This is a genomic window from Streptomyces sp. NPDC004435 (assembly GCF_042873895.1).
Classification (GTDB): domain Bacteria; phylum Actinomycetota; class Actinomycetes; order Streptomycetales; family Streptomycetaceae; genus Streptomyces.
The window spans coordinates 1-92767 of record NZ_JBIAMB010000011.1; the positions used below are offsets into that span (position 1 = coordinate 1).

90 protein-coding genes and 2 pseudogenes are annotated in these 92767 nt (G+C 73.6%); 52 read left to right on the plus strand and 40 right to left on the minus strand.

Annotated elements, in window-relative coordinates:
* The 3 genes and pseudogenes from ACFYT9_RS20720 to ACFYT9_RS20730 form a co-directional block, all read left to right on the plus strand.
* Positions 1-168, plus strand: a pseudogene (locus tag ACFYT9_RS20720) (ABC transporter ATP-binding protein); the annotation flags it as partial.
* Between the two features lie 60 nt (positions 169-228).
* Positions 229-1281 carry a nitrilase-related carbon-nitrogen hydrolase gene (locus tag ACFYT9_RS20725; protein WP_389165847.1) on the plus strand — a complete coding sequence of 351 codons (1053 nt, stop codon included), beginning with the start codon at positions 229-231 and terminating at the stop codon, positions 1279-1281.
* A 341-nt stretch (positions 1282-1622) separates the two neighbouring features.
* On the plus strand, positions 1623-2504 hold the full coding sequence (locus ACFYT9_RS20730; protein WP_389165849.1) for a hypothetical protein: 882 nt from the start codon (positions 1623-1625) through the stop codon (positions 2502-2504).
* A gap of 108 nt (positions 2505-2612) precedes the next feature.
* On the opposite strand, the gene ACFYT9_RS20735 is transcribed toward ACFYT9_RS20730, so the two are convergent.
* Positions 2613-3527 (minus strand): AAA family ATPase, encoded by a 915-nt coding sequence (locus tag ACFYT9_RS20735; RefSeq protein ID WP_389165851.1) that lies wholly within the window; start codon positions 3525-3527, stop codon positions 2613-2615.
* Between the two features lie 2 nt (positions 3528-3529).
* Positions 3530-4747 carry a T4 RnlA family RNA ligase gene (locus ACFYT9_RS20740; protein ID WP_389165854.1) on the minus strand — a complete coding sequence of 406 codons (1218 nt, stop codon included), beginning with the start codon at positions 4745-4747 and terminating at the stop codon, positions 3530-3532.
* A gap of 251 nt (positions 4748-4998) precedes the next feature.
* Here ACFYT9_RS20740 and ACFYT9_RS20745 point away from each other — a divergent pair, with 251 nt between their 5' ends.
* Positions 4999-5370, plus strand: a complete 372-nt coding sequence (locus ACFYT9_RS20745; protein ID WP_389165857.1) for a hypothetical protein — start codon at positions 4999-5001, stop codon at positions 5368-5370.
* A 269-nt stretch (positions 5371-5639) separates the two neighbouring features.
* Here ACFYT9_RS20745 and ACFYT9_RS20750 read toward each other — a convergent pair whose 3' ends face one another.
* Complete coding sequence (locus tag ACFYT9_RS20750; protein ID WP_389165859.1) at positions 5640-6896, minus strand: lipase family protein; 1257 nt, start codon at positions 6894-6896, stop codon at positions 5640-5642.
* Positions 6893-7885, minus strand: coding sequence for a tyrosine-type recombinase/integrase (locus ACFYT9_RS20755; RefSeq protein ID WP_389165861.1), 993 nt, complete (start codon positions 7883-7885; stop codon positions 6893-6895). The genes ACFYT9_RS20750 and ACFYT9_RS20755 overlap by 4 nt, the downstream gene beginning before the upstream one ends.
* 214 nt (positions 7886-8099) lie before the next feature.
* On the opposite strand from ACFYT9_RS20755, the gene ACFYT9_RS20760 reads away from it, so the two are divergent.
* The gene (locus ACFYT9_RS20760) at positions 8100-9824 is read left to right on the plus strand and encodes a PP2C family protein-serine/threonine phosphatase (protein ID WP_389165864.1); all 1725 of its coding nucleotides are present in this window, start codon (positions 8100-8102) and stop codon (positions 9822-9824) included.
* Between the two features lie 109 nt (positions 9825-9933).
* A complete protein-coding gene (locus ACFYT9_RS20765) occupies positions 9934-10767 on the plus strand; it encodes a class II glutamine amidotransferase (protein ID WP_376602961.1) in 834 nt (277 codons plus the stop codon).
* A 24-nt stretch (positions 10768-10791) separates the two neighbouring features.
* Here ACFYT9_RS20765 and ACFYT9_RS20770 read toward each other — a convergent pair whose 3' ends face one another.
* Positions 10792-11688, minus strand: coding sequence for an NAD(P)-dependent oxidoreductase (locus tag ACFYT9_RS20770; RefSeq protein WP_389165867.1), 897 nt, complete (start codon positions 11686-11688; stop codon positions 10792-10794).
* 107 nt (positions 11689-11795) lie between these two features.
* On the opposite strand from ACFYT9_RS20770, the gene ACFYT9_RS20775 reads away from it, so the two are divergent.
* Entirely contained in the window at positions 11796-12386 is a 591-nt protein-coding gene (locus tag ACFYT9_RS20775; RefSeq protein ID WP_389165869.1) for a TetR/AcrR family transcriptional regulator, read from the plus strand.
* 101 nt (positions 12387-12487) lie between these two features.
* Here the strand turns inward: ACFYT9_RS20775 and ACFYT9_RS20780 are convergent, their stop codons facing one another.
* The 3 genes from ACFYT9_RS20780 to ACFYT9_RS20790 form a co-directional block, all read right to left on the minus strand.
* A complete protein-coding gene (locus ACFYT9_RS20780; RefSeq protein WP_389165871.1) occupies positions 12488-12925 on the minus strand; it encodes a peptidase inhibitor family I36 protein in 438 nt (145 codons plus the stop codon).
* 124 nt (positions 12926-13049) lie between these two features.
* Positions 13050-14000: a hypothetical protein gene (locus ACFYT9_RS20785; RefSeq protein WP_389165875.1), complete on the minus strand. Its 951-nt coding sequence runs from the start codon at positions 13998-14000 to the stop codon at positions 13050-13052.
* Between the two features lie 824 nt (positions 14001-14824).
* Positions 14825-15715, minus strand: a complete 891-nt coding sequence (locus ACFYT9_RS20790; RefSeq protein WP_389165878.1) for an RICIN domain-containing protein — start codon at positions 15713-15715, stop codon at positions 14825-14827.
* Positions 15716-15931: 216 nt separating this feature from the next.
* Here ACFYT9_RS20790 and ACFYT9_RS20795 point away from each other — a divergent pair, with 216 nt between their 5' ends.
* Both ACFYT9_RS20795 and ACFYT9_RS20800 read left to right on the plus strand, forming a co-directional pair.
* Positions 15932-16858, plus strand: a complete 927-nt coding sequence (locus tag ACFYT9_RS20795; protein ID WP_389165881.1) for a hypothetical protein — start codon at positions 15932-15934, stop codon at positions 16856-16858.
* 70 nt (positions 16859-16928) lie between these two features.
* Positions 16929-17360: a DUF6188 family protein gene (locus ACFYT9_RS20800; RefSeq protein ID WP_389165884.1), complete on the plus strand. Its 432-nt coding sequence runs from the start codon at positions 16929-16931 to the stop codon at positions 17358-17360.
* On the opposite strand, the gene ACFYT9_RS20805 is transcribed toward ACFYT9_RS20800, so the two are convergent.
* Positions 17357-17824, minus strand: coding sequence for an arsenate reductase ArsC (locus ACFYT9_RS20805; protein ID WP_389165887.1), 468 nt, complete (start codon positions 17822-17824; stop codon positions 17357-17359). The two genes, ACFYT9_RS20800 and ACFYT9_RS20805, sit on opposite strands and share 4 nt — an antisense overlap.
* A 71-nt stretch (positions 17825-17895) precedes the next feature.
* Between ACFYT9_RS20805 and ACFYT9_RS20810 the strand changes: the two genes are divergently transcribed.
* From ACFYT9_RS20810 to ACFYT9_RS20820, 3 genes are read left to right on the plus strand one after another with little or no spacing between them, the layout of a single operon-like run.
* Positions 17896-18201, plus strand: coding sequence for an ArsR/SmtB family transcription factor (locus tag ACFYT9_RS20810; protein WP_389165890.1), 306 nt, complete (start codon positions 17896-17898; stop codon positions 18199-18201).
* A complete protein-coding gene (gene arsB / locus ACFYT9_RS20815) occupies positions 18198-19304 on the plus strand; it encodes an ACR3 family arsenite efflux transporter (RefSeq protein ID WP_389165893.1) in 1107 nt (368 codons plus the stop codon). Before ACFYT9_RS20810 ends, arsB begins: the two co-directional genes overlap by 4 nt.
* A complete protein-coding gene (locus ACFYT9_RS20820; RefSeq protein WP_389165895.1) occupies positions 19301-20365 on the plus strand; it encodes an ArsO family NAD(P)H-dependent flavin-containing monooxygenase in 1065 nt (354 codons plus the stop codon). Before arsB ends, ACFYT9_RS20820 begins: the two co-directional genes overlap by 4 nt.
* Positions 20366-20404: 39 nt before the next feature.
* On the opposite strand, the gene ACFYT9_RS20825 is transcribed toward ACFYT9_RS20820, so the two are convergent.
* Positions 20405-20767 (minus strand): ArsR/SmtB family transcription factor, encoded by a 363-nt coding sequence (locus tag ACFYT9_RS20825; protein WP_389165898.1) that lies wholly within the window; start codon positions 20765-20767, stop codon positions 20405-20407.
* 137 nt (positions 20768-20904) lie between these two features.
* Between ACFYT9_RS20825 and ACFYT9_RS20830 the strand changes: the two genes are divergently transcribed.
* Positions 20905-22281: an NAD(P)-binding domain-containing protein gene (locus ACFYT9_RS20830; protein ID WP_389165900.1), complete on the plus strand. Its 1377-nt coding sequence runs from the start codon at positions 20905-20907 to the stop codon at positions 22279-22281.
* On the opposite strand, the gene ACFYT9_RS20835 is transcribed toward ACFYT9_RS20830, so the two are convergent.
* From ACFYT9_RS20835 to ACFYT9_RS20845, 3 genes are read right to left on the minus strand one after another with little or no spacing between them, the layout of a single operon-like run.
* The gene (locus tag ACFYT9_RS20835) at positions 22262-23278 is read right to left on the minus strand and encodes a hemolysin family protein (protein ID WP_389165902.1); all 1017 of its coding nucleotides are present in this window, start codon (positions 23276-23278) and stop codon (positions 22262-22264) included. The genes ACFYT9_RS20830 and ACFYT9_RS20835 overlap by 20 nt on opposite strands.
* A complete protein-coding gene (locus ACFYT9_RS20840; protein WP_389165904.1) occupies positions 23275-24591 on the minus strand; it encodes a hemolysin family protein in 1317 nt (438 codons plus the stop codon). Before ACFYT9_RS20840 ends, ACFYT9_RS20835 begins: the two co-directional genes overlap by 4 nt.
* Positions 24588-24752: a hypothetical protein gene (locus ACFYT9_RS20845; RefSeq protein WP_389165907.1), complete on the minus strand. Its 165-nt coding sequence runs from the start codon at positions 24750-24752 to the stop codon at positions 24588-24590. Before ACFYT9_RS20845 ends, ACFYT9_RS20840 begins: the two co-directional genes overlap by 4 nt.
* Positions 24753-25026: 274 nt before the next feature.
* Here ACFYT9_RS20845 and ACFYT9_RS20850 point away from each other — a divergent pair, with 274 nt between their 5' ends.
* From ACFYT9_RS20850 to ACFYT9_RS20865, 4 genes are all read left to right on the plus strand, one after another.
* Entirely contained in the window at positions 25027-26082 is a 1056-nt protein-coding gene (locus ACFYT9_RS20850) for a TerC family protein (protein ID WP_389165910.1), read from the plus strand.
* Positions 26083-26108: 26 nt separating this feature from the next.
* Positions 26109-26309: a hypothetical protein gene (locus ACFYT9_RS20855; protein ID WP_389165913.1), complete on the plus strand. Its 201-nt coding sequence runs from the start codon at positions 26109-26111 to the stop codon at positions 26307-26309.
* 184 nt (positions 26310-26493) lie between these two features.
* Entirely contained in the window at positions 26494-27156 is a 663-nt protein-coding gene (locus ACFYT9_RS20860) for an ATP-binding cassette domain-containing protein (protein ID WP_389165916.1), read from the plus strand.
* A complete protein-coding gene (locus ACFYT9_RS20865) occupies positions 27149-28801 on the plus strand; it encodes a DUF6297 family protein (protein ID WP_389165919.1) in 1653 nt (550 codons plus the stop codon). The genes ACFYT9_RS20860 and ACFYT9_RS20865 overlap by 8 nt, the downstream gene beginning before the upstream one ends.
* A 192-nt stretch (positions 28802-28993) precedes the next feature.
* Here the strand turns inward: ACFYT9_RS20865 and ACFYT9_RS20870 are convergent, their stop codons facing one another.
* From ACFYT9_RS20870 to aceA, 3 genes are all read right to left on the minus strand, one after another.
* A complete protein-coding gene (locus tag ACFYT9_RS20870; RefSeq protein WP_389165921.1) occupies positions 28994-29881 on the minus strand; it encodes a 3-hydroxybutyryl-CoA dehydrogenase in 888 nt (295 codons plus the stop codon).
* Positions 29878-31473 (minus strand): malate synthase A, encoded by a 1596-nt coding sequence (aceB, locus tag ACFYT9_RS20875; RefSeq protein ID WP_389165923.1) that lies wholly within the window; start codon positions 31471-31473, stop codon positions 29878-29880. Before aceB ends, ACFYT9_RS20870 begins: the two co-directional genes overlap by 4 nt.
* Positions 31474-31559: 86 nt before the next feature.
* Positions 31560-32843 (minus strand): isocitrate lyase, encoded by a 1284-nt coding sequence (gene aceA, locus ACFYT9_RS20880; protein WP_389165925.1) that lies wholly within the window; start codon positions 32841-32843, stop codon positions 31560-31562.
* A 400-nt stretch (positions 32844-33243) separates the two neighbouring features.
* Between aceA and ACFYT9_RS20885 the strand changes: the two genes are divergently transcribed.
* Positions 33244-33855, plus strand: coding sequence for a DUF1707 domain-containing protein (locus ACFYT9_RS20885; protein WP_389165928.1), 612 nt, complete (start codon positions 33244-33246; stop codon positions 33853-33855).
* A gap of 261 nt (positions 33856-34116) precedes the next feature.
* On the plus strand, positions 34117-35025 hold the full coding sequence (locus ACFYT9_RS20890; protein WP_389165931.1) for a GNAT family N-acetyltransferase: 909 nt from the start codon (positions 34117-34119) through the stop codon (positions 35023-35025).
* Between the two features lie 98 nt (positions 35026-35123).
* Here the strand turns inward: ACFYT9_RS20890 and ACFYT9_RS20895 are convergent, their stop codons facing one another.
* Positions 35124-35813, minus strand: coding sequence for a FadR/GntR family transcriptional regulator (locus ACFYT9_RS20895; protein ID WP_389165934.1), 690 nt, complete (start codon positions 35811-35813; stop codon positions 35124-35126).
* 171 nt (positions 35814-35984) lie between these two features.
* Here ACFYT9_RS20895 and leuA point away from each other — a divergent pair, with 171 nt between their 5' ends.
* From leuA to ACFYT9_RS20910, 3 genes are all read left to right on the plus strand, one after another.
* Positions 35985-37781 (plus strand): 2-isopropylmalate synthase, encoded by a 1797-nt coding sequence (leuA, locus tag ACFYT9_RS20900; RefSeq protein WP_389165937.1) that lies wholly within the window; start codon positions 35985-35987, stop codon positions 37779-37781.
* Positions 37778-38578 (plus strand): ABC transporter ATP-binding protein, encoded by an 801-nt coding sequence (locus ACFYT9_RS20905; RefSeq protein WP_389165940.1) that lies wholly within the window; start codon positions 37778-37780, stop codon positions 38576-38578. The genes leuA and ACFYT9_RS20905 overlap by 4 nt, the downstream gene beginning before the upstream one ends.
* A 339-nt stretch (positions 38579-38917) precedes the next feature.
* Positions 38918-40657, plus strand: coding sequence for a lysyl oxidase family protein (locus tag ACFYT9_RS20910; RefSeq protein ID WP_389165942.1), 1740 nt, complete (start codon positions 38918-38920; stop codon positions 40655-40657).
* 59 nt (positions 40658-40716) lie between these two features.
* Here ACFYT9_RS20910 and ACFYT9_RS20915 read toward each other — a convergent pair whose 3' ends face one another.
* Positions 40717-41223, minus strand: a complete 507-nt coding sequence (locus ACFYT9_RS20915) for a GNAT family N-acetyltransferase (protein ID WP_387270333.1) — start codon at positions 41221-41223, stop codon at positions 40717-40719.
* Between the two features lie 119 nt (positions 41224-41342).
* On the opposite strand from ACFYT9_RS20915, the gene ACFYT9_RS20920 reads away from it, so the two are divergent.
* Entirely contained in the window at positions 41343-42542 is a 1200-nt protein-coding gene (locus ACFYT9_RS20920) for a Rieske 2Fe-2S domain-containing protein (protein ID WP_389165945.1), read from the plus strand.
* A gap of 49 nt (positions 42543-42591) precedes the next feature.
* Here ACFYT9_RS20920 and ACFYT9_RS20925 read toward each other — a convergent pair whose 3' ends face one another.
* The 3 genes from ACFYT9_RS20925 to ACFYT9_RS20935 are packed head-to-tail and all read right to left on the minus strand — an operon-like array spanning position 42592 to position 46328.
* Entirely contained in the window at positions 42592-43596 is a 1005-nt protein-coding gene (locus tag ACFYT9_RS20925) for a hypothetical protein (RefSeq protein WP_389165947.1), read from the minus strand.
* Positions 43597-43599: 3 nt separating this feature from the next.
* A complete protein-coding gene (locus tag ACFYT9_RS20930) occupies positions 43600-44967 on the minus strand; it encodes an MFS transporter (RefSeq protein WP_389165948.1) in 1368 nt (455 codons plus the stop codon).
* Complete coding sequence (locus tag ACFYT9_RS20935) at positions 44967-46328, minus strand: discoidin domain-containing protein (RefSeq protein ID WP_389165950.1); 1362 nt, start codon at positions 46326-46328, stop codon at positions 44967-44969. The genes ACFYT9_RS20930 and ACFYT9_RS20935 overlap by 1 nt, the downstream gene beginning before the upstream one ends.
* Before the next feature lie 280 nt (positions 46329-46608).
* On the opposite strand from ACFYT9_RS20935, the gene ACFYT9_RS20940 reads away from it, so the two are divergent.
* Entirely contained in the window at positions 46609-47217 is a 609-nt protein-coding gene (locus tag ACFYT9_RS20940) for a DinB family protein (protein WP_389165953.1), read from the plus strand.
* 9 nt (positions 47218-47226) lie between these two features.
* Here the strand turns inward: ACFYT9_RS20940 and ACFYT9_RS20945 are convergent, their stop codons facing one another.
* Positions 47227-48204 carry a DUF5937 family protein gene (locus tag ACFYT9_RS20945; protein ID WP_389166320.1) on the minus strand — a complete coding sequence of 326 codons (978 nt, stop codon included), beginning with the start codon at positions 48202-48204 and terminating at the stop codon, positions 47227-47229.
* Between the two features lie 82 nt (positions 48205-48286).
* Here ACFYT9_RS20945 and ACFYT9_RS20950 point away from each other — a divergent pair, with 82 nt between their 5' ends.
* Positions 48287-49195 carry an oxidoreductase gene (locus ACFYT9_RS20950; RefSeq protein WP_389165955.1) on the plus strand — a complete coding sequence of 303 codons (909 nt, stop codon included), beginning with the start codon at positions 48287-48289 and terminating at the stop codon, positions 49193-49195.
* Between the two features lie 75 nt (positions 49196-49270).
* Here ACFYT9_RS20950 and ACFYT9_RS20955 read toward each other — a convergent pair whose 3' ends face one another.
* The 5 genes from ACFYT9_RS20955 to ACFYT9_RS20975 form a co-directional block, all read right to left on the minus strand.
* Complete coding sequence (locus ACFYT9_RS20955) at positions 49271-50965, minus strand: alkaline phosphatase D family protein (protein WP_389165958.1); 1695 nt, start codon at positions 50963-50965, stop codon at positions 49271-49273.
* 109 nt (positions 50966-51074) lie between these two features.
* Positions 51075-51944, minus strand: coding sequence for a GyrI-like domain-containing protein (locus ACFYT9_RS20960; RefSeq protein WP_389165961.1), 870 nt, complete (start codon positions 51942-51944; stop codon positions 51075-51077).
* A gap of 112 nt (positions 51945-52056) precedes the next feature.
* Entirely contained in the window at positions 52057-54018 is a 1962-nt protein-coding gene (locus ACFYT9_RS20965) for an acyl-CoA dehydrogenase (protein WP_389165964.1), read from the minus strand.
* Positions 54019-54203: 185 nt separating this feature from the next.
* Positions 54204-55730 (minus strand): tetratricopeptide repeat protein, encoded by a 1527-nt coding sequence (locus tag ACFYT9_RS20970; protein WP_389165967.1) that lies wholly within the window; start codon positions 55728-55730, stop codon positions 54204-54206.
* On the minus strand, positions 55727-57775 hold the full coding sequence (locus tag ACFYT9_RS20975; RefSeq protein ID WP_389165969.1) for a protein kinase: 2049 nt from the start codon (positions 57773-57775) through the stop codon (positions 55727-55729). Before ACFYT9_RS20975 ends, ACFYT9_RS20970 begins: the two co-directional genes overlap by 4 nt.
* A gap of 155 nt (positions 57776-57930) precedes the next feature.
* Between ACFYT9_RS20975 and ACFYT9_RS20980 the strand changes: the two genes are divergently transcribed.
* Positions 57931-58512, plus strand: a complete 582-nt coding sequence (locus ACFYT9_RS20980; protein ID WP_387270321.1) for a sugar O-acetyltransferase — start codon at positions 57931-57933, stop codon at positions 58510-58512.
* A 13-nt stretch (positions 58513-58525) separates the two neighbouring features.
* Positions 58526-59071, plus strand: coding sequence for a TetR/AcrR family transcriptional regulator (locus ACFYT9_RS20985; RefSeq protein ID WP_387270320.1), 546 nt, complete (start codon positions 58526-58528; stop codon positions 59069-59071).
* 139 nt (positions 59072-59210) lie between these two features.
* On the opposite strand, the gene ACFYT9_RS20990 is transcribed toward ACFYT9_RS20985, so the two are convergent.
* The gene (locus tag ACFYT9_RS20990; RefSeq protein WP_389165973.1) at positions 59211-59735 is read right to left on the minus strand and encodes a VOC family protein; all 525 of its coding nucleotides are present in this window, start codon (positions 59733-59735) and stop codon (positions 59211-59213) included.
* A 70-nt stretch (positions 59736-59805) separates the two neighbouring features.
* Positions 59806-60771, minus strand: coding sequence for a TIGR03620 family F420-dependent LLM class oxidoreductase (locus ACFYT9_RS20995; protein ID WP_389165975.1), 966 nt, complete (start codon positions 60769-60771; stop codon positions 59806-59808).
* Between the two features lie 124 nt (positions 60772-60895).
* Here ACFYT9_RS20995 and ACFYT9_RS21000 point away from each other — a divergent pair, with 124 nt between their 5' ends.
* From ACFYT9_RS21000 to ACFYT9_RS21035, 8 genes and pseudogenes are all read left to right on the plus strand, one after another.
* On the plus strand, positions 60896-61489 hold the full coding sequence (locus ACFYT9_RS21000) for a TetR/AcrR family transcriptional regulator (protein WP_389165978.1): 594 nt from the start codon (positions 60896-60898) through the stop codon (positions 61487-61489).
* Positions 61490-61800: 311 nt separating this feature from the next.
* A complete protein-coding gene (gene fabG / locus ACFYT9_RS21005) occupies positions 61801-62619 on the plus strand; it encodes a 3-oxoacyl-ACP reductase FabG (protein WP_389165981.1) in 819 nt (272 codons plus the stop codon).
* A gap of 360 nt (positions 62620-62979) precedes the next feature.
* On the plus strand, positions 62980-64179 hold the full coding sequence (locus ACFYT9_RS21010) for a S8 family peptidase (protein WP_376596211.1): 1200 nt from the start codon (positions 62980-62982) through the stop codon (positions 64177-64179).
* 173 nt (positions 64180-64352) lie between these two features.
* Positions 64353-64811: a hypothetical protein gene (locus ACFYT9_RS21015; RefSeq protein ID WP_389165983.1), complete on the plus strand. Its 459-nt coding sequence runs from the start codon at positions 64353-64355 to the stop codon at positions 64809-64811.
* 22 nt (positions 64812-64833) lie between these two features.
* Positions 64834-64989: a hypothetical protein gene (locus ACFYT9_RS21020; RefSeq protein WP_389165986.1), complete on the plus strand. Its 156-nt coding sequence runs from the start codon at positions 64834-64836 to the stop codon at positions 64987-64989.
* Between the two features lie 143 nt (positions 64990-65132).
* Positions 65133-65252: pseudogene (locus ACFYT9_RS21025) on the plus strand (SAM-dependent methyltransferase); the annotation flags it as partial.
* Between the two features lie 113 nt (positions 65253-65365).
* Positions 65366-65740, plus strand: coding sequence for an FKBP-type peptidyl-prolyl cis-trans isomerase (locus ACFYT9_RS21030; RefSeq protein WP_387270312.1), 375 nt, complete (start codon positions 65366-65368; stop codon positions 65738-65740).
* Positions 65741-66124: 384 nt separating this feature from the next.
* Positions 66125-66643 carry a hypothetical protein gene (locus ACFYT9_RS21035; RefSeq protein ID WP_389165988.1) on the plus strand — a complete coding sequence of 173 codons (519 nt, stop codon included), beginning with the start codon at positions 66125-66127 and terminating at the stop codon, positions 66641-66643.
* A 76-nt stretch (positions 66644-66719) separates the two neighbouring features.
* On the opposite strand, the gene ACFYT9_RS21040 is transcribed toward ACFYT9_RS21035, so the two are convergent.
* The 7 genes from ACFYT9_RS21040 to ACFYT9_RS21070 all read right to left on the minus strand — a co-directional run bounded on the left by ACFYT9_RS21040 (position 66720) and on the right by ACFYT9_RS21070 (position 72915).
* Positions 66720-67802 carry an LLM class flavin-dependent oxidoreductase gene (locus ACFYT9_RS21040; RefSeq protein WP_389165990.1) on the minus strand — a complete coding sequence of 361 codons (1083 nt, stop codon included), beginning with the start codon at positions 67800-67802 and terminating at the stop codon, positions 66720-66722.
* A gap of 4 nt (positions 67803-67806) precedes the next feature.
* Entirely contained in the window at positions 67807-68670 is an 864-nt protein-coding gene (locus tag ACFYT9_RS21045) for an ABC transporter substrate-binding protein (RefSeq protein WP_389165993.1), read from the minus strand.
* Complete coding sequence (locus ACFYT9_RS21050; protein WP_389165995.1) at positions 68667-69536, minus strand: ABC transporter ATP-binding protein; 870 nt, start codon at positions 69534-69536, stop codon at positions 68667-68669. Before ACFYT9_RS21050 ends, ACFYT9_RS21045 begins: the two co-directional genes overlap by 4 nt.
* Positions 69533-70366, minus strand: coding sequence for an ABC transporter permease (locus ACFYT9_RS21055; RefSeq protein WP_387270307.1), 834 nt, complete (start codon positions 70364-70366; stop codon positions 69533-69535). The genes ACFYT9_RS21050 and ACFYT9_RS21055 overlap by 4 nt, the downstream gene beginning before the upstream one ends.
* Positions 70363-71382, minus strand: coding sequence for an NrtA/SsuA/CpmA family ABC transporter substrate-binding protein (locus ACFYT9_RS21060; RefSeq protein WP_376596195.1), 1020 nt, complete (start codon positions 71380-71382; stop codon positions 70363-70365). The genes ACFYT9_RS21055 and ACFYT9_RS21060 overlap by 4 nt, the downstream gene beginning before the upstream one ends.
* A 133-nt stretch (positions 71383-71515) precedes the next feature.
* Positions 71516-72532 (minus strand): ABC transporter substrate-binding protein, encoded by a 1017-nt coding sequence (locus ACFYT9_RS21065; protein ID WP_387270305.1) that lies wholly within the window; start codon positions 72530-72532, stop codon positions 71516-71518.
* 254 nt (positions 72533-72786) lie between these two features.
* Entirely contained in the window at positions 72787-72915 is a 129-nt protein-coding gene (locus ACFYT9_RS21070; RefSeq protein ID WP_376596192.1) for a putative leader peptide, read from the minus strand.
* Positions 72916-73143: 228 nt separating this feature from the next.
* Between ACFYT9_RS21070 and ACFYT9_RS21075 the strand changes: the two genes are divergently transcribed.
* From ACFYT9_RS21075 to ACFYT9_RS21115, 9 genes are all read left to right on the plus strand, one after another.
* Positions 73144-73962 (plus strand): IclR family transcriptional regulator, encoded by an 819-nt coding sequence (locus ACFYT9_RS21075; protein ID WP_389165998.1) that lies wholly within the window; start codon positions 73144-73146, stop codon positions 73960-73962.
* Between the two features lie 172 nt (positions 73963-74134).
* Positions 74135-75541, plus strand: a complete 1407-nt coding sequence (locus ACFYT9_RS21080) for a uracil-xanthine permease family protein (protein WP_389166001.1) — start codon at positions 74135-74137, stop codon at positions 75539-75541.
* A gap of 319 nt (positions 75542-75860) precedes the next feature.
* Positions 75861-77159, plus strand: a complete 1299-nt coding sequence (locus ACFYT9_RS21085; RefSeq protein WP_376596186.1) for an SLC13 family permease — start codon at positions 75861-75863, stop codon at positions 77157-77159.
* Positions 77160-77229: 70 nt separating this feature from the next.
* Positions 77230-77445, plus strand: coding sequence for a hypothetical protein (locus ACFYT9_RS21090; RefSeq protein ID WP_376596184.1), 216 nt, complete (start codon positions 77230-77232; stop codon positions 77443-77445).
* A gap of 223 nt (positions 77446-77668) precedes the next feature.
* Positions 77669-78637, plus strand: a complete 969-nt coding sequence (locus ACFYT9_RS21095) for a HAMP domain-containing sensor histidine kinase (RefSeq protein WP_389166005.1) — start codon at positions 77669-77671, stop codon at positions 78635-78637.
* Positions 78634-79287 (plus strand): response regulator, encoded by a 654-nt coding sequence (locus tag ACFYT9_RS21100; protein WP_389166007.1) that lies wholly within the window; start codon positions 78634-78636, stop codon positions 79285-79287. Before ACFYT9_RS21095 ends, ACFYT9_RS21100 begins: the two co-directional genes overlap by 4 nt.
* A 195-nt stretch (positions 79288-79482) precedes the next feature.
* Complete coding sequence (locus ACFYT9_RS21105; RefSeq protein WP_387270300.1) at positions 79483-79881, plus strand: hypothetical protein; 399 nt, start codon at positions 79483-79485, stop codon at positions 79879-79881.
* 109 nt (positions 79882-79990) lie between these two features.
* Positions 79991-81064: a MerR family transcriptional regulator gene (locus tag ACFYT9_RS21110; RefSeq protein ID WP_389166008.1), complete on the plus strand. Its 1074-nt coding sequence runs from the start codon at positions 79991-79993 to the stop codon at positions 81062-81064.
* A 142-nt stretch (positions 81065-81206) separates the two neighbouring features.
* Positions 81207-81683 carry a hypothetical protein gene (locus ACFYT9_RS21115; RefSeq protein ID WP_389166322.1) on the plus strand — a complete coding sequence of 159 codons (477 nt, stop codon included), beginning with the start codon at positions 81207-81209 and terminating at the stop codon, positions 81681-81683.
* A gap of 21 nt (positions 81684-81704) precedes the next feature.
* Here ACFYT9_RS21115 and ACFYT9_RS21120 read toward each other — a convergent pair whose 3' ends face one another.
* Positions 81705-82124, minus strand: a complete 420-nt coding sequence (locus ACFYT9_RS21120; protein WP_389166011.1) for a type II toxin-antitoxin system VapC family toxin — start codon at positions 82122-82124, stop codon at positions 81705-81707.
* A 209-nt stretch (positions 82125-82333) separates the two neighbouring features.
* Here ACFYT9_RS21120 and ACFYT9_RS21125 point away from each other — a divergent pair, with 209 nt between their 5' ends.
* The 6 genes from ACFYT9_RS21125 to ACFYT9_RS21150 all read left to right on the plus strand — a co-directional run bounded on the left by ACFYT9_RS21125 (position 82334) and on the right by ACFYT9_RS21150 (position 88355).
* Positions 82334-82903 carry a maleylpyruvate isomerase N-terminal domain-containing protein gene (locus tag ACFYT9_RS21125; protein ID WP_387270296.1) on the plus strand — a complete coding sequence of 190 codons (570 nt, stop codon included), beginning with the start codon at positions 82334-82336 and terminating at the stop codon, positions 82901-82903.
* Positions 82904-83517: 614 nt separating this feature from the next.
* Entirely contained in the window at positions 83518-84774 is a 1257-nt protein-coding gene (locus tag ACFYT9_RS21130) for an NAD(P)/FAD-dependent oxidoreductase (RefSeq protein ID WP_389166014.1), read from the plus strand.
* Positions 84771-85523, plus strand: coding sequence for a DUF1365 domain-containing protein (locus ACFYT9_RS21135; RefSeq protein WP_376596169.1), 753 nt, complete (start codon positions 84771-84773; stop codon positions 85521-85523). Before ACFYT9_RS21130 ends, ACFYT9_RS21135 begins: the two co-directional genes overlap by 4 nt.
* Positions 85520-86845, plus strand: a complete 1326-nt coding sequence (locus tag ACFYT9_RS21140) for a class I SAM-dependent methyltransferase (protein ID WP_389166016.1) — start codon at positions 85520-85522, stop codon at positions 86843-86845. The genes ACFYT9_RS21135 and ACFYT9_RS21140 overlap by 4 nt, the downstream gene beginning before the upstream one ends.
* A gap of 56 nt (positions 86846-86901) precedes the next feature.
* Complete coding sequence (locus ACFYT9_RS21145; protein WP_376596221.1) at positions 86902-87657, plus strand: DUF1295 domain-containing protein; 756 nt, start codon at positions 86902-86904, stop codon at positions 87655-87657.
* Positions 87654-88355, plus strand: coding sequence for an alpha/beta fold hydrolase (locus ACFYT9_RS21150; protein WP_389166019.1), 702 nt, complete (start codon positions 87654-87656; stop codon positions 88353-88355). The genes ACFYT9_RS21145 and ACFYT9_RS21150 overlap by 4 nt, the downstream gene beginning before the upstream one ends.
* Positions 88356-88416: 61 nt before the next feature.
* Here the strand turns inward: ACFYT9_RS21150 and ACFYT9_RS21155 are convergent, their stop codons facing one another.
* The gene (locus ACFYT9_RS21155; RefSeq protein WP_389166022.1) at positions 88417-89082 is read right to left on the minus strand and encodes an SDR family NAD(P)-dependent oxidoreductase; all 666 of its coding nucleotides are present in this window, start codon (positions 89080-89082) and stop codon (positions 88417-88419) included.
* Positions 89083-89282: 200 nt separating this feature from the next.
* Here ACFYT9_RS21155 and ACFYT9_RS21160 point away from each other — a divergent pair, with 200 nt between their 5' ends.
* Both ACFYT9_RS21160 and ACFYT9_RS21165 read left to right on the plus strand, forming a co-directional pair.
* Positions 89283-90542: an NAD(P)/FAD-dependent oxidoreductase gene (locus ACFYT9_RS21160; protein ID WP_389166025.1), complete on the plus strand. Its 1260-nt coding sequence runs from the start codon at positions 89283-89285 to the stop codon at positions 90540-90542.
* 131 nt (positions 90543-90673) lie between these two features.
* A complete protein-coding gene (locus ACFYT9_RS21165) occupies positions 90674-90886 on the plus strand; it encodes a DUF6480 family protein (RefSeq protein WP_389166027.1) in 213 nt (70 codons plus the stop codon).
* 34 nt (positions 90887-90920) lie between these two features.
* Here ACFYT9_RS21165 and ACFYT9_RS21170 read toward each other — a convergent pair whose 3' ends face one another.
* Positions 90921-91217: a UBP-type zinc finger domain-containing protein gene (locus ACFYT9_RS21170; protein WP_389166029.1), complete on the minus strand. Its 297-nt coding sequence runs from the start codon at positions 91215-91217 to the stop codon at positions 90921-90923.
* A 177-nt stretch (positions 91218-91394) separates the two neighbouring features.
* Positions 91395-92648 carry a hypothetical protein gene (locus tag ACFYT9_RS21175; RefSeq protein WP_389166032.1) on the minus strand — a complete coding sequence of 418 codons (1254 nt, stop codon included), beginning with the start codon at positions 92646-92648 and terminating at the stop codon, positions 91395-91397.
* Positions 92649-92767 lie beyond the last annotated feature (119 nt).

Here is a 92767-nt window from a genome sequence, read left to right on the forward strand (position 1 = left end):
ACCATCGCCGCCGAAGGCGCCCCCGCCGACGTCATGACCGCCGCACTCGTCGAAGACGTCTTCGGCCTCGCCTGCCGCATCATCGACGACCCCGAGACCGGCACCCCCCTCATGATCCCCGCCGCACCCAAAAGGTTCGCCCCGGACCACGCACCCGTCGCCGGCTGACGCGCTCGCAGGGTGGGGTCGTCGGCCCACGCGACCTTGCTTCGCCCCTAACGTCAGACCATGACCGAGACCTCCGCCACCGCGACCTCCGCCACCGAGACATCAACCGCGAACACCACCGCGACCACCGCGACCGCCGCCGCAACTCCCGCCGCGCCCCGCCGTACCGTGACCGCGGCCGTCGTCCAGGCAGCCGCCCCGCACTTCGACACCCCGGCCGCGGTGGCCAGGGCCGAGGAGCTCATCCGCGAGGCCGCCGCCCGGGGGGCCGAGGTCGTCGTCCTCCCCGAGGCGTTCATCGGCGGCTACCCCAAGGGGCTCGACTTCGGCATCACGGTCGGCAGCCGTACCCCCGAGGGCCGCGACCTCTTCCGCCGGTACCACGCCGCCGCCGTCGAACTCCCGGGCCCGGAGACCGAGGCGCTGGGCGCCGTCACCCGGGAACTCGCCTGCCACGCCGTCGTCGGCGCGGTCGAACGCCACGGCGGCACGCTCTACTGCGTCGCGCTCTTCTTCGGCCCCGACGGCTACCTGGGTCTGCACCGCAAGCTCATGCCCACGGCCGCCGAACGCTACCTGTGGGGCCAGGGCGACGGCTCGACCCTGCCCGTCCTCGACTCCGGGAAGGGCCGCCTCGGCGCCGCCATCTGCTGGGAGAACTACATGCCGCTGCTGCGCACCGCGATGTACGCCAAGGGCGTGGACCTGTGGTGTGCGCCGACGGTCGACGACCGCGACGCCTGGCAGGCCACGATGCGGCACATCGCCCTGGAAGGCCGCTGCTTCGTCCTGAGCGCCTGTCAGTACCTGCGCCGCGACGCCCTGCCCGACGACCTCCACCCCGTCCAGGGCGACGCGCCCGACACCGTCCTCATCGGCGGCGGCTCCGTCATCGTCTCCCCGCTCGGCGAGGTCCTCGCGGGCCCGCTGCGCGACGGCGAGGGCATCCTCACCGCCGAACTCGACCTCGACGACCTCGCCCGGGCCCGCTTCGACCTCGACACCACCGGCCACTACGCCCGCCCCGACGTCTTCACCCTCCACGTCGACGAGACGCCCCGCACCACTGTCACCAGCATCACCACCACCACCGGCACCGGCACCGGCACCTGACGGGGTCGTCCGGTCCCGAGCGGTGCCGCATGATCGTTTGTGCGATCATGCGAGGGCCCTGGGGAGGGGCGGGCAGCACGGGGTAAAGGGGTTCAGGCATGAACGGCGGCGGCCAGCGCGACGGTTCGTCGGAGCCGGACGAGGTGTGGGCGGAGTTCCTGCGGACGTCGGGCGACAGCGCGGCCGACGTACCCACGGAGCCCTCGGCACGGGCAAGGGAGGCCGCGGCCCGGGCGCGGGCGGAACCTTCGCAGCCGACACCGTGGCGCGCGCCCACGTCCCCGTACCCTCCCGACCCCTTCGCCGTACGGCCCAGGCCCCGGCGTGGGAAGGGCTGGTACGTGGCGGGCTTGGTGGCCGCGTTGGCGCTGCTGGTCGTGGCGGTGGACCCGGGCGGCTTCATCGGCTGGTCCGACGGCCCGGACCGTGCCGCCACCGCGACCCCGCTCGCGCAGGAGACGGCGCGGCCCGAGCAGGCACCGCCCGCCGACGAGGACGGGCGGGCCACCCTCGCCGAGCCGTTCCGGGGCTCGCCGGCGGCCCGTTGGGCGAACGGCATGGCCGGCATCACCGTCCCCGCCGCCGAGGCCACCGGCTGGATGACGAAGGCGGAGGTGGAGCGCGCGCTCACGGACACCCGTGACTTCCTCGCCGCCGCCGGCCTGGACCCCGCGGTGTTGCGCGGCGGGCGCCCGGAGAAGGCGATCGCCCTGATGAACCCGCACCAGAAGGACGTGACGACCTTCATCTCCACGGCGCTGAGCACCCCCGGCGAGAAACACGACCCGCTGATGCTCTTCAGCCGCTTCGACCCGGCCCAGGCCCGCCTGGTCGGCGACGAGGTCAGGACCCGCGGCCGTCTCACCTATCGCGTGGGGAAGCGGGGCGCGGTCGAGGTGACCGCCGACGTCACCTCCGTCTACCCCGTCGCGCCGGCCGGCGGCGGCGACGAGGTCGTGCGTGTGATCGTGCGGCGGGAGACCGTGGTGAGCTGGGACGACCCGTCGAAGGTCGTCACCGAGAAGGGCACCTTCACCCTCCTGTCGTACAAGCTCGACATGACGAACGGCGGCTGCGGCGCGCCCACCGGCTACTTCCGCCCCGTGTTCGGCGGGGGAGGCACGGACACGGGCACGGACGGCGGGCGCGTGGTCGATCCGTACGACCGGACCGCCCCCATTGGCGAGGGCCAGGCCGGCTGCGGGACCGCGACGCGGTCGTAGCCGGAGCCGTCACCCCAGCCCAGGACGACGAGGCGCGCCCACCCCACCCCACCCCACCCCGCCCCGGCCCGCGCTGGAGGTGTCCGCCCCGGCCAGGGCGGTGCGGGGTCAGAAGTTGCCGTAGTTGACCTGCCAGGTCGGCAGCCCCATGCGGCGCCACACGGCGACCACGCGGTCCCGGTCGTCGAGCGAGACGCGGACCGCGTAGCGGTGGCGCACGTGGGTGTCGAACAGTTCGGCCTTCACGAGGTCGTCGGAGCGGCCGTCGCCGGACGCCCGCATCCACAGCTCGTCGTACGGCACCTCGTACCGCTCCAGCCACGCCTCCGTCAGCGTGCGGTGGTCCTCGCTGCGGCCCGAGAGGAGCACGACGCGGTCCTCGTGCGCGTCACGGAAGGCGCGCAGGGCGTCGCGGACCGGGACGTTGAGCAGGTCGAGGTCGCAGCGGGTGAAGTCGTACGGCCCGCGGTCGCCGCGCAGCGCCAGGGTGCCGTCGATGTCGCACAGGACGGCCGACGGCAGTGCCGGGTCGGGGACGTACGGGGTGACGGCGGGCCGGTCGTTGAGCCAGTCGTCGGTGAGCCGCCAGCCGCCGCGGGTGGCCTTGGCGTGCTTCTCGGCGAGGATGCGGATGATCTCCTCGCCGACGGGCCGCTCGCGGGCCGCGTCGCGGCGGACGCACTCGTCGGTGGGGACGGTGGTGAAGTCGTGCACGACGAAGGTGGCCTCCCGGCCGGCCAGCGCCGCCTTCAGCCGCCGCGGGATGTGCGGCGTGAGGTGGGTGTTGTCGACGACGACGTCGAAGCCGTCGTCGACGGCGGCGCGCACCGCGACGTCCTGGATGTCGAGCACGGTCTGCTCGTGGGCGCGCGAGCGGCGGTCGCCGCTCGGCAGGTCGAGCATGGTGCGCAGGTCGTCGAGGTTGACGCGTCGCATCCGGCCCTCCGATCGCTCCTGGAGGGCGCGGGCGGCGGTCGTCTTGCCGGAGGCCGGCAGTCCGGTCATCACGTGGACCACGGGCACGGTCAGTTCTCCTCGTCGGTGGTGAAGGGGTCGGCGGTCTCCGGGCGCAGGCTACGCCAGACGAACAGGTCGGTGGGGCGCCCGTCCAGACGCAGGAACATGGCCGAGCGCAGCCCCGGGTCGGACAGCTGCTTCGCCGCGCGGGCGAACGCGCCCCGGTCGGCGGCGAGCGGCGCCAGCCCCGCGTACGCCTCGTCGATCGCGCGCTCCCGGGCGGCGTACGCCTCCTCGAGTCCCGCGACGACGGACCGCACCCAGGCGTCGAACTCGTCCGGCACCTGCTCCAGGAGCGCGTCCAGGGGCCGGCCGCCCTGCGAACGGACCCCGCCGAGTTCGGCGACGGACAGGCCGAGGCCCTGCGCGAGGCGCTTGGCGGAGGTGCCGGCGAACCGCTGGACGCCGTGCCCGCGCCAGATGTCCCGCTCGGTGACGCCGGTGAGGACCTTGTGGAGGCGTACGTACTCGGCGAGCTTGGCCTTGGCGCGCACCCCGGAAGCGAAGCGCAGCACGAAGCCCTCGGCGTCGGTGCCGGTGGCGGCGGCGCCGTCGGGCAGCGTGTTGGTCTCGGCCAGCTTGACGAGCGATTCGAGCGGCATGGGCGGGTGGACGGTCACGACCGATCCGACGCCGTTCCACGCCTCCGCCGCCTCGGCGAGGCCCAGCTCCGTGCCATCGGCGCCGAACGCGGCGAGGAGCACGAGGTCGCGGCGGTCGCCGTAGTCCACGACGATACGGTTCTGCGGGTAGACGATCTCCATCAGGTACGTCACCCCGGGCACCAGCCGCGAGGTGTCGGCGCCGTCGAGGCGGCGCTGCGCCCAGGTCGCCTGCGCGCTGATGAAGGAGCCCTTGGAGGCGACCCGCCAGCGGCCCTCGTAGTGGAAGACCAGACCGAGGCTGCCGTCCACCTTCTCGTACACCTCGAACGGCTCGTCGGGCAGCGGGGGAGCGTAGGGGCGGCCGGACTCGTGCTCGGAGACGTTGAAGAACTTCGGCAGGGGCAGGGCGACGATCCGGCCGGTACGGTCGTCGGCGACGAGGCCGCGGCAGCGGGTGGTGACGCTGTTCCAGATGCCTTCGTACTGACAGCTGCGCGTGTACGTGTAGATGGACAGCGGCAGCTCGGGGTGCGACTTGCGGGTCACATGCCCGGCTTCGACCGCCGCCGCCAGCTCCTGGGCCGGCATCAGCGCGTCGAGAGTCAGGTACGCCTGGCTCATGGGTTCCCTCCCGGTTTCGAGGGGGCCCATTCTTCCGCGCGGCCGATGGCTCCGACCAGCGAATTAGCACGGGATCCGGCGGCGGTGCCCACACGCGATGGCCCCGCGTGACGCGGCGTCACCGGACCGGGCCCTGTTCTCGTATGGCTACGGCCAGGTGACGGGTAGTGCTGAGTGACGGCCCTGGAACGGGGTTTCCCCGCACTGATCGTCTCGTCGAGCCGCCGGCGCCGGGGCAGGTGCGGCGACTGGTGGGCAAGGCGGTCAAGGACTCTGCGAAGCGGTCCTGCCGCAGCACGGTGGACCGGCTCAGCCACGCGACCCGCTCGCGCCTGGCGGAATTGATCGCGGACGACGGAACCGAGCAGGGCACGGACGGCGATGCCGACGGCGCGGTGGCCAGGGGTGGGCGGTCGCACTTCACCGGCTTGAAGACGGACCCCGGCGCCCCGGGTCTGGAGAGCCTGCTGGCCGAGGTGAACAAGCTGGAGCGGGTGAGGCGGTTGGAGCTGCCCGCGGACCTGTTTGCGGACGTGTCGGAGAAGCTGGTGGACGCCTGGCGGTCCCGGCATCGAAGGAGTACCCGGCGAACCGGGAGCGGACGAAGCCGCCGCGGCGGCTGACGCTGCCGGCCACGCTGTGCGACGTGCGGCAGACGGAGGTCACCGACTCGCTGGTGGACCTGTTCATCCAGCTCGTGCTGAAGATCAACACCCGTGCGGAGCGGAAGGTCGAGAAGGAGCTCGGGGCGGAGCTGAAGTAGGTCCGCGGCAAACGAGGCCCGCTATAAGGCCCGGGTTCGCACGGTGCTGCGGTCGTCGTACTCGGCGCACTGGCGGCGGATGCTGTCGCCGCTTCTCAAAACGCCGGCGCTGAAGTGCGACAACACCGCCTACCGGCCGGTGATGGACGCCATCGACCTGCTCAAGTGGTTGGTCTTCGCCGACTCGTCGAAGAACCTGACGATCCGGGGCAGGGCTTGCCGCACCGATCCGTTGTGGTCGTGGTCGCCGACGTCGGTCAGCCGAGGTGCGGCGCCGTTCCTCGTCAACTGGTCTGCACAGTACGCCGCGTGACTGAAGTCGACGTCCTTGTCGCCCCGGCCGTGGAAGATCTCCACCGGTACGTTCGGCCGCCAGTCGCATGTGTTGTCCATCGGGTGCAGCTTGTCCTTCAGGACTCCGTCGGGCTTGCGGATCTTGTTCAGGAAGTCCTCGGTGAACAGGTCCTTGGAGGCCGCCGGGAGTTCGCTGACGATCTGCCCGGCGGTGTGATGACCGTCGAAGAGACCCTCCACCTTGGTGTCGTAGGGGGAGCGGAAGACATCGCCGGGTGACGTGTAAAGGCCGTACATCTTGTTCCAGGCGGTGACGAAGTAGGCGAGGTAGATGCCGGATTTGGCGATCTTGTCGTCGGCCGCGGCGGCCTCGAAGGCCGAGAGGTTGAAGGGGCCGCCGACCGGGGCGAGGGCCCCCAGCCGGAAGTAGCGGTCGGCGCCCTCCTGCTGAAGCGCCCGGCCTACCAGCATGGTCGCGGGGCCGCCCTGTGAGAACCCGCTGACCTGAACATTCCGCTTCAGCTCCCGGCCGTTTCGGTGGGCGAAGGTCCGGGCCGCGCGCAGGCCGTCCACCGAGGCCGCGACGGTGGCCCGAGGGTCACCGTACGGGTGGAAGCCTTCGCCCGAGCCGAGGCCCACGTAGTCGGGCGCCGAAACGGCCCGCCCGGTCGAGGCGAACAGCAGGGCGACGAGCCGGTCGTTCGACTTCGGATTCTCCGAGGCGACGTCCTTGCGGTAGACGGTGGTGCCGTGCAGCCAGGAGACGGTGGACAGGTGGCGCGCCCCGTTCTTGGGCAGGACGACGAGCTGGCTCGCGGTCGTGGGGGCGCCTGCGCTGTCGGTGGTGCGGTAGGTGACCCGATAGGCGGTCACGCCGTGACGGACCTGGGACGAGTCGATCTTTCCCCGGAGCTCCCCGGCCACTTCCTCGGCTGTGAGGTCGGCCGCTTGCTCGACGGAGACGACAGCCCCGCCTTGTACCCGCCCACTGTGGGAGCCGGCCGCCGCCGAGACCGGAGTCACCAGGGCGGACACACTGCCGAGGACCGCCGCACCAGCCAGAATCCGGATGCTTGTTCGCCGTAAAGTCATGGATGGATCATGCCCGTCGGCCGCTCCGCTGGGACATGGAGCGACCCCCCGGGCCGCAAGGGGGGAAACCCCCCTCGGGGCCCGTAGGGGATGCCGGAGCGCCCTATCCCTTCGCGGCAGGCCCTGTAATCCCGGCTCGGAGACCGGGGAGCAAGTAACCCGCTGGCGGGTTTCGAATGTTCAGCGACGGCGGCGGACAGCTGGGTCACGCTCGGCGACGTGCGGGCGACCGCGTCGACGCCGAGGCGGGCGTACCGCTCCAGGGAGCGGACGGAGGCGTGGCGGGAGCGGGCCAGCATCGGGGTGGAGGTGCCGTCCTCCGCGTCGTGTGTCAGGGCACTGTGGCGGAGCCGGTGGAGCGTCCAGCCGTCCAGGTCCTCGATGTCGTCGGGTGAGGCGAGGGGGTTGGCCGGCAGCCGGGTGTTCTCCTCGAAGATCTCCTCAGCGCGGCGGTACGAGAGCCGTGCCCGGCCGGTCTCCGGGCACACGTCGAGCGTCGACGTTCCGGCCGGGGCCTTGCGGTCGGTGAGGAACAGCGAGCCGCGAGTGCGGCGGGCGATGAGGCGGGGCAGCAGCTGGGCGGTGCCGGACTGCCAGTGAATCCACTCCGTGGCCCCGCCCTTGGCGGTGATCCTGCCGCGCTTGTCGTGCGGGTAGAGGTCTTCCACGTTGAGGCACAGCACCTCGTCGGCCCGTGCGACCGACTCGTAGAGCATCTTCCACTGCGTCTTCTCCCGCAGGGCGACGTCGAGGCGCCACAGGGCGGCGATCTGGTTCTCCGCCAGGGCCTTGGTGCGGTCCGGCGGTGCCGGCCGCCGCTCGATGCCGATCGTCGGGTCGCCTTCGATCCGGCCCTGGCGCTGCCACCAGCCGATCGCCTGGCGGGTGATGGACAGCTTACGAGAACAAGGCCGACCGCGCGGCCGGGAGGGACGGGCCGAGAGGGGCCCCGCCCGCGAACCGTGCCCCGCCCGCGTACGAGGGCTCACCGCCCGCATACGGCGGGTCTCCACCCGTGCATGACGGGTCCCGGGCAGACATCACCGGGCCCCGGGCAGACATCACCGGGCCCCGGGCAGGCATCACCGGGCCCCGCCCGCGCATGACGGATTCCCGGGCGGGCAGAGGCGGGGGAGAGCCGGTGGTGCGGTGGTAACCGGACTGCCGGCGGACGGGCGTGTCCACCGGCCCAGGGAGGCGATCATGGGGTTTCCGCTGCCCGACACCGTCGAAGAGCTCAAGGCCCTCATCGGAAACGAGGTCTCCAGCCTGAGGTCCGCGGTCCGCCGCACCGCGGACCGGCTCGCCACCCCCACGCCCGGGCCCGAGGTCACCGCACCCGTCCAGACGCTCGCCCCCGCACCCGAACCCCCGCGCGGCGAGACCGACGCGACCTGTCTGTGCGGCACCCACGACCCCGGCGCCTCCGGGACCGGCACCTGCGCCGTCCTCGACGCGATCCCGGCCTCGGCCGTCCTCCTGGAGCCGCTGCGCGACGAGACGGGGGCGGTACGGGACTTCCGCATCGTCGCCGGCAACAGGATCCGCTCCGCCGACTGGCTGGAGGCTCCGGACCGGCAGGTCGGGCAGCGGTTCCTGGAGGCCCGGCCGGGTGCCGCCGCGAGCGGGCTCCTCGCGGGGCTCGCGGATGTCGTCGCGGGCGGCGGGCCACTGGAGAGCCGGGTCGTCGACTACACCGAGCAGCGCCTGGGCCGACTGCACCGCGCTCCGCTCCTGTACTCGGCAGCGCGCTGCGGCGAGCAGGTCCTCGCGACCTGGCGGCCGGTGCAGAGCCAGACCGAACTGATGACGATCGACGCCCAGTACCTCGCCTCCCTCGGCTGGGGCAACTGGGATCTGCTGTCGGGGAAGGTGACCTGGTCGGAGGGGCTGAGCCGGATCTTCCACGCCGAGATCCGGATGCCGTGGACGCTGGACCAGCTCTGCGACGCGCTGCTGCCGGACGACCTCACCGCCTTCTCCGAATTCCTCACCTCCGTCCTCGCCGGGGAGGAGCCCGCCTGGACCCGCATCCGCTTCCGCGTCCTGGGTGAGGTCCGCACGCTCGACCTCCTTGGCCGGCCGGTCGCCGGCACCGACGGGCGACCGTGGGCCGTGAACCTGGTGGCCCGCGACCTCACCCCGCAGATCCGCAGCCGGCGCAGGGTCGCCGAGTCGGAGCGCGAGTCCGACCGGCTCCGGCGCCAGGCGCAGGCCGAGCGGCGGGTGGCCGACGCCCTGCGGGAGGCGCTGCTGCCGACCCACTCCGAGGCCCTGGCCGCGGTCGGCCTGACGGTGGCGGCCTCCTACCGGCCGGCCGAACCGGACGCGGCCGTCGGAGGCGACTGGTACAAGTGCCGGCTGTTGCCCGACGGGCGGGTCCTCGTCGCCATCGGCGACGCCGCGGGCCACGGGCTCGACGCGGTGGCCCGCATGTCGCAGCAGCGGCACGCCCTGGCGGGCCTCGCCCAGACCGGCGCGTCCGCCGGCGAGATCACGACATGGCTCAACGAGCTCCTGTGCGGCGACCCGGCCGAGCAGACGGCCACGGTCGTCACCGGCCACATCGACGAGTCCCGCGAGCTGCGCTGGGCCGACGCCGGCCACCCCGCACCGCTCCTCCTGCGCGGCGGCAGGGCCCGGCCCCTGCGCACCAGCGAACGCGGGCCCCTGCTCGGAGCGCTGCCCGGCTACGCGTACGAGACCACGGCGACGCCGCTGCGCCGGGGCGACGTCCTGCTCTTCTACACCGACGGCATGGTCGAGCGCCGGGGAGAGGACGTCACCCAGGGCATCGACCGCCTCGCCGAACTCCTCACCCGCTGTGCGGACGCGGCACCCCGCGAGCTGGTCGACCGGATCCTCGCCGACCCGGACCAGACCGGCCTGGAGGACGACGCCTGCATGCTGGCCATCCGCCTCGACTGAACGCGCTCGCCCGCGTGGCGGCGGCGAACCGGGGTGCGGAGAATGGGAGGGCGGGGCGGACGGCGTGGGCGGTTCGTGCCGGGGCCGACAGGGATGCAGGTGATCGCGCATGTGCCGATGGCTCGCGTACTGGGGTACGCCCGTGCTGCTCGACACGATCCTGTACAGGCCCGCGCACTCCCTCATCGACCAGAGCCTGCACTCGAAGCTCGGGGTGGAGACCACCAACGGCGACGGCTTCGGGGTGGGTTGGTACTCGGAGCACAACGACACCCCGGCGCTGCTGCGGGAGGTCGGTCCTGCCTGGAGCAACCGCAACCTGCGCGAGCTGGCGGACCACGTCCGGTCGCCGCTGTTCTTCGCCCACATCCGGGCGTCGACCGGGACCGCGGTGCAGCAGTCGAACTGCCACCCCTTCCGGCACGGCCGCTGGATGTTCATGCACAACGGCGCCATCGCCGGCTTCCCGCGCCTGCGGCGTGACCTCATGCTCCTCGTCGACCCGGCGCTCTACGCGGACATCGAGGGCACGACCGACTCCGAGGTGATGTTCTACCTGTCCCTCACGTTCGGCCTCGACCGGGACCCACCCGCCGCCGTCGCCGCGATGGCGGACGTGGTGGAGCGGGTCGGGCGGGCGCACGGGGTGGAGTTCCCGGTCCAGATGACGCTCGCCGTCACCGACGGCGAACGCCTCTGGGCCTTCCGCTACTCCAGCGCGCGGGAGTCCCGCTCGCTCTTCTACAGCAGCCGGGTCGAGGCCCTGCGCAGGCTCCACCCCGACGTCGCCTTCCTGCGGGGCCTGTCCGAGGACTCCCGCCTCGTCGTCTCCGAGCCCCTCGGCGACCTGCCCGGCGCCTGGAACGAGGTGCCGGAGAACAGCTACGGCGTCGTCCAGCCGGGCACCGACGAACTGCACCGCTTCACCCCCGCGCCGCCCTGAGCGTGGCGCGGGGGTGGAGCCAGGTCACGCCTCGGACTTCTTCAGCAGCTCCACCAGGGAGGAGAAGCTGTCCGCCGCGTGACCGGCGTCCATGCCACGCCGGAACAGCTCGACCACCGCGGCCGGCAGCGCGGTGCCGACCCCCGCGTCCGCGTGGGTGTGCAGGACGTGCTCGACGCTGGCCGTCCCCATCGCGAGACGGTCCACGTCGCCGGTGTGCACGCCGGCGTCGACGCGCTCCGCGTAGAAGGAGAAGAAACCCGGGAGCGAGTGCGCGGTCTCCACGGCGTGCGGCAGGATGTCCGCCGCCTTGAGGCCGTTGGCGTCGGCGAGGGCGACGGCCTGCCAGAAGCTCAGCATGGAGGTCCAGAACATCACCATGCCGATCTGGTACATGAGCGCGGCGAGGCCCGGGTCCTCACCCTGGTGGTCGGCACGCCCGGTGATGACCTCCAGCGCGGTCCGGTGCCGGTCGAAGACCTCGCGCGGCCCGCTGTAGAAGGTCGACGACTCCGCCTTGCCGATCCCGGAGGGCGGCACGGTGACGCCGCCGGTCAGCTGGACGGCGCCCCGCTCGGCCGCCCAACGCGCGGCCGCCCTGGCCTTCTCCGGCGTGTCCGAGCTGAGGTTCACCAGGACCCGGCCGGTCAGCGCGGTCTCGGCAGGGGTGAGCGTGGCGTACACGGCGTCGTAGTCGGTGAGGCTGAGCACCACCAGTTCGTTGGCGGCGAGGGCCTTCTCCACGTCCGGCGCGAGGACCGCTCCTCGTGCGACCAGATCGTCCGCGCGGGACGCGGTGCGGTTCCAGACGGTGACGTCGTACCCGCTGTCGAGGAAGGCGCCGGCCATGGCCTGTCCCATGGGGCCGAGGCCGATGACGGTGACGGACCGACGGGGCTGAGGGGTGCTGATACCGGGCATGGGGGATCTCCGTTTCGACTAAAACGATCGCTCTATTTAGCGCGTGGTGAAAACGTAGCACAGCTCTAGAACGAGCGCTCTACTCAATGGCTCGCTACTGTGGGCGCATGCAGACCAGCACACGGGACCGGATCGTCGTCGCCGCAGCGCGCCTCCTCCAGAGACAGGGCTACGTCGGCACCGGAATCAAACAGATCGCCCAGGAGTCCCAGGCCACCCTCGGCTCCGTCTACCACTTCTTCCCCGGCGGCAAGGAAGCCGTCGCGGTCGCCGCGATCCGGCACAGCAGCGCGGAGTTCGCGACCCTCCTGCGGCAGGCACTGGACAGCGAGGACGACCCGGCGGACGCGGTGTCGGCCTGCACCCTTCGACTCGCCGTGGAACTGCGCGAGTCGGGCTGGATCGACGGCTGCCCCGTCACGGCGGCGGCTCTGGAGACCCTCGGCACGGACTCCGAGATCCAGCAGGCGTGCGCCGACGCGCTGCGCGACTGGGAGGGGCTCGTACGCGACAAGCTCCTGCGCTGCGGATGGTCCTCCGAGGACGCCGGCGAACTGGCGGTCACCGTCATTTCCGCCCTGGAGGGCGCCGAGGTCACCGCCCAGGTAAACCGCAGCGAGGAACCGCTCCATGTGACGGGCCGGCAGCTCGCCCGCCTCGTCCGCTCGTACGCGATCGAGGCGGCGCCGGCCGCCTGACGAGGCCCCGGCCGCCTGACGAGGCCCGGCCGGCGAAAGGTGGACGGCGGACGCCGGCCCGGCGGGGGAGTCCCGCCGGGCCGGCGCCTGATGAGGTGACGTCAGCAGGCCGAGACCCGGAGGTGCGAGCCGACCGCGTCGTTGACGAGCTGGCCCTGGCCCACCCCGGGGCTGAAGAACCTCAGCCCGTCTGCGCCGAGGTCGGGGATCGAGTGCCCCTGGTGGAGGCAGACCCAGGAGCCGTTCCAGTCGGGCAGGCGGTAGAGCTTCACGTCCTCGGCGACGCCGGGGTAGCTGTTGTTCCAGACGTCCGAGACCTTGTCCCGGCAGCCGGCCCAGTTGGCGTTCGCCGCGTTCCACCGGCAGTAGAAGCCGCCCGCGCGGGGGTGCTCCCAGGCGTGGAGGTAGCCGTCGGGTGCGGCGGCCGCCGCGGGCACGGCCTGCTCGGACGCGGCGCCGCGGGCGTCGGCGACCGGGGCGGTCAGCAGGGTGAGGGCTCCGACGGCGAGGACCGTCGTGAGGGCACGGACGATGCGCATGGTGTGTCTCCTTCTCGGATGGGTGGTGACGGGAGGGGTGGTGAGGGCCGGGCCGCCCGTCGTGGCGCGGCCGGCCCGCCGCCGGATGCGTCGGCGCACCCGGCGGAGCATGAGGGCCCGTGGTTCAGGCGGGCAGGCCGTCGCCGAGGACGCGGCGGGCGCGCGGCAGCGCCGCCGCCCTCAGCCGGTCCCGGGTCTCGACGTCCGCGCGGTACTCCTCGGCGAGGAGGCCGCCGTGATGGCGGTCGAGCCGGCGTGCGGTCCGGTCCAGCGCCGATTCCCCGGCGCACCGGACCTCCGCCAGCGCGCGTTCGACCTCCCGCTCCTTCGGGAGGGGGCGTACGGGGGAGAGCGCGGAGGCCCGTGCCGCCGCGGGCGTGGCGAAGGCGTGACCGGCGCGGTCCATGCACCGCCGCCAGCTTGTGAGGCTCCGCCGGTACGCGGCGTCGGCCACGACCCGGCTCCGCAGCAGCTGTTCCAGGACGCCGAGCCGGGTCGACGACCGGAACCAGGCGCCGAGGTCCCCGTACAGCCGCCGCTGGGCCTCGGCGACGCAGCCGTGATCGCTGCGACGCACGCTTCCGCCGCCGGGAAGCAGGACGGTCAGCCCCTCCGGCGAGGGCCCGTTGGCGGTGACCAGCGCCTCGGCCCGGCGCTCCGCAGGAAGCGCGGCGAAGTAGGCGCGGTTCGGATCCCGCTGCGCACGGGCCTCCCGCTCCCGCCGCAGCTCGGCGCCATAGCCGTGCCGCCGGGCCCAGGCCGCGTCGTCGACGACGTACGGGAAGAGCCCGGACCCGCTGTCGTCGTCGAGCGGGACCACGCGGTACGTGAACCCGTGCCGGCCCATGCAGTCGCGCAGCAACCGCTGCTCGGCGTCGTGCAGGAGCCGGTCGTCCGCCGTGGCCGCCGCCGTGCCGATGCCACGTACCGGAGGCGGCCGTTCGCCCGCCGACGTCCCGCCGGGCCCCGGCAGGACGGTGGCGAGGAGCGCGACCGCCGTGGCGGAGGTGAGCGCGGCGACGGAGACGAGGAGGGTACGGCGGGTAGGGCGGGTGCGGCGGCTGTCGCGGGGCATGCGGGAGCTCCTGTGGGGGTGGGGTTCGGCGATCCAGGGGCGCGCCGAAGCGAGACGGGGCACACCGGGGGAGGGGAGAGGAGGGCCGGCCGAGGCGCTGCCGTCGAGCGGTGCGGCGGCCGGACAACCGCAGTCTGTCCCCGTCGCCGAACGGGCCGCAAGCGTGTCCCGGGGGTGGCGCGGAAGTCGGGATTCCCACCCCTCTGACCTGCGGGGACACCGCTGTCCCGGGATGCGGGGCACCCGGGACAGGGGGGCGGGAGGGAACGGAGCGGCTGCCGGAGAGTCGGGCCGCCGATCCGGCACGGAGGGGCTGGCGGGGGGCGTCGGCCCCGGTGACGCGGAGGGAGGTGTTCGGACGCTGGCGCGTGGGCGGTGTCTCAAGCGGCTGCTCGGGCGAGGGCGGTGGCTGATGCGGGCGGCTCGGGCGCGCGGTGTCCGGTGCGGGCGCCCGGATGTGGCCGGGTGAGCAGCGGGCGAGGTCGTCGCCCGCCGCCGCGGTGTCCGCCGTGGCGCACAGTGCGGCGGCCCGGGTCGCGGGGGCGCGCCAGCCGGACCAGGCCCGTCGGGCACGGTCGACCACGGCGTCCAGCTCCTCCGGCCGCTGGCCGGGGGAGCCGTGGGGGCGACCGGACGACGGTCAGAGAGACGTCCGCCGCGACGGGCGCGGCGCTCCCGGGCCCGGTGGCCTCCGCCGACTCCGCACCCCGAGCGTCGAGGCCGTGCCGCCCCGCACCCCGAGCGTTTCAGGGGGCCTTCCGGGCCGGCGCAGAGCCGTCAGGGCCTCACGGGGTGGCGCGGAGCCCGCTCCTTCCCGCCTCCGCTCAAGCCCACCTCTGGCGTGCGGACCGGTCGCACGACAGCATCCGCAGTCCCTCGGGGCTGTCGTCCAGGCAGCGGTGGGTCGTGGCGCTGCGCACCTCGTACGACGCGTCGTCCCCCGCGCGGACGCTCCACCGCTGGGAGGCGGCGCGGCCGCACGGCGCCGTGCGCAGGCCGTCGGCGCCGTGCTCCAGACACTCGCCCGTCGCATGGTTGCGGATCCGCGCACCGCCGTCCTCGGTGGTCCGGACGGACCACCGCTGGTACGACATGCCGTTGCAGGCGTAGGAACGCGTCCCCTGGTCGAGGCTGTCGTCGAGGCAGGCTCCGGTCGCGCGGCTCACGAAGATCCTGTCGTCCGGTGTGGCGGCGGGCACGCCGTGCGCGCCGGACGGCGCGGCGTCGCCGGCCCCCGAGGAGGAGGGGCGCAGGAGGAAGACACTCCCGGCGCCGAGGAGCAGCCCGAGTACGCTCCCCGCCACGGCCCAGGCGAGGCGCCCGCCCGGGACGGACGGACGACGGCTCGGGGCGGGCCCGGAGGGCGAGGCGTCCGCCGGATCGGTATCGGCCGTGTGGACCGGAGGCGGCGCCGCGTCGTCACGCGCGGCGGTCTGACCGACCGCCGCCTGCGCGGGCCGGCGCTGGCCCCGGTCGGCCGCCTCCCACAGATGACGGAACTCGACCGGGTCGCCGCCGAGCGCCTTGCACAGCTCGTCGACCGTGGACCACGGCGGGACGGTGCTGCCGCAGAAGTACCGCGACAGGGACGAATCGCTGATGCGCAGGCTCTCTTCGAGCGCGCGGAGAGTGCGCCCGGAGCGCCGCTGGAGGTCGCGCAGCGCGTTCCCCAGCGCCCGGGCCGGCTCCACTTCGTCAGGCCGGTTCGCAGGCATGAGGGCGTCCTTCTCTTCGGGGCCGCACCGGGGGGCGGTCAACCGGCCGCGCGGGCGGGGAACATGCTGTTTCAGCAGCTCAGAACCGTAGGAGTCGGCTGATCATGACGGCAACCGGATCCACTCTCCCGAAGGAGTCCACCCGCCGGCGTTGACGCGACCTTCTGAGTACGCGTACTCACGCGTGCCGGCACGCCGGCTGACAGGGTGGGCCCCATGACGAGCAGCCGGGGGAAGCGGACCGCGTCGCACCTTCTCCTGGTGTGGGCGGTGGCGGCGGGTGTGATGCCGGTGCTGGGCTTCGCACTGGTGATGGGTGCCTGGGGCGGCGGACCCGGCACGGTTGCACTGGTCCTCGCGCTCGGTCTGCCGCTGGCGGTCGCCCTGTTGACCGCGGCGGCGCTTCCGGTGCGGACCGTGGTGCCGCTCTGCGACACCCTTCCGCGGCGACTCGGCTGGGCGGTTCTGGTGCTCGTCCTCGGAACGGCGGGGGCGCTGGCAGGGGTGGCGGCCTACGCCGAGAACGTCGATCTGGGCAGTGCCGGGACCCGGATCGCGCTGACGGGACTGCCGTACGCCGTGGCCGCGGCGCTCTTCGTGCCGGACCGGTGGGTGCGGTCGGGGGCGCTGGCCGTCGTGGCGGCGGCCGTCGCGTACGGCGGCTTCATCGGCCCGGCGCACGCGCGCCAGGACCAGGAGGAGGCGGACGTCGCACGCTACCGACAGCATCCCGAACTGCTCCACCTGGGCACCCCGCCACCCGGCATGGAGGTCGCCCGCGCCACCGTCGGAGCCGCCTCCTTCGCGGTCGACTACCGCCCGGCGGGTCCGGGGGAAGTGCCGGGGTACGTGGGGCTCACCGTGCGGCACCCGCTCACCCCGGCCCCTCGCTGCCCGGAGCCCGCCGAGAAGGACGTGACGTGCGCGGTCGGCGCGCGCGGCGAACTGCGCTTCGTACGCGCCCTCCCCGGCGGCGGCCGGAGCGTGACCCTCGTCCGTCGCCACCTGGACGCGGAGGTCGAGGCCACCAGCCAGTCACTGGACGAGGCCGGGCTGCGCAGCCTCCTGAACTCCCTGCACCCCCTCTCCGACGCGGAGCTGGAGCGGCTGATCCGGGACGCGAGAATCACCCTCGGCCAGTGAGGCGGAGCCGCGCCGACCGTCGCCAAGAATCAGGTGGCCTCTCATCCTCCGCACGTGGCAAGGTGCGGCGGTGAGTACGCCAGAGATCCCCCGCGAGCACGCGGACCGGTGGGAGTTGCACCCCCTCCGCGGAGTCCGTGTCACGCGGATCACCGTGGATGACCGGATCGTCCTCGCCCTCGGCCCCGACTGGGAAGTCGTACTGGAGGCACCCGCCGCTCTCTCGTACGAGACCGCTGACGCGCTCCCGCCCGTGCGCCTTCACCCGGAGTCCCAGGACGTCGCAGAGGCTCTGCCCCTTGTCGGAGCGCGGGTCCTGTCGGCGACGGCGTCCACGTCCGGCACGCTGAGTCTCGTCTTCGACGCCGGTCGCCACCTGACCTGCCCGCCCGACCCGTCCTTCGAGGCGTGGCAGGTCACGGGCCCGTCCGGATGGCGCTTCGTGGCACTCCCCGGCGGCGAACTCGCCGCTTGGTCCGGCCTCGCGACGGAGGAGTCCTAGCCCCGTCCCGGCGGTGCCGGATCCGTCGGGACGGGGCGCCCCCGCTCCCCGGTGGCCTTGGCACCGATCTCGGCGACGAGGTCCGCGACGAGCGTCCTGATCTCGTCGCGGATGGGCCGGACCGCCTCGACCCCCTGGCCGGCCGGGTCCTCGAGGACCCAGTCGAGGTAGGTCTTGCCGGGGAAGTACGGGCAGGCGTCGCCGCAGCCCATGGTGATGATGTAGTCCGATGCCCGGGCCGCCTCGGGGGTGAGGACCTTCGGCTTCTGGCCGGAGATGTCGATGCCGAGCTCGGCCATGGCGGCGACGGCGGCCGGGTTGACCTGGTCGCCCGGGAGGGAACCGGCGGACCGGACCTCGACGCGGTCGCCCGCGAGGTGCCGGAGGAATCCGGCGGCCATCTGGGAACGCCCCGCGTTGTGGACGCAGACGAACAGGACGGACGCGGGCGGGGACTCGGGCATCGGTTCCTCCGTGACGGTCGGGCATCAGCCCGGACTGGCATCACCCTTCACTGATGTGAAAATATCAGCCCATGCTGACGTCAGTCGACACTGAGCTGTTGAAGGTCCTTGCCGATCCGCTGCGGCTCCGGATCGTGACCTTGCTCGCCCGCGAGACCCTGTGCACCACGCATCTGGTCGAGGAGACGGGAGCCAGGCAGACCAACCTGTCCAACCACCTCAGGGTGCTGCGGGAGGCGGGCGTGGTGGAGACGGAGCCGTGCGGCCGGTTCACGTACTACCGGCTGAAGCCCGATGTCCTCGATGCGCTCGCCGGCCAGTTCGCAGGTCTGGCCGCCACCGCCCGCGCCCACGCCGATTCCAAGAGGTCCTGTTGAGCCCCGCCGCCCCCGCGGCTGTCGTCGGAGAATCCTCGGTCGTCGCGAAGCTGTCGACGCTCGACCGGTTCCTCGCCGTCTGGATCCTCCTGGCCATGGGTCTCGGCCTCGGGCTGGGGCGGCTGATCCCCGGCCTGAACGACGCGCTCGCGAAGGTCGAGATCGGCGGGATCTCGCTGCCGATCGCCGTCGGTCTGCTGGTCATGATGTACCCGGTCCTCGCCAAGGTCCGCTACGACAGGCTCGACGCCGTCACCGGCGACCGCCGACTGATGATCTCCTCGCTGGTCATCAACTGGATCGTCGGCCCGGCGGTCATGTTCGCCCTCGCCTGGATCTTCCTGCCGGACCTGCCGGAGTACCGCACCGGTCTGATCATCGTCGGCCTCGCCCGCTGCATCGCCATGGTCATCATCTGGAACGACCTCGCCTGCGGAGACCGCGAGGCCGCCGCCGTCCTCGTCGCCTTGAACTCGGTCTTCCAGGTGATCGCCTTCGGCCTGCTCGGCTGGTTCTATCTCGACATCCTCCCCAGACGGCTCGGCCTCGGGGCCGGCGAGACCCTCGACATCTCCCTGTGGAAGATCGCGCTCAACGTCGTCATCTTCCTCGGTGTCCCGCTGCTGGCCGGCTTCCTGACCCGCCGCATCGGCGAGAAGGGGATGGGCCGGGAGTCGTACGAGGCGAGGTTCCTGCCGAAGATCGGCCCCTGGGCCCTCTACGGCCTGCTGTTCACGATCGTCATCCTCTTCGCCCTCCAGGGAAGGACGATCACCTCGCAGCCCCTCGACGTCGCCCGCATCGCACTGCCCCTCCTGGTCTACTTCGCGATCATGTGGTTCGGCACCTTCGCCCTCGGCAAGGCGATCGGGCTGCGCTACGACCGCACCGCCACGCTCGCCTTCACCGCCGCCGGCAACAACTTCGAGCTCGCCATCGCCGTCGCCATCGCCACTTTCGGTGTCACCAGCGGCCAGGCGCTCTCCGGGGTCGTCGGCCCGCTGATCGAGGTCCCGGTCCTGGTCGCGCTCGTGTACGTGTCGCTGGCCTGGCGCAGGAAGTTCACCCCCGCCCAGCGCGAGCGAGGGAAGCAACGCCGATGAGCAGCCACGAGACCGTGGACGTGGTCGTCATCGGCGGCGGGCAGGCGGGCCTCGCCGCCGGGTACCACCTGCGCCGCGCCGGCCTCGGCTTCGTCGTCCTCGACGCCCAGACTGGTCCGGGCGGTGCCTGGCGGCACACCTGGGACTCCCTCCGGCTCTTCTCCCCGGCCGCGTACTCCTCGCTTCCCGGCCGGCTCATGCCGCCGCAGCCGGGCGAGCCCTACCCGGACGCGGCCCACGTCGTCTCGTACCTCACCGACTACGAGCGGCGGTACGAGCTGCCCGTCGTCCGGCCGGTCCGCGTCGAGGCCGTGCGGAGGGACGGCGCCTTCCTGCGGGTCGAGGCCGACGCCGGTACGTGGCGGGCCCGCGCGGTCGTCAGCGCGACCGGGACCTGGTCGCGGCCCTTCCTCCCGGCGGTGCCGGGGCGCGCGGAGTTCGCCGGCGTGCAGCTCCACTCCGTCGCGTACCGGCGGCCCGAGGACTTCGCCGGACGCAGGGTCGTCGTCGTGGGCGGAGGCAACTCCGCCGCCCAGATCGCCGCCGACCTCGCGTACGGCTCCGCACTGACCTGGGCCACCCCGCGCGAACCCCGCTACCTCGCCGACGACATCGACGGCCGCGCGCTCTTCGACGCGGCGACCGCCCGACGCAGAGCGCTCGACGAGGGCCGGGCCGACGCCGGCGGGGTCGCCTCGCTCGGTGACATCGTCTCCGTCCCGCCCGTCCGCGCGGCCCGCGACGCCGGACTCCTCAGGCCCCGGCCGATGTTCACCCGCCTCACCCCGACCGGGATCGAGTGGGCCGACGGCACCCGGGCGGACGCGGACGCCGTCATCTGGTGCACGGGCTTCCGTCCTGCCCTGGCCCACCTCTCCCCGCTGGGGCTGCGCGGGCCGCGCGGCCGCATCTCCACAGCCGGCACGGAGGCGCTGGGCGAGCCCCGGCTCCACCTCGTCGGCTACGGGGACTGGACCGGTCCCGCGTCCGCCACGCTCATCGGCGTCGGCCGTACGGCCCGGGACGCGGCCCGCCGGATCGGTGGCGGGCCGGCGCGCTGACCCGTCCGGGTGGCGCCGGGCGGCTGCGACGGCACCCGCTCAGATCGCGGCGGCCTTCGTCAGCAGCGCGCCCATCGCGGCGAGGACGGCGGGCTCGACGCGGTAGTACACCCACGTGCCGCGCCGTTCGGAGGAGAGCAGCCCGGCCTCCTTCAGCTTCTTCAGATGGTGCGAGACCGTCGGCTGGGAGACGCCCACGTCGGAGATGTCGCAGACGCACGCCTCGCCGCCCTCGTGCGAGGCCACGGCGGAGAACAGCCGCAGGCGCACCGGGTCGCCCAGGGCCTTGAACATGGCGGCGGTCCGCTCGGCCTCCTCGGCCGTCAGGGGGCGCTCGGTGAGCGGCGGGCAGCAGGGCCCGACGGTCGGCTCCGACAACGGCAGCGCCTTCACATTCGACATCTATCTATGTTTACACATGTCGAAGCAGGAGGGGTGAGGGTGCTGAATCGATGAACGTCTATGTTGACGCCTATCGATATACGGTGCCATGCTGAGGGGGAGAGATCGACGGATGTCGAAACAAAGGGGACCCCGTCATGAACGCTGCCGCCGCGACCGCCTCCGGCCACCTGCCCGTCGTGGTCATCGGTGCCGGACCGACCGGCCTCACCGCTGCCGCGCACCTCGTCGACCGCGGCATCGAGCCCCTGGTCCTGGAGGCCGGGACGCAGGCCGGCGCGGCCGTGCGCGCGTGGGCACACGTGCGGCTCTTCTCCACCTGGGGCGAGGTCACGGACCGGACGGCGGAGAAGCTGCTGGCGCCGACCGGCTGGGCGAAGCCGGACCCGGGGGCGTACCCGACCGGCGGAGACTGGGCCGAGAGGTACCTCCAGCCGCTCGCCGAGGTCCTCGGCGACGCGGTCCGCCTGGGCGCCCGGGTCACCGGCGTCTCACGCTCCGGCCGTGACCGGACCGTCGACGCCGACCGCGGGGCCAAGCCCTTCACCGTGCACGTCGCCCACGCGGACGGGCGCGAGGAGCGGATCCTGGCCCGGGCCGTCATCGACGCCTCCGGCACCTGGTCGACCCCCGGTCCCGCCGGCGGCGACGGGCTGCCCGCCCTCGGCGAGCGGTCTACCGCCGACCGGATCTCGTACCGCGTCCCCGACCTCGGCGACCCCGTCACCCGCGCCCGGTACGCGGGCCGGCGCACCGCCGTCATCGGCTCCGGGGCCTCCGCCTTCACCGCCCTCGCCCTTCTGGCCGAGCTGGCGAAGTCCGGGGACGGCGCCGGAACGCACGCCACCTGGATCCTGCGCCGGGGCATCTCCGGCTCCACCTTCGGCGGTGGCGCCGCCGATCAGCTCCCCGCCCGCGGCGCCCTCGGCCTGGCCGCCAAGGCCGCCGTCGACGAGGGGCACGCGGACGCCGTCACCGGCTTCCGTACGGACGCCGTCGAGTTCGACGCAGGGGGCGGCGGGCTCGTGCTGGTGGCCGAGGACGGCCGCCGCCTCGACCCCGTCGACGAGCTGGTCGCCCTCACCGGCTTCCGCCCCGACCTGACCTTCCTGGAGGAGCTCCGCCTCGGCCTCGACGAGCGCCTTCAGGCGCCGGCCGGACTCGCCCCGCTGATCGACCCCAACCAGCACTCCTGCGGCACCGTCTACCCGCACGGCGTGAAGGAGCTGTCCCACCCCGAAGCGGGCGTCTACCTCGTCGGCATGAAGTCCTACGGCCGAGCGCCGACGTTCCTCGCCCTGACCGGGTACGAGCAGGTCCGTTCCGTCGTCGCCGCCATCGCCGGAGACCACGCGTCCGCCGAGCGCGTCGAGCTGGTCCTGCCGGAGACCGGCGTGTGCGGCGGCGCCGGCCTCTTCGACGAGTCGGCCCGGGAGGGCTCCCCGTCCGACGGTGGCGGCTGCTGCGGCGGCCTCCCGGACCTGCGGCGACCCCTCAGGCCTGCGGCCCCATGATCCGGACCAGCAGGTCGTCCAGGCTGATCAGGCCGGTGAGGGTGCCGTCCTCGTCCCGGACGAGGGCGAGGGAGGCGCGCCGCCGGCGGAGGTGCTCGACGGCCTCGGAGACGGTGGTGCCGGCGGTCAGTTCCGGTACGGGGCGGGCCAGTTCTCCGGCCGTACGGGCGCGGCCGCGGATACGGGCGACGAGGGCGTCGCGCGCGTGCACCGAGCCGAGGAGACGGCTTCCGTCGCGGACGAGGAGGCGGGAGCGGTCGGCGTCGGAGGCGCGGGCGAGGATCGTGTCGAGATCGGCGTCGGCGGGCACGGAGACGATGTCGTCCGCCGGGGTCTGGAGCACGGCGACCGGGGTCTGCGGCTCGGTGAGCGAGCGGGTGATCAGCTGGGAGTCGGTCTTGTTGATGAGGCCGAGGCGCTCGGACTCCGCGACCAGATGGGTCAGCTGCTCGCGGTTGTGGACGGCTGCGAGCTCGTCCCTGGGCTGGACCCGGCACATACGCACGAGTGCGTTGCTGACCTTGTTGAGCACCCAGATCAGGGGGCGTACGACCTTGACCACGGCCCGGAACGGCGGGGTGAGCAGCATCGCCGAGCGCTCGGGATGGGCGATGGCCCAGGACTTCGGCGCCATCTCGCCGAGCACCATGTGGAGGAAGACCACGACGATCATGGCGATCGCGAAGGCGATGGCGTAGCTGAGGGTGCTCGGCAGGCCGAGGTCCACCAGCAGCGGGTCGATGGCGTGGGAGACGGCCGGCTTGGAGATGGCGCCGAGGCCGAGGGTGCAGAGGGTGATGCCGAGCTGGGCGCCGGCCAGCATCAGCGACAGCTCGCGCATGCCCGCGAGGGCGGCCTTGGCGCCGCGCTGTCCGTCCGCGACGGCCTTCTCGATGCGGTGGCGCTTGGCGGCGACGAGCGCGAACTCGGCGGCGACGAAGAAGCCGCTGCCGATGAGGAGCAGGACGGTGATGAACAGGGCCATGGGGAAGCTCATGCCTGGGCCTCCTCGGCGGCGGGCGGAACGTGGGCGATGCGGACGCGTCCGGGGACGTGCCGGTCTAGGCTGAGGACGTCGATCCGGACGTCGTCGACGGTGAGGCCGTCGCCGATGGTCGGGAAGCGGCCGAGGCGGTCGATGATCAGGCCGGCGACGGTGTCGTAGTCGTCGTCGCCGGGCAGCGCGATGCCGGTCGCGTCCTCGATCTCGTCGAGGCGGCGGCCCGCGTCGACCCGCCAGCCGTCGCCGTCCGGGACGGCGAGCGCGACGACCTTGTCGGTCTCGTCGGCGATGTCGCCGACGAGTTCCTCGGCGATGTCCTCGTACGTGACGATGCCGGCGACGCCGCCGTGCTCGTCCAGGACGACGGCGAACTCGTCGTCCGCCTCCCGCATCCGCGCCACCGCCTGGGGCAGCGGCAGCGTGTCGGGCAGCAGCAGGGGAGCGCGGTCGGCCTGTCCGGCGGTGACGGTGTCGAAGCGGTCGGCGGGCAGCCGCGCGAGGTCGCGCACGCCGAGGACGCCGGCGACGTCGTCGGGGTGGTCGCCGAGGACGGGGTAGTTGGAGTGGCCGTGCCGCGCGATGAGCTCGACCGCCTCGGTGAGGGTGGCGTCCTTGCGGACGAAGACGGCGTCGGCGCGCGGCACCATCACCTCGTCCAGGGTCCGCTCCGAGAATTCGAGGGCGTGGTCGAGGAGTTCCGCGGTGTCGGCCGGAAGCTGCCCCTGCTCGTGGGACTCGCCGATCAGATGGCTGAGCTCCTCCAGCGTGGCGCCGTGGTGCAGTTCCTCGACGGGTTCGATGCCGATCTTCCGCAGCAGCTTGTTCGCGGCCCCGTCGAAGACGCGGACGACCGGTCCGACGACCTTCAGGTAGAGGAGGGTGGAGGGCGCCAGCGACTTGGCGAGCCGCTCGGGGACGGCGAGCGCGAGGTTCTTCGGCGCGAGCTCGCCCAGCACCATCTGGAGCACGGTCGCGATCACGAAGGCGAGGACGACCGAGATCGCCGACACCGCGCCGTCCGAGAGGTCCGTCCCGTCCAGCGCGGGCTTGAGCAGGGCGGAGACGGACGGTTCGGCCAGGAAGCCGACGACCAGGCCGGTGACGGTGATGCCGAGCTGGGCTCCGGAGAGCATGAAGGAGAGGCGTTCGAGGACCTTCAGGGCGCGGGCGGCCCGCTTGTCGCCCGCCGCGGCCTCGCGGGCGAGCGCGAGGCGGTCGGCGGCGACGTAGGCGAACTCCTGGGCGACGAAGTACCCGGTGCCGGCGGTCAGGACGAGGACGGCCAGCAGGCCGAGAGCGGCGTTCATCGGCTGCCGCACCCCTGTGCGGTGGCGGTGGACGTCGGACTGGCGGACAAGAAGCGGCTCCTTGCGGAGAGGGCGGGGGAGCCGGCGGCTCCGGCCTCGGTGGAGTCGGTGGAGTCGGTGGAGTCGGTGAAGTCGGTGGAGTTGGCGGGGAAAAGGATCACGAGGATTTCTACATCACTGTAGAGGAAACGTGGACCGGCATCGAGAACCGGGGGCGGGTTCACACGCCGGGGCGGTCGCCGCCCCGGCCCTCCGGGCGGGAACCGGCGCCCGGGGACCTTCCCCCGGCCCCCGGCCGCACCTGCGGGCGTGCGTCGCGGACCCGTGGGGTGCCGGGCGGCCGGGGTCAGGAGCAGCGCCCCGGCGCGCCATGCCGCAGACTCGTACCAAGGGGCTGGTGCGCCTCCGGCACCGGCCGCGGGGAGAGTGGCCGACGTGCTCGATGTCCCGTTCTGGTTGTGGGCGGCGTTCGCCGTGACGGTGGTGGTGTCGCTGACGGTGGACCTGCTGGCCCACCGGAGCGCCCATGTCATCGGCTTCAAGGAGGCGGCCGCCTGGAGCGTCCTGTGGGTGAGCCTCGCCCTCGTCTTCGGCGCCGTGGTCTTCCTCGTCCTCGGCTCGACCGCAGGGACCGAGTACACGACGGCCTGGCTGCTGGAGAAGAGCCTGTCGGTCGACAACCTCTTCGTCTTCGCCGTGATCTTCGGCTATTTCAAGGTCCCCCGCGCCTACCAGCACCGTGTGCTGTTCTTCGGCGTCATCGGGGCCCTGGTCTTCCGCGGCATCTTCCTCTCCCTCGGCGTGGCCGTCGTCAGCCGCTTCACCGCGGTCCTCTTCGTCTTCGCCGCCGTGCTCTTCTACAGCACCTACAAGCTGCTCAAGGACCAGGAGGACACCTTCGACCCGGGCAAGAGCTTCGCCGTGCGGATGCTGAGGAAGGTCATCCCGGTCAGGGACGAGTACGCGGGGGCGAAGTTCTTCGTCAAGGAGGCGGGAAAGCGGGTGGCGACGCCCCTGCTCGCGGTCGTCGCCGCCATCGAGGCGGCCGACCTGATCTTCGCCGTCGACAGCGTCCCCGCGGTCCTCGCCGTCAGCGACGACGCGTTCATCGTCTACACCAGCAACGCCTTCGCCATCCTGGGCCTGCGCGCCCTGTACTTCATGCTCTCCGGCCTGCTGGACCGGTTCCACTACCTCAACACCGGGCTCGCGGTCATCCTCTCCTTCATCGGCGTCAAGCTGATCCTCCAGGCGTCCCACAAGATGATCAGCCCCTCGATCCCGGAGATCCCGTCCCCCGTCAGCCTCGGGGTGATCGCCACCGTGCTCGCGGCCTCCGTCCTCTTCAGCCTGCGCCGCCCGCCGCCCGCGGAGCCGCCTCCGGAAGCGCGCGGGGAGCCGTCTACGGGGTCGCCTGCGGAAGAGCCTCCGGAAGCGCCGCCGGAATCTCCTTCGGGGCCGGAGGAAAGGGAGCCGAAACAGTTTCCTTAACCCCCTCACAGGTCTATCGTTAAAAAATGGGTAAAAAAACACGCGAAGTAGGACAGTCCGGCGCGGTGGCCTGCCCGGTCTGCAAGCAGAACGTCGACACGGTGGTCCAGCGCCGTCACAAGACCCTCGGTCTCTTCGTCCCCGTCTGGGGACCGGGCCCCTGCCACAACCCGGACTGTCCCGAGTACCTGGAGCCCGCCCAGCCGCGCCATCACCCTCAACCGTAGGCGCGTGACGGCGGAACGAGCGGGGCGTCCGCCGGTGCGAACGTCGCTCCCGCATCGCCTGATCAGGCCTCCCGCACCTCACCCACGGGCCGCCCCGCGGGTGTCACCTACGATGGACACCCATGGTCATGACGGCCTCCGGGCCGACGCGGACGATCGAGGGCACGGGGGCGGGCACCGGGGCATGAGCGCACTGCTGGAACTGACGGACGTACGGCACGGATACGACGGGCGCGGCGTCCTGAACGGGGTGAGCCTGACCGTCCGCGAGGGCGAGTGCGTCGTCCTGCTCGGCGAGAACGGATCGGGAAAGTCCACGCTGCTGCGGCTCGCCGCCGGGCGGGAACTCCCGCGGTCCGGCTCCGTCACCCTGCGCGGCACCACCGTCTCCGAGGACGACCGCTCCGTACGCGCCACCGTCGCCACCGTCCTGGACAGCGGCGTCGGCTACCCAGACCTCAGCGTCCACGAGCACCTGATGCTCGTCGCCCTCGCGCACGGCCTCGGCGACGCGGCGGCGGACGCCGTGGACCGGGTGCTGGCCGAGCACCACCTCACCGAGCGCGCCGACGCGCTGCCCCACCAGCTGTCGTCCGGCCAGAGCCAGCTGCTGTCGCTGGCCCAGGCGTTCGTACGCCCCGCCGAGCTGCTGCTGCTCGACGAGCCCGAGCAGCGCCTCGACGCGGACGCGCGGGCCCGGCTGGCCGGGCGCCTGAGGGCCGCCGGGGAACGCGGCACGGCCGTGCTCCTCGCCACCCACAACCGCGAGCTCGCGGACGCCGTGGCCGACACCGAGTACACCGTGTCCGGCGCGGGACTGCTCGTCACGGATGTGCTCGGTGGCTGAGCTGACGCGAGGGCGGGTCCGCCCGGCGGACGAGGCGGACGCGGCCGACCACACCCGCGCGGTCCTCGACAGGCTCCGCGCCGCCCGCGCGGACGCGCGCGTCGAACGGCGCAGGAGCATCGCCTACACCCTGTACTGCACGGTCCTGCTGGCCGGCATCTGGGTCGTCCCCCTGCTGGCCGGCGCGGCGCGCGCCGGGGCGGACGGCCGCCTGCGCGGCGCGGCGGCCGAGCGCTTACTGGCCTCGCTCCCGACGCTCCTCCCCGCCGTCCTGGCCACCGCCGTCCTGCTGCCCGCGGCGCGGGCCCTCTGGCAGGGGCCCGTCCGGCTGGAACCGGCCGCGCTGTCCTGGCTCGTGCCCCAGCCCCTCCTCCGCCGTGCCCTGCTGCTGCCCCGCTTCGCCGCGGCCTCGGCGATCACCACCGGCATCGGGGCCGCCGTCGGCGCCGCGGCCGGTTTCCTGCTCCACGCCCTGGGCGCGGGCTCCTGGTGGGCCACGACGACCGCAGGAGCGGCGACCGGCGCGACGGCCGGCCTCGCCGGGACCGCCCTGGCCGCCCTGGTCCAGCGCCACAGCGACTCCGGAGAGCGGCGCAGGGCCCTGATCCGGCGGACGGCGTGGGCGGGGGTGATCGTCCTGTGGCTGCTCGCCGCCGCCTCCCTGGCGGGCGGCGCGCGCATCGCGGAGCTGGTCGCGCCTTGGTCCGGCCCGTGGGGCTGGGCCGCGCTGCCCCTGGTGGCGGTGGCGGACGGGGTCCCCGCGGCGGCCGGGTGGGCCGGGGCCGCCCTGTCGCTCCTCGCCCTCGCCGTCGCGGGCAGGGCGGGAGCCGACGCCGCCGTACGTGTCCCGGCCCGCGTCCTGCGTACCCAGGCCGGCACCGCGCTGCGGGTGCGGGCCTCGCTGTACTCCCTCGACCTGCGTCAGGCCCGGGCGGCCGTGCGTGCCACCCGGGCCCGCGGGGCGCGCCCCGCCGCGCGCCTGCCGTTCCCCCGGCACGCGTGGCTGCTCGTCCCGTGGCGGGACGCGACCGCGCTGCTGCGCGCCCCGGCACGACTGGTCGGGGCGGCGGCCTGGACCGCCGTGACCGTGGGCCTGCTCTGCCTGGAGGGCGCGCCGGCGGCGGTGTCGCTTCTCGCCCTGCCGGCCGGGTACATGGCCGCGGCGCAACTGGCGGAGCCGGCCCGGCTGGAGACGGACGACGTCCGGCGCTCGGCGCCGCTGCCCTGGCCCGCCGGCGCGCTCGCGCTGTGGCACGGAGCGGTCCCCGCCGCGGGACTGCTGGTGCTGTTCGCCCTCGGCGCGGCGGCCGCCGCCGGACTCGGCCCGGGGTCGGAGCGGCTGCTGGTGCTGCCCGCGCTGGTCCCCGCACTCGTCGGAGCCGCGCTGGTCAGCGCCTACCGGGGCGTCGTACCGGTGCACCTGATGATCGGTTCGATGACGCCGCTGGGTGACACGGGCCCGCTCGCGGCCCTGCTGTGGCAGGCGAGGGGACCCCTGGTGGCGCTGGGATGCCTGGCGGTCGTGGACGGCCCGGCGCGCGGGGCCGACCCGGACGCCCCGGGCCTGCTGTGGCCGCTGCTCGTCGGAGCCGGGATGGTCTGGTGGGCGGCGGCCACGGCGCGCAGGACCGTACGCGGCCGCTGAGGGCGCCCCACGGCCGCTGAGAGCGTCCCACGGCCGCTCACCCCGCCGGCGGCCGCCGGAACTCCGCGCCGACCACGTCATGCCAGGCGGCACCGGCGCCTTCCACCCTCCGCTCCTGAGGAGCTGCCCCTGCCCCCGGCCTTGCCGCACCCGCTGTCCGCGCGGCAGTGACCCGTGGCCGCCCGGGAGCCCTCACCCCCGGTCGTACGTGTGGAACCCGCGCCCCGTCTTGCGGCCCAGCAGGCCCGCCTCCACCATCCGCCGGAGCAGCGGGGGAGGCGCGTACAGGGGCTCCCTGAACTCCTCGTACAGCGACTCCGCGATCGCGGTGACGGTGTCGAGCCCGATGAGGTCGGCCAGCCGCAGCGGTCCCATGGGATGGGCGCACCCCGCCTCCATGCTCCGGTCGACGTCGGCGGCGGAGGCGAAGCCGGACTCGGTCATGCGGATGGCGGACAGGAGGTAGGGGACGAGGAGCGCGTTGACGATGAAGCCCGCGCGGTCGGTGGAGCGGACGACGGACTTGCCCAGGGTCACCTCGGCGAACTCCGTCACCTCCCTCGTGACGTCGGGGGAGGTGTGCAAGGTGGTCACGACCTCCACCAGCGGGAGGACGGGCACGGGGTTGAAGAAGTGCAGCCCCACCACACGGTCCGCACGGCTCGTGGTCTTGGCGAGGCGCATGACGGGGAGCGAGGAGGTGTTGGTCGCGAGGATCGCCGAGGGATCCGTGACGATCTTGTCGAGTGCGGCGAACACCTCGGCCTTGGCGGCGGCGTCCTCCACGACCGCCTCGACGACCAGCCGGCGGTCCGCCAGGTCGGCGAGGTCGGAGGTGACGGCGATCCGGTCGAGTGCCGCGTCGGCGGAGAGGCGGTCGAAGGTGCCGCGCTGCACCGCGCGTTCGAGGGAGACCGCGATCCGCTCGCGGGCGGCCTCGGCGGCCTCGGCGGTCGCCTCGCAGACGAGGACGTCGAGTCCCGCCCGTGCGCACACCTCGGCGATACCCGCCCCCATCTGCCCGCCGCCCACGACGCCGACGCGCCGGATTCCGTCGCGCCGGGTGCCGGCGGCGGTCATGCGCGGTCCTCCGAGGTCCGGACGAGGTGGCGGGCGTACGCGGGGGGAGTGAAGAAGGCCGGGAGCTCCGGGGTGAGGGTGGTCTCCTCGAAGAGGCGCCGCACCGCGTCCAGGTCCGCCCAGGGGAACTCGGCTCCGAGCGAGGCGAGTTCGGCGTCGAGGTGCCGGAGGACGGTCGCGCGGTCGATCACGCGGTGCCGGAGCCACTGCCAGATCTGGACGCGCGCGATCTCGGCGGTGGCCGCGTCCTCCATGAGTCCGTACAGCGCGACGGCGCCCTGGCCGCGCAGCCAGGCGTCGAAGTACCGCAGGGCGACGGCCACGTTGGTCCGCACCCCCTCTTCGGTCGGCGGGCCGCTGATCCGCCGGACGGACAGCAGGTCGGGCGCGGTGACGGCCACGTCCTCCCGGGTGCGGTGGCGCTGGTCGGGCCGTTCTTCGAGGACCGCGTCGAACGCGTCGCGGCAGGTCCGCACCAGCCCCGGGTGGGCCACCCAGGAGCCGTCGAAGCCGTCCTCCGCCTCGCGTTCCTTGTCGAGCCGGACCTTCGCGAGGGCGGCGGCGTTCGCCTCGGGGTCCCGGCTCGGCACCTGGGCGGCCATGCCGCCGATGGCATGCGCTCCGCGCCGGTGGCAGGTGCGGACGAGCAGTTCGGTGTAGGCCCGCATGAAGGGGGCGGTCATGGTGACCTGGGCGCGGTCGGGGAGCAGGAAGTCGGTGCGGTGCCCGAAGGTCTTGATGAGGCTGAAGAGGTAGTCCCAGCGGCCGGCGTTGAGCCCGGAGCTGTGCTCGCGGAGCTCGTAGAGGATCTCCTCCATCTCGAAGGCGGCGGTGATCGTCTCGATGAGGACGGTGGCGCGGACGGTACCCCTGGGGATGCCGAGGAGATCCTGGGCGAGGACGAAGACGTCGTTCCAGAGCCGGGCCTCGTAGTGGTTCTCCAGCTTCGGGAGGTAGAAGTACGGGCCGTGTCCGGCGTCGATCTGCCGCTGCGCGCAGTGGAAGAAGTACAGACCGAAGTCGACCAGGGACGCGGGAACCGGAAGGCCGTCGAACTCCAGGTGGTGTTCCTCCAGGTGCCAGCCGCGCGGCCGGACGACGATGGTGGCCGGGTCGTCGCGGAGGGCGTACCGCTTGCCCTCGGGGCTCGTGAAGTCGATCCGCCGCTCGATCGCGTCGAGCAGGGTGAGCTGCCCGCCGATCACGTTCTCCCAGGTGGGCGAGGTCGCGTCCTCGAAGTCCGCCATCCAGACGCGCGCACCGGAGTTGAGCGCGTTGACGGCCATGCGGCGGTCGGCGGGCGGTCCGGTGATCTCGACCCTGCGGTCGGAGAGGCCCGGCGCGGGAGGGGCCACCCGCCAGGACGGCTCCCCGCGGACGGCGGCGGTCGCGACGGGGAACCCGAGGGGGGTGCCGGTGGCGAGCCGGATCGCCCGCCGCCGCCGCTCCTTCAGGAGCCACTGGCGGCGTGCGGCGAAGGCATCGATCAGCCGGCCGAGGAAGTCGAGGGCCGCGGGGGTGAGGATCTCCTCGTGCCGGTCCCCCGCAGAGGCGAGGACGCGGACGCGGCGGGTCAGGGCGCTGGTGGTCATGGAACTCTCCTGTGCTGCGGACGAGGGGGAGGGGCGCGCGGGGGCGGGCGGGGGAGTCGGTCCCACCCGCCCCCGTGGGGCGGCTCCTAGTGGAACTGCTCCTCTTCGGTGGAGCCGGTGAGCGCGGTGGTGGAGGAGGCGGGGTTGACGGCGGTGGAGACGAGGTCGAAGTAGCCGGTGCCGACCTCGCGCTGGTGCTTCACGGCGGTGAAGCCCTGGGCCTGCGCGGCGAACTCCCGCTCCTGGAGGTCGACGTAGGCGGTCATGCCCTGCTCGGCGTAGCCCCGGGCGAGGTCGAACATGCCGTGGTTGAGGGAGTGGAAGCCGGCCAGCGTGATGAACTGGAACTTGTAGCCCATGGCGCCGAGTTCGCGCTGGAACTTGGCGATCTGGTCGTCGTCCAGGGCGGCCTTCCAGTTGAACGACGGCGAGCAGTTGTAGGCCAGCATCTTGCCCGGGAACCGGGCGTGCAGCGCCTCGGCGAACTCGCGGGCCTGGGCGAGGTCCGGGGTGCCGGTCTCGACCCAGATGAGGTCGGCGTACGGGGCGTAGGCGAGACCGCGGGCGATGACCGGTCCCATCCCGTTCTGGACGTGGTAGAAGCCCTCGGAGGTGCGCTCGCCGGTCACGAACGGCGCGTCACGCTCGTCGATGTCGCTGGTCAGCAGCGTCGCGGCGAGCGCGTCCGTACGGGCGACGACCAGGGTCGGCACGTCCGCGATGTCGGCGGCGAGCCGGGCCGCGTTCAGCGTCCGGATGTGCTGGGCGGTCGGCACGAGGACCTTGCCGCCCAGGTGCCCGCACTTCTTCTCGGAGGCCAGCTGGTCCTCGTAGTGGATGCCCGCAGCGCCGGCCGCGATCATCGCCTTCGTGAGCTCGAAGGCGTTCAGCGGCCCGCCGAACCCGGCCTCCGCGTCCGCGACGATCGGCGCCAGCCAGTCCGTCGTGTCCGCGCCGCCCTCGGCGGTGGCGATCTGGTCGGCGCGCAGCAGCGCGTTGTTGATCCGGCGCACCACCTGCGGCACCGAGTTGACGGGGTAGAGGCTCTGGTCCGGGTAGGTGTGTCCGGCCTGGTTCGCGTCGGCCGCCACCTGCCAGCCCGAGAGGTAGATCGCCTGGAGGCCGGCCCGCACCTGCTGCACCGCCTGACCACCCGTCAGCGCGCCCAGCGCGTGCACGTAGTCCAGCTCGTGGAGCTGTCGCCACAGCCGCTCCGCACCGCGCCGGGCGAGGGTGTGCTCCTCACGCACGCTTCCCGACAGCCGCACGACGTCCTCGGCCGTGTAGGTGCGCTCGATGCCCTCCCAGCGCGAGTCCGTCGCCCAGCGCCGCTCCAGCTCCTGGGCCGCCTGCGTCGTGTTGTCCGTCATCTCGGTGACCGCCTTCTCGGGTCCGCCGTGTTTGCCAACCTGTCCACATGGTCGGAGGCGCACGGCACTGCGTGTCTTTTATGGGGTGCGGCCCACCGGCGCCCGGGCGGGGCGGTGGAGCGAGCAATCAAGCCGATCCAGGCCGCCCGTTCCTCGGGGTTGTCGATGTCAGGGCGTGAATCGGGCCCCGAGTCCGGCCTGGATCTGCCGGGCCCGGTGGGCCGCACTCAGACTCTGGCACTGGCACCCAGTGCCATCAATCGTGGACGCATGCCAATTTCTGTGAAGAGTGAAGAGGCGGATTGCAAAGCTTGCGAAGATCAGGGGGCGCGTCGGCATGCTCCACGGAACGCGTACGCGGGACCGACGGTGGGCAGGGCCGCTGCGTATCCTCGTGTTCATGACCGCTCAGCCGCCCGCACACTCCCCGCGCCCCGCCCAGCCGGCGCCGCTCCGCGCCTCCGACGACGAACGCGAGGCGGTGGTCGAGCAGTTGCGCGACGCCGCGGCCGAGGGCCGCATCGACCTCGAAGAGCTGGACGCCCGACTGGAACAGGCCCTGACGTCCAGGACGCGCGCCGAACTCGACGCCGTCACCGCCGACCTGCCGAGCCCGTCTCCCGCGGACAGCCTGCCGCCCCTCGTCGTCAAGGGCGGTATGACCGGTGCGACCCGGGGCCCCGGACGCTGGGAGGTGCCCGGCCGCGTGATCGCCCACGGAGGCGTGGGAGGCGTCACGCTCGACTTCAGCCGCGTCGAGTCCCGTCTCGCGGAGGTCGTGGTGGAGGCGCACGGCGACACGTCCGGGGTCACGATCGTCATCCCCGACGGCTGGACCGCGGACGTCTCGGGCATGGACCCCGGCACCGGCGGCCTGAAGGACGAGACCACCTCCGCCCGCCTCCCGCGCACCCCGCTCATCCGGCTCACCGGCTCCGGAGGCATGGGAGGCGTCGTCATCCGCCACCCCAACCGCCGGGAACGCCGCAAGCTGGAGTCCAACCCGTCCTGAGGCCGCGGACGCCGATGAGGCGGCCGTGACCGGTGGCCCCGTGGGTCACGGGAGGCGCGGTGGGTCAGGGGAGCGGCGCGGAAATCCGTGGACGAGCCGGGGAAGATCATCTATCTTGTGGCTTCGCGCCCCGAGTCGGACGGAAGGAGGCGAGTGCCGTGCGGTTCACACCTTTCCAGCGCTCCCTCCCAAACTGTCCCGGCGTGGCGTGTGAGTTCTGACCGGGAGCGCACCGAGCAGGTCTTTCTCCCGGAGGAATCCATGCCCGATCTGGTCATCCGCGCGCTCTCCACGAGCGACGCCCATCTTTTCGACGCCCTTCCCGACCCCCTGGGTGCCCGTGAGGGGCATCGGCGCACCGTCTTCCGCCCCGACTGGAAGCGCGTCGCCCTGCGCGACGGCGAGGTCGTGGCGCGCGGCGCGTGGTGGGGCGGCCCCGACGACACGGAGCCCGTCAACATCAACTGGTTCGACGTGGCCGAGGGCGAGGAGGAGGCCGGGGCCGCACTCCTGCGCTCCGCTCCCCGGCAGGTCGAGCTGGAGATCAACCTGCCCGGCGGATGGCGGGAGAAGCCCGAACTGCGGGCCGCCGCCGAGACCCGCTTCGCCGCCGCGCGAGCCGCCGGGTACGAACTCCTGGTCGAGCGCTTCCTGTACCGCTGGACTCCGGAGCGGGGCCTCCCCGAGCGCCCCGGACGCCTGCGCTTCGGCACGGAGCCCGACGACGCCGTGTTCTTCGACGCGCTGCGCCGCATCCACTCCGCCACCCTGGACGCCCACGCGGTCAAGGCCATCGAGGAGGGCGGCCTCGACCAGGCCGCCCAGGAGGAACTCGACTTCTTCCACTGGTGTCCCTCCCCGCGGGAGTGGTGGCAGATCGCGCGCACACCGGAGGGTGACCTGGCCGGCATCCACATCCCCGCGCACAACCCCTCGGGCCCGACGATCGGCTTCATCGGCGTCATCCCTGAGCAGCGCGGTCACGGCTACGCCTACGACCTGCTCGTGGAGTGCGCCCACGTCCTCGTCGAGCAGGGCGCGGAGTTCATCAGCGGGGCCACGGACCGGGGCAACTTCCCCATGGCCGCGAACTTCGCCAAGGCCGGCTTCCCCGTCGTCAGCGAACGCGTCAACTTCCACCCGGCGGAACCGGCGGAACCGGCCTCCTAGCGGGCCGCCACACGCGGTGCGTGGCCCGGCCCGGCCCGGGGAAGGCGTGCCGGACCACGTGCCGTACCGCCTGCCGGTGCCCGCCGACCCGTGTCCGTTCAGGCGCGTCGGAGCTGAGCCAGCGTCCCGGTCAGCTCGTCGCGCAGCACCGCGCCGGCCGTCTCGGGGTCGCCGGAGACGACGGCGTCGGCGAGGGCGGTGTGGCCGGCGTCGCCGTGGTTCGGATCGTCGGTGCGCAGGTCCAGGAGGTCCACGAGATCGATGAGGCCCTGTCGGAGCGCGGGCACGAACTCGGCGAACAGGGCGGTGAGTACGGGGTTGTGCGCGGCCGCCACGACGGCCGCGTGCAGCGCGATGTCGGCGTCGACGAAGCCGGCCGTCCCCCCGTGCGCGGCCTCGCGGCGCCGCGCCAGGGCCGCCCTGATGACGGCGACGTCGTCCTCGGTGCGCCGCTCCGCCGCGAGCCGCGCGGCCTCGACCTCGATGAGCATGCGGACTTCGTACAGGTCGGTGAGGGCCGCCTGGCGCAGCCGGGTCGGCCAGTCCTCGGCCGGCTCGGTGGCCACGACGAAGACGCCGGATCCCTGGCGCGCCTGGACGAGTCCCGCTCCGGCCAGGGCGCGCAGGGCCTCCCGCACCGTCGAGCGGCCGACTCCGAGCGTCTTGGCGAGGGCCGTCTCGGCAGGCAGCTTGGTGCCGACCGGCCACTCGCCCCCCGCGATCTGCTCGCGCAGGTGCTGTGTGGCCTGTTCCACCAGGGGGCTGGGACGAAGTGCACCGAGAGGCATGGGTTCTGACCTATCAGGTTGTCTGAGGAGCTGAGGTGTGGCTAGTGTACCCGCCATGACGCTGCGCGCGCTCCTTCTCGGTCGCCGCTGCGGGGCCTGACCCGACCGGCACCCCGCAGCGGGGCCGTTCCGCGCCGGTCGCCGTCGGCCGACCGAAGGAAGTCCGGAGTCATGGAACCCCTGCGAAGCACCCCCTTCCCCACCCTGCGCACGCCCTCGGGCGCCGTCCCCGGGTCCGCGCCCGCCTGGAATCCGCAGCGCCCGAGCGCCATGCCGTACACGCGCTACCGCTCCGCGCACGACCGGGTCGCCCTGCCCCTCCAGGACCGGACCTGGCCCTCCCGGCAGCTCCTGGAGGCCCCGCTGTGGGTACCCGTCGACCTGCGCGACGGCAACCAGGCCCTCGCGGAGCCGATGGACAGCGCCCGCAAGCGCCGGATGTTCGACCTGCTGTGCGCCATGGGCTTCAAGGAGATCGAGGTCGGCTACCCCTCCGCCAGCCAGACGGACTTCGACTTCGTGCGCCACCTCGCCGAGAGCGGCGCGGTCCCCGACGACGTGACGATCTCGGTCTTCACCGCCGCCCGCGAGGACCTCGTCGACCGGACCCTCGCCTCCGTCGAAGGGCTGCCCCGCACCCTGGTCCACCTGTACACGGCCACCGCCCCCACCTGGCGCGACGTCGTCCTGGGCCGCTCCCGCGACGAACTCCACGCACTGATCCGGGAGGCCGCCACGCACCTCGCGCGGCGCGCCGCGCGACGGCCCGGCGCCGACATCCGCTTCGAGTTCTCGCCCGAGGTCTTCAACCTGACCGAACCGGACTTCGTCCTGGAGGTCTGCAACGGCCTCACCGAACTGTGGGAGGCGAGTCCCGACCGGCCGGTCGTCCACAACCTGCCGGCCACGGTGGAGATCGCCACGCCCAACGTGTACGCCGACCAGATCGAGTACATGCACCGGAACCTCGAACGCCGCGACTCCGTCATCCTCTCCGTGCACCCGCACAACGACCGCGGCACCGGCGTCGCCTGCGCCGAACTCGCCGTCCTGGCGGGCGCGCAGCGCGTCGAGGGCTGCCTCTTCGGCAACGGCGAGCGGACCGGCAACGTCGACCTGGTCACCCTCGCCCTGAACCTCCACGCGCAGGGCGTCGACCCGATGCTGGACTTCTCCGACATCGACGCCGTGCGCGAGGTGGTCGAGCACTGCACCCGCCTGCCGGTCCACCCCCGCCACCCCTACGGCGGCGACCTCGTGCACACCGCCTTCTCCGGTACGCACCAGGACGCCATCTCCAAGGGCATGGCCCACCACGCCCGGCAGGCCCGGGCACTCGGCGTCCCCGCCGAGCGGGCGCCGTGGGCGGTGCCGTACCTGCCCGTCGACCCGGGCGACCTCGGACGCACCTACGAAGAGGTGATCCGGATCAACTCGCAGTCCGGCAAGGGCGGCATCGCCCACCTGCTCCAGGCCCACCACGGCCTCGACCTGCCCAAGGCGATGCGCCCGGACTTCTCCCGCGCGGTGCAGAAGGTCACCGACGCCAGCGGCCTCGAACTCTCCCCGAAGGAACTGGGGGAGCTGTTCCACCGCACGTACCTGGCCCCCGCACTGGACGGCACGGTCACCCTGGCCTCCTGGGAGACCGGGCGGACCGGTCCCGCCACGCACGAGTTCCGCTGCACGCTGGCCGTCGACGGCACGACCCGCGCGCACCGGGGCACGGGCAACGGGCCGCTGTCGGCCCTCACCGGCGCCCTCGCCGCCGCCGGCATCGCGGTCGACATCCTCACCTACGCCGAACACGCCACCGCCACCGGCCCCGACAGCCCCGCCGTGGCCTACGCCGAGTGCCGCGTCGACGGCACCACCGTCTGGGGCGCCGGACAGGACACCTCCGTCCTCACCGCCTCCGTCCACGCCGTCATGGCCGCGGTCAACCGGGCGGGACGGGCCGGCGCGTGAGCGGGGAGACCCTGCTGCGGGTGGCCGGAGCGGACCTCGTCCGTGACGGCACCACCCTCCTCGGCGACGTGTCCCTGACCGTCCGGTCCGGCGAGCACTGGGCCCTCCTCGGCGCCAACGGCGCGGGCAAGTCCACCCTGCTCTCCCTCCTCGGAGCCCTCGTCCACCCCACCCGCGGGACGGTCGAGGTCCTGGGGGAACGGCTCGGCCGAGTGGACCTGCGGCAGCTGCGGTCGCGCGTGGGCCACGTCGACCCCCGGCACCCCCTGCGCTCGCCGCTGACCGTCCGGGACGTCGTCCTCACCGGCCTGACGAACAGCGTCGAACGCGTCCCCCGCTGGGCGCCGACGGACGAGGAGACCGCGAGGGCGGACGAACTCGTCGCGCTCCTCGGCCTCCACGACCGGCGGGAGGCGCGCTGGCCGGTGCTCTCCCAGGGGCAGCGGACCCGTACCCTCATCGCGCGCTCGCTGATGCCCCGACCCCGGCTGCTCCTGCTCGACGAGCCCGCGACCGGCCTGGACGTCGCGGGCAGGGAACAGCTCATCGACCGCCTCGACGTGCTCGCCCGCACCCGGCCCCGGCTCGCCACGGTCCTGGTCACCCATCACCTGGAGGAGCTTCCGCCGGCGACCACGCACGCGATGCTCCTGCGCGACGGCCGCCGCCTGGCCGCAGGACCGGCCGAGGAGGTCCTCACCGACGACCTCGTCAGCGCCTGCTTCGACCATCCCGTCCGGCTCACCCGCGTGGACGGCCGCTGGAACGTACGGACCAGGCAACCGGCCTCGCGGTGAGCGGGTCAGGAGCGCCGACCCGGCCCGCCGCTTCGGCGCTCCTGCCGTCGGGGGGAGGGTGCTTTCGGGCCATCGAACGCCGTGCGACCGTTTCTTGCCCCGTCTCCCCTTCGCCCAGGTGAGGTGTGGTTGCGGTGGGCGCGTCCCGGTTGCGCCGCGGGAGCACCTTCCGGCCAACATCCAGGTGATTCGGCACTCCGGACAACCAGGCGCCCGCCGCCCTCCTCTCACAGCGCGGACACAGCGAGCGCCCACACCGCGTGGGCCCCGGCGGGGCGAACCGCCCCGCCGGGTCTCGGCCGTGTCGCTTCCCCACAGCTTCCGGAGGACGAGAGAACGATGACCACGACGCGCACCAACCGGCTGCGGCGACCGCTCATCGCGGGTGCCACGGCCGTCGCCGCCATGGCCGTGACTGCCGGCTTCATGACCGCCGCGCCGGACCGGGCGACGGCCGCGACGGGGCCGAAGCTGAGTCTCATCGCGGCGACCGGGTCGGTCACGCTCACCTCGTGGAAGGAGGAGCCGGGCGTCTACCTCGACCTCGGCACCTACCTGACCGCCGAGGGCTCGCCGCTGGAGCTCAAGGTGACCCGGAAGTCCTACAAGGACCCGGTCACCATCACCCAGACCGTGTTCGAGGGCGGCAGGACGAAGGCGAAGGCCCTGCCCGCCGGCACCGTGAAGGACTTCTCCGGACTGCCCGGCTTCGCCGAGGTCACGCTCACGGACAAGAACGGCAAGGTGGTCTTCACCCGGGCGGAGAGCTTCTGCCCGAACAACGCCAGCGGCCGGGTCCGCCCCGACGCGCCCGCCACCTCCAAGTATCCGGAGAGCTGCCCCACCAACCCCTTCACCCTCGGGTCCGTGTGGGGCGTCGAGAAGGGCTGGGCGGCCAACACCTACGCCGGTTCCTACACCCAGCCGGTCAAGCTCGCCGCGGGCACCTACACGGCCAAGGTGAGGGTCGCCAAGAAGTACCGCGACCTCTTCGGCATCGCCGACAAGCCCGCGACCGTGAAGGTGACCGTCGAGGAACGCAGCTGGGAGAACGGCCGGATGGCCGCCGCCGGCGAGCACGCCGGGCACGGAGCCGCGCACCAGGCGCCCGCCGCGCACGCCGGGCACGGAGCGGGACACGCCCCGACGCCCGCGCAGGAGGGCGCGCCGGCGACGAGCGGCGCCGGCCCCTCGTACAACGTCGGCCACGGCCCCCTGAAGGCCGCGCCGCCCGCCCTCCCGTGGGCGCTGAAGCAGCAGCAGGCCGGGCGAGCCGGTCTCCAGGCCGCCGGCGACACCGCGGGGCAGACCGACGGCTCGCGCAAGGCGGCCGCCCTCGCGCCGCAGGCCAAGCGGCCCACCGGCACCCCCAGCGTCCCCGACGTCCCCAAGCCCGACCTGCGTTCGCTGCCCGCCTACGGCATCACCATCAGCGACGGCGGCTTCGAGGACATCCCCGGCAAGGACTACCTCGCCTTCAGCGCGAACGTGTGGAACGCCGGCCCCGCCCAGCTCGTCGTCGACGGCTTCCGCTCGCCCGGCAAGGCCAAGATGGACGCGTACCAGTACTTCTACGACGCCAAGGGCAAGCAGGTCGGCTACACCCCGACCGGCACCATGGAGTGGGACCCGCGCCCCGGCCACGTGCACTGGCACTTCACCGACTTCGCCAGCTACCGGCTGCTGAAGGCGGACAAGAAGGAAGCCGTCCGCAGCGGCAAGGAGGCCTTCTGCCTCGCCAACACCGACGCCGTCGACTACACGGTGAAGAACGCCAACTGGCACCCCTTCAACACCGACCTGTCCACCGCGTGCGGCCAGGAGAACTCCATCTCCGTCCGCGAGGTGCTCGACGTGGGCTCCGGTGACACCTACACCCAGGACCTCCCGGGCCAGTCCTTCGACATCACGGACCTGCCCAACGGCACCTACTACATCCAGGTGCTCGCCAACCCGGCCAAGCGCCTGAAGGAGACCAACCTCAACAACAACAGCGCCCTGCGCAAGGTCGTCCTCGGCGGCACGCCCGGCAAGCGCACCGTCACCGTCCCCGCCCACGACCTCGTGAACGCGAACTGACGGACCCGCTCCACCGCACCGGCCGAGCCGGCCCACGGGCCGGCTCGGCCGGCCGCGCGTCAGGCCGCGGCGGCGGTGACGCCGAGGGCGGCGACGATCTCCTCGTCCTCGGTGTCGCCGGTGGGCTCGAAGCCCAGGGACGCGTAGAGGCGGGCGGCGGGCGCGTTGTCCGGGTGGTAGGAGAGACGGACCTCCCGGCAGTCGGGAAGGGCCGCGAGACGCCGTATCAGCGCACGCACCGCGGCGCGGCCGACGCCCTTGCCCTGCTCCTCGGCGTTCACGATCATGCCGCCGATCCAGTGGGTGCCGTCCTCGTCGTCGTACGCCCACATGACGTGGCCCACGACCTCGTCGCCCGCGCGGACGGCGAGTGAGTTCCACAGTCCGCCCCGCAGGGAGAGCAGCAGGTAACGCGCCCCGAGAGCGGCCACGAAGCGGCGCTGGTCGTCCGCGGGGGCCACGTCGGCGACGCTCCGCCAGTTCTCGTCGGTGATCTCGTCGAGCACCACGTGGCGCCCCTGGCGGTCGGTGAGTTCCATGATCCGTTCCATGCTTTCGGTCGACATCCCCTCATGATCCACCATCCGGGGGACGAGGAATCGCGGGCGGGGACGGGACGTGTTCCGCTGGAGCGGTATGCCCTTGGGGCGAACGTCCGGTGCGAGGTGACGAGAGGGAGCGGCGGATGACCGAGGAGGCGAACGCGACCCGCGGGACGGGCCGGGGACCGGAGGCCGGTGCCCCGGGAGCGGTGGACGGAACGGCGGTCGGCGACCGCGCGGCGGGCGCGACCGATCTGCGGCGCGTCGGGATCGACCCGGACTTCTGGTACCCGGTCGCCCGGTCCGCGAGCCTGTCCAGGGGGAAGGTCCGCGCGGCCTCCTTCGCCGGCCGGCGCATCGCGCTCTACCGGGGGGACGGCGGCACCGTCTACGCCCTGGAGGACCGCTGCGCGCACCGCCAGGTGCCGCTGAGCCTGGGGGTGGTGGAGGGCGAGACGCTCCGCTGCTGCTACCACGCCTGGGCCTACCGGGGGAACGGGCGCATCTCGCAGATCCCCTACCTGCCCAAGGGCGCCCCCCGGCCACCGCGCGGGGTGCGCGCGTACCCGGTGCGCGAACGGTACGGACTCGTCTTCGTCTTCCCCGGCGACCCCGCCCTCGCGGAGGCCGCGCCGCTGCCCGTACTGCCCGAGGCGGACTCCCCGCGGCACCGGACCATGATGTTCGCGCGCACGGTGCGCTGCCACTACTCGTTCCTGCACGAGAACCTGCTCGACATGAACCACCAGTTCCTGCACCGGGGCGTCCTCGGCCGGATCCACCCCGAACTCCTCGGGTACGACACGGACCCGCGCTCCGTGGAGGCCCGGTACCTCTTCGTGCCGTCCGGCGGGCGGAAGGACCGAGGGGCGGGGCTGCTCTCCGCGGAGGGGAAGGGCGGCGCCTCGACGCCGGACGTGGTCACCATTCGCACCGCGTACCCCTACCAGACCCTCCAGGCCGTCCCCGAGACCTCGGGCACCGCCGCGTTCTCCCTGTGGGCCGCCTACGTGCCGGTGGACGCCGAACAGCGGGTCAGCCGCGTCTTCGGGCTCCTCATGATCGCGAAGCCCGCCCTCCCCGGCGCCCTCCATGTGGCGTGGCCCCTGATCCGGCGCTTCACCGAGCGCGTCTTCGCCCAGGACAGGATGGCCGTCGAGGCCGAGCAGCGGGCCTGGGACGAGCAGGGCGCCGACCTGAACCAGGAGGTCTTCCCGCTGATCCTCGACGTTCGGAAGGTGCTGCGCGAGAACGGCGTCCCGCTCGCCCCCGCGGACTCCTGGGCCACGGCCTGCGCGGACGCGGACGGGTGCGCCGACGCCGGCCGCGTCACGCCGACCTGAGGGAGGAGGCGGCACCATCGCCTCAGGGGCCTGAGGAGCGCCAAGAGGCTCAGGAACCGCTGGGCGCCTCCGCGCCCGTGACCGTCGGCGAGGAAGCGGACGGGGCCAGGAGACGCGGTGCGGCCGAGCCGTCGGCGGCGACGGACCAGACCCCGCCGCCGCGGCCGTACGCGAGGGTCCTCGCGTCGGTCCACAGGGCCTGGTCGTCCACGCCGTGCGGCTCGGCGACCGGGTGCTCGCGGCGGGTGGCGAGGTCGTACACGTACAACCGCCATGGTTCGCGCGGTCCTTCGGACACCCGCTTCTTGAACGCGATCCGGCTGCCGTCGGGGGAGAGCGACGGGCATTCGACGTTCTCGCGCAGCGCCCGGGCCGACCAGGCGGCCATGTCGCCCTCGACGAGGTGGGTGCGGCCGTCGGTGGAGACGGTGGCGTAGAAGCGGTTGTCGTCGGCGGCGAAGCTGACGCCCCAGTAGTTGACGTCGGGTGCGTGGTACCGGCGTCCGCCGAGGGTCAGCGGGATCTGCTCCATGTTCTTCACCAGGTACCCGGTGCGCAGGTCGAGGACGGACGTGCGGGTGGAGAAGGAGGAGCGGGCGTAGGAGTCGCCGGTCGTGAACATGGTCCAGGCGAGCATGTCGCCCGAGGCGGAGACCCGGGCCCGGCTGGGGATGCCCGGCAGGCTCATGCGGCGCACCTCGCGCAGCTCCCGGTCGAGCACGACGACGTACGAGCGGGCCGGGACGCCGGGCCTGCGGCGGAGGCACAGCGCGGTGTCCCCGGCCGCGTGGAAGCGGTCGCAGACCGGACCGCCCGCCACCCGCCCGCCGGGCGCGGACGGGTCGGCGCGCGCGACGCGACCGGTCGCCGTGTCCCGCACGTACAGGGCGCTCCCGGTGAGGGCGAAGCCGGGGTCGGCGGTGCCGTCGCTCACGGCGTCGCGGCCCGAGGCCGCGCGCAGGGTGTAGGCGGTGGCCCCGCCGCCGAGCAGCAGGAGCGCGAGGACGAGGATCCAGACGCGGGTACGGGTGGAGGCGCCGGTCGGGACGGGCATGGGTCAGGGGGTCCTCTCGGAAGGCATGGGAGGCTCGGTGGGCTCGGTGGGCTCGGTGGGCTCGGTGGGTTCGGAGGGTTCGGAGGGAGTGGAGGGGGCGGGCGCGGTCGGGCCGGTGCGGGCCGTGGTCGCGCCGGGAAGGAGGCGCGCGGCGCAGCAGACGGCGGCGGCGAGGGCGAGGAGAGCCGCGGTGAGAGCGGTCTCCGGGCCGCTCGCCGTCCACAGGGCGCCGAAGGCGACGGCGGAGCCGAGCCGGGCGAGCGCCTGCGCGGTCTGGACGAGGGCGAGCCCGCCGGCCTGCCGGCCCTCGGTCAGATAGGGGCCGGTCAGGGCCATCAGGACGCCGTCGGTCGCGGCGTAGAACACGCCGAGCAGGACGAGGACGCCCAGCAGGACGGCCAGGTCGGGCAGCGGGGTCAGCAGCAGGCCGTAGGCGAGGAGGAGGGCCCCGTGTCCGTACAGGAGCGGCCGGCGCCGCCCGAGGCGGTCGGCCAGTCGGCCGGCGGGGACGGCGAGCAGCAGGAAGACCGTGGCCGCGCCCAGCGGGAGGAAGGGGAACCAGGTGGCGTCGAAGGCGAGCCGGCGCTGGAGCAGCAGGTAGAGGAAGGAGTCGCCGATGGTGGCCGCGCCGAGGAGCGCGGCGCACAGCACGATCCGCCGGTAGCCGGGCGAGCGCAGACCGGCGAACAGCCCGCCCCGCGCGCGCGTGGCGGGGAGGGGCCCGCGCGCGCGAAGCGCGGCGGCGCTGCCGCGGCCGGGCACGAACAGCAGCCACAGCACGACGCCGAAGGCGCCGACACAGAAGCTGACGGCGAAGACGGCGTCGTACGCGTCGGCCGTCAGCCACAGCAGGGCGAAGGCGGCCAGCGGTCCGAGGAGGGCACCGACGGTGTCCATGGCCCGGTGGGTGCCGAAGGAGCGGCCCAGCTCCTCGGGCGCGCTGTGGAGGGTGATGAGGGCGTCGCGCGGAGCGGTGCGCACCCCTTTGCCGAGCCGGTCGGCGCCGATGGCACAGGCGATCCACCCGGTCGACCCGCCCGCGAGGAGCAGGCCGAGCCGGGAGAGGGCGGACAGGGCGTAGCCGGCGCCGCCGACCGCCTTGTGCCGTCCGCCGCGGTCGGCGGTGGCGCCGCCCAGGAGCCGTACGAGGGCGGTGGCGCCGGTGGACAGACCGTCGAGCAGTCCGAACTGGAGGGGGGAGAGGCCGAGTCCGAGGACCAGGTACAGCGGCAGGACGGCGGTCACCATCTCCGAGGAGACGTCGGTGACGAGGCTGACCGTGCCGAGCGCGAGGACGGTGCCGGGGACGCGCCGCCGGACCCCCGAGGGGGCGGGCGGCGCGTCGGGGCGACCGGTGGTCGCGAGGTACATCAGTGGCAGGTGTAGGTCGGGGCGGAGTCCTTGACCCGGTCGTCGGTGCCGACGTACTGCCAGGTGTAGGTGGTGTCCGTGAGGTCGAGCTTCAGGACCCCGTAGGTGCCGCTGATCCGCTTCTGGCTGTGGGGCTGGACGGTCTCGATGTCGTACGGTTCCGCGCCGCCCATGCCGCCGACGATCTCGACGATGCCGTCGGCGGTGGCCCGCCCGTCGGCGTCCTGCGGGGCGAAGCGCTCGTAGTGGTGGTCGTGGCCGTTGAGGACGAGGTCGGTCCCGGCGGCGTGGAGGATCTTCCAGACGGGCCGGGAGACCGGGTCGTTGCCGTGGCCGCCGGAGGAGTACAGCGGGTGGTGGAAGTAGGCGGCGACGCACCCCTTGGTGGTGCGGGCGAGGTCGTCCTTGAGCCACTGGATCTGCGTCGGGTCGTCGAAGGAGTTGGAGTCGAGGGCGACGAAGTGCCAGTTGCCGTGGTCGTAGCTGTAGTACGGCTTGCCCTGCGGGTAGGCGATCGAGCCGAAGTACGCCTTGTAGCCGGCGAGCGACCCCGCCGGGTCGTAGGTCTCGTGATTGCCGGGCACGGGCCGGGTCTTCGCCTTGAACGCGCCCCAGGACTTGTCGTAGTAGGCGCGGAAGTCGGAGAGCAGGGCGTCGTCGTACTGGTTGTCGCCCATCGTCAGGTAGAAGGACGGGGCGATCCGCTGGGCCAGCGCCGCCGTCTTCGGGTGGGCGCAGGAGCTGCTGGAGGCCGTGCACTGGGCGGCGATGTCGCCGGCCGCGACGACCGTGAAGGCGCCGGTGGGCGGGGGAGTGGTCGAGGCGGTGCCGTAGACCTCCACCGTGTAGAGCGAGTAGCCGTACGGGGTGCCGCGGGCGGTGCCGTACACGCGCAGGTGGCGGCCGGTCCCGGTCAGCCCGGTCCAGTCGTCGGTGCCGCCGTTCCCGGCGGTCTCGGTGGCGAGGCGCGTCCAGTTCGTGCCGTCGGACGAGATCTCGACGCGGTACGCCTTGGCGTGGGCGGCCTCCCAGACGAGCTTGACGCGGGAGACGGTCGCGTCGGGGCCGAGGTCGACCCTGATCCACTGCGGGTCGACGCCTTCGGCACTGGCCCAGCGGGTGGTGGAGACGCCGTCGAAGGCCTTCTCCGGTCCGAAGGTGCCGTCCTCGACGGACGACGAGGTGGCCGGACGGCCCTGCGAGATCAGCGAGTCGGCGGCGGCCCGGGCGCCGGCCCGGTCGGGGAGGGCGAGGAGGAGCCCGCCGACGAGCATCAGCACGGCGGCGAGGACGAGGGACAGCGAGGTGGGGGAGGTGAGGGACGTGGTGCGGCGAGGTGGGGTGGATGCGAACGGACGCATGCCTGGACTCCCTGGCCTGAGGGGGCGAGAGCTGGACACCGGCACGGCGCACCACGGCACGGGCGGGGTGGTGCGCGGCGGCCGGGTCAGAGCTCTCGCTGAGCGCGTCACGTCCCCGTGGGGCCGCCGCGCCGAGCCGCTGCGGGGATGCTATCGGACAGTAAGGTTTACTACCAGATGCCGGCGGGCGGTGCGGACGGCGAACGACGCTCCCCTCAGGACGTGTTGGGGCACCTCCTCGCACCGTCCGGTTGTCAGTGGGGGGTGCGAGACTCGGCCCATGAACCGTCATGACCCGAAGGCAGACCTGCACCGCTACCTCAGGGCGGCCCGCGAGGCCGTCGTCTGGAAGACCGAAGGGCTCTCCGAGTACGACGTACGCCGCCCGCTCACCTCGACGGGGACCAACCTCCTCGGTCTGGTCAAGCACCTGGCGAGTGGCGAACTCTCCTACTTCGGGCCGGTCTTCGGCCGCCCGCACGGCGAGGCCCTGCCCTGGTACGACGACGGCGCCGAGCCGAACGCCGACATGTGGGCCACCGCGGACGAGCCCCGGGACCGGATCCTGGACCTGTACCGCCGCTCCTGGGCCCACGCCGACGCGACGATAGAAACCCTGCCGCTCGACGCGACGGGCCACGTCCCCTGGTGGGGGGAGCAGGGCGAGGAGGTCACCCTCCAGCGCGTCCTGCTCCACGTGACGGCCGAGGCGTACCGGCACGCCGGCCACGCCGACATCGTCCGCGAACTGATCGACGGCAGCGCCGGCATGCGCCCGGCCGACAGCAACATGCCGGACGCCGGGGAGAGCTGGTACGGGGAGTACCGCGACCGCCTGGAGAAGCACGCCCGCCGGGCCCACGACCGCACCGGCGCCGCCGGGGGCTGACCCTCCTGCTCACGGGGAGGCCGCCCGGAGGAGGGTCTCCGCCGCGGCGGTGCGGGCGTAGAGGACGGCCCGGCCCGCGCGGTGGGCGCTGACGAGGCCGGCGGTGCGGAGCGCGGTCAGACACTGCGAGACCCCGGCCGCCGACTGCCCCGTACGACGGGCCAGTTCGGTGGTGGAGGCCGGGGCGTCCAGTTCGACGAGCAGCAGGGTCCGCGAGCGGCCCAGGACGGGCGCGAGGGCGGCGGCCCCGACGGCCGGCCGCGCCTGCCACAGGGTGCCGGTGCCACGGGCCGGATAGGCGAGTTGGGGCGGGTCCGGCGGGCGCACCCGTGTGCGCAGGCCGGGGCCGGTGAACACCGAGGGGATGAGCAGCAGCCCCGCGCCACTGGACTCGCGGGGCATGTCCCGCTTCCTCCGCTCCAGCCTGAGCGTGTCGTCGACCCAGCTCACCGAGGTGTGCAGGTCGTTGAGGAGACGGCCCGCTCCGTGCTCCGCGATCGTGCGGGCCCGATGGAGCAGGTCCGCGTCGAGCACGGCCCTGATCCGCGCCCAGTAGGGAGCCAGTGCCAGCTCCCAGTACGTCTCGACCTCCCGTGCCAGCCTGGCCAGGTGGGCGGGCGGGTCGGCGTGCAGCCGCGACAGACGCGGGCCGAGGCGCCCCTGGTGACGGGCGAGATGATCGAGGTCCTGCCGCACCCGGTCGGCGGGGGAGTCCGTGATGGCCTCCCACTCCGCCGCCGGCGCGGGGGCGGGCCCGGCGGGCGCCGGGTTCAGGAAGTCGGGGACGTAGCCGGAGGACCCGACCAGCTCCGCGAGCCAGCCCCGGTCGAGACCCGCGGCCCGCAGACGAGGACGCACCTGCTCGGCCCAGGGCCCGTGGACAGGGTGCGAGGCCCCCGACGTCAGCAGCCGGAAGCTGGGGACGACCTCCCACGAGGGCGAGACCACGAACCGCACCTGGGCGAGATCGCTCGCTGTGAAAGCCAGTTCCGCCACTCCGACCCCCCGACGGATTCGCGCATGAGTGAAACAATGGCCTCGCAGGCTACCGCGAACCGATCATCACGCCATGACCTCACCCCTCATCACCGCCTCGGCGGCGGGCACCTGGAAGCTCGGCGACCGCACGGTCAACCGGATCGGCTTCGGAACGATGCGCCTCACCCAGCACGGCGAGGCACTCACACCGGGCGCTGTCCCGCGCGACCGCGACCAGGCCGTCAAGGTGCTGCGCCGCGCGGTCGAGCTCGGCGTGAACCACATCGACACCGCCGCGTTCTACTTCTCCCCGCTGCGCTCCGCGAACGAGCTGATCAACCGGGCCCTGGGCCCCTACCCCGACGACCTCGTGATCGTCACCAAGGTCGGACCCGGGCGCGACCCCTCCGGTGAATGGACGGCGCACGCCACCCCCGGGCAGCTCCGCGGCCAGGTCGAGGAGAACCTGCGTCAGCTCGGACGCGACCACCTGGACGTGGTGAACCTGCGGGTCGTCGGTGCCGCCTCGGTCGCCGAACGCTTCGGCGCGCTCGCCGAACTCCGCGACGCCGGACTCGTCCGCCACCTGGGCCTCTCCAACATCCAGCCGCACCACCTCGCCGAGGCCCAGGCCATCGCACCCGTGGTCTGCGTCCAGAACATGTACGGCGTCGGAGCCTCGCCCGAGCAGGCGGAGTTGCTGCGCCTCTGCGGCGAGCAGGGCATCGCCTACGTGCCGTTCTACGCGATCGCGGGCCAGGGGCGAACGGCGGGCGCGACCGCCGGCGAGAGCGACGAGGTCCGGGCCGTCGCCCGAGCCCACGGCGTGAGCACCGCCCAGGTGCGGCTGGCCTGGACCCTGCACCGGGGCCCACACGTCCTGGCCATCCCCGGCACCGGCGACCTCGGTCATCTCGCGGAGAACGTGGCGGCCGGCTCGCTCCGCCTCTCCCCGGAGGAACTGACCGCCCTGGACTCGGTCCGGCGGACAGCCACGTGACCCGGCCACGGCGGTGACACGGCGCACCCCACCACGGCGCACCCCGCCACGGCGCACCCGGGAGCCGGCGCGGCGTCAACTCCCGTCCGTCAGCGCTCGGTCGAGAACGCCCTCCAGGCGCGCTCCCGACCGATCCGCGCCCCGGCGCCCCCGCTTCGCGCCCGCCGACGCCCGCTCCAGCCGCAGCCGTGCCGTGCGCCCGCGCAGGGTCAGCGTCATCAACTGGTTGCCGAACCACGGGCCGCCGGCGCGCTCCCACCGGACCGTCGGCCTCACGAGCCGTCCGTGACGGGCCAGGAGATGGCCGAAGAGCTTGGCCGGCCGGCTCCAGCCGAGCAGGAATCCGGCCCGCATCGTGGCGGGGACCGAGTTGTGGAGGGGCGAGCAGGTGAACTGGAGGACGCGGGAGCGCGGTTGCTGTCCGGCCGGCCAGACGGGCTCCGCGACGTACGCGTGGTGCACGTCGCCGGAGAGGACGCAGACCGTCGCCGGGGCGTGGGCGTGCCGTCCCACCTCGGCGACCGTGTCCGTCAGCCGCGCGAACGAGGAGGGGAACGCCGGCCAGTGCTCCAGGTCCGCACGCCGGCGCAGCCACTCGCCGAAGCGCGCCCAGCGGGGCCCGCGCTCACCGCGGCAGAGCGCCGCGTGCCAGCCCTCCGCGAAGTGGACCATCGGGGGCAGCAGCCACGGGAGCGAGGTCCCGACCAGCAGATGGTCGACCGCGGCGAGGTCGTCGAACGCCTGCGTCCGCAGCCAGGCGGCCTCCTCCGCGTCCAGCATCGCCCGGCGCCGCTCCTCCAGGACCCGAGCGGCACGGGTGTCGACCATGAGCAGCCGGGTGCGCCCGAAGTCCCTGCGGTAGCTCCAGCGCGCCGCCGCCGGGTCGGCCTCCGCGCGCTCCGCGAAGGCCCGCAACACCTCCGTGCCGTCACCGGCGGCCAGGACCGCCGCGTACACCTCGTCCTCGGCGAGCTCGGCGGGGGAGAGGTTCCCGAGGTGCTGGTAGACCCAGTACGACATCAGGCCGCCGATGATCCGCTCGTGCCACCAGGGCGTCGCGCGCATCTCGGCCACCCAGGCGGCGCTCGTGTTCCAGTCGTCGATCACGTCGTGGTCGTCGAAGATCATGCAGCTGGGCACGGTCGCGAGCAGCCACCTCAACCCGGGGTCGCCCCAGGACTCGTCGTAGAGCCGGGTGTACTCCTCGTAGTCGGCCACCTGATCCGGCGGGGCGGCGGAACCGGTGCCGGCCGCCCGCCGGTGCCGGGCGATCCAGGCGCGCGTCCCGGCCGACGTCTCGTCCGCGTACACCTGATCGCCGAGGAGGAGCAGCACGTCCGGGCGCTCGGCCTCGGGGTCGGCCGCGAGCCGGGCGGAGAGGGTGTCCAGGACGTCGGGCCCCACCGGATCCGACCTGCCCGCGGCGGGTGCCGCCCACCGGCACGAGCCGAAGGCGACCACCGCGTCCGTGGCCGGGACCGGCGGCGTGCGGAGGGTGCTGGGCGGCAGGGGCGAGTCCGCGAGGGGCCACACCCGCTCGCCGTCGAGCAGCACCTCGTACGGCGTGGTGGTCCCGGGGGTGAGCCCGGTGACGACGACCAGGGCGTAGTGATGGCCCGCGACGCCGAAGGTCGGAGCCGAACCCCCGGCGCCGTCGGGGCACAGGAGCTCCACCGTGCACGCCGTGTCGGTCTCGACCCACACGGTCGCGCTCGTGCCCGACCCCCAGTCCACGTACCGCAGGAGGGGTCCCAGCCTCAGACGGGCCATCGCGATCCCCCTTCAGGCGCTCCTCACGCTACGGAACGGACGGCCGGGACGCTACCGAGACGACGCCGACCGCCCTGACCCCTCCGGCGCCGATGACGGGTCGCGTGTGTCACGCGGGCTCGACGGGCAGCCAGAGCTCGCACGTCGCGGTGGTGAAGTCGTCCGCGCGTTCGAGGACCGCGACGATCGAGGGGCCCTGCCGCAGCCGCCACGGGTTGGAGGGGAACCACTCGGTCGCGGTCGCCGCCCAGGCCCTCTGCAGGGCCTGCGGATGGGGCCCGCTGGTGCGGAAGACCGCACACCGGCCGGCCGGCACCTCGATCGCGTCCAGCCCGTCCGGCACGGGCGTCTCTCCCTCCAGGGCGACACCGTGGAGGTAGGTCAGCTCGCTGCCCTCCGCGGCGTCGGGGTCGACGTCGTCGGTGACCTGGAGCAAGCCCTCCGGCTGTGTGTCGCCCAGCGACTTCAGCCGCAGGTGCTCCTCCGGCGGCAGCGCGGCGATGTGCCGGACGATGTGCGGGTTGACGCCCTCATGGATGAGCGGTACCCGGGCCGAGTGTCCGACCAGGCGGAACGCGGGGCGGTCGACGAGGCGGGTGTCCATGGGGATGCTCCCTTCGACGGTCAGGCGGAACCTGAGCTGCGGTTGTGTACGCAAGGGGCCTCCGTCGCGGCGTACGTCACCGGGACCGGCGCCGTGCACGGACCGGAACGCGCGGGCGAACGCCTCGCCCGACCCGTATCCGTGCCGGACGGCGACGGTCAGCAGATCGTCCTCGCCCCGGACGACGTCGCCGGCGGCGACGGTCATGCGCCGCCGGCGTACGTACTCCGACAGCGGCATGCCGGCCAGCGACGAGAACATCCGGCGCAGGTGGTACTCGGTCGTGCCGAGCGATCTGGCCAGCGCGTCGACGTCGAGCTCCTCGGAGAGGTGCTCCTCGACGAGATCCACGAGCCGGTTGAGTGCCGAGATCATGCGGCCTCCTTTCGACTCCCACCCTGGCACCGGGCCCCGGGCCCGCACCCGATCGCCGCGGTCCGATCCGATCAGGTGCGGACCCGTCCCGGGCGGGCGCGGGTGCCGGACCTCAGCCCAGCAGGTCCCCGGCGCGCAGCACCTCGGGCGGGACGCGCCAGGCGTCGACCAGGTCGACGGCGTGCGGCCGGATGCCGCGGCAGAGGCCGTTGACCTCGCGGGTGATCGCCTTGGACCGCTGGACGGTCAGCCGCCCGTGCTCCATGAACCACGCCCGGTCCGCCTCGATCGTGGACAGCGCGAACAGGTCGCACAGCGGCTTGAGCGCGAGCTTGTCGCCGCCGTCGGGCAGGGCCCGGCACGCGTCGACGAACGCTTCGAGGACCAGCCGCTCGGCGTGGGCGTGGGCGAGCGCGATCACATGGTCCTGGACCTGGGAGAAGACGGCGCCGGGATCGCGCTTCTGGTCGATGCCGCGCTTGAGCCGGCGCGCCAGCCCGGCCAGCATGTGCTCCTCGCGGTAGCGCAGCATGGCGAGCTGGTACTCCGAGTCGAGCAGCCCCGCCTCCTGATCCCACGCGTCGCCGCCGGGCAGCAGGTCGCGGACCCGCTCCAGGAGCTTGTGGACGGACGCCTTCTCGATCACCGTCTCGACGGCGAGCCCGGTGACGTACCGGACCACGCCCAGTTGGTCCAGGTCCTCGAACTCGCCGGCGTGGTCGGTGAGCAGGCCCTTCGCCACGAGCTGGAGCAGCACGTGGTTGTCGCCCTCGAAGGTGGTGAAGACGTCGCTGTCGGCCTTGAGCGCGGCGAAGCGGTTCGCCGCGAGATAGCCCGCGCCGCCGCAGGCCTCGCGGCACTCCTGCACGGTCCGGGTGGCGTGCCAGGTGCCGAGCGCCTTCGTGGCGGCGGCCCTCGACTCCAGCCTGCGCCGCGCCCGCGGATCGTCCTCGTGGCCGGAGAACACGTCGTGCAGCTGTCCGCGGACGACGTCCTGGGCGAAGTGCAGCGCGTACGTACGGGCCAGCAGCGGCAGCAACCGGCGCTGGTGCAGCCCGTAGTCCAGGAGGAGCTGCTCGTCCGAGCCCGCCGACGTCTCGAACTGGCGCCTTCGCACGCCGTACTTGACGGCGATCGTCAGCGCGACCTTGGCCACGCTCACGCCGGCACCGCCCACGCAGACCCGCCCCTGCACGAGCGTGCCGAGCATCGTGAAGAAGCGCCGGTCGGGGTTGTCGATGGAGCTGACGTAGGTGCCGTCGGGCGTGACGTCGGCGAAGCGGTTGAGCAGCGCCTCGCGCGGCACCCGGACCCCGTCGAAGCGGATCCGGCCGTTGTCGACGCCGTTGAGGCCCATCTTGAGCCCGTCGTCCTCGATCTCGACGCCCGGAAGGACCCGCCCCCCTGACCTGAGCGGCACGAGGAGCGCGTGCACCCCGCGGGACTCGCCGCCCGCCTCCAGCTGGGCGAAGACGACCGCCAGCTCGGCGTGACGGGCCGCGTTCCCGATGTAGTCCTTGCGGGCGGCGTCGCCCGTGGTCGTGACGACGAACTCCCCGGCCTCGGGGTCGTACCGGGCGACCGTGCCGAGCGCCTGGACGTTGGAGCCGTGCCCGGTCTCGGTCATCGCGAAGCAGCCCAGGAGCCGCCCGGCGACCAGATCCGGCAGGTACGCGTCGTGGTGGCGCTCCGTGCCGAGGTGCAGGATCGCGCCGCCGAAAAGACCGAACTGCACGCCGCTCTTGACCAGCACCGACAGGTCGCCGAAGGCGAGGGTCTCGAACGCGGCGACGGAGGCGCCGACGTCACCGCCGCCGCCGTACTCCACGGGGAAGCCCATCCCGGGCTGCCCGGTGGCGGCCAGCTCGACGACGATGTCGCGGACCCGTTCACGGAACGCGTCCGTGTCCAGCCGCTCGGCGTCCTCCAGCACGGAGGCGTGGGCCACCAGATCGGTGCGGACGAGGTCGCGGATCCCGGCGTACCCGCCGTCGAGGAGACCCGCCAGGGCGTCGACGTCGATCTCCGGCCGGGGTGAGCCGCTGGTCGCGGCGGAAGGATCATCGGGTGCCATGGCCCTCGGATACCCCGGCCGAAGGGGATCAACCGGCGGTGATCGTGTGACGAAGCGAACCCCGGGCGGCGTACGCCAGGCCCGCACGGGCCGCGGTGTTCCTGTTCAGGACTCCGAGCGGCAGCACCGGCCGCCGTGCTCCCGGTCAGGACTCCGAGCGGCAGCACGGGCCGCGGTGCTCCCGTTCAGGACTCCGAGCGGCGCCTCCACAAGCGGCTCCGGCGCGGCCCAGCGGGGAGGCGGCGCAACAGGTCCGCGGCCTGCGGGTCGCCCGCGTCGGCGGCCCGGCGCAGCCAGCGCAGCGCCTCGTCGGGGCGGCCCAGGGCGGTGGTGAGCCCGTAGAGGTTCATCATCGCGTCGACGTCGCCGTTCTCGCCCGCGCGCACGAGCCACGGTTCGGCGTCCCGCGGGCGGCCCTGCTCCAGCAGCAGGGCGCCCAGCACGCCGGCCGGTCTGATCGGGTCCCGCTCGGCCACGCGCCGCAGCAGCCGTTCGGCCTCCTGCCGGTCACCGGGCCGGCCGGTCCGGCCGAGGAACAGGGCGAGGTCGAGGACGTCGGTGTCGCGCCCGCCCTCGGCGGCCCGCCGCATGTACGGTTCCGCGCCGGCGAGGTCACCGGCGTCGGCCAGCCGGCGCCCCACCTTCCCGCTCGCCTCGGGAAGCCCTGCGTCCGCCGCGCTCCGGTACCAGCGTCCGGCCTCCTCGTCACGGCCCAGTCGTTCCAGCGCCAGTGCCAGCATATGGGCGGGGCGCGGCCCCACCCCGGCCTCGTGGGCGCGCAGCAGCCACCGCTCGGCCTCCCCCGGACGGTCCTCGTTCAGGAGCAGGATGCCCAGGTTGAAAGCGCCGTGCACGTCGCCGGCGGCCGCCGCGTCACCGAGGCACCGCTCGGCCTCCTCCTTGCGGCCTGCGTCGTACAGCAGCGCCCCCAGGGCGGCGAGCGCGGGGGCCACGCCCTCGCTCGCGGCCCGCCGGTACCACCGCTCCGCCTCGCTCGCGCGTCCCTGTCGTTCGAGCACCCCGCCGAGGCGCACCATGGCCGCCAGGTCCCCGTCCTCCGCGTCCGCGCGGTACCCCGGCTCCTGCTCGGGCGCGAACTCCGGGAAGGTGCTCCGCCCGTCGGGTCCCGGCACCCCGTCCTCGATCGCCCGCCGGTGGGCGCGCATCCGGGCGAGCGTGTGCGGCGGGACGCCGTCGGTGACGGCCGCGCCCCGCTCCGCGATCCCCAGGTAGTCGCGTGCCTCGCCCCGTTCGCCGAGGGCCAGGTGGGAGGCCGTGATGTTGACGGCCGCCCGGATCGTGGCCGGGTGCCGCCGGCCGAACGCCTGGGTCTGGATCACCAGGTTGTGCTGGTCCAGCGTCAGCGCCTCCCGGTGCCGACCCACCTGGCGCAGCGCCTGGGCCGTGCTGTCCATCACGTCACCGGTGCGCGGATGGGAGGTGCCGTGGACCGCAGGGGCGCGGTCGAGCGCTCGCAGACCGCACGCGGCGGCCTCCTCGTACCGCCGGGCGAACAGGTAGTTCACGTGCAGGCCCTCAAGGATGTCGTACAGGTGCGCGCTGTCCGGTCCGAGTAGCCGCTCGCCCGCCGCGAGCGCCTCCTCCAGCTTCGACAGCGCCCGCTCGGAGCGTCCGGCCCTGCTCAGCTCGACGCCCTCCTCGTAGGGCAGCCACATCTCGGCGAGGTGCGGATCGCGCTCGGAAGGTCTCATGGCCGCTTGCCCCCGTCTCCGGTGAAGTGTCGCTCGGTCCTCTTCACGAACGCCGCCGCGGGTCCGAACTCTGCCCGCTGTTCACCGAGTTCGGCGAAGCCCGGGTGGGCGCGCAGCAACTGCCGCCGCTGTTCGAGGCATAGGACGAGATCGAGGGCGGCCGCGCCCGGGCCGGTGTCCCCGCCGTCGAGTTCCCGGTGGGCGCGCGCGGCCCGGCGCGCCAGCCCCAGCGCCGCCTCGTGCTCCCCGAGATGGCGGCGGGTGCGGGCGAGGACCTCCAGCTGCTCGGCCAGCCGGTGGGCGAGGCGCGCGTACAGCGGGGCGAAGCCGCTCTCGTACGCGAGCTCAAGGCCCTCGTACCAGCGGTCGAAGGCCGCGGGTACGCCACCGGGCAACGCGATCCGTACGTTCCCCTCCTGGAGCAGCCCCCGGGTCACACCGAACAGGTCGGCCACCGACCGGGACAGCTCCACGGCGCTCCGGTAGCTGACGGCGGCCGCGGCGAGGTCCCCGAGCATCCGGTCCGACTCGCCGAGGTCGGACAGCGCGTCCGCTTCCAGCCTGCGATCCCCGGCCGCGCGCGCCCAGGCCAGCGCCCGCTCCACATGGGGCCGGGCGTCCCGCGGGCGCCGCGCGTCGAGGAGCGACCGGGCCAGGGTGAGCCGGGCCAGGGTGAGGCCGGAGCCGTCCTCGTCCCCGTCCCCCTCCAGGAGCCGTACGGCCTCCTCCGCGTCGGCCCGTGCCTCGTCCGGCCGCCCCATGCCGCCGTGGGCGTGCGCCCGGCTGCTCAGGAGGCTGCTCAGGAGGCTGCTCAGGGCCCGCGGCTCGCCGGCCTCGCGCAGCAGCGCGACCCCGCGGTCCAGGCAGCTCAGCGCCTCGCCCCGCCGTCCGGCCGTCAGCAGGCTCACTCCGATGCGCTCCCACAGCTCGGCCTGCAGGAGGACGTCGCCGGCGGTCCGCGCGTGTCCGAGGGCCTCGCGGTAGTGATGCCCGGCCCGGACGTGGTCCCCGATGGCGTGGGCCGAGACACCGAACTCAAAGGCCGCGTGGGCCCGTTCGATCGGACTCGGCGCGCGGACCGCGCTCCCGGAGTCCGTACCGCCGCTCCCGTGGGACGGGTCGGGCCCTCCGGGGCCGGCGGCCTGGATCCAGGCGTCCGTGAGGGCCCGCTCCACCTCGTCCCACGACGCCGGCCGTCCGGCGGGGTCGGTCGCCAGGCAGCGGGCCAACAGGGAACGCAGGGCCGGCGGCCACGACTCCGGCAGGGGGACCAGGGCGGCCTGGCCGCTGATGTGCGCTCCGCACAGCTCCCAGACGTTCGCCCCGGAGACCACCGTACGGCCCGTCAGCAGCTCGTGGACGATGGCCCCGAAGGCGTAGACGTCGGTGCGGAGGTCGACGCGGCGGCCGGGCTCCCACTGCTCGGGGGCCATGTAGTACGGCGTGCCCGCTCCGTCCGCCCACCGGGGGTCGTGGAGCAGCACCTCGGCGCCGATGGACCGGTAGGCCACCGCGATCCCGAAGTCGGTGACCTTCGCCGTCCCGTCCTCGGTGATCAGGATGTTGCCCGGTTTCAGGTCGCGGTGGACGAACCCGTGCACGGCGCGCGCCGTGTGTCCCATGCCGCGGGCGACGTCCAGCGCGTAGCCGAGCGCCTCGGCGAGCGGGAGCGGCCCGTCGCGGCGGGCGCGGGCCGCGAGCGAGGCGTCGTCGTACCCCGGGGCGGCGGCCACGAACTCGAGGACCAGATACGGCAGGTCGTCCGGCCCGTCCCGGAAGAGCCGTTCCACGGTGACGATGTGTGGGTGGGCGGGAATCCTGGACCACAGCGTGGCCTCCTGGAGGAAGCCGCGCCGCAGCTCGATGTCGCCCTCCTTGCCCGGGAGCAGCGTCTTGACCGCGACCGGCCGGTCGTCGGAGAGATCGCGGCAGAGGCAGACGACTCCCATCCCGCCCCGTAACACCCGCCCCACGAGGTAGCGCCCGGCCAGGACGTCGCCCGCCGCCGGAAGCCCCTCCGTGCCTTGCGGGTCCCTCTCCGCCATGCCCCACCCCGCTCTGCCCGGACGGTCGTGTCAGCCGATGTGTGGACGAGCGGCGGGGTCGGGACGGTTCCCGGGGCGCTCCGCGCGGGGCGTTCCGCAAGGGCCCTGACCCGATGAGTGTACGAACGTACCTTCAAGGGTGTACGGTCGTACGCATGCCAACCGACTACTTCGCGGGAGACTCCCGCACCCAGCTGGAGCGCATGCTCGCCGGCGACCTCTACATCGCCGACGACCCGCAGATCGCCGAGCGGCAGCGGCACGCGATGCGCCTCGCCGCGCGCTACCAGGCGCTCTTCGTGGACGGGCCCGAAGAGGCCCGCTCGGTCCTCGGGGAACTGCTCGGTGCCGTCGGGGAGGAGGTCGAGGTGCGTCCGCCGCTGTACGTCGACTACGGCAGCAACATCACCATCGGGGCGCGCACGTTCGTGAACTACCACCTGACGGCGCTGGACGTCGCCGCGATCACGATCGGCGAGGACTGCCAGATCGGGCCGAACGTCCAGCTCCTCACGCCCACCCACCCCCTGGAGCCCCAGCCCCGGCGCGACAAGCTGGAGGCCGCCCGGCCCATCACCCTGGGGAACAACGTGTGGCTCGGCGGCGGCGTCATCGTCTGCCCCGGTGTCACCATCGGCGACAACAGCGTCATCGGCGCCGGGGCGGTCGTCACCAAGGACATCCCCGCGAACGTCGTCGCGGTCGGCAACCCCGCCCGCCCCGTCCGCGACCTCTGACGGCGCGCCCGCCATGGCCACCGGACGCACCGACCCCCAGCGGCGCGAACGCATCCTCGCCGCCACCCTGGACCACATCGCGGCCGAGGGGGTCGCCGGCGTCTCCCACCGGAAGATCGCCGCACGCGCCGGGGTGCCGCTCGGCTCGATGACGTACCACTTCACCGGCATCGACGACCTGCTCCGCGAAGCCTTCACCCGCTTCGCCGACCACATCGTCACCGTCTTCGACGAGCACCTCGGCGGCGTGGACGACCCGGAACAGGCGCGAGAGGCCCTCACCGCCCTCGTCCACGCCCTCTCCGAGGGGCCCAGGCGCGACCTCGTGCTGACCCAGGAGCTCTACACCCTCGCCGCCCGCCGCCCCGAGTACCGCGCCCTCACCCAGGCGTGGATGGCCCGCAGCCGCCACCTCCTGGAGCGGCACTTCGACCCCGGGACGGCCCGTCAGCTCGACGCCCTCATCGAGGGCCTGACCCTCCACCGGGCCCTCGACCCCGAGCCCCACGACCGCGACCTGACGCACGAGGCGATCCGCCGCATCACCACGACCGCCTGACCGGCGGCCGCACCGACCGCCTGCGAGGGCGCGCACCTGACACCGCGCCCTCGCAGGCACCTCGCGCCACCCCGGGCGGCGGTGGCGACACACCCGGGGGACGGCTCCTGTGCGTCCACGCCTCGGCGGACGCGCGACCTCAGCCGCCCGGGCGCAGAGGGGCGCTGGACACACCCGTCTCCCGCCCGCTCAGCGCGGAGTCCAGGGTCTCCTGGGCCACGCGCATCGACTCGGCGTACTTCGGCTCGGACATGCGCTTCCAGGCGAGCTCCGGGTCGACGTCCTCGACCCGGCTCGTCACCCACCAGATGTTGCCGAACGGATCCCGCACCCGGCCGCCGCGATCCCCCCACGCGCTGTCGCTCACCGGCGTGACCACCTCTGCCCCGTGCCGGACCGCGGCGGCCACGGCGGCGTCCGCGTCGGGGACGTAGACCCGCAGCAACGAGGGCATCACCGGCCAGTCGGGTCGCCGGTCGAAGGCCAGCACGACCGTGTCGCCGACCCGGATCTCGCCATGGCCGATGGTTCCGTCCTCGACCGGAACCCGCCCGATCTCCTCGCCGTCGAACGCGGCCGTGACGAAGTCCAGCAGGGCGCCGGTGTCGTCGGTGACCACCCACGGTGCGACGCTGGTGTTGCCCTCGGGTGCGGTGCGGTTCATCGGTCTCGTCCCCTCGCTCGGTTCTTTCGTGCTGTCACGACACTAGACCCCAACTAGGACAATTTATGTCCTAGTTGGGGCGCAGGCGGTCAGCGGGGCGACGGTCGTCCCGTGGCGGAGCGGGGGAGAGGAGGGCGCCGGCGAGTTCGCGCCACTCCCGCTCCGGCAGGGCGGCCGGATCGGCGCTCAGCACCTGGAGGCAGACATGGTCGGCTCCCGCGTCGAGGTGCTCGCGCACGCGGCGGCGGATCGCCTCCGTGCCGCCGTACGCCACGATCGCGTCCACCAGCCGGCGACTCGGACGGCCCGTGACGTCCTCCTCGCCGAAGCCGAGCCTGAGGATGTTCGCCCGCTGGTGCGGCGCCATGGCGACGTACCCGGCGACGTGCGCCTCGGCCACCTCCCGTGCCCGGCCGAGATCGGTGTCCAGGACGACGGCCTGCTCGACCCCGAGGAAGGCGTCCGGTCCCATGATCGCCCGGGCCCGCGCGGTGTGCTCGACGGGCACGAAGTAGGGGTGCGCGCCCCAGGTGCGTTCGGCGGCCAGTCTGAGCATCTTCGGGCCGAGGGCCGCCAGTACGCGGCGAGGGGCCGGATCCGGGACGGGGCCGTGGGCGGGGGTGGCGTCCATGGCCGAGAGATAGGAGCGCATGGTGGCGAGCGCCCTGCCCCGGGCCGGCACGGGGTAGCCGTCCACCTCGTGCGCGGTGTCGTCGACCCGGTGCCCGCCCAGTCCGAGCAGGTAGCGTCCCGGGAACGCCTCGCCGAGGGTGCGCGTCGCGCCGGCCATCGCGATCGGGTCGCGGAACGCGATGTTGGCGATGCCGGACGCGACGGTGATGCGGCGGGTGGCCGACAGGAGTAACCACGCCTGGCCCACCGTGTCGCGGCCGAACGCCTCGCCGTGCCAGATCGCCCCGTATCCCAACTCCTCCAGTTCCGCGGCCGATTCACGCACGCGTCCGGCGGGTTGTTCCTCGTAGGCGAGGGTCCAGACCCCGATCCGGCCGAGCGCGTTCCGTGCGTCGTCGGTCATTCGTGCTCCTCTGGAAGTCATCCGGAGAGGTTCTCCGTTTCGCTTTTCGAGCTAGGATACGGAGAACCTCTCCGGTTTGTCGCTCCGGGAGCCGGGAGCCGGGAGCCGAGTGAAGGGCGGGACGATGACGAACAGGCGGGCTGACGCCCCGGCCGCACCTCCACGACGCACGGACGCCCGCCGCAATCGGGAACGTCTGGTGGCGGCGGCGCGGGAGGTGTTCGCCGAATCCGGCCCCGGCGCGTCCCTCAACGAGATCGCCCGCCGGGCGGGAGTGGGCCCGGGCACGCTGTACCGCCACTTCCCCCAGCGCTCGGACCTGCTGGCCGCGGTCCTCGCGGACCGGATCGAGACGCTGGGCGCCCACGCGGAACGGCTGCTCGCCGCGGAGGACGCCGACGACGCCCTGGAGCGGTGGCTACGGGCCTTCCTCGCCCACGCCCGCGTGAACCAGGGCATGGGCGGCGCCCTGCTGGTCGAATCGGCCGGCGAGCTGGGCTTCGACTGCCACCGCCGCATCCTGGACATGGCGGCCGGCCTGCTTGCCCGGGCCCAGCGGCACGGAACCGCTCGCGCCGATCTGGCGGCCGAGGACCTCCTCCGACTCGTCGTCGGGATCTCTCTGTCCACCGTGCACGGCGAGCGCGCCGAACAGCCCGCCCTGCTGCTGGATCTCGTGCTGGACGCCGTGCACGCCCCGCCGCGCCGGAGGGCGTGACCCCCGCCCGGACAGGGCGGGCGATCCGTCCCCCGGCCCTCCGGCGTCAAGGACGGGCGGGGCCGGGATCTTTCGAGTGAACGGGGGGCGGCCGTGAGCGCGACGACGGGTGTTCAGGCCCCGGCCGACACGGTTCCCCGGGCCCGGGCGTGGCCCCGTGCCGAGGGCGCACCGCACCGCCTCGACGCCCGCCCCTGCCGGGTCGCCGCCGTTCCGGCGGGCCCTCGGCGCGGAGCACGCCTCGGCTACGGTGAGCCGCCGCGGCCGAGGCGGTCGTGGAGGCATCCGGCGAAGGGCGAGGGAGTCGCGCCATGATCCGTACCACCCCCTGGCAGGAGCGGTCCGTCGTCGTGACCGGCGGGACCCGAGGCATCGGCAGAGGGATCGCCGAGCTCTTCGCCCGCCGGGGTGCGGCGGTCCTGCTCACGGGCCGGGACGAGGCGACGGCCCGCGAGGCCGCCGCACGTCTCGCGGGAGCTACGGGCGGGCGCGTCACCGGCCTGGGCATGGACGTGCGTGACGCGGACGCCGTCGAAACGATGGCGGCCGAGGCCGAACGGCGGCACGGGCACCTGGACGTCCTGTGCGCGAACGCCGGGATCTTCCCCGAGAAGCCCTTGCGCGAGATGACCGCCGCCGACATCGACGAGGTCATGGCCGTCAACCTGCGCGGTTCCATCCTCGCCGTCCGGGCGTGCCTGCCGGCCATGGAGCGCGCCGGGCGGGGCCGTGTCGTCCTGACGTCCTCCATCACCGGCCCCACGACGGGTTACGCCGGCTGGTCGCACTACGGGGCGAGCAAAGCCGGGCAGTTGGGGTTCCTGCGCGGTGCGGCGCTGGAACTGGCGCCGCTGGGCATCACGGTGAACGCCGTCCTTCCCGGCAACGTCCGCACCGAGGGCCTGACGGCCCTGGGCGAGGACTACCTGCGCAGGATGACGGCCTCGATCCCGCTCGGCAGGGTGGGGGAGACCGAGGACGTCGCGCACGCCGTGGCCTTCCTGGCCTCCGACGAGGCGGCGTTCATCACCGGACAGACCCTGACCGTCGACGGCGGCCAGACCGTGCCGGAATCCCTCGACGCCCTCACCCCCGCCGTCGCCCCCTCCGTCGCCCCGGCAGGCGGCTGACGGCGGGAGCGGAGCGGGCAGGCCGGCCCAGAACCGGCCGAACTCAGCCGGGGCGTCGGCATCGTCGCCGTCGCCGACCCGGACGGCTGGGACGACATCAGGCGCGCCGGGTGGGGAAGGTCCAGCCCTGGAACCACGCCGAACACCTGACCGTCGCGCCGCGCCGCGTGATGTGGGCGTTCGGGGGAGGGGGGCGTCGGGGCGCGTGAACGACGTGAAGGCGATGCGGAGAGCCTTTTAAGAAACCTTGTTGAATAACGCAGTTGTCATGATCAGGTCTTGATTTGCGCCTGCCAATGCGCACAGGGTTCTACCGAACGTTTGACGCCCCACACGTCAACACGAGGAGAGATCCCCTACATGGCAACTCACAAGCGATCGCGTCGAGTTCGCAACACGGTCATCGCCGCAGGCGTGGCGGGCTCCACCGCCGCCGCCCTGCTCGCGGCCAACCTGGCCGGCGCGGCGACCCCTGCCGAAGGGACCGTGCACGGACTCGGCGCACCCGGCGCCGTGGACGGCAGCTTCGTCGTCATCCTCGACGCATCCGCGAACAAGGAAGACCTGGCGAAGAAGTACGGCGGCACGCTCGACCGTGCCTACGGCTCGGAGGTCAACGGCTTCTCCGCGTCCGGTCTGAGCGTCCAGGAGGCCAAGCGCCTCGCCGCCGACCCCGCGGTCGGAACGGTCGTGCAGAACAAGCGCTTCACCATCAACGAGACGCAGGAGAAGCCCCCGTCCTGGGGCCTCGACCGGATCGACCAGGCCGAGACCGCGGGCGACGAGAAGTACACCTACCCCGACGGCGGCGGGGAGGGCGTGACCGCGTACGTCATCGACACCGGCGTCCGGGTCTCGCACCAGGACTTCGGCGGCCGGGCGACCCACGGCTTCGACGCCATCGACAACGACGAGACCGCCGACGACGGCAACGGCCACGGCACCCACGTCGCCGGCACCATCGCCGGAACCGCGCACGGCGTCGCCAAGAAGGCCAAGATCGTGGCCGTCCGCGTCCTGGACGACAACGGCTCGGGCACCACCGAGCAGGTCGTCGCCGGCATCGACTGGGTGACGCAGAACCACAGCGGCCCCTCCGTCGCCAACATGAGCCTCGGCGGCGGCGCCGACGAGGCGCTCGACGCGGCGGTCCAGCGCGCCATCGCCGCCGGCATCACCTTCGCGGTCGCCGCCGGAAACGAGTCCTCCGACGCGGGCCAGGGCTCGCCCTCCCGGGTCCCCGAAGCCCTCACGGTCGCCTCCAGCACCAATGGGGACGAGCAGTCGGACTTCTCCAACTTCGGCGCCGTCGTGGACCTCTACGCCCCCGGCTCGGAGATCACCTCGGCGTGGAACGACAGCGACTCCGGAGTCAAGACCATCTCCGGCACGTCGATGGCCGCCCCCCACGTCGCGGGCGCCGCCGCCCTCCACCTGGCGGCCAACCCGACGGCGACCCCGGCCGACACGGCCGCCGCGCTCACCGGCTCGGCCACCGCGGACGCCATCACGAACCCGTCCTCCGGCACACCCAACAAGCTCCTGAAGATAGCCCCCTGACCCGAACTCACCCCGCACACGACGGCCCCCTGTTCGCAGGGGGCCGTCCCCGTGCGTCCGATCGGACCGGGAGCGGGGCTCCTCATGCACGCGTGCGAAACTGGATCCCTGTTCGATGGGGGCAAGTGGCCTCCATGCGTGGCGCTGGGGGACATGTGCGCAAGGTCGGATGGATGGCGGCTGCCGCTGGTCTGGCACTGCTCGTGACGGGGTGCGGCGAGGAGGGTGGGGCGGATGCGGACGGCGTGAAGCTGGACGCGGCCACCGTCGCCAAGGAGATCGACGCGGCCGCGAAAGCCGCAGGGTTCACCAAGGACACCTCGGTCGGCAGGGTGAAACCCGAGCTCAAGGAGTGCATGGTCGACTGGGTGGCGGACGACCCCGGCCGCGCCGCCGATCCGAAGAAGTCCGCCGCGGACACGATCGCGGGCCTGGTCGAGGCCGGCTGGACCGAGGGCAAGAGCGTTCAGCAGGGCGACCGGGAGATGAAGACCCTGACGAAGGGCGACTGGGAGGTCAGGTCCGCGTCCGAACTGGGCAAGGGGATCAAGGCCCTCGTGTTCGCCGGCACCCGTACGTCCCCGGAGTGCGTCGAACTCCTCGTCGCCGACCTGGGCGACGGCAAGGGATAGTCGCGCCAGGGGAGGGGACGTCATGGACATGAAAGAGGCCCAGGACCGGAGCCGGAGGGCCGAACGCATCGGGTGGACGGCGATCGCCCTGGTCCTGGGGCTGGGGCTCCTGGTCGTCCTGGGAGTGATGTCGGGCGTCCTGCTGTTCGGCTACCTCGCGGTCAGCGTGGTGCCCTGAGGGCGGTGACACGGCGCTCCTCCGTGAGCCCGCGCGGAAGTGCGGGTGGCTCGTGGGGCGGGTGGCCGTGGAGCTGGGGGCGGGTGCGCCGAGGCGCGTAGGGCGGATGCGCCGAGGAGCAGGCGCTGCGTAGCCTCGGCCGCATGGTTGGCGACTGTTTCCGGCATCCGCGACTCGCCGAGATCTACGACCCGCTCGATCCCGATCGCGGCGACCTGGACGCGTATCTGTCCATGGCGGACGAGTTCGAGGCCCGCCGAGTCGGGGTTCCCGTGACCGGGTTCCGTCACGTTCCCGCCGGACGGCGTGCGAGAGTGATCACCCAGTGATGTCGGCCGACGGCAGGTCGGCCGGCGACGAGAGCGAGGAGCGGGCGATGGCCCTTGAACGACCGGAGATCGACACCCCCCAGGGCCGCCCGTCCCCCTATCTGCACATCGAGGACGTCTGGGTCGGCGACGGGGCCGAGGCCACCAAGGGGGCCGTGGTGTCGGTCCACTACCTCGGGGTCGCCCACTCCACCGGCGAGGAGTTCGACGCCTCGTGGAACCGTGGCGAGCCCTTCGAGTTCACCCTGGGAGGGAAGCAGGTCATCAAGGGCTGGGAGATGGGCGTGCGGGGCATGAAGGCCGGTGGCCGGCGGAAGCTGGTCATCCCGCCCCACCTGGCCTACGGCGACCGCTCGCCGTCGCCGGCCATCAAGCCGGGCGAGACCCTGGTGTTCGTCGTCGACCTCCTCTCGGTCGCCTGACGCGGCGCCCTCGCCGGCCTGGCCCCGCCGGAACACGCGAGGAGGGCCCCGTCCGGTGACGGGGCCCTCCTTCCGGTGGGTGGAGGCTCCCGGGTACGCCATGCCGCCGCGCCTGCGACTGCCGTCGCGTCCGCCGCTCTCAGCCCAGGAACGTCCTCAGCCGGCTTCGAGCCCGGTGCGCTGGAGGCGGTACGCCGCCCTCGCACCCAGGCCGTCCCCGTGGCGCCCCCGCGCCCGTACAGAACAGCGGAATCACGTCAACGTCGGGGACCGCCGCACCCTCTCCGCGCGCCAACTCGTTGGTCCTGGCGGTGCCCTGACGGTTCGGGGGCAGGCGAGAGGAGCGCACGGTCGCGTGCGCTGAACCCACAGGGAGGCGCCCAGATGAGCGTGACCGATCCGTACGACGAGCTCCAGCGGGACATCGCGGAGGCCGAGGCCCGCTTCGCGGCCGACTCCTGGGGTGCGCTGATGACGGTTCTCCGGGGGGACGGCGGCTACCGCCATCTCCGCTTCGACCTGCCCAGGGCGTCATGGCAGGGCTTCGAGCTCGTCACCTGGCCCGGGACCCTCGTCGTCCGCGGCGGACTCGGCTGCTGGACCTTCCACCGCGACGGGGCCGACCTGATGGACGACGCCCGGCCCTCCCGCGGCACCGCGCGGGTCGACCCGCTCTTCTGGGAGGAACGGTTCACCTCCGGCGGCGGGCAGACCGCGAAGCGGTACGCGGTCGGCCCGGCCGCCGTCCGTCTCCGTGACACCGTCGCCGTCGCCGGGACGGCGGAGGCGCACCCGGCCCGGGCGGCCGCGGTGACGTACGACCCCTGGTTCCTGCTGACCTGCGCCGCACTGCCGTGGGCGGCCGAGCAGTTCGGCACGACGACCGTTCGCGCCGTTTTCTAGCCGTTCGGAACCCGTGGTTCCGAGCATGCCGGCGGGCATCCCCCACCGCGGGATCCGCAGGGTGTGCGCCGTCCCGTCAAGGGCGCACGCCGAGCGCCGGCAGGACCGTCTCCGCGACGCGGTACGCCTCCTCCAGGAGCGGGTTCCCGGACAGGATGAAGGTGTCCACGCCCAGCTCCCGGAACTCCTGGAGCCGGTCCACGACCTGCGCCGTGGAGCCCACGAGCGCCGTGCCGGGACCCGGCCGGAAGAGGCTCATGCCCGGCCACAGGTTGGGGTACGTCTCCAGTTCCCGGGCGCGGGCGGGCACCCGGCCGCCGTGCTGGCGGAACTGCCGCTGCCAGCCGACGCCCTCCTCCCCGGACCGCTCGCCGAGCTGACGGGCGTACGTCGCCTCGCTGGTGACGTCGAGCAGCTGGTCGGCGGCGGCCCAGGCCGCGTCCTCCGTGTCGCGGACGATGAGGTGCAGGCGCAGGCCGATGCGGAGGGACCGGCCGTGCGCCGCGGCCCGGGCCCGCACATGGTCGAGCTTCTCCCTGAGGAGGTGCGGCGGCTCGCCCCAGGTGAGGTAGACGTCGACGTGTTCGGCGGCCATCTCGATGCCGGGGGCGGACGAGCCGCCGAACCAGAGCGGGACGTGCGGGGCCTGGACCGGGCGCAGGTCGCGGAAGGAGGCGCCCGCGTTCCGGAGGTCGTAGAAGCGGCCCTTGTGGTCGAAGACCTCGCCGGCCGTGAGCCGCTTCACGATCGACCAGTACTCGGCGCTCAGCTCGTACCGCTCGTCGTGGTCGACGTGCAGCCCGTACTCGCGGAGGGAGGCGGTGGAGCCGTTGACGACGTTGAAGCGGAGCCGGCCGCCGAAGAGGTTGTCGAAGGTGAGCGCCGTCTTGGCGAGCAGGGTGGGCGAGATCAGGCCGGGATGGACGGCGAGCAGCGGCTTGAAGCGGGTGCTGGTGGCGGCGGCGAGGGCCGAGCCGAGCGGCCACACGTCGTACAGGTCGGTGGCCAGCAACGCGCCGGTGTAGCCGAGGCGTTCGACGGTGGAGGCCAGCTGCTGGAGGTAGCCGAGGTCGACGGGTCTGCGGCCCTCCGGCTCCCAGGGGTAGGCGCCTTCGCGCGGGATGATGTACCAGAGGACTTCGGGTGCCGGGGAGGTCATCGCGTCAGGCCTTCCGGGGCAGTGCGTCGGCGACGGTGACCGCGCGGTCGATGAACCCGGTCCGGTGGAAGACGTCGGCCGCCCGCTGCTGCTCGGCGATGAACTCCTCGGTGACCTCCTCGATCGTCCACGGCAGGGCGCGCAGCGCCGTCTCCCAGTCCTCCGCGGTGCCGCCCTGGTCCGCGGCGGCGATCGCCGCCGCCTCGCCGGGGTGGGCGGCGGCCCACGCGTCGGCCCTGCGGAGCGCCCGGACCAACGCCTCCACCAGCTCGGGCCGCTCCTCGGCCAGATCCCGGCGGGTGAAGAACACGGACCGGTCGCTGATGACGTCGCCGGTGCGGACCAGGGTGCGCAGGCCGCCCGTACGACGGGCCGCCGCGAGCTCGGCGCCCTGGGCGACCCAGGCGGTGATCGCGCCGGACCGGAGCCGTGCCTCGCTGCCGGCGTCGCCGCGCACCGGGGTGATGTCGGTGGCGTAGGACAGGCCCGCGTCGTCCAGGGCCTGGGCGACGAGATGGGTCTGCCAGGAGCCGATGGCGAGGTGGACGGTTCCTCCCTTGAGGTCGGCGACGGTACGGACCGGGCTGTCCTCAGGGACGAGCAGGGCGCCGTGATCGGGGCGGGGCGCCGAGATCGCGGCGTAGACGATGTCATGGCCGGCCGCCTGAGCGGTGACCGGCGGGGTCGAACCGGTGCCGCCGAAGTCGATGGTGCCGTCGGCGAGGAGGGCGCCGGTGCGCACGCCGTCGGTGTACGCGTGCCAGCGCACGGTCTCGCCGAGGGCGGCCAGCTCCTCCTCCGCGTAGCCGAGCCGGGAGAGGTGGAAGAGCGACGGGTTGCTGCGGTGGACGCCGAGGGTGACGGTCATGCGGAGAACTCCTTCTGCGGGGCGGGTACCGGGGCGGGTGCAGGGCCCGATGCGGGTCCCGATGCGGGTACCGAGGCGGATGCGGGTACCGGGGTGGGTGCGGGTGCGGGTGCGGGTGCGGGTGCGGGTGTCGGGCCGTCGGTGGTCGAGGCGCGGTCGGGGCGGGGCGCGGTGGTGTGCACGCCGAGGTCGGCGAGGAGGCGGCGGCGCAGGGCGACGACCTCGGGATCGCCGGGGTCGCGGGGGTGCGGGACGGCCACGGGTTCGTCGGTCACGAGCCGACCGTCGCGCAGGACGGCGACCCGGTCGGCGAGCCGCACGGCCTCGTCGACGTCATGGGTGACGAGGAGGACGGCGGGTCGGTGGATCCGGCGCAGTTCGCCCACCAGGTCCTGCATCCGGAGCCGGGTCAGCGCGTCGAGAGCGGCGAACGGCTCGTCGAGCAGCAGGAGTTCCGGCTCGCGGACCAGCGCCCTCGCCAGCGCGACCCGCTGGGCCTCGCCGCCGGACAGGGTGGCCGGCCAGGCGTCCGCGTGCCGCTCCAGGCCTACCTCGGCGAGGGCCCGCAGGCCCGTCGCGCGGGTGGCCGCGCCGCGCGGCAGCCCGACGGTGACGTTGGGCAGGACCTTCTTCGAGGGGAGGAGCCGGGGCTCCTGGAAGACGATCGTGCGGGCCTCGGGGACGAGGACCTCGCCCCCGTCGGCGCCGTCGAGGGCGCCGAGGATCCGCAGCAGGGTGGTCTTGCCGCTGCCGCTGGCACCGAGCAGGGCGACGAACTCCCCGCGCCCGAGGGAGAGATCGAGGCCGTCGATGACGGCGCGGTCCCCGAAGACGCGGCGCAGTCCTCGTACGCGTACGGCGGTCATCGTGTCGTCCCTCCGGGTCCGGCGGTGCGCCAGGGCATGAGGATCCGCTCCAGTCCGCGGACCAGCACGTCGGCGGTGAGGCCGAGCAGTCCGTAGACGAGGATGCAGACGGCGAGGATGTCGGTGCGGGCGTAGCTCTGGGCCTGCGACATCAGATAGCCGATGCCCGCGGTGGCGTTGATCTCCTCGGCGGCGATGAGCGCGATGACGCTGAGCGTCATCGAGAGGCGCAGGCCCGCGAGGAGCGACGGCAGGGCGCCCGGGAGGACGACCTGGCGGACGATCGCGAGCCGGCCGAGGCCGAAGCTGCGCATGGCCTCGACGAGCTTGCGGTCGGTGTTGCGGACGCCGCCGCTGGTGGAGACGTACATGGGGAAGGTGGTGGCGACGGCGATGAGCAGGATCTTCGCGGTCTCGTTGATGCCGAACCAGACCATGAAGAGCGGCACCAGGGAGAGGAAGGGGATGGTGCGCAGGGTCTGGAGGGAGGAGTCGAGGAGTTCGTCGCCGAGCCGGGTGAAACCGGTGGTGATGCCGAGGACGAGGCCGGCGGCGAGACCGATGACGAGTCCGATCCCGGACCGGGTGAGGGAGGTGGCGAGCGCGTCGGACAGCTGACCGTTGCCCCACAACTCTCCGACCGCGTTCAGTACTTGCGCGGGCGAGGCGAGGACGTCGGGGGTGAGGAGGCCGGTGGCGGACGAGGCCCACCACAGGACGAGCAGGGCGACCGGCCCGAGGGCGCGGACGGTGACCGCGTACCCCCGGGAGCGGGGGCGGCGGACCGAGGGGCGGGGGGCGACGAGGCCGGGGGCCGGCGGCGCCGTCACGACAGGGACTCGACGTCGAGGAGATGGGCGGCGATGTCGACCGTCGCGGGGGTGACCTTCTGGTCGGCGTAGAAGCGGGCGACCGTCTCGAACCGCTCGACGTCCTCCGGGCCGATGGGGTCGACGGTCCCGCCCTTGCGGGTGAAGTCGATCTGGACGTCCCTGGCCTTGCCGGTGACGGCGGTGGGGCCGGCGTCGGTGAAGACGTTGAGGTAGGCGGCCGGGTCCTTCCGCTCCTTGGCGCTGTTGTCGTGGAGGTAGCGGTAGAGCGCCTTCACGATGGCGGGGTGCTCCTTCGCGAAGTCCGAACGGACCGCGTTGAGGCTGTAGTTGTCGGATCCGATCGCCGCGCCGTCGGCGAGGAAGCGCGCCTTGCCGCTGCCGATCTCGGCCACCGCGTAGGTGGACCAGACGGCCCAGGCGTCGACCTGTCCGGCGTTGAAGACGGCGGCGGTCTGGTCGGGCCGGAGATAGACCCGCTCGACCTCGCCGGCCGGGATGCCCTCCTTCGCGAGGGCCTTGAGGAGCAGGTACTCGCCCGTGCCGCCCTTGTTGACGGCGACCTTGCGGCCGACCAGGTCCTTCAGGGAGCCGATGTCGGAGCCCTCGCGGACGAGGATGCCCTCGCCGACGGGGTCGGGGTCGGTGGCGGTGAAGAAGGCGAAGCCGGGGTTCTGGGCGAGGGAGGTGATACCGGAGGTGATGGAGCCGGTGGCGAAGTCCAGCTGGTCGGCGTTCATCGCCTGGGCGGCGGGGGCGAAGGGGCCGGCGCTGCCGGTCCAGGCCACCTCGGCCCCGACGGCGGCGAGCGCCTTGTCCAGGCTGCCGTCCTGCTTGCCCCGGGCGAGGACCCCGGCGTTCCCGGGGTCGGGGATGCGGACGGTGACCGTGCCGCGCTGCGCCCCGTCGCCGCCCCGGCCGGAGGCGGAGTCGGCCGCCGGGTCGGCGCCGCAGGCGGTGAGGGTGGTGAGGGCGGCGAGGGCCGCCAGAGCGGTGAGTGTGGCGAGTGGGCGCATGGCGGTCGTCCTTGGTGGGCGGGGTACGGGAAGGAGTGAGGGGGCGTGCGGGGGGACGCGCGGGGGAGAGCCGTGAACGGGGCATCCGGGCGCGTGAGCACGGGTGTACGGAGGGGTGCGTTCCGGGATCTGGTTACGCGACCGGGCTCGGTGACGTCGTGCCGGCGACGAGCCGTCCGGCCCGGCGCAGCGGCTCGGGGTCGGCCCAGGCCCGGACGTCGACCGCCTCGGGGAGGAAGCCGTGGGCGCGCAGTGCCGCCTCCTGCTCGGCCAGCAGGTCGAGCCGGGCGCCGGACAGATCGGGGTGCAGCGTGCGGTGGGTGTCGGCGCGGTAGGCCCCCGCGACACCTTCCGCCCCCGCGCCGGTCTCCGCGCCGAGGATGCGGGCGACCTCCGCGGGTTCGCCCGCGGCCCAGTCGGCGGCCCGGAGCAGGACGGCGAGGAAGCGGTCCACCACGTCGGGGTGGCGGTCGAGGAGGTCCTGGTGGACGGTGAGGGGGCGGGGGGTGCCGTTGTTCACCCGGTGCGCCGGGTCGGGGAGCGCGTCGAGCTCCACGGCCACCTCGGCACCGGCGCGCCGGGCCGACTCCACGGCGAGGGCGCCCTTGACGTACACGGCGTCGACCTCGCCCCGGCGCAGCGCGTCGAGTTCGGCGGCCCACTGTCCGTGGTGCCCGGCGGCGGGGACGTCGACGAGCCGGGCGTCGTCGAGCCCGAGACCGGCGGAGGCGAGGGCGCCCTCGAAGCCGCGGAGCGCCATGGCCCGCCAGAAGTCGATCGGCACGTCGTGCCGGGGCAGGGCGAGTCGGAGGCCGCGCAGGGCGGCGGCACCCCGCACCGGGGAACCGGGCGCGACGAGCACCACCTGGCGCTCCTCGATCCACGTGAGGCCGATCAGCCGCGTGTCCTGGCCGCGCGAACGCGCCCACAGGGCCGGGACGTTGCCGCCCTCGCGGAAGAGACCGGGGAGGTCGTGGGTGTAGTGGGCCGCGCGGTCGGCCCCCGGGTCGGCGTCCTGGAGGGAGCGGACGGCGATGCCGTCGGGCGCGAACTCGGCGGTCAGCCAGCCGCGGTCGGCGGCCACGCCGGTGGCGGTGGGGACGGGGCAGCGGGTGAACCAGAGCGTGGCGGGCACGCGGGCGTCGGTCATGAAGGCGTCCAAGGGTGCGGGGGCGAGGCGGCGCCGTGCAGGGCGGTGCCGGGCGGTGCCGGGCACGGCGGTGCGACGCCGCGGCGGAGAAGGTGGCACGCGCACGGTGCCGGCGGAAGGGGGAGGGGAGCGGGGACAGCCGGTGCAGGCGGAAAGCGGGAATGGGACAGCTGGTGCCGTCGGAAGGCGGAGCGGGGGACGACCGGTGCCGGGCCGGGGACGGCGCGGGAAGGGTGGGACGGGGGCGGCGTCGGTCAGCCGCGGCGACAGCCGGTGCCCGCGACCCGCGCCAGGTCGATGTGACGGCGCCGGGTGAGCCCGAGGAGGGCGGGAGCAACGGCGGGAGCGGCGTACGGCGTCGTACGGCACATGTTCATGCTCATGGCGGACCTGCTCCCTCCGGTGTCGTGGTCCCGCGGCGCGGTGTCCCGGCGCCGTGTTCTCGTGCGGTGTTGGCCGGAACCATGGCACGGCGGTCTGGCTCGCCACAACTCGCTTCCCATCATGTGGGATTGCGCATGAACGGAGTGTTTCCTCCCGACTCATGGGGTCGTTCCGCCTCCCATCATGTGGGAGCGTGAGGCGTCGATCACCGAGGGGGAGCCCACGCCATGACCACCGAGGCCGAGCCCGTACGGGCCCCGGCGGGCGCCCAGGCGGTCCGCCGCGCCCTGGACGTGCTGCACAGCTTCCACGACAACCGGCCGGACCTGAGCGTCTCCGACCTGGCGCGCCGACTCGGGCTCTCCACCTCGACGGCCCACCGCCTGGTCCGGACCCTGCTCGCGGCCGACTTCCTGGAACAGGACGCCCGCACGGCCCGCTACCGGCTCGGTCCCGCGGTGACGGAGCTCGGCCGGCTCTCGTACCACCAGCGGGGACTGCATCTCGCCGCGCCGGAGCTGGCCGACCTGGCCGAGCGGACCGGCGCCACCGCCGACCTGGCGCTGCGCAGCGGCCCGTACGCGGTCATCGTGGCCGGCGGTTCGGTGACACCGAAGGTGGGGCTGCGCCGGCCGCTGCACTCGACGGCGCTGGGCAAGGTGCTGCTGGCCTGGCCGCGGGCCGGTGAGGCGGGGCCGCTCGCACTGCCGCCGCTGTACGCGTTCACCGACCGGACCATCGTCGAACCGGGCGCGCTGGCGGCCGAGTTGGCGCGGGTCCGGGAGACGGGCCACGCGCTCAACGACGGTGAGTCGGCGCCCGGGGTGCGGACGGTCGCGGTGCCGGTCCTGGAACGGACGGGGCACGCGCGCTTCGCGCTCGCGGTCCGGGCGACACCCGAGGTGATCACGGACGCGCGGCTCGACTGGTTCCTGGCGCAGGCCCGGTCCTGCGCACGGGCCCTGGAAGTACTGCTCCTGACCCCGGCGGAACGCCGGACACCCGAGGAGCCGGCGGGCGGGCACCGGCAGTCCGGGACGGTCTGACCGGCCCGTCCGCGACCGGAGGCCACGCCACCACCCCGCCGCCGTCCTCGTCCGGCCTGGTCAGCGAGCTCGCCTTCGGGCCCGCCCCCGGCGCATAACATGTGGCTGATCTTTTACGGCCTGACGCGGCGGCCCGACACGGCCGCCGGATCCGGAGAACGGGAGCGACCTCATGAACCTCGGCGTGCGCTGGACCCTGCACGGGGACGGGAGAACGCCCGCCCCCGGGGCCGTCGTCCGCCCCGACGAGCGGCTGTCCTGGCCCCGCACCGCCGGTCTCGGCGCCCAGCACGTGGTCGCCATGTTCGGCGCGAGTTTCGTCGCCCCGGTGCTGATGGGGCTCGACCCGAACCTCGCGATCATGATGTCCGGCTTCGCCACGATCATCTTCCTGCTCGCGACCCGGGGCACGGTCCCCTCGTACCTCGGCTGCTCGCTCTCCTTCGTCGGCGTGGCCGCCGCGATCCGGGCCTCCGGCGGCAGCAGCGCCACCGTCACCGGCGCCGTCTTCGTCGTCGGCGCGGTGCTCTTCCTCGCCGGTCTCGCCGTGCGGAAGTTCGGCGCCCGGATCATCCACGCCGCGATGCCGCCGATCGTGACCGGCGCCGTCGTCATGCTGATCGGGTTCAACCTGGCGCCCGTGACCGCCTCCACCTACTGGCCGCAGGACCAGTGGACGGCGCTCCTGGTCATGCTCTTCACCGGTCTGGCCGTGGTCTGCCTGCGCGGCTTCTGGTCCAGGATCGCGATCTTCCTCGGCCTGATCTTCGGCTACGCCATCTCCTGGGTCTTCGACCTCGTCTTCGGCAAGATCCACTCGATGTCCCCCGCGGGCAAGGTCGAGGACCACTGGCGGCTCGACCTCTCCGGCGTGGGCCAGGCCGACTGGATCGGCCTGCCCTCCTTCCACGGCCCCAGCTTCGAGTGGTCCGCGATCCTCGTCGCGCTCCCCGTCGTCATCGCCCTGATCGCCGAGAACGCCGGCCACGTCAAGGCCGTCGGCGAGATGACCGGCGACAACCTCGACGGCAAGCTGGGCACCGCGATCGCCGCCGACGGTGCCGCCTCCATGCTGTCCACCGCCCTGGGCGGCCCGCCGAACACCACGTACTCCGAGAACATCGGCGTCATGGCCGCCACCCGCGTCTACTCCACGGCCGCCTACTGGGCCGCCGCCGGCTTCGCGCTGCTCTTCGGTCTCTGCCCCAAGTTCGGCGCGATCGTCGCCGCGATCCCCGGCGGCGTCCTCGGCGGCATCACCGTCATCCTCTACGGCATGATCGGCCTGCTCGGCGCCCAGATCTGGATCAACGCCAAGGTCGACCTGCGCAACCCGCTCAACCTGGTCCCGGCCGCCGTCGGCATCATCATCGGCGTCGGCGGCGTGAAGCTGACCTTCACCGACACCTTCGAGCTCGGCGGCATCGCGCTCGGCACGATCGTCGTCATCACCGGCTACCACGTGCTGCGCGCCTTCGCCCCGGCGCACCTGAAGGACGCCCCCACCGAGCAGGAACCGCTCCTGGACTCGGGCACCAGCTCGTACGAGAAGGGCTCCGACGACACGGAGAAGAGCTGACCCACGCGGACGACAGCGCCGCCGCCCGGACCGCTGCCGAGGATCACCCATGACGGAGGAACCGGTGGAAGATGGGTGCCGCCCCCGATGCGGCGGGGCGGCACCGTCGGTGAGGGTGGGGTGGAGGAGCACTCCCGGTGCCTCGCGTGGCGCCGAGTCGCAGCGCGTGACGCGCGGCGAGCGGCGGCGTCCGGGCCGGGGCGGTGGGCGTGTTCGCGGCCACGGCACGAACGGAGTCCGCGCCGATGACCTCACCGTCCCCCCACCCCTGCCGAAGACATCCGCTTCCGGCCCGCCGTGACGTCGGCGTGGTGCCGCCGTGAGCATGACCACGTGGTTGGCACTGGCGGTCTTCGTCGTCGTCTACGTGCTGATCGCGACCGAGTGGGTCCACCGGGTGGCCGCCGCGCTCGGGGGCGCCGTGGTCATGCTGCTCATCGGGGCGACGACCCCCGAGCACGCCTTCTTCTCCGAGCACGCGGGGATCGACTGGAACGTCGTCTTCCTGCTCCTGGGCATGATGCTGATCGTCTCGGTCCTCAAGCGCACGGGCGTGTTCGAGTTCATGGCGATCTGGGCGGCGCAACGGGCCCGAGGCCGGCCGTACCGGCTCATGGTCCTGCTGATCCTCGTGACCTCCCTCCTCTCCGCGTGGCTGGACAACGTCACGACCGTCCTCCTGCTCGTGCCCGTGACCATCCTGGTGTGCGAGCGGCTCGCCCTCCCCGTGGTTCCGTACCTGATCGCCGAGGTGATGGCCTGCAACATCAGCGGCGCCGCCACCCTGATCGGTGATCCGCCCAACATCATGATCGGCTCGCGGGCCGGGCTCTCCTTCAACGACTTCCTGCTCCACATGACCCCCATCGCGGCCCTGCTCGTCGTCGTCTTCGCGGTGATGGCGCGCTGGATGTTCCGCCACGCCTTCACCTACGACCCCGAGCGCGCGGCGCGGGTCATGGAGCTGCGCGCCAGGGACGCGATCAAGGACGCGCGGCTGCTGGCCGTCAGCGGCGTGGTCATCCTGATCGTGATGGTCTGCTTCGTGCTGCACACCGCACTGCACCTGGAGCCCTCGGTGGTGGCCATCAGCGGAGGACTGCTGCTCCTGGCCGTCTCCCGGCTCGACCCCGGAGAGGTCGTGCGGGACGTGGAGTGGCCGACGCTCGCGTTCTTCACCGGGCTGTTCGTCATGGTCGGCGCGATGGTGCAGACGGGGATCATCGCCGATCTCGGGCAGGCCGCCGCCCGGGCGACCGAGGGGCAGCTGTTCGGGGCCTCGATGGCGCTCCTGTTCGGCTCCGTGGTGCCCTCGGCCGTGATCGACAACATCCCGTTCGTCGCCTCCGTCAGCCCGATCGTCTCCGAGGTCGTCGCCGCCTCCGGCGGGATCGAGCACGCCGCCGTGCTGTGGTGGTCCTTCGCCCTCGGGGCGGACCTGGCCGGCAACGCCACGATCATCGCGTCCTCCGCCAACGTCGTCACCGTGGGCATCGCCGACCGCGCCGGCCACCACATCTCGTTCTGGCAGTTCAGCCGGTACGGCCTGGTCGTCACCGCCGTCACCACCTCCCTCGCCGGCCTCTACGTGTGGCTGCGCTACTTCGTGTGGGCCTGACGGGACCACCGGGGGCGAGGGGAGCGAGGGGGCGCGGAGCACGGTGGGGGAACCAGGAAGGAGCGGTGCCATGTCCGACTCTCCGCACCAGGGCGACCGACGACGGCCCCGCCCGTCCCGGCGGGGCCTCGCCTGGCTCGCGCTGACCACGGCCCTGGCCGCCGGGATCGCCGGCGCCGTCCTGCCCCAGGCCCTGCTGCTCGCCGGAGGCCTCGCCCTGACCGCGACCGCGGCACACCTCTTCCAGCCCGCCCGCGGGCGCCGCGGCCGACCTCCCCCCGGGTGAGCCCCGCGAGCATCGTGGGGGCGGCGCCCGCCGCACGGAGGACTCGGGCGGCAGACGCCATCCGGACCGCGATGTGGGTGCCACCACGGATGGACAAGCGGAGCGGCCACCGGTCACGCTGAAGCGAGGGACCGGTGGGTCTCCCGACGGTGAGCGTCCCGGCACAGGCCGGGGCGCACGGTGGTGGCGGTGAGGGGGCGCCCCCGGGGAAAGGCACGGGACCATGTCGCTGTTCTGGCGGATCTTCCTTCTGAACGCCGCCGTGCTCGTCGTGGCCGTCCTCCTGCTCCTCGGCCCCGTCACCGTCTCCACCCCCGTCCTGCTCGGCGAGGCCCTGGTACTGATCGCGGGACTCGTGGCGATGCTCACCGCCAACGCCGCCCTCCTGCGGTTCGGCCTCGCCCCGCTCCAGCGGCTGAGCCGCGCGATGGCCACCGCCGACCTCCTCCAGCCGGGCCACCGCACCGAGGTCGTCGGCACCGGGGAGATCGCGGAGCTGACGACGACGTTCAACGCGATGCTGAGCCGCCTCGAAGCCGAACGGGCCACCAGCGCCGGCCGGGTCCTGTCCGCGCAGGAGGCCGAGCGGCGGCGCATCGCCCAGGAACTCCACGACGAGGTCGGCCAGACCCTCACCGCCGTACTCCTCCAGCTCAAGCACACGGCGGACCAGGTCCCCGAGCCCGTGCGCGCAGACCTCCACCAGGCCCAGGAGACCACCCGCGCCGGCCTGGACGAGATCCGCCGCATCGCCCGCCGCCTGCGCCCCGGCGTCCTGGAGGAACTCGGCCTGCACAGCGCCCTGCGCGCGCTGGCCGCCGAATTCACCACCTCCCGCCTCGGCGCCACCACCCACATCACCCCCGGCCTGCCGCGGCTCGACCAGGATGCCGAACTCGTCGTGTACCGCGTCGCCCAGGAGGCGCTCACCAACACCGCCCGCCACTCCGGAGCCGACTCGGTCGAGGTCCACCTCCGTCCGCTGCCGCGCGGAGGAGTGGCCCTGCTCGTCCGCGACAACGGCAAGGGGCTGCGCGACGCGCCCGAAGGAGCCGGCATCCGAGGCATGCGGGAACGCACACTGCTCATCGGCGCGGAGCTCGTCCTCGGCGCCGGACCCCACGGCGGGACACAGGTCCGCCTGAACGTCCCGGGAACAGGGCCCGAGGACCGGCCGGGGAGCCCCGGATGACCGCGCCGGCCCGCATCCTGCTCGCCGACGACCACGCCCTGGTCCGCCGCGGCGTACGGCTCATCCTCGACGCCGAACCGGACATGACCGTCGTGGCCGAGGCCGCCGACGGGGCCGAAGCCGTCGCCCGGGCCCGGGAGCAGGGCGTCGACCTGGCCATCCTCGACATCGCCATGCCCCGCAGGACCGGACTCCAGGCCGCCCGCGAACTCGCCCGCGTACGCCCGGGGCTGCGCACCCTGATGCTGACGATGTACGACAACGAGCAGTACTTCTTCGAGGCGCTCAGGGCCGGCGCCTCCGGATACGTCCCCAAGTCCGTCGCCGACCGCGACCTCGTCGAGGCCTGCCGCGCCGCCCTCCGCGACGAACCCTTCATCTACCCCGGGGCGGAGACCACCCTCATGCGCACCTACCTCGACCGGGCGCGGGGCGGCGATCCCCTTCCCGCCCGGCCCATCACCGAACGCGAGGAGGAGATCCTGAAACTCGTCGCCGAAGGCCACACCTCGAAGGAGATCGGCGACCTCCTCGTCATCAGCGTCAAGACGGTCGAGCGCCACCGTGCGAACCTCCTCCAGAAGCTCGGCCTGCGCGACCGCCTGGAGCTCACCCGCTACGCCATCCGCGTCGGCCTCATCGAACCGTGACGGGCGAGGGTCGGAACGGACACGAGGACGGGCGGAGGAGGCCGCGGAGCGTCAGGTACGGAGTCCTGGTGGTGCGGTGCGCCCGGCATACGGGGTATCAAGGCCCAAAAAGACCTGGATTTCGAAGGTGTGCGGGGTCGTGGTGCACCATGGCGGGGGCCCCGACGGCGGGGAGCGTCGGCGGAGGAGGATCGCATGGTGGAGTGGAAGCCGATGGGCCTGGGACCACGTCCGGTCCCCGACCCCGTGGCCACGCCCTCCGTCTGGGCCGCGACCTCGGTGGCGGCCCTGGCGCTGGTCACCGCCCTCAACTTCCTGGACCACCACGGCGACCCCGCCCTCGACCTCGCCGTCCTGTCCCTCATCGCCGCACTGGCCGGCACCGGCGCCCGCCTCGTCGCCGCACCCGGCACCGCGCTGCTCTGCTGGGTCGCCCTCAACGGCTTCGCCATCCCGCCCATGGGCCGGCTCACCTGGACGGCGACGCACGACGCGGGACGCCTCGCCTGCCTGCTCGCCGCAGCCGTCACCGGGACCGTCCTCGCCCGGCTGCTCCACGCCCGAGCCGCCTACCGCCGCGTCACGCGCCCGTGACCGGTCATCCCCGCGGCGGAAGGGCGGTGTGGTGCGCGGCGCGCTCGCGGCCGTCGGCGCGAGGCGTCCGTGTTGACCTTCGAGTGGGTCGAAACTCCATGATGACCAGGTGCCGAACGATGAGCTGATGCCGATCGGGGCCTTCGCCCGACGCAGTGGTCTGACCTCCAGTGCCCTGCGGTTCTACGCCGACTCGGGGCTCCTGCCCCCCGCCGAGGTCGACCCGGTCACCGGCTACCGCTACTACAGCGCCGACCAGGTGGCCCGGGCGACCGCGCTGCGCCGGCTCCGCGAGCTCGCGATGCCTCTCGCCGCTGTCGAGGCGGTCCTCGGGGCCGGGGCCGACGAGGCGTCCCGCCTTCTCGACGAGCACGTCGCCGAGGTCGTCGGGAACGCGGCAGCCGTGCGGCGGAAGGCCGAGGTCATCAAGGCCGCGTTCCGCGACGCCCCGGGTCTTCCCCTCGCCGTGCTGAAGGGTCCCGTGCTGGCGGACGCGGTCGAGCAGGTCCTCACCGCGGCGGCCCACGAGCCCGGGGTGCCGGCGCTCACCGGTCTGCGCATCGAGGCCGATCACGAGGCCGTCACCCTGACCGCCACGGACCGGTACCGGCTCTCCACCCGCACCCTGGTGCCGATCGAACCGCCGAGCCGCCCGTGGGCGGGCACCGTCCACGGCGACGAGCTGCGCTCCGCGGTCGCGGCGAGCCGGCGCAGCCGGCTGGTGCGACTGGAGGCCTTCCCGGACGGGATCTGGTTCCGCGTCGCGGGCCATGAGGACCGGCACTGCCGACTGCTGCCCGAGGAGTACCCCGACCACAGGCTGCTGCTCGCGTCCCTGGGCGAGGTCACGACGCGCCTGACCGTCGCGAAGGATCCGCTCCTGCGCGCCTTGGAGGAACTCCCCGGCGAGCGCGTCGGGCTGCACGTCGCCGACCACGGGGTGAGCGTCATGGCGGCGGCGGACGAGGAGCACGCCGGCCTCACGCTCCCGGGCACCGTGGTGGGCCCCGGGCTGCGGATCGTGTTCGAGCTGACCACCCTCTATCCCGCCGTGAGCACCGCGATCGGCCCCGACCTCCTGATCGACCTGCGCGGACACGACCGGCCCGTCGCGATCCGCTCCGCCGACCGCGGCGACCTCACCACCCTGGCCATGCCCGTCGAGCCCGGCCACTCCGCCTGAAATCCCGCCCGAGCCATCCGCCTGAGCCATCAGCCCGGGCTATCCGCCCGAGCCATCCGCCCGAGCCATCCGCCTGAGAGAGACGACGAGGAGCACACCCGTGACCGCCGCACCCGCCGACCCCGCCGCCCCCGACCCGACCATGGAAGCCATCGGACACGCCGTCGTCCGAGGCAGGAGCGGTGACACCGCCTCGGCACGCCGCGAACTGCTGGGCCTGTGGTCCGGGATCGGCGTGACGGGCGACCCGCTGCACCGCTGCTCGCTGGCCCACTACCTGGCGGATCTCCACGAAGACCCCGCCCAGGCCCTGGCCTGGGACATCCGGGCCCTGGACGCCGCCGACGCCGTGACCGACCATCGCGTCCAGGAGCACCACGCCGGCCTCCGCATCGCGGGCTTCTACCCGTCCCTGCACCTCAACCTCGCCGACGACTACCGCCGGCTCGGCTCCTTCGAAGCCGCCACCGAGCACATCGACGCGGCCAGGACGCACGCTCCCAGCCTTCCCCAGGACCCCTACGGAGACCTGATCCGCGGCGCCATCCAAGAGGTCGGGGAGTCCATCGCCAGGCGGGACCGAACCCCGCGGGCCTCCGCGCCCGGTCCCGCGGCCTGATGCGCGGGCCCGGCCCAGGGCTCAGGACCCGTCTCCCTCCGACTCGGCACGGAGTGCGCTCAGCGGTGCCACGGGAACGATGCCCTCCGCCCGGCGGGACAAGGTCTCGTCGATCGTGACCAGTGCGTCGGCCTGAAGCCGCGCCACGGCGAGGTACTCGGCGTCCCCGAGCGTGTCCCACCCCTGCTCGCGGGCGATGCGCCACGCCGTACGACGGGAGACCCGGTCGCCCAGCAGCCGCAGCTTCACCTCGGTCAGGCGCTCGTGCAGGCGCAGGGCCTCGGTCTCGCCGAGCTCGCCGGACCGGACCCGTGCGTACAGCAGCGACAGTGCCTGAGACCGCACCGGGTTCGGTGCGACGAGCTGGTGGCCGGGATCCACTCGCATGCCGGTCGAGACGATGTGCAGCAGGGTCGGGGCGTCGACCACGTAGCGCGTCATGGCTCGCAGGGTACGGCAGGGCGTTCCGCGCCCGCCCGGAACCGCAGGGGTCCGGAGGGCGGTTCGCGGTCCGGCGGGTCGGCGGGTGGGGGTGACGACGTGGTCGGTCGTTCCTCGTGCGCGCCTTCGCCCCTCGTGGAGGCCTGATACCTGGCAGCGTGGGGACGGCCGGCACCGGACGGTGGCGGCACGGAGGGGAAGGATCCGGCATGGACCATCAGGACGTCGACGCCGCACTGGCGGAGATGCTGCGTGTTCTCGACCCGCTGACCGGCGAGGACTGGACGGTACGGGCGGGGTCGCTCACCTGGTCGTGCCGGCGGACGGCGGCCCACATCGGGCACGACCTCCTCGCCTACGCGGGCCAGCTGGCGGCGCAGCCGGCCGACTCCTACCTGCCCATGGACCTGAACGTCCACCCCACCGCCACCCCCGCCGAGGTCCTCCGGACCGTCACCGCGTGCGGCAGGCTGCTCGGCATCGCGCTGGCGGCCGCCGACCCGTCCGTCCGTGCCTGGCACTGGGGTCCCTGCGACCCCGAGGGGTTCGCGGCGATGGGCGTCGCCGAGATCCTGCTGCACACCCACGACATCACCCGGGGGCTGTCCGTCGACTGGCGCCCGCCGGCGGCGCTGAGCGCGGCCGTGACCGATCGCCTCTTCCCGGACGCGCCCCATGGAGACCCCGTCGACGTGCTGCTCTGGTGCACCGGCCGCGGAGAACTCGACGGCTTCGCGCACCGGGAATCGTGGACGTGGGTGGCTGCGCGACCGGACTGAGCGGTCCGGCCCGCCCCGAGCGGACCCGCGCCGCTCCCGTCCCCTCCCCGGCCCGCGTCAGCGCGTGTACGCCGCGACAGCGGAGGGCAGGCGCTCCACCACGCCGTCCGCGAGCCGTTCGAAGCCGGCTCTCAACAGCGGCGCCGCCGGCCTGGCCAGGCCCCTGAAGCGGAACGTGCGCCACGCTCGACCGAGGCGACCGCGCTCGCACGCCCCCGGGATCGACCCGGACGCGGCGCACCGTCCAGGGATCCCCCTCCTCGCCCCCCTCGCCCCACATCGATGCGCAAACGATGCGTCTTGAGGCGCGGCTCTTGTTCGCCGGATCCTGAGGGGGCCGGGCGCACCCGCCCGGCCGGTGCCCCGCCCCACGCGTCAGCGTGGACGGGAGCCTCCGCCTCCGGCCCGCGGGGCCGGGCGAGAGGAGTCGCCATGATCGCAGCGCTCGGGGCGAACCGCCGCGGACCGCTTCGACACGAGGGCGACGTCCCCGGACGGCCTCGTCCGGCGGGCGAGGGCCGCGCACCCATCCGCGAGGGCCGCGGCACCGAAGAGACAGTGAGGGCGGCCCGCGCGGCCGGCGCACCGAAACCGACGTACACGAGGGGGCAGACATGAACCGGCGCAGTGTCGCGGTGATCGGGTCGGGAGTGGCGGGCCTGACCGCCGGGTACGTGCTCTCGCGGACGCACGACGTGGTCCTGTACGAAGCCGACTCCCGGCTCGGGGGCCACGCGCACACCCACGAACTCCCGACCGGGGCGGGCGGCACCGTGCGCGTGGACACCGGCTTCATCGTGCACAACGAACGCACCTACCCCCACCTGCTGAGGCTCTTCCGCGAGCTCGGAGTGGCCACCCAGGACTCCGAGATGAGCATGTCCGTACGGTGCGACGGCTGCGGCCTCGAATACGCCGGCGCCCGCGGCCCCCGCGGACTGCTCGGCGGCGGGAACCTGCGCCGCCCCCGCCATCTGCGGATGCTCGCCGAGGTACCGCGCTTCCACCGGGCCGCGCGACGGCTGCTCGCCTCGGGGGACGACACCCGGACGCTCGGGACCTTCCTGCGGCGCGGCGGATTCTCCCCGTACTTCGTCGGCCACTTCGCGATCCCGCTCGTCTCCTGCGTCTGGTCCTGCGCCCCGGACACCGCCCTGCAGTACCCGGCGGCGTACCTCTTCCGCTTCCTCGACCACCACGGGCTGCTGTCCGTCACCGGTTCGCCCCAGTGGAAGACCGTGACCGGAGGTTCGTCGGCCTACGTCGACAAGGTCGCCAAGCACCTCGCCTCCGTGCGCACCTCCACCCCCGTACGGGCGATCGAGCGCGGACCCGACCACGCGCGCGTGACCACCCAGGACGGCCACTCCGAGACGCACGCGGCCGTCGTCGTCGCCGTCCACCCCGACCAGGCCCTGCGGATGCTGGCGGATCCGACGCCCGACGAACGGCGCGTCCTCGGAGCGTTCACCTACTCCCGCAACCCCACCGTGCTGCACCGGGACGACACCGTCCTGCCCCGCTCACCCCACGCGCGGGCCTCCTGGAACTACTGGCTCCCGTCCTGCGCGGCCCGCCCCGGGAGCGTGCGGGTGAGCTACGACATGAACCGCCTCCAGCGCCTCGCCGTGCCCGAACCCCACCTCGTCACCCTGAACCCCGGCAGCCGCGTCGACGAGAGCGCCGTGCTCGCCCGGATGGTGTACGAACATCCCGTCTACACCCCCCGATCGGTCGCCGCCCAGCGCGAACTCCCGGGCCTCGCCACCTCCGTCACCGCCTTCGCCGGCGCCTACCACGGCTGGGGCTTCCACGAGGACGGCTGCCGCTCCGGCGTCGAGGCCGCCCGGACCCTGGGGGTGGACTGGTGACGACCGCCGGCACCGCTCCCGCGACACCCGCCCTCTACACCTGCGACATCGCCCACGCGCGGGTCGAGCCGGTACGCCACTCGCTGCGCCAGCGCACCTACCTCTGGCTCGTCGACCTCGACGCCCTGCCCTCGCCGCCCCGCCTCCTCCGCCCTCTCGCCCGCTTCGACGCCCGCGACCACTTCGGCGGCCGAGCCCCCACCATCCGTGCCGGCCTCGACGCCTACCTCGCCTCCCACGGCGTACGGAACGCCGACGGCCGCGTCCTGATGCTGGCCCACGCCCGCGTCCTCGGCTACGTCTTCAACCCGCTCACCGTGTACTGGTGTCACGACAAGGCGGGCCGCCCCGTCTGCGTCGTCGCCGAGGTGCACAACACGTACGGCGGCCGCCACTGCTACCTGCTGCGCCCCGACGCCGAAGGGCGCGCCGACGTCGAGAAGGACTTCTACGTCTCCCCGTTCTTCGACGTCGAAGGCTCCTACCGGATGCGGCTGCCCCTCCCGGGGGACCGCCTCGACCTCACCGTCCAGCTACGGCTCGGGGACGGCAGCCGGCCGTTCACCGCCACCGTCCGGGGCCGGCACCGCCCCGCCGACCCACGCGGTCTGCTGACCGCGGCGCTCCGCCACCCCTGGTCCACCGCGGCCGTCAGCGCCGGCATCCGCCGGCACGGAATCCGCCTGTACCTCAAGGGACTTCCCGTCCGCCCGCGCCCCGCGCCGTCCACCCGAGAAGGCATGCTGTGACACTCTCCCTCACGCCGGACACCTCCGTCCGCACGGCGGGCCGCCGCCCACCCGTCGACGCGGCCCGGTGGCCCGACGTCGCGCGCCTGCCGCAAGCCTCCGCCCTGCGCACGGCCATCGCCCGACGCATCGTCGAACGAGCGCTGGCAGGCCTGCCCCTGCGGATACGGCACGGCGACGGGCCGGGACGGGTTCCCCGCCCCGGAAACCCTCGGCAGGAAGCGCTCCCGGACGGCGCGCCCACCCTCACCCTGCACGATCCCGCGGCCTTCCACCGGCGGATCGGCGCCGACGGCCTCATCGGCTTCGGCGAGTCGTACATGGCGGGCGAATGGGACAGCGACGACCTCGTCCGCCTGCTCACCGTGCTCGCCACCCACGTCGACGACCTCGTCCCCGCCCCGCTGCGCCGCCTCCGCGGGCTCTGGGCACACCGCAGGCCGCTGCGGGACCGCAGCACCATCGAGGGCGCGCGCGACAACATCCACCGGCACTACGACCTGTCGAACGAACTGTTCACGCTCTTCCTGGACCAGAGCCTGACCTATTCCTCGGCGCTGTTCGACACCCTCCCCGCGACGCCGGACGCGCTGACCGCGGCACAGCACGCCAAGATCGACCGGCTGCTCGACCTCGCGGGCGTCGGCCCCGGCACCCGGCTCCTGGAGATCGGCACCGGCTGGGGCGAACTCGCGATCCGGGCCGCGGAGCGCGGCGCCGACGTCCTGACCGTCACGCTCTCCGGGGAGCAGCGCGACCTCGCGCTGCGCCGGATCGCCGAAGCGGGGGTGGCCGGGCGGGTCGCCGTCGAACTGCGGGACTACCGCGAGGTCGAGGGCCGGTACGACGCCGTCGTCAGCGTCGAGATGATCGAGGCGGTCGGCGCCGAGTTCTGGCCCGCGTACTTCACCGCCCTGCGCCGGCTCCTCGCCCCCGGCGGCCGGGTGGCCCTCCAGGCCATCACGATGCCGCACGACCGGATGCTCGCCACGGCCCGCACGCACACCTGGATCAGCAAGTACGTCTTCCCCGGCGGCCTCATCCCCTCGCCGGACGCCCTCGCCCGCGAGAGCGCCGCCGCCGGCCTGCACATCACCGACGACGACGGTTTCGGCGACCACTACGCCGAGACGCTCCGCCTCTGGCGCGAACGCTTCGTCGACGATCCCGGCGCGGTCGACGCCCTCGGCTTCGACCGGACCTTCCGCCGCATGTGGGAGCTGTATCTCGCCTACTCGGAGGCCGGCTTCCGCGCGCGCTACCTCGACGTCAGGCAGCTGCGGCTGGTCGCCGCCGACGGGGACGGGGAGGCCCCGCGGTGAACGGACCGGCCTTCGCCGTCAACCTGGCCGCCTCGGCGGGCGCGGCCCTCGCGGTCATGCTGGTCACCTTCGCCGTGGGCCTGGTGCGGGGCGTCCACCGGATCGTCGACGTCGCTTGGGGCCTCGCCTTCGCCGCGGTCGCGCTCGTCACCTGGGCGCTCTCCGCCGGGTACGGCGACGACACCCGCCGACTCGTCGTCACCCTCGCGACCTGCCTCTGGGGCCTGCGGCTCGCGGTCCACATCGCCCGCAGAGGACGCGGCCACGGCGAGGACCCCCGCTACGCGCGCATGCTCGCCAAGGCCCCGGGCAGCCCGGCCCTCTACGCGCTGCGCAAGGTCTACCTCCTCCAGGGCGCGCTGGTCTGGCTCGTCTCGCTCCCCGTCCAGGCCGCCGCGTACCTCCCCGAGGGAGTCGACGTCCTCTTGGTCGCGGGACTGGTGCTGTGGGCCGTCGGCCTGGCCTTCGAGGCCGTGGGGGACCACCAGCTGGCCCGCTTCAAGGCCGATCCCGCCCACCGCGGACGGGTCATGGACCAGGGCCTCTGGAGCTGGACCCGGCACCCCAACTACTTCGGGGACTTCCTGGTCTGGTGGGGCCTCTACCTGACGGCCTGCGCCACCTGGCCCACCGCGGCCCTCACCCTCGTCTCCCCCCTGGTGATGAGCGGACTCCTCATCTGGGGGAGCGGCAAGCGGCTGCTGGACGCCCACATGGCCGACCGCCCCGGCTGGTCGGCCTACGCCGCCCGCACGAGCGGCTTCTTCCCCCGCCCCCCGCGCCGCACGACGAGCCGGACGGAGCCCCTGTGACCTCCCCGGCCCAGGGCGTCCGCCGGAGGGAGGGGGACCTCCTGGACGTCCTGAGCGCCCCGGCCGTCCCCACCGCCGCCGTACTCCTGCTGCACGGCGGGCGCTCCGAGGGCCTGGAGCCACCGCCTCCGGTCAATCTGCCGGCGTGGCGCATGCGCCCGTTCGCCGCCCGCCTCAGGCGGAGTCTCGCCGACCGGCACGTGGTCGTCGCGCTCGTCCGGTACCGCCACCGGGGCTGGAACGGAGCGCGTGCCGACGCCGCCAGGGACGCCGAGGCCGCCCTCGCGGCGGTGGCGCGGACGGCGGGGGACGTCCCGGTCGTCCTCGTCGGGCATTCGATGGGCGCCAGGGCCGCCCTGCGCGCGGCGGGGCACCCGCTGGTCCGCGGGGTGGTCGGTCTGGCCCCCTGGTGCCCGCCCGGCGAGCCCGTCGAGCACCTCGCCGGCCGCCGCATCCATCTGCTGCACGACGAGGCCGACCGGGTCACCTCGGCGTCGGCCACCTGGGAGTTCGTCCGCCGTGCGCGCGTGGCCGGCGCCCACGCCGAGGGGATCGCCATGCGGCGCGGAGGCCACGCGATGCTCCGCGGCGCCACCGACTGGCAGCGCCGTACCGCGGAACTCGTCGCCGCACTGCTGGTGAACCCGTCCCCCTCCCCGGGCGGAGAACCCGGGGAGGGGGACGACGAGACGGCCTGACGTGGCCCCGCCGGTACGACCGCGTCCGGGCCGCGCCGAGAAGAAGGAGACCTGCCTGATGTCAGCGGTTCAAGGCGTCGAGGACGGGGAGGACCAGATGCTCGCGCACGGCCTCCGCCGGGTCGGCACCAGGGCCCAGGGCCGGTGCGTCACCGACCGCCGCGCGAGCGGCGAAACCGGTGTCCAGATGCGGCATGCGCACGTCCAGCACCGTGAGACGGTCGCGGCGGACCTCACGCCCGGCCACGCCGAGCCAGGCGGCGAGGGCCGACTTCGCCGCCGCGTAGTCGGCCATGCCCCGGGCGGGGCGGTCCACGATCTCGCCCGTCACCACGGCCACGACGCCGCCCGGGGAGAGCACCCCCAGGGAGCCCCTGACGACCGCCATCGGTGCCAGGGCGTTCACGGTGAGGAGATGCTCGGCCGACGCGTCCGACACCGCCGCCACGGATCCGAAGCCGGCCACGCCGAACGCCACCACCAGCGCGTCGAGTCCGCCGAGGACGTCTTCGGCCCACGGCGCCAGCCGGGCGCAGCCGTCCAGGTCGTACGCCTCGAAGACACGCCGAGGCCGCCCGCCGAGCGCCGAGGCACGCTCGTCCAGCCGGTCACGGTCACGGCCGGCCAGAGCGATGGCGCCACCGCGCCCGGCCAACTGCCCGGCGGCCAGCCCGCCGATGGCACCGGTCGCACCGACCACGAGAACCCGGGCTCCGACGACACCCATGGCGTGCTCCTTCTCCGGAGGGCTGCTTCTCTCCTTCTGCGGCCCGGCGCCTCCCGGATGCGCCACCACGCCCCGAGCCGCCGCCGGACCCGCACGGGTCCGCCCCGGTCGCGTCCTCCCGTGACGGGACGATCGCCCGGCGTAACGTGGCCGGGTCGGGTTGGCCAGTGGGCGGAACGGACCGAGGAGCGGTGACGGCGATGCGAGGGACCGTCGACGAAGGCGCGGATCTGGACGTGGTGATCGTCGGTGCCGGTGCGTCCGGCCTCGCGTGTGCCGCCGACCTCCTCGCCGCGGGACTGAAGGTGCGCCTGCTGGAGGCCGAGGACACCGTGGGCGGCCGGATGCGGACCGACCGGATCGGAGGCTTCACCCTCGACCGCGGATTCCAGGTGTTCAACACCTCCTATCCGCAGGTCAGACGGCGCCTGGACCTCAAGGCGCTCAGACTGCGGCCGTTCACCGCGGGCATGCTGCTGCACACCCCCGACGGGCCGCGCCGCTTCACCGACCCCACCCGACGCGGCCGGGGACACGGCGGACTCCTCCCGGTCGAGGGCGCGTCGGCCCGCGACCTGACCGCCCTCGGCCTGCTGTCGGCACGCGACATGCTGGCACCCGCCGCGTGGCTGCGACGCCGAGCCGACGCGACCACCGCGACCGCGCTCGCCGACGCCGGTCTCTCCGCCGAACTCGTCGAGAGCTTCCTCCGGCCCTTCCTCTCCGGGGTCTTCCTCGAAGACGACCTGGAGACCTCGGCGCGCTTCTTCCACCTCGTCTGGCGCAGCATGCTCCGGGGCACGCTGTGTCTGCCGGCCGGGGGCATCGGCGCGGTCCCGGCCCAGCTCGCCGCGCGGCTTCCCGACGGCGTGCTGCGCACCGGAGCCGGGGTCGCCGCGCTGACCCCCGACGGCGTCGCCCTCGCCGAGGGCGGCGAGCTGCCCGTCCGTACCGTCGTCGTCGCCACCGGGCAGGGAGCGGCGGCCGAACTGCTCCCCGGCCTCGACGTGCCCCGCGGCAGGACGGTGACCACGCTCTACCACGCTGCCGCGCGGTCCCCTCTGGCCGAGCCCACTCTCGTCGTCGACGAGCGGCGCCGGTTCCTCAACTCGTGCGTCCTCACCGAGGTCCACCCCGGGTTCGCCGGCGACGGCCGGGCGCTCGTCTCGACCTCCGTCCTCGGCTCCCCGGGACCGGCCGAGGTGGCGGACGTCGAAGCGGCCCTCGGCGAGGCGTACGGAACGGACGTGTCCGCCTGGGAACCGGTGCACCGCGTCACGGTGCGGGACGCCCTTCCCGCGATGCCCCCGCCCCTGGCCCTGTCCCGCTCCACGCGCTTCGCCCCGGGCCGCTACGTCTGTGGTGATCACAGGGCGACGGGCTCGCTCCAGGGCGCCCTGGCCTCCGGGGCGCGAGCCGCCCGGGAGGTTCTGGCCGACCTGAGGGCCGGCGTCGGGTGAGCATCCCCCGACCCGCCACCGACGAGGCGGGATCCGGTTTCGGTGCACGAACGACGCGACTTGTGGGGGGTCGGGACCGGCGGGACCGTGGAGGGGAACGGTCTTGACGGTGTCCAGACCCGGGAGGCGTCATGAGTGACAAGCCGGCACCCGTATCCGCGCCCGTATCCGCGCCCGTACCTCCCGGGGAGACACCCCCGGCCGAGGGTTCCACGTCGTCGGCGCATCAGGAGCGACCGGACGGGGGCATCTGGGAGCACCCGATGGTGTGGGTGTCCCTGATCGCCTTCGGCTCCGTCTTGGTGGCGCTGCTGTTCGCGTTCCGCGTCGGCGGAGGGCTGTGAGGCACCCCGGGGCCGCGTGGAGGCTGCCGCGGGGCTACGGAACCTCGATCAGGAAGAGTTCGTCCTCGTAGCACCAGCCCCACTTCTCCTCGGGGTCCAGGGAGAGCGCCACGGGGTACCCCGACGCCGCGTGATGGGCGTAGGCGTGGCGCCCCCGGGAGCTGTCGCAGCAGCCGACGTGCCCGCACGTCGCGCACCACCGCAGCCTCGCCCACGCCCAGCCCAGGACCTCGCACTCCTCGCAGCCGTCACCGGGCGGTCCGGCCGGTCGCGTGATCTCCGGGAGGTGGCCGCAGACCCGTCCGTCGGGACGCCCGGGGTCGGGCGCCACTCTCCATGACCCCTCGCCTCCCACCGCACCCGTGGTCATCACCCAGCCACCTCGTCTCGCGGATCTGTCCCCCGTACGCCCCCTCTTCCTGTGAACGGGTTCGGAGGGATGCGCGGCAAGGCAGCACCCCTGGCGTGGCGCCGGGGAGCGGCGCGAACCGGGCTCGGGGGCGGCGCGTCAGCGGCAGCGGGCGGTGAAGCCGTGCGCCGCCAGGCCTCGGCAGAAGGCCGCTCGGGCGGGGCCGTACCGCGAGAGGCGGCCGTCGACGAACCACGTGGTGTCCGGCGGGAAGTCGAAGCTGCCGTCCTCGACGCCGTCCCAGCCGTAGCGGAAGTCGAGACCGATGTAGACCACCGAGCGGATCACGCCCCGGAGGTCGTGCTCGCCGGGCAGGTTGGGGATCGGTCCCCGGTAGTTCAGGAGGGAGAAGAGCCGGTTGACCCACTGCTCGGCGCGGACCTGCTCGATCCCGTCGGTGGAGGTGCCGTCCGCCGTGAAGTTCATCAGGCCGGCCTCGGACAGCACGACCGGTTTGCCGTGGTCGCGGGCGAACTTCACGAGCTTCAGGACGTTGCCGTCGTGGTCGAAGTTCCGCCAGACGGCCGCCGGATTGCCGTGCGCGTCCGTGCCGATGTACGCGTTCCGGCACTGGCTCGCGGCGATGTCGTAGTTCTGCGGCGGAGTGCCGTTGTAGAGGTACCCGCGGTCGTGGATCGGCAGGCACAGCTCGTGCGCGAAGACGGACACGCCCATCCAGTCGACGGCGGCGTCCCCCGGGTACATCGCCTCGTACTCGCCCCGCACCGGGTGGAAGACGTACTCCAGGTTGTGCGCGCGGGAGCGGGCGTCCAGGTGGGCGGCCAGCCGGCTGAAGGCGTTCTTGTACGTGGAACAGGACGCGTCCGCACAGTGGTAGAAGGAGCTGACCTCGTAGTCGAGGCGCAGCTTGAACCGGGCGGCAGGGTACGCGTCGGTGAAGGCGAGCAGCCGGTCGAGGGCCGCGGTGTGTCCGCCCGCGGCGATCTCGGCGGTGACCGCGCGCGAGCGGGCCGCCTTGGCGTTCTCGTCGCCGCCGGTGAAGCCGGGCGGATTGTCCTTCCAGCTGATCCCTACCTGCACGGTTCCGCCCTGCTGGGCCAGCATCGTCGCGTAGGAGCGGTGGTTGTCGCCCACCCAGTCGCCGCGGCGCAGCTCGTAGTAGACCGAACCGCCGTCGGCGTCCTGTCCGTAGCTCTGGAAGTCGTCCCAGGCGGTCCGGGTGGACTGGCCGATCAGCAGCTCGGGCGCCGCGGCGGCGGACGCGGTACGGGGGGAGTCGTCGGTGCGGGCGGAGGCCGGGCCCGCGGGCAGGACCGCGAACGCGGCCAGGGCCAGGGCGGCGAGGGACGCGAGGAGCCGGGCGGCGGCCCTCGGGGGACGTGGGTGCTGCATCGTGGCTGCTTCCGTTGAGGGGGGCGGGGGAGAGGGAGGGGGGGAGGGGCGGGGGGGGGGGGGCGGCGGGGGCCCCCCCCCCCCCGCGGGGGGCGCGGGCCACGCGCCCCGGGGGGGTT

Coding starts and splice junctions, on each gene's coding strand:
- ACFYT9_RS20930 (WP_389165948.1), bottom strand. CDS start 44,967: ATGTACCTCGCGACCACCGGTCGCCCCGACGCGCCGCCCGCCCCCTCG.
- ACFYT9_RS21120 (WP_389166011.1), bottom strand. CDS start 82,124: ATGACGCGCTACGTGGTCGACGCCCCGACCCTGCTGCACATCGTCTCG.
- ACFYT9_RS21130 (WP_389166014.1), top strand. CDS start 83,518: ATGAACCGGCGCAGTGTCGCGGTGATCGGGTCGGGAGTGGCGGGCCTG.
- ACFYT9_RS20915 (WP_387270333.1), bottom strand. CDS start 41,223: ATGTCGACCGAAAGCATGGAACGGATCATGGAACTCACCGACCGCCAG.
- ACFYT9_RS21015 (WP_389165983.1), top strand. CDS start 64,353: ATGGCGGCTGCCGCTGGTCTGGCACTGCTCGTGACGGGGTGCGGCGAG.
- fabG (WP_389165981.1), top strand. CDS start 61,801: ATGATCCGTACCACCCCCTGGCAGGAGCGGTCCGTCGTCGTGACCGGC.
- ACFYT9_RS20870 (WP_389165921.1), bottom strand. CDS start 29,881: ATGACCGCCGCCGGCACCCGGCGCGACGGAATCCGGCGCGTCGGCGTC.
- ACFYT9_RS20795 (WP_389165881.1), top strand. CDS start 15,932: ATGACGAGCAGCCGGGGGAAGCGGACCGCGTCGCACCTTCTCCTGGTG.
- ACFYT9_RS20995 (WP_389165975.1), bottom strand. CDS start 60,771: ATGACCGACGACGCACGGAACGCGCTCGGCCGGATCGGGGTCTGGACC.
- ACFYT9_RS20840 (WP_389165904.1), bottom strand. CDS start 24,591: ATGAACGCCGCTCTCGGCCTGCTGGCCGTCCTCGTCCTGACCGCCGGC.
- ACFYT9_RS21075 (WP_389165998.1), top strand. CDS start 73,144: ATGACCACCGAGGCCGAGCCCGTACGGGCCCCGGCGGGCGCCCAGGCG.
- ACFYT9_RS20750 (WP_389165859.1), bottom strand. CDS start 6,896: ATGACTTTACGGCGAACAAGCATCCGGATTCTGGCTGGTGCGGCGGTC.
- ACFYT9_RS20835 (WP_389165902.1), bottom strand. CDS start 23,278: ATGAGCTTCCCCATGGCCCTGTTCATCACCGTCCTGCTCCTCATCGGC.
- ACFYT9_RS20935 (WP_389165950.1), bottom strand. CDS start 46,328: ATGCGTCCGTTCGCATCCACCCCACCTCGCCGCACCACGTCCCTCACC.
- ACFYT9_RS21125 (WP_387270296.1), top strand. CDS start 82,334: ATGGACCATCAGGACGTCGACGCCGCACTGGCGGAGATGCTGCGTGTT.
- ACFYT9_RS20950 (WP_389165955.1), top strand. CDS start 48,287: ATGACCTCACCCCTCATCACCGCCTCGGCGGCGGGCACCTGGAAGCTC.
- ACFYT9_RS20960 (WP_389165961.1), bottom strand. CDS start 51,944: ATGATCTCGGCACTCAACCGGCTCGTGGATCTCGTCGAGGAGCACCTC.
- ACFYT9_RS21165 (WP_389166027.1), top strand. CDS start 90,674: ATGAGTGACAAGCCGGCACCCGTATCCGCGCCCGTATCCGCGCCCGTA.
- ACFYT9_RS21030 (WP_387270312.1), top strand. CDS start 65,366: ATGGCCCTTGAACGACCGGAGATCGACACCCCCCAGGGCCGCCCGTCC.
- ACFYT9_RS21080 (WP_389166001.1), top strand. CDS start 74,135: ATGAACCTCGGCGTGCGCTGGACCCTGCACGGGGACGGGAGAACGCCC.
- ACFYT9_RS20725 (WP_389165847.1), top strand. CDS start 229: ATGACCGAGACCTCCGCCACCGCGACCTCCGCCACCGAGACATCAACC.
- ACFYT9_RS21175 (WP_389166032.1), bottom strand. CDS start 92,648: ATGCAGCACCCACGTCCCCCGAGGGCCGCCGCCCGGCTCCTCGCGTCC.
- ACFYT9_RS20810 (WP_389165890.1), top strand. CDS start 17,896: ATGCTGACGTCAGTCGACACTGAGCTGTTGAAGGTCCTTGCCGATCCG.
- ACFYT9_RS20805 (WP_389165887.1), bottom strand. CDS start 17,824: ATGCCCGAGTCCCCGCCCGCGTCCGTCCTGTTCGTCTGCGTCCACAAC.
- ACFYT9_RS20955 (WP_389165958.1), bottom strand. CDS start 50,965: ATGGCCCGTCTGAGGCTGGGACCCCTCCTGCGGTACGTGGACTGGGGG.
- ACFYT9_RS20820 (WP_389165895.1), top strand. CDS start 19,301: ATGAGCAGCCACGAGACCGTGGACGTGGTCGTCATCGGCGGCGGGCAG.
- ACFYT9_RS20990 (WP_389165973.1), bottom strand. CDS start 59,735: ATGAACCGCACCGCACCCGAGGGCAACACCAGCGTCGCACCGTGGGTG.
- ACFYT9_RS21045 (WP_389165993.1), bottom strand. CDS start 68,670: ATGACCGTCACCCTCGGCGTCCACCGCAGCAACCCGTCGCTCTTCCAC.
- ACFYT9_RS21095 (WP_389166005.1), top strand. CDS start 77,669: ATGTCGCTGTTCTGGCGGATCTTCCTTCTGAACGCCGCCGTGCTCGTC.
- ACFYT9_RS20980 (WP_387270321.1), top strand. CDS start 57,931: ATGCCAACCGACTACTTCGCGGGAGACTCCCGCACCCAGCTGGAGCGC.
- ACFYT9_RS20925 (WP_389165947.1), bottom strand. CDS start 43,596: ATGCCCGTCCCGACCGGCGCCTCCACCCGTACCCGCGTCTGGATCCTC.
- leuA (WP_389165937.1), top strand. CDS start 35,985: ATGGAACCCCTGCGAAGCACCCCCTTCCCCACCCTGCGCACGCCCTCG.
- ACFYT9_RS20790 (WP_389165878.1), bottom strand. CDS start 15,715: ATGCCTGCGAACCGGCCTGACGAAGTGGAGCCGGCCCGGGCGCTGGGG.
- ACFYT9_RS20775 (WP_389165869.1), top strand. CDS start 11,796: ATGCAGACCAGCACACGGGACCGGATCGTCGTCGCCGCAGCGCGCCTC.
- ACFYT9_RS21155 (WP_389166022.1), bottom strand. CDS start 89,082: ATGGGTGTCGTCGGAGCCCGGGTTCTCGTGGTCGGTGCGACCGGTGCC.
- ACFYT9_RS20890 (WP_389165931.1), top strand. CDS start 34,117: ATGCCCGATCTGGTCATCCGCGCGCTCTCCACGAGCGACGCCCATCTT.
- ACFYT9_RS20895 (WP_389165934.1), bottom strand. CDS start 35,813: ATGCCTCTCGGTGCACTTCGTCCCAGCCCCCTGGTGGAACAGGCCACA.
- ACFYT9_RS20885 (WP_389165928.1), top strand. CDS start 33,244: ATGACCGCTCAGCCGCCCGCACACTCCCCGCGCCCCGCCCAGCCGGCG.
- ACFYT9_RS20740 (WP_389165854.1), bottom strand. CDS start 4,747: ATGAGCCAGGCGTACCTGACTCTCGACGCGCTGATGCCGGCCCAGGAG.
- ACFYT9_RS20975 (WP_389165969.1), bottom strand. CDS start 57,775: ATGGCGGAGAGGGACCCGCAAGGCACGGAGGGGCTTCCGGCGGCGGGC.
- ACFYT9_RS21035 (WP_389165988.1), top strand. CDS start 66,125: ATGAGCGTGACCGATCCGTACGACGAGCTCCAGCGGGACATCGCGGAG.
- ACFYT9_RS21000 (WP_389165978.1), top strand. CDS start 60,896: ATGACGAACAGGCGGGCTGACGCCCCGGCCGCACCTCCACGACGCACG.
- ACFYT9_RS20910 (WP_389165942.1), top strand. CDS start 38,918: ATGACCACGACGCGCACCAACCGGCTGCGGCGACCGCTCATCGCGGGT.
- aceA (WP_389165925.1), bottom strand. CDS start 32,843: ATGACGGACAACACGACGCAGGCGGCCCAGGAGCTGGAGCGGCGCTGG.
- ACFYT9_RS21060 (WP_376596195.1), bottom strand. CDS start 71,382: ATGCGCCCACTCGCCACACTCACCGCTCTGGCGGCCCTCGCCGCCCTC.
- ACFYT9_RS20830 (WP_389165900.1), top strand. CDS start 20,905: ATGAACGCTGCCGCCGCGACCGCCTCCGGCCACCTGCCCGTCGTGGTC.
- ACFYT9_RS20985 (WP_387270320.1), top strand. CDS start 58,526: ATGGCCACCGGACGCACCGACCCCCAGCGGCGCGAACGCATCCTCGCC.
- ACFYT9_RS21145 (WP_376596221.1), top strand. CDS start 86,902: ATGCTGGTCACCTTCGCCGTGGGCCTGGTGCGGGGCGTCCACCGGATC.
- ACFYT9_RS20825 (WP_389165898.1), bottom strand. CDS start 20,767: ATGTCGAATGTGAAGGCGCTGCCGTTGTCGGAGCCGACCGTCGGGCCC.
- ACFYT9_RS20855 (WP_389165913.1), top strand. CDS start 26,109: ATGGGTAAAAAAACACGCGAAGTAGGACAGTCCGGCGCGGTGGCCTGC.
- ACFYT9_RS20780 (WP_389165871.1), bottom strand. CDS start 12,925: ATGCGCATCGTCCGTGCCCTCACGACGGTCCTCGCCGTCGGAGCCCTC.
- ACFYT9_RS21065 (WP_387270305.1), bottom strand. CDS start 72,532: ATGACCGACGCCCGCGTGCCCGCCACGCTCTGGTTCACCCGCTGCCCC.
- aceB (WP_389165923.1), bottom strand. CDS start 31,473: ATGACCACCAGCGCCCTGACCCGCCGCGTCCGCGTCCTCGCCTCTGCG.
- ACFYT9_RS20860 (WP_389165916.1), top strand. CDS start 26,494: ATGAGCGCACTGCTGGAACTGACGGACGTACGGCACGGATACGACGGG.
- ACFYT9_RS20970 (WP_389165967.1), bottom strand. CDS start 55,730: ATGAGACCTTCCGAGCGCGATCCGCACCTCGCCGAGATGTGGCTGCCC.
- ACFYT9_RS21050 (WP_389165995.1), bottom strand. CDS start 69,536: ATGACCGCCGTACGCGTACGAGGACTGCGCCGCGTCTTCGGGGACCGC.
- ACFYT9_RS21070 (WP_376596192.1), bottom strand. CDS start 72,915: ATGAGCATGAACATGTGCCGTACGACGCCGTACGCCGCTCCCGCCGTT.
- ACFYT9_RS21105 (WP_387270300.1), top strand. CDS start 79,483: ATGGTGGAGTGGAAGCCGATGGGCCTGGGACCACGTCCGGTCCCCGAC.
- ACFYT9_RS21090 (WP_376596184.1), top strand. CDS start 77,230: ATGTCCGACTCTCCGCACCAGGGCGACCGACGACGGCCCCGCCCGTCC.
- ACFYT9_RS21115 (WP_389166322.1), top strand. CDS start 81,207: ATGGAAGCCATCGGACACGCCGTCGTCCGAGGCAGGAGCGGTGACACC.
- ACFYT9_RS20765 (WP_376602961.1), top strand. CDS start 9,934: ATGTGCCGATGGCTCGCGTACTGGGGTACGCCCGTGCTGCTCGACACG.
- ACFYT9_RS21040 (WP_389165990.1), bottom strand. CDS start 67,802: ATGACCTCCCCGGCACCCGAAGTCCTCTGGTACATCATCCCGCGCGAA.
- ACFYT9_RS20940 (WP_389165953.1), top strand. CDS start 46,609: ATGAACCGTCATGACCCGAAGGCAGACCTGCACCGCTACCTCAGGGCG.
- ACFYT9_RS21100 (WP_389166007.1), top strand. CDS start 78,634: ATGACCGCGCCGGCCCGCATCCTGCTCGCCGACGACCACGCCCTGGTC.
- ACFYT9_RS20770 (WP_389165867.1), bottom strand. CDS start 11,688: ATGCCCGGTATCAGCACCCCTCAGCCCCGTCGGTCCGTCACCGTCATC.
- ACFYT9_RS20920 (WP_389165945.1), top strand. CDS start 41,343: ATGACCGAGGAGGCGAACGCGACCCGCGGGACGGGCCGGGGACCGGAG.
- ACFYT9_RS21160 (WP_389166025.1), top strand. CDS start 89,283: ATGCGAGGGACCGTCGACGAAGGCGCGGATCTGGACGTGGTGATCGTC.
- ACFYT9_RS21020 (WP_389165986.1), top strand. CDS start 64,834: ATGGACATGAAAGAGGCCCAGGACCGGAGCCGGAGGGCCGAACGCATC.
- ACFYT9_RS20965 (WP_389165964.1), bottom strand. CDS start 54,018: ATGGCACCCGATGATCCTTCCGCCGCGACCAGCGGCTCACCCCGGCCG.
- ACFYT9_RS20760 (WP_389165864.1), top strand. CDS start 8,100: ATGGGGTTTCCGCTGCCCGACACCGTCGAAGAGCTCAAGGCCCTCATC.
- ACFYT9_RS21010 (WP_376596211.1), top strand. CDS start 62,980: ATGGCAACTCACAAGCGATCGCGTCGAGTTCGCAACACGGTCATCGCC.
- ACFYT9_RS20785 (WP_389165875.1), bottom strand. CDS start 14,000: ATGCCCCGCGACAGCCGCCGCACCCGCCCTACCCGCCGTACCCTCCTC.